This is a genomic window from Facklamia languida CCUG 37842 (assembly GCF_000245795.1).
GTDB lineage: Bacteria > Bacillota > Bacilli > Lactobacillales > Aerococcaceae > Facklamia > Facklamia languida.
The window spans coordinates 1,487,505-1,583,604 of sequence record NZ_JH601133.1 but is presented as its reverse complement, the minus strand read 5'-3'; the positions used below and the strand labels follow the sequence as shown (position 1 = coordinate 1,583,604).

Here is a 96,100-nt window from a genome sequence, read left to right as displayed (position 1 = left end):
CTTTAGATAGAACGTTAACCAGGTGGCTAACTTATACTTGAAATTTACGTGGTTTAGAAAAAAATAAAAAGCTTACAATAATGAATAAAATTGCTCTGATAAAATTTGTGAAAATATCTGCATATGCTTTATTTTTTGTTTTATCTACAAAATATCCAGTAAAAACAGATAAAAAATCGGGTAATACTTCAGAAATAGTTATTAAAGAAATAGCCAGAGTACTATTATCTAATAAATTTGCATAAGTTATCATCACTATGTAAAAGAATGAATCACCAATAACTGAAAGACAATCAGAAATAGTAATATAGCGGTATTCTTTGTTCTTAAAAAAAACATTCATATTTATTTCTCCTGATAATATTTTACTGCATAATCTACACAGTCTCTCATACTAAAACAATAAATCTTTGAACCATATACTGTTTCAGTTTTCGGGGGCATTGTATTAAAAAAACTTTCTTGAAGTTCTAAATAGTCATCGTAGATATCTAAATCCACATTTAAAAAAGTCTCCCACTTTTCTTTTCCATTTATAACTACTTTACTGGTTTCTTTAATTGACTCGCGTCCAATAATACTTTCTGCAAAATGTATAGATGTGTTAGATTCAAAATCAGTGCCGACCAATAATACTTTAGCATTTAGATTATATAGTTTGTCTAGTGGGGAACCTTTTCCAAATGGAAAATCTAATTTTTCTCCACTAGTTATAAATTTCGCTTCATTACCTATCGCTGAAAATGAGTACATCGGATGATTGCTTCTATTTGATTCTGGAAGCATTCTAATAAAATTACTGAACTCTCCCATAGTCGAAGAATAAGAGGTTTTCGGGTTATATGGTGGTAAATTTTCTTTAATTATTTCTATCCAATCTTTTGGTACCGGAGGGTATTCCCAGTCTTTAGGATCTGAAATCTCTACTGTCTGTGACGGAACAACAATTGTTCCTGTATCTCCAAGAACATTCATTAGTGCATTAAATACTGTCTCAGCTCCACCAACAATATAACCCATTGACCTTAAAGAAATATGGGCAATTACAATATCTCCTTTACTTAATCCAAGATTAGTAAAGATGTTTACTAATTCTTTTACTGTAATTGGTTTCCCGTTGTTAGATATTACTTCCTCCATGTATTCAAATGACATTTCTTTCTCCACCTTTTAAAAAAATTTGTTATTTCTTGATATAACGCCCCTTCAAATACACCAGGTGAAAATCTAAAATAACTTTTTTGCTGATCGTTAGTGATAATCTCAATCCTACAATACCTTAATCCAAAACTAGTCCCTTTAATTAACTACAATTTTTTTGATATATGTCTAATCCGATGACCCGATCATCCTCAATAATTTCCACTTGAAGCCATTTTCAATTTTATTGACCAAGGACGAAGGGTTAATATTTTAAGGACTTTGCCTTATTTTTTGAGTCCAAATGCTAAGAGCCCCTTGTCTTCTTCCTCTTCGGTGCTGTCTCTGTTGATCAATTCGTCTCTTTTTAATACAAAGTCCTGATAGATATGATCAAGCGGTTCGATAAAGGCAGGACTGGTCATCGCCCCTTTACATTCTTCATAACAATAGATGAAGAACTGCTCGATTTCTTCATGAACAGATTGATCGGATACATGATAGATCATAAAGATACTTGATAAAATCGCCTTTGCGACTTCAGGGTCGTCTTTTCCATAATGGAGAATTTGATTGTAGGACAAACTGAGTTCTTCTTTGGCCGAATAGTTATTATAGATGATTTTACTATTATCGTCTTCATTTAATATCTGATAAAAGTTTTTAGAGGAGAATAGTTTCCCTAATAGAATCCCGACTTTAATAATCGCTTCTGAGGCGGTGTTTGGATCATTGATGCCTGGACTGAGGGCTCTTAAAGCAATTTCTACAATGTTTGTAATTTCATGGTGGTAGTCTCTGGTGTCATTTTTTCGGACATTGATAATGATATTGTCGGATATTTTCTTTAATAATTTCTCTTCTCGTTCTCTATCTAATGTTTGTGAGACATTGAAATCACCAATATACATGTTATCTAAGACATAGTCCCCGATTCGCTTATTGACTATAATCTCATACTTTGAGTCTTTAATGAGGTTAATCATCTTATCGGCATTAATCGTGTAGAGGTAGCCCGACTTGTTGGCATAGATTTTATAAGACTGGGCCCACTCATCAACAGAGAATCGCTCAGATAACCTTCGCCTTTCAGACTCCTGGTCGATCAGTTTAGCCGCATGAACATATAAGTTCTCAATAATATTGCCTACTTTAATGTCTTTTAAGACCCTTTTGACGAAGAGGATAAAGGAGATCATCGTCGCAACGGCATAAAAGATCCCAATGGTCCCAGAAATCAAGGGTAAGTCACTATCGATATTTTGAATCATAAAAAGTGACAGCACCGTATAGAAAAAGCCTCCAATGAATACGCCAAAAAGGCTTAGGACATTTGGCTTATCGATAAAGTCTTGAACAATTCGAGGCGTAAAAGAATCAGAATACTTATTTAAGACCGTTAGAATAGTCGTAAAAGTAAAAGTGGAGACAGTTAGAAAGGTCCCACTTAAGTTAGATAAGAAAGAGGAGGTCACTTCTGGCGACAGTAACAAAATATGGGGGAAATTTAACTTTAAAGCGGGTTTTTGATAGTCAAAAAACCTGGTAATAATTAGAAGTATCAGCGATAAGAAGATATATCTTGTAATTCGAATGATATTGCGATTGTTATTATAAAAAAGTTTTAATTGTTCGATCATGGGTCACCTACTATAATTTTACTCTAATTTCCATTATACAATGAATCAGAAATAATAGCTGTAAAGAATTAATGGACGAACCGATTGGCATCCTCTTTATAAGCATTACGGCGGACCCGTCATCTTTGCATGCAAACAAAAAGACCTTAGGCATCTCGTCTAAGGTCTTTTTGATTGCGATTCTTCAGCTGGCTGGTAGTGCTTCTAGCCATCGGCTAAGCCTCGCTTGTTCTGGCAGGGCTTTTTATCAACCAGTCATTCACTCAGCGCTAGATTCTTTTGACCCTGCCTTCTCCTTATGGAAGGTTTCGACTACTTGCACAGTATTGGTATATCCCTTTAGGCGTTGGCTGACTTCCTGGTAGAGTTCATCACCATTCCATAAGCCATACTGAGCTTGGGCCTGAGCCAGAGGGACAACCAAATAGGTATTCCATTCTGGATAGCCAAAGTTGTAAGTTGGCATCACCCGCAGGCTTTCCAATTCGACCTTGCCCTTAGCCAGCTTCTTGAAGGTAAACTCCCCAATCCCTCCGACCTTCTCATAGGTCTTGACTTGACCAGAGAGGAAGTTACCGTGTGAATACCAAGCCACTTGGGAAGGCGAGAATTGCTTCATGGGCTGCATAATATGCGAATGACCCCCTAGGACCAGGTTGGCTCCTGAATCGATTAAGAGTTGTGTCCAATCTAACTGGTCTTGGACCGGATAGAAGGCATCTTGACCATAGTGGATCATGACCACTGAAAGGTCACAGTGCTGGTTGAGCCGCTCGATCTCTAAGGGAATCAAATCCTTATCAATCAGGGTCACTGAATATGGCGCTTGGGCTGGGATGGCCAAGCCATTGGTTCCATAGGTATAGGATAAGAAGCCTACCTTGATCCCATTCTTCTCAATAATTCGGATCCGGTTATAGTCATCCCAGGACTCATAAGAGCCCACATACTCCATACCCTTGGTTTTGAGATTATTAATTGAAGCCAGGACACCGTCTAAGCCGAAGTCGACGGTATGATTAGTCGCATTTGAGACAATATCCACTCCACAATTTAGGAGGGCATCGACAATTTCTTCCGGTGCGTTGAAGCGCGGATAGGTTGAGACCCCTAATTGAGAGCCCGCCACAATCGTCTCCATATTAGCGGTGGTGATGTCACTACCCGCTAGATCTTCCTTCACCGGTTCAAACATCTGGTCAAAAACATAACCACTCTCCCGCTGCCCATCATAATAGACGCCATCATGTAGGAGGATATCGCCAATCGACCGGATGGTCACCGTCTGATTGATTCCAGGTTCTGGCTGGACCTCCTGAGTCGTCTCAAGGCTTGTTGACGAATCCTCCTGGGGTTCCCGGTCCGGTCCACCGTTGGACTGACAGCCCATCCCCAAGGACAAGAGGACTGTTAGCAGGACTATTTTGAATTGATCTTTCATTGTCTACCTCCTTCACCACTCCACCCACTTCTATTATCCTTATATTACTCGAATATGAGACCGATTTCCATTGTGACCTGTTGGGAAGTTTCACCCTCGCTATTACTAATTTAGACAAGATTCTAATTAATAATGACTATACTTAATTAATGGTCAGCTTGTCTTTATTGAGATATAATGAACTTATCTTAGCGAAAGGAGCCTTCTATGTATAACCAAACCACTGCCAACGTGCAAAACCGCTATTTCACTTCCAATAAAGTCGATAGCCAACAAATTAAGCCCTTTAACCGGCTGGTCTCCATCAAGAAGGCTCAATCCGATGCCCTGCTCTGCTTTAATCAACCCGTTCGGATTACCGAACACAAGGGCTTGGCCCTCTTAGTGGTGACCCACGATCCCGTCCAAAAGGATAGCTACCATTCCTTTATCCTCCAGGATTCGATCACCCTCAAACCCCATACCTATTTCAATACCCTGGCCTTGAGTCCGGACTGCCAGGTCTATCTCGAACCTACAGACAATGAAGATCCACAAATCATCGCCATCAAGGACCGCATCAAGGTCGAAATGCCCCCAGCGACCATTGACGTTCAAACCATCTATGGCCTTCACCACCAGGTCTACTCCAATGGCGAGTCTTTACCCCGAAGCCCCCATGCCTATTATGAGCTCTTGATTGTCGACCATGGAGAGATTGAGATTGAAGTCAACCACCATACCCGTCACCGGTTGAGTCAGCACTATGCCTGGGTCAATTATCCTGGACAGAAGTACCGGATCAATTTCACCCAAGACGGGATGGCCACCCTGATTTCAATCCTCTTTAAGGCCAAGGGCCTCCCCGATACGATTGCTCAGCGGCCCATGATCCTTGGTCACCGGCAGTTACAGATTATCGAAAGGATCATTCGCCTTTCCAACCAGAATATCAAACAAATGCCCTTCTTCTATGACGAGATGCTGACGAGTCTACAATTGGTCATGGTCCAGATGGTCAACACTGATGCCAGCCACCAGGAAGGAATTACCTCTTCCATGCGGGAAAATTATGAGAGTGAGACCTTCCAGGAAATCATTAACTTCTTGGAAGCCAATGTCCAGGACCAGCACCAAGTCAACGATCTGGTCGACCATTTCAATATTTCCCGGTCGAGCCTGCAAGCCCTCTTTAACAAGTATACTGGTCAGACCCCCAAGGCTTATATCAATAGCTTACGCTTAAAGCGCAGCAAATTAATGATTCATGACTCCAAGTACACCCTCTCAGAAATTGCCAGCCAATTGGGCTATGGGTCGATCCAATACTTCTCCCGGGCCTTTAGTAAGGAATTTGGGATCAGCCCTTCAAATTACGCCAAATCGATCGTTAAATAAAGCAATCGTCTTAACCGAACAATAAGCCCCCTAAAAGTGAGTGGTTGATCCTCACCTTTAGGGGGCATTTATTTTCAAGAGCTAAGCTCTGAAGTGACTCTTTTTTACAATTATCTTTAATTTACTGCAGTCTCTTCCGTGGTTTCCTCTGCTGTAGCGGGCATGTCTGGGGTCGCTTGGTCTTCCCCTTCAAGAGAATCAGTGTCTTGGGCAGGGTCAGCTGCTTCTTCACTGGTCTCAAGCTCCTCTGCTGGCTCAGCATGGTCTGACTCAGGAGCGAGATCCTCTCCTGCTTGCTCATCAGGGGTCTCGGCAGAAGTTGGTTCAGATTCTGCTTCCTCATCAGGTGTCGCAGCAGAAGAAGGTTCAGATTCTGCTTGAGGACGGTCCGGTAGTTGGGTCTTACCTTGGTAGGCATCCAATACTTCTTGCTGGGTTAAGCGAATTTCTTGGCCGTCATTGAGGAGGATTTGGAAGGTTTGATCCAGGATCTGGAAGCGAATGGCACTTCTTTCCACTTGATAATGATCCATCAAGAAGTCGATTAATTGTTCCTGACTGACTCCTGGTTCTTGGTCTTTTTCCTTGTCTGCGGCTGCTTGGCGCTTAGCCAGAATCTCTTTGGCGGGTCCTTGGAGATGACTTGGCAATTGGTTGAGGCTCAAGGCAAGGTAAGAAGAGCCAGCTGGCTTAGGAATCGAGAAGGTCCCATCTGGATAGACCAGGGTTGCGGGATCTTCTAAGTCGGATAAGTCAAAGATATACCCTTCATCATTCGCATAGAGCCCTTTCGCCAGAGCGGCATTCACTTCTTCGGCCGAATGGATGATCTGCCAGTTCTTTAACTGTGCGCGATCTTCAAGCGGTGTGACATTTGGCACGTAACGAATCTCACCTGTCTCTTCTTCTTCATCATGCCCTTCACTGGTCCAAGGTTTTGGCCGGTATTGTGGATGCTGCATCAAGTATTTGATGGTAGCGATCTGTTCCTTGGAGATATCCTCATAACGCACGATGTGGATATGGTCAATATGGGGAATGACAAAGCTAGAACCTGTATCATAAGTAGCTGATCCAGCATGGAATTTCAGTTGACTGAGTGGAACATAAAGTCCTGGCTCTAACTCCCCAGGTCCGACTGGAGCAATCGGGTACTGGTATTGGTAGTTCTGATTGATATTTAATTGAAGTTCCGCAAAGGCAATCTTCTGTTGGTTCAAATCCTTCTGAGCAACAAATTGCTCCTGACCTTGACTGCGGTAGCGATAACCCACTTGACCATTCTGGGTGGTCCGCTCGATCACAGTGGTAGGATCAAAGTCCTTATTAACTTGATCCTTGTGGTCATTTTCAGATTCATCGATTGGTTGACCCTGTTTTGCTTGCCAGAAATCAAGCGCTGCTTTCAATTCTTGTGGATTCAAGTCTTCCTTGGCTACATAATGGATATGGTCCATGTGCGGAATCGTAAAGCCACTGCCATCATAATCGCTGATATCTGCTGCATCAAAGATATAGCCATCACTGGTGGTATACCGTCCTTGGCGCTTAGCTTCCGCAATTTCTTGAGGACTATAGACAATCTGACTGTTTGGCTTGCCTTGACGTTGGTCTAAAGGCGTAAAATCACCCGTTTCAGCCGGTTTTGTCTGGTCAGGATCCTTTGGATCCTCTTGGCTTGGTTGATCGTCCTTGGACGGTTTTTTGCCTGGTTCAGTTGGATTTGCACCTTGGCCTGGATCATCGGCTGGACTTGGGCTAGAGGATACTTGGCCATTCACCTTCATCTGAGCTAACTTGGCTTCTAAGGGTGATAAGTCAGATGCTAAGATGACGTGCTCGTGGTCCCCATGGGGCACCCGGTAGGCTAATTGACCACCGATCCGTGTGGCTTTAATGATTTGGTCTGGGTCAAAGACTAAACCGTCCCTTTCAACATGGCGCTGACTTAATGGCAGGGCATAGAGTTGGGCTAAGAGACTTTGGTAGTCGGATCCTGGACGAGAAGTGTCTGGCTGGGTCTCCTCTGTGCCAGTAGAGTTGCCTGGCTTGGGTTGTTTAGGTTTTGGTGAGGGCTCATGGGAGGAGTCACTCGCTTGTTGGCCAAGGTGTTGCCGGATATAGTCTTTGGCTGCCTTTAATTCTTGGGCATTCAAGTCTTTAAAGGGAACATAATGGAAGTGCTCATGGTGCTTAGCCACTAGGCCGAAGTCATCCGCTGAAACAATGGATTCAACGGTGAAGACATAACCATCATCCGTTGTATACCGTCCCCCCACCTGACTTCCTTCTTGCCGGTTCTTGTTCGAATGACCAGTTGACTGAGAGCCTGCTAGGGCTGAATGAGTCTTGCCAGATCGTAGGACGGAATCGGCAATCGCAATCTCACCGGCAGATAAATCACTCTTAGGAATAAAGTGATAGTGGTCGCCATGGGGTACAATATAGCCGTTCCCTAAGTCTTTCAAGACATCATAAGGGCTAAAAACATAGCCATCATCGGTCATATAACGACCTTTTTGGTCCCGGCTACCTGACTCATGGCGAACTGAAGTCGCGCTGGTCCCTTTCTTATCGGATTTTTCTTTGCCGTGGGCTAGAAAGGCCTGGTGGGATTTTTCCACCATTTTTTTGATGGTAGTGAGGTCTTGACTGTCGATACCCTCTTCATGGTAAAGATAGTGCTTGCCTTCAATATCAACGACCTTGTAGTTGCCCCAGTCCATGACCTGATCATCAGGGTTGAATTCATAGTCTTCAGGGGCTACGAATAGGTCACTAATGGCGATAGTGTCATCTGGAAGACCTGGTAGCACGTATAAGTCCATGCCGATGAGCGCCACATAATCTTGTTCCGTTAGATAGGTCAAGACCGGTTGTAGGTCTTCATCCGGCTGATCTTGTTGCAAGTCCTTTAGTAAGGTATCCAAGTCCCGCTCTAATTCATAATAAATCTCACTATCTTCTGGTAAGTCATATTCTTCTTTAAGCTTAATAATTTGATGGGCATCCTCAGGGTGAACCCCATTCGACTGGAGGAAGATCTCTTGAATGGTCCGGTAACCAGGATGGTCCTTACCTAATTCACTATAGATATAATATTGACCATCCACTTCCACCACATAGCCTTGGTCGATCTCATAGACAACATCCGCTTCGTCAAATTGGTAGCCTTCTGGTGCCACGATTTCTTCAGAATAGATGGAATTTTCTGGAACAGGGCCATTATAGTAGTGGTAATGGTCGCCATGCGAGGTGATATACCCTTCTTCCTTCACGACAACCACGATCTGTTCAGAGGACAAGCCCTCTGCTTGGTTGACGTCCTCTTGGCTCATCCCTTGAGTGTCTTCAATGACTTCCTTATCTTCTTGGTCAGCAGCATCTGCCTGGTCCTCATCCACTTGGCTATCTACATAGTCAATCTGAGCGGCAACTTGATGCGGTAAGACCACTGCTCCGCCTAAGACTAAGCTTGAAGATAGGATCAGGGTCAGCCATTTCTTATGATTTTCTTTCATTTAGTTTCCTCCTTATGATTGGAGCCCTTGATAGAGGGTCTCAATGGTTTCGCGTAAGTTCTCAATAAAGGTCTTGGTATTTTGCGGGTCTGACTCTAAAGGACTAAGTGTTTCAATCTTAGCCCCGGTCGTATTGGCCACTAATTCGGCTGCTTTAGGGCTGACATTCGGCTCGACAAAAATCGTCTGCACTCCATTGTCTTCCACGAATTGGTTCACTTTCAAGAGCTGCTTAGATCCAGGCTCAATATCTGACGACACCCCAGAAATACCTAACTGGTTCAAACCAAACCGCTTGGCTAAATAGGAGAAGGCCGTATGTTGGGTCACAAAGGTCTTATTGGATAAAGCCTCAAATTTGGGTTGGTATTCTTCAACCAAGGCTTGAGCTTCTTGGGTAAATGCTTGTGCATTGGCTTGATAGTCCGAAGCATGGTCCGGATCGATCTCACTCAACTGGTCAGCGATCAATTGGATCTCATTTGCCACTTCCAAGGGATCCAGCCAAGTATGTGGGTCATACATAGAAGACTCACTCATCCCACCAATCGCTTCTACCTCTTCCAGTCCAGCGACCTTATCCATATCCAGTCCTTCAGAAGCTTCAACCATCCGTACATCTTTGTCCTTAAGGGTCTGCTTTAACTTCTTGACCCATGATTCTAAGATCGAGGAGTGGTAGATGAAGATATCGGCCTCCGCGATGGCTGCAACATCCGCTACTGATGGTTCAAATCCATGAATGCCATTCCCAGAATTGATCATTTGTACCTGGTGAATATCCCCAACTACTTGCTTGGTTAAGGCATACATTGGATAAAAACTCGTAACAATCTTCAAGCGATTTTCTTGGGCTTTAAGGCTAGTCGGCACCAGTAAGCTGGTTACGAGCATGACCAAGGCGATCGCTTGTTTCATTCGTTTCATTATATTCATGTGATCCTCTCCTTGTAAAATTCTACTCACAAATAGTAATCATTACTTTTATATTTGTCAAGGGTTTTTCAAAAAAATTTGAGGAGGGTCTGTCAGGTGTCAGTCAATGCTTATAAAATATGATGATTTTAGTTACCACAACTCTTTAAAAGCAGGCCAGGTGTCGGCTATTAATTACAGGGAACCGCCTTCCAAAGCAATACATATCTAGGATTGGCCACTTGGATTAAATGAGGAAAAAACAAAAAATAAGGCAAGATAACCGTCAATCAGTCAGGTCCAATGCTTATCATAGGGACCGCCTTCCAAAGCAAGCCTTTTCCAGGCTCGATCCACTAGGCAATGCCTAAACGGTAAACCGTAAGGCATTGCATGCTACGTGGATCGTCCTTCTTCCTATGATTAAGCATTGGAACCTTCCTTTTATTGACGGATTCATGTCCTTATCTATTTAAAGTATTCTAAATTAATCCAACTGGCAAAATAGAAAATAATTGAATAAATCTTGTGAATAACAGTAACAAATCTTACTTTGATCACATTTTAAGAAATAGGTCATCACCCTGAATCTTAAAATCAAAGTTAAATAATGAAGGAACAAAGACTGATGTTTAATATCACCCTAGACAATCAAGAAATAGAATCTAGATTTTATCAATTCAGATCAAGACAAGAAAAGGTGATAATTAAATGAATATCTAAAAAACAAAGATTGTTCGATCACGAAGCAATCGATCTACCATGACATGATAGGTATATTGCCCTACCGGCTTATCGATCGTCGTTCGCCCTTTTATATTTATTTAAAAAATGTTAGGCTATCTCGATGAGTACTGTATTTATAAATTAAGTTCTAAGTTCAGCAATAAATTCATGGCACATTAATTCTGTTTATATGGCTAAGAGGAAGACAATAAAAAAGCAGGCGAAGCGAATGTAAAATCACAGGACAGTGGAAGGCCCACGCAGCTTGCAATGCCTTACGGTTTACCGTCTAGGCATTGCCTAGTGGGCCTAGCCCGGAAAAGCTTGGCTTTGGAGGGCGGTCCCCTGTGATTTTTCAATTCGATACAGACTGCTTTTTGAACCCTCGGTATATAATTTTGTCCATTCGGTCCACCCTTTTTTTTCAATTTAATATCCTTTGGTACCTAATGAAGTTTTATATGTGCTTGCTAGCATCTCTTTGTTATTTCAGTTAAAATAAAGGTTATAGATTTTAGGGGAGTGATTGAGTTGGCAATTGATGGATTCTTTACGCGAGCTTTGGTGCAAGAATTGCAGGAAAGCTTAAACCAAGGACGGATTCATAAGATCTACCAGCCCTTTCAACAAGAACTACAGATGGTGATTCGGTCAAATCGAACCAATTACCGACTGGCAGGATCCAGCCATCCCACTAACTTCGCCCTCTATTTGACGGAGGAACGACCCGCAAACCCTGAACAGGCCCCGATGTTCTGTATGCTGTTAAGGAAGCACCTTATCGGCACCCGGATCCTGGCGATTGAACAATATCAGAATGACCGGATCATCGACTTCTATCTTCAAGGACGGGACGAGATTGGGGTTGATCAAGAATATCTCTTAACCTTCGAATTAATGGGCCGGCACTCCAATATTATTCTGGTCAACCAGGCCAACCAAGAAATCATTGACTGCATCAAGCATGTCCCCGTCTACCAGAATAGCTATCGTATTCTAGCTCCTGGTGCCCCTTTTAAACGCCCTCCCCAGAATACAGACCAGGTCAACCTCTTCGCTCTTGATGACTCGGCTCTCTTTAACTTTGCCTCGGACCACCAAGACCTCCTGGCTGAGGGTCAAGGCTTTAAGGTGATTCAGGGAATGTCCAAGCTCTCTGCCTCTGCCCTAGCCTATTGGATGCAGGCAAGTGGGGGCTCCTTGTCTGCCCTGGCCGCCCTGGAACGGCTCAAGTCGATCATGGCCTACCCAGCCCCCGTCCTCTATAAGAGTCAAGACAAGGTCCAATTCTATGCCTTTAAATTACCCCAACTGGATAGTCCGAGCCAGGTCTACCCTTCCCTATCCCAACTATTAGAAGGCTTCTTAGCTGAGAAGATTCATCTGGACCGGGTCAAACAGGTCACAGGGACGCTCTTAGACCGGATCCAGCACACCATTAAAAAGAACCAGAAGAAACTGACTAAATTGGCCCAGGACCGGCAAGTGGCCAGTCAGGCAGATGACTACCGGATCCAAGGCGAACTCTTGAATGCCTATGCCTACCAAGTCAGTAAGGGGCAAGACCAGATTGAAGTCACCAATTACTATGATAATTCGCAAATGAAAATTGATTTAGACCCCCAGCTCTCAGCCGTTGAAAATGCCCAGGTTTATTTCAAAAAGTATCAGAAATACCGCGATGCCCTCAAATATATTGACCATGAGCGCCAAACGGCGCAAGAAGAGATTGATTATCTAGAAGGGATCCTCGTCCAACTGGACCAAGCCGACCTGGAAGATATCGAGACCATCAAGCAAGAACTGATCCACCAAGGCTATGTGACCCAGAAGAAAGGCTCTAGCAAGAAGCGGGCCAAAACCCAGTCCAAGCCGCGCCGGTTCAAGTCTTCGGATGGTGTCATGATCTATGTGGGACGCAACAACCAACAAAATGACGAGCTCTCCCTCAAGAAGGCCTCTAAGAACCACTGGTGGCTCCATGCCAAGGATATTCCAGGTGCCCATGTGATCATCGAATCCGATGCTCCCAGCGACTTAACCTTGACTCAGGCCGCTAACCTGGCTGCCTACTTCTCTAAGTCTGCCCATTCAGCCAATGTCCCCGTCGACACGGTCCAGACCAAGCACCTGCGAAAACCTAACGGTGCCCGCCCGGGTTATGTGATCTACGAAGGCCAGCGCACGCTCTACGTGACCCCTGATGAAGAATTGGTGAAAGAATTACAAGTGGATGAAAGATAATCTTCAAACAAATAAAGTCAAAAAAAACACCGACTTCCTAATCATCATGGAATGTCCCACTAGCCAAGACCTAAGCGGTAAAGCACAAGGTCTTGGAATTAAGGGAGACCTTCCAACTTCCTATGATTGAGGAGGCGGTGTTTGTTTATTTATGATTATTTCATTTTTTTAAATTTACTCTGATTCTGGTGACTGTCCTTTACCTTCTACCAGCTACTGCCCAGATCACACAGCCGATCAGGACCAATAATCCGCCAACCGTCTTTTGCGTCTTGTGCTTAGAATGGTCCTTTCCAGTCAAAATGGCATGTGCTAATAAAGATAAGCCGAGAAAAATGATTAAGAAATAATAGTTAGACTTCACCCAATCGATGATCAACACCTCCGATTCTCTGAAGATAGAACCATACTCCACCTCTCACCCGCTTCGGAATGGACCTCTTAACGAAACGATCCTAGCGGTTGTAAACCGCTGTTAATGGTGGCACGACTTGCTTCTTACGGGAAACAACTCCAGCCAATTCTAGGACTTGGTCTTCAATCTTGGTATCGAAGGCCTCTTCAACCAGGCTAAGGTCACGTCCAATAGCAAGACCTAGGGAAGTTGATTCCAGGACATCGGTAAGAACCATTAGGTAAAGGTCGAGGTCTAATTCTTGGCGTTTGGCCTCCATCACAGCCAACAAACCTTGCTTACGGCTTAGAATCTCATCAAAACCAATAATATTGACTTGACCGATGCGAACATGTTGATCTTTCAAGATAAAGGTCTTGGCATCCCCTTCCACAATGTCTTCATCAGTCTGCTTGCTTAAATCAGCCCCTGCCTTAAGGAATTCAAGACCGTAGGCTTCCAGGTCTACTTGAGCAATCTTAGCGAGTTCTTGACCGATCGCCTTGTCTTGGTCCGTTGTGGTTGGAGACTTGAAGAGTAAGGTGTCAGAGATAATCGCAGACAACATAATCCCAGCATAGTTCTGAGGAATCTCATGTCCATATTCTTTAAAGAGTTTATAGAGGATACTTGCTGTACAGCCGATCGGTTCTGCCCGGTAGAAGAGCGGTTGTGACGTATTGAAGCCTGAGATCCGATGGTGGTCAATCACATAGTCCACTTGGACTTGGTCTAAGTCATCAACCGATTGTTGCGGTTCATTATGGTCAACCAGGGCCACATGAACCACTTCATTAGCAGCTGTCTCAATCACCCTCGGATAGTCGAAACCAAACTTATCCAAGGCAAAAGCGGGTTCCCCCGTAATCTCTCCCAAGGCAACCGCCTCTGCTTCATGTCCTTCCTGGTTCAAGAAGTAAGCGAAAGTCAATGCTGATGCGATGGTATCAGTGTCGGGGTTCTTGTGGCCAAATACTAAATATTTTGTCATGTTAGGTCCTCCTCCTTAGTTTACCTTCTTATTCTATCATTGTTTCATGGCAAATTAAATCCAAATCCAGGGATAATTTATTGAAGACCCTCAGTCTAAAAAAACCACCCCCAAGCCGCTGCTTATAGAGGCGACTCAGGAGTGGTGGCGTTAGGATAAAGAGGTGATTCAAGCGAGTGCTGGCGCTTAATCGTCTAAATAACCGGTATATTCTGCTGTCCTCAAGATCCTTTTCGCATTTTCGACCCGTTCCTGACTGGGCGGTTCAATCCCCTCTAGCCGATATTTAAAGCCAAGAGCCGTATATTTATAGATCCCCATGGTATGGTAAGGCAGGACCTCAAACTTGCGGACGTTATCCAGTTGGGCCACATAATCGGACAGACGGTGTAAGAAGTCATCATAATCTGTTCGTTCAGGCACTAGGACATGCCGGATCCAGACGGGTTGGCCTTTTTGGGATAAGTATTCGGCCATGTCGAGGATATTCTGGTTGGTCCAGCCCGTTAACTTACGGTGGCCAATGGGATCGATATGCTTGATATCGAAGAGAATCAAGTCCGTCACTTCAAGTAACTGGTCAAATTTGGCTAGCCATTCAGGATCATGACTAAAAGGTTGGCCACAGGTATCGAGGGTTGTATGAACACCATGCTGTTTACAGATGCCGAAATACTCAATTAAGAAGTCCATCTGTAAGAGGGGTTCACCACCCGAAGCTGTAACGCCCCCCTTGTCTCCCCAGAAAGCCCGGTATTGGTAAGCTTCATCAAATAAGGCTTGCGGTGTGTAGGGCTTCCCTCCCGTAATCTGCCAGGTGTCCGGATTATGGCAGAATTCACACCGCATGCGGCAGCCTTGCATGAAGGAGATGAAGCGAATACCAGGACCATCAACTGAACCAAAAGATTCAGTCGAGTGCACGTATCCGGTTGTCGTTGTCGGTAGTTGAGGCATGTCATCACTCCTTATTCTACAAGCCTGTTGTTTCTAGGCAGGAGTGGTCGGTCGAATTCAGCATCACCCGCCTAGATTGAATCGTGGATAATCCGGTGTTTGATATCTTCAATTTGAGCTGGGGTCGCCTTAGCGATCTCGAGCGCATAACCGGATACCCGAATTGTATATTGTGGGTATTTCTCTGGGTGGTCAAGCACATCCAGTAACTCTTCCTTGGTGTGAACGTTCACGTTCAAGTGGTGGCCCCCATTGTTTGCGAAGTAGCCATCTAAAAGATGCGATAAATTGTCAATTTGGCTTGCTTGTTCCTTACCGAGAGTCTTAGGAGAGACCGCCCAAGTGTAAGAAGTTCCATCCTTAACGTCTTCGAAGTCGAACTTAGCCAAGGACATAAGAGAAGCCAATGCCCCTTTATTAGTTGCGGTATAACTTGGGTTTGCCCCAGGAGAAAGTGGTGTGTAAGCCTTGCGGTAACCAGCATATTGGCTATCTTGACCGGTGAAGAGCGCTCCTAATGCCTCGCCATAGACAATATTGGAAGTAATAGTCAAGAGAGAAGTGGTGATTTCTGAATCACGGTAAGTTGGTTGGGTCTTCAACTTATCAACAAATTGTTTCACCAAACCAGTCGCGATTTCATCGGCTTGTGGGTCATTATTACCAAAGGTTGGGAATTGGTCACCTTCCACCACATAGTCCACTGGGAAGCCATCTTCATCCCGAATAATCCGGACCTTGGCATATTTAACCGCAGAGATGGAGTCTGCAGAGAGTGAGATTCCCGCAATACCAGTTGCCATCATCCGGTGTAACTTAGTGCTCATTAAAGCAAATTGAATCGCTTCATAAGCATATTTATCATGCATATAGTGGATGATATTGAGTGAACGGACATAAGTCTTAGCCACCCAGTCCATGACGATGTCTAATTTAGCCATTAATTCATCATAATCGAGGTAGTCGCCTTCAATTGGTTCAAGTCCTGGAATGACTTTACGACGGGTCTTCTCATCCACACCACCAGAAACCGCATAAAGGAGCATCTTAGGCATTGAAGCACGCGCACCAAAGAACTGCATAGAGTCACCGGTATTCCCCGCTGTTGGGCTGACACAACACGCAATGGACACGTCACTTGAATCATAGTATTCACGCATCACATCATCGTTCTCATATTGGATCGCACTGGTATCAATCGAAACTTGAGTCGCAAATTGCTTGAATCCTTGTGGCAGTTGCTTAGACCAGAAGATGGTCATGTTAGGTTCAGGCGCATTTCCAATGGTGTAGAGGGTGTTGAGTACCCGGAAGTCGGTCTTGGTCACCAAGGATTGTTGGTCATCCTTCATTCCCGCAATGGTCATGGTCAACCAAACAGGGTCCCCTGAGAAGAGCGCATCGTATTCTTCGGTCCGCATTTGACGGATAAGACGCAATTTCATCACAAAGTGGTCGACTAATTCTTGCGCACCCGCTTCATCTAAGATACCCCGCTCCAAGTCGCGCTCAATATAGATATCGAAGAAGGCATCAAGCCGTCCTAGAGATTGAGCCGCCCCATTATCTTCCTTGTTGGTTGCTAGGATACCAAAGTAAACCCATTGAATAGCTTCTTGAGCAGTCGTTGCTGGTTTAGAAATGTCATAACCATACTTGGCCGCTAATTCCTTCAATTCACCGAGGGCACGGTATTGGTCATAGATTTCTTCACGAAGACGAATATCTTCTTCAGTGTAAGTATCCGCTTCTAGGTCTTGCCAGTCTTGAACCTTTTGTTCAATCAAGAAGTCAACCCCATAAAGCGCAATCCGACGGTAGTCTGCAATAATCCGACCACGACCATAAGCATCTGGTAAACCAGTCAATAACTTATTGTGACGCGCTGCCTTAATGTCCTTATCATAGACATCGAAGACTCCTTGGTTATGCGTCTTACGGTGAATCGAGAAGAACTTCTCAACTTCTGGGTCTAATTCGTAGCCATAAGATTGGAGGGCTGATTTAGCCATTCTTAAGCCGCCATAGACATTCAAGGTCCGCTTCAAAGGCTTGTCTGTTTGGAAGCCGACAATCTTTTCTAAATCTTTATCTAAATAAGCCGCATCATAGGCGTTGATCCGAGATACGATCTTGGTTTCAGCATCTAGAACCCCACCATTGGCTTGTTCTTGTTCCTTGAGTTCAACGACCTCTTGCCATAGCTCCTTAGTAGCTGGCGTTGCATCGGCTAAGAAAGAGGCGTCGCCAACATATTCTTTGTAATTTTGATGAATAAAGTCTTGGGTATCAATCCCTTCCATCCATACGCCAGGTTTGAAACCTTCCCATGCCTTCATAGCGGGTGTTTTTTCTGCTAGTTCCATATCTCGTCTCCTTTTTCTGATGATAATGACTAAACTTTTCTACGAACCAAATATAACACATTGTCATTATTTAGTAAACAGAAATTGTGAGTTATTTCATTTAATTTAAACTTGATCTAAAGGCTTTTATATTACAAAAGTTAATAAATAGCCCTTAAAAAGTGTGCTGTTTACTTTTATGTTATATAACAGTTATCTGCGATCTGTTTAGTAAAAATGAAACAGTTTGCGCCGCTGGTCTACTTGCTCATAAAAGAGCCGTTGATGACCACCGTCTTAGTGTTGGCCTTTCTAAGTGGATGATGGGACTGGCAATAAACAAAAAAAACACCAAATGCTGGATCTGAGGTTAGAGTTGGCACCTCACCATGGCGGTTGAGGCCCTCTCTATGATTCAACATTCGGTGTGATTTATTGCTTGATAAGAAGCTGACACCCATCAATAGTGCTTATTTATATGGACTAGTCTTCATCCAATAACTTGAGACGGGCGATATGCAGACCCACCACTTGGCCTAAATCGACCTCTGCTTGCAGGGCCGAACCATTATTCAACCGGTCACTTAAACCGATATCAAAGGCCATCAACTCCCAGGTCTGTCCGGTATCGCCTTGAATAATGACCGGTACATTCCCCTTGACCAGCGCCACTGCTTCTTGGATGCGGTGAGGGTTGGTCTTCAATTCCTTGAGGATTAAAGTTCCTAAGGCCCCGCGATTCGCCTGGGCAAGCTTTTCAAGGTCCATCCGCTTTAAATTCGCCCGTTGGGTCAGAATCAGCACTTGCGGTCTTTCAATGGCTTGATCAATCAGGAAGCCGGCTACTACCCGGTCCCCTTCTTTAAGCTTCATGGCGATCACCCCTTGGGCCTTGAGCCCCTGGACGGCTACTTGGTCGAGGTCAAAGCGTAAGCCATAGGACCGGTAGGTCATGAGGGCCACTTGATAAGTATGGCCTGAACGCACTTGGTAGGCCGCTACCAGCCGGTCCGCCTCATCCTGCATCTTGATGGCCGTCATGGTCCGGGTCTTATAAGAGCGATAAGTGGTAAATTCACTGAGGGCTGTTTGCTTAATCCGACCCGACTGGGTCATCATCACCAGCCGGTCTTCATTTTCCGAGTCAAGTCCTTCAAGCTTCTGACTGAAGACCGCGACCACTTGTTCACCCTTTTCCAATTGATAGCGTTGGGACCAGTGGAGGCCCAAGTCTTTCCAACGAATATCAGGCAACTCATAGACGGGCAGATGAAGGTAGTTGCCACGGGATGTTAAGATGACCACGGCATCGTGGGTGGATAATTCTCGAACAAAAAGCGGGTAATCCAGGTCTCTTGAGCCGAGGTCCGTTGAATCCGAGGCAGTAAAGGATCTCACAGAAGTCCGCTTTATATACCCTTCCTTGGTGATCGAGACATAGACCCGTTCTTCGGGAATGGTCATGGTCTTCTCAATGGTAATGGTTTCCACTTCTGCTTCAATCTCCGTCAAACGAGGGGTCGCATACTTCTTCTTAAGTTCCTTGAATTCCTTAATCAAGACCTGGTTGAGCGCCTTGGGCTGGTTCAAGATATTCTCATACATATGAATGGCTTCATTCAGGCTGAGCTTCTCATCCTGTAAGGAGACAATATCCGTATTGGTCAACCGGTATAATTGGAGGTTGACAATGGCTTCGGCTTGGTCGAGTGAAAAGTCATATTCCGCCACCAAATTCTTCTTAGCATCCGCCTTGCTATCGGATTGACGAATGGTTTGGATGACTTCATCTAAAATCGAAACCATCCGGATCAGGCCATCGACCAAGTGGAGCCGGTCTTGGTCCTTCATAAGTTGGAATTGAGTCCGCCGCCGCACAACTTCTTTCTGGTGGTCTAGATAAGCGGATAACATTTGTTGGAGGGAACATAGGACTGGTTGGTAGTTATGGATGGCCACCATGTTAAAGTGGTAGTTCACTTGTAAGTCCGTATGCTTATAAAGATAGGCTAAAATGGCTTCAGCCTCAACATCCCGCTTAAGTTCCACAATAATCGATACGCCAGACATATCCGAGTCGTCGCGGACTTCACTGATGCCTTCGATCTTCTTAGAGAGTCGAATCTCATCTAGGCGCTGGATTAACTTGGCCTTATTCACATCATAAGGGATCTCCTCGATCACCAATTGAGACCGGTTCCCCTTGAGAGGCTCAATTCGGACCTTAGACCGGACAAGGACCTTACCCTGCCCTGTCTGGTAGGCCTGTTTCAAGTCATCTTCCCCTTGGATGATTCCGCCGGTTGGAAAGTCGGGCCCCGGGATATAAGCCATCACTTGGTCCAGGGTCACTGCTTGCCCTTTCGCTTCTTGGTTGAGCATAAAAATTAAAGCATCCAGTACTTCTCCTAGATTATGGGGTGGAATATCGGTCGCATAACCTGCTGAGATCCCGGTCGCCCCATTCACCAAGAGGTTGGGAAAATGAGCGGGTAGGACCTTGGGTTCTTCCACTGTGTCATCAAAGTTGAGCATCCAATCGACGGTCTCTGCATGGATGTCCTTGAGTAACTCCATGGCCACCTTGGACAAGCGGGCTTCAGTATACCGCATGGCTGCTGCGGGGTCCCCATCCATCGACCCATTATTTCCATGCATGTCAATCAAGGGCACACGGTTCTTCCAGGTCTGGGACATCCGCACCATGGCTTCATAGACAGAAGAATCCCCATGGGGATGGTAATTGCCGATGACATTCCCGACCGTTTTAGCCGACTTGCGATAGGGTTTCTCCGCGGTATTTCCATCCGTCAGCATGGCATAGAGAATCCGCCTTTGAACTGGCTTGAGCCCATCACGAATATCCGGTAGGGCCCGATCTTGGATGATATATTTTGAATAGCGACCAAACCGGTCACCAATGATCGAAGCAAAGTTTAACTCCTGCACGCCTCGATTAATTGCCTCTGCCATTAGCTTTCACCTCCAAATAAATTCAACTGGCCATCTTGATCACTGAAGAGGTCCAAATCTTCCACTCGTGATTGATCATGGACGGGTGAGGTCGAATCCTCGCCTGGTTGGGTCAATAGGTCCTCTTTATCCGCTTGGCTGAGCGTTTGTTTTTGGTCATTGAGTAAGGAGTCTTCTTCCTCCATGGTGAATTGGACATGGGACTCAATCCACTTGCGACGGGGTGCTACCTTGTTGCCCATCAGCGTTGATAAGCGTTTCTCCGCCAGGGCTTCATCCTCCAAGGTGACCCGGATCAAAAGTCGTGTCTCAGGATTCATGGTCGTCTCCCACAGCTGGTCGGCATTCATTTCCCCTAACCCCTTGTAGCGTTGGAGCAGGTATCCCTTACCCACTTGCTTGATCTTGGCTTGTAATTCCTCATCGGTCCAAGCATATTCCGAAATGGCCTTCTTACCCTGGCCTTTCGATACTTTATAAAGGGGTGGCATGGCCAAATAGATCTTGCCTGCCTCGATCAAAGGCTTCATATAACGGAAGAAGAAGGTCAAGAGCAGGACTTGGATATGGGCTCCGTCCGTATCCGCATCGGTCATGATAATAATCTTGTCATAATTAATTGCCTTGATGTCAAAGTCAGGACCGACTCCTCCTCCGATCGCATAGATCATGGTATTAATCTCTTCATTCTTCATGATCTCAGTCAAAGAAGCCTTCTCCGTATTGATCACCTTCCCCCGCAAGGGAAGAATGGCTTGAAATTTACGGTCTCGGCCTAATTTAGCAGACCCACCTGCTGAATCGCCTTCGACCAGGTAGAGTTCATTCTTACTGGCATTCTTGGACTGGGCCTTGGTCAATTTACCAGAGATCAGCTTCTCCTGTTGCTTGCCTGAAGCAGCCGAACGTGAAGCATCCCGGGCCTTGCGCGCAGCCTCTCGGGTCTCGCGCGCCTTAAGCGCCTTACGCAGAATATTCTGTGCCCAATGGCCATTCTCCGCCAAATAATAACCCAATTGTTCCATCACCATCGATTCAACCAGCGTCCGCGCTTTGGGTGTCCCGAGCTTGTCTTTGGTCTGACCCTCGAATTGCAGGTACTGTTCCGGAATCCGAACCGACACAATCGCTGCCAATCCCTCGCGCACATCAGACCCTTCTAGGTTCTTATCCTTGTCCTTGATCAAGTTGATCTTGCGGCCATAATCATTAAAGGCCTTGGTAATTCCAGCCTTCATACCCGTCTCATGGGTCCCGCCGCCCGGTGTGCGGACATTATTGGCAAAGGAGAGGATGGTTTCAGAATAACCGTCGTTGTATTGCATAGCAAAGTCGACTTCAAAGTCCTCTTGCACTGATGAGAAAGAAAAAACCTGTCCCATGGTCTCCTTGTCTTCATTGAGGTATTGGATAAAATCATGGAGGCCCTTCTCATAATAGAAGGTATTTTCCAGCCCCTTGGCTTGGTCCTTGAGTTGAATGGTTAGCCTCTTCAAGAGAAAGGCAGATTCCCGCAAGCGTTCAGCAATCGTTTCATAGTGGATGGAGGCTTGGTGGAAGATGTCAGGATCCGGTAAGAAATGCACTTGGGTCCCCGACTTGATCTTAGAAGTGGACTTCTTCTTAATGAGGCCTGAAGCCGGTTGCCCGCCATCCTTAAATTGCATAGTGTATTCATAACCCTCACGGATCACACTGACTTCCAACCACTTGGATAAGGCATTCACAACTGAAGCCCCTACACCGTGCAGCCCACCAGCCGTCTTATACCCACCTTGGCCAAACTTGCCCCCGGCGTGGAGGATGGTGAAGATGACCTGGATTGTTGGCAGACCTGACGCATGGTTACCTACCGGCATCCCCCGCCCATTATCCGTAATCCGGACCGATCCATCCGCTTCGAGGACCACTTCAATCTGGTCAGCGAAGCCCGATAAGACTTCATCGACTGCATTATCGACAATCTCATAGATCAGATGGTGTAAGCCTCTCTGGTCGGTTGACCCGATATACATACCGGGTCGTTTACGGACGGCTTCCAATCCTTGAAGGATTTGGATGGCATCATCATTATAGTTGGTTAAATTGGCTGTTTCATTTGCTTTATCTTTGGCCATAGTGTCACCCTTTTATACTTTCTTTAACTATCCTATCATAGCAGAAGCTTGGCCCCTTTAGCAATTCTATCTGGTTCCCTTGCTAGCTGTTGATTATGTCTGGCGATGTGGTCAATCAAAAAAGAGAGATAGCTGACAATAAGGCAGGTCACAATCCTTTTCATGGGGACCGTCTTCCAAAGCCTCTGCTTTTCGGCTTATCTAACTGGATTAAGGAATTAAAAACTAAAAAACTAGAAGAGAGATAACCGTCAATAAGGCAGATCCAATCCTTATCATAGGGGACCGTCTTCCAAAGCTTTTGCTTTTCCAGACTCGATCCACTAGGCAATGCCTAGACGGTAAACCGTAAGACATTGCACGCTACGTGGATCGTCCTCCTTCCTATGATTAAGCATTGGACCTGCCTTTTATTGACGGATTTTTCTCTCGATTTATTTAAGACTTTTAAATCAATTCAGATAATATAAATAAGAAAGTGATTTAATAGGATGTTGCCAATAAAATGTTAAATCTTTAATCAAACAAATCAAAATATTTTCCTAGCAAACCTGGTCTAACTTTTAAAAGAAGGATTAGAGGTCAACTTTTAAAAGAATCCTAATAAGTATAAAAGAAAACCTCGTCTTTATGGGATGACATAATAGCTAAACAATCGAAGGATAGCTTACCTAGTTTCTCATAATAAGCAGCCGAAGATTTATTGAAAACCACAATCACTAGTGGTTGCCTTTGTTCATTGTCAGGCCAATTATAGATAAACTCTTGAAATGTTCACATTCCTTCGGTAATAATGGCTGTCATACTTAACTTTTGCGGAAAGCAAATATTAAATGGCGGCTTCATCTATTGATACAAGCTAATTAATGAAGCCAATAAATAAGAAGCTACTGTTATTTTAGTTATTCACTAAACCTCGCTTTTTTATAATCATACTTTTCAAAACATCTATTAGCCACCATAAAAAATATAACTTTACTCATTCTCTTTGAAGGTAAGGATTAAGTAGGAACCTAAAATGCTTTAATTTGATCAAATAAAGATCTAACAATTATATTGTCAGTCTTTATTTATTTTTTATTATTTTGGCAAATGGATGAATTTACAAGACTTAAATAAGAAAACATATAATCCGTCAATAAAAGGCAGGTCACACTGCTTAATCATAGGAAGGAGGACGATCCACGTAGCGTGCATTGCCTTACGGTTTACCGTTTAGGCAATGCCTAGTGGATCGAGCCCGGAAAAGCGACAGCTTTGGAAGGCGGTCCCCTATGATAAGCATTGGGGGCTGGCTGTTTGACGGTTTTCTCTCTTCTAATTTTTTAGTTTTTAATTCCTTAATCCAGTTAGATAAGCCGAAAAGCAGAGCTTTGAGAGACAGTTCCTATGATAAGCATTGGACCTGGCTGATTAACGGTCTTAATTTCCTTCCAAATCCGATTGCTTGCAGACAGCCTATCTATTCGATATGATAATCCTAATGTTTAAAATAATTATTAATAAATGGAGCGATTATATGTCTGAATTATTAACCAGCCTGGCTAAGCGCCGATCAGTCTACCAATTTGAGAACCGTCTCAACCATCAACCAGAAGAACTGGCTTCAACCATTGGTCAAGCCGTGATGGCAGCCCCATCTGCTTTTAACTCTCAGACCAGTCGAATTGTCCTTGTGACAGGGTCAAAAAATCACAAGGTTTGGGAATTGATCCGTCAAGCACAAGAACCCCTCTTAGATGAAGATAGCGGTGGCGACTTCTACCGGATGGTCTTCGATACTGGCCAGAATGCCGCAGCCAGCCTTATTTTCTTTGAAGACCAAGCAGCCGTCGAGGCCAATATTCCCGCTAACCCTGAACGCCAAACGCTATACAAGGAAAAGAATGCGGCCATCACGCAATACACTGCCTGGCTGGTTCTCGCCGATTTAGGCTATGGTGCTTGCCTGCAACACTTTAATATTGGTGCAAAAGAAGGCTATGACCAATCCATCAAGGACCTCCTCCAAGTGCCTGATTCATGGGAATTAAATGCCCAAATGCCTTTCGGTCTCTTAAAAGACCTCCCGGACGCTAAGGAAAAGCTTCCAATCGATCAAATCATTCAAATTCAAGACTAAGACTTCCCGATTGGGTGAACCTGGCTATCTATCCTAAGACTTGTTGTCGGACTGAATCCCGTGATAGAATAGGGTTAGCTTTTAAGGAGGTCGGATGATGCAAGAAATTCTATTAATTGTCGTGAGTTACCTGATCGGGTCGATTCCAAGTGGCGTCTGGTATTCCAAGATCTTTCATAAAGTTGATGTCCGGCAATTAGGATCAGGTAATTCGGGTGGCACCAATGTTGGCCGCAATTTCGGTAGTCTAGCTGCTATTTGTGTCATTACCGTCGATGTGCTTAAGGGCTGGCTGCCCATGGCTTACGCCTACTCCCATTATGCCGGTCAAGAGGATCTGGTTGTGATGTTAACAGGAATCGCTTGTGTCTTGGGTCACGCCTATCCGATCTGGGCCAACTTCAAGGGTGGCAAGATTGTAGCCACTTCAATTGGGGTCCTCTTGGGTTACCATTTCACCTTAGCCCTTGTTCAAGTAGCCCTCTTGCTAGCTTTAATTTTGACCACATCCATTGTCAGCCTCGCTTCAATGACTTCCTATTGTCTCGTGGTCTCCTGGATTATTCTAACAGACCCACCCCTTTATAAGATTGGTTTCACCCTGATCGCCCTCTTGATGATCTACCGACACCGGCAGAACATCCAACGCCTGGTCAAAGGTGAAGAACGTCATGTTTCCTTTGGCCTTAATAAGGCCAAAAAGAAAAAATCATAATCAAGTAAAAGACACGCCTGGTGGGCGTGCCTTTTTTTGATGGTTTCTTTTATGGTTTGCATCAAGCCGGCAAGGAAGGTTAATCAAAACTGACCTCCTGCAAGACGATCCAAATGCATTCGCTTGAATCGTCCCGACCCAACCGACTTGACAAGCGACGATCGGGCTCCTTGGAATGATTACTCGAAAGCTTGTCTGGCTTAAATTACTGTTTTTCGAATTTAATCGTAAAGTCATGCATATTCATGGTTTGAGGAGCTAGTAAGAGGATGGACTTCTTGTGGCTGAGGTCCTGGTCGGTATCGATGGTATCAGGCAGTCCTGCCCAAGGTTGAATGGACACAAAGGGCAAGCGGGTCGGATAAGGCGACCAGATGGCCGCATAGGGAAAACCGGATAACTTAACCGTCACCTGCGCACGATGATGGCCATCCTTAAGGAGCATGGCCGTTCGTTCATTAACCTGGATAATCATTGGCCCCCGCTTAAAAGTCCGATGGAGAAGCGGAATCTGGCTAAATTCGCGGTACTTGGCCCGCAGGGGATCGACTAAACCATCGGCTAAGACTGGCCATTCATAATAGGGCCCACTGGGATCAACCGCCAAACTCACCCGGTCAAATTCATAGGTCGGCTTGACGTTGGACTGAGAGATCCTGAAGCATGGCTGGGCACCGATTGAATAGTAGAGGGGCTGTTCACGAGAAGGATTCAGGACCTCATAAGAGACGGTCAATTGATTGCCAAACAAGACATAGGTAATCTGGAAGGAGAAGTCAAAAGGATAGATCGCCCTCGTTTCGGGTGAACTCTTGAGGTAGAAGGTGGCTGAGCTATCCGTCTGCTGTTGCAAGGTAAAGTCCATCTCCTGAGCGAAACCATTAAGCTTCATGGCATAAGGCTTGCCTTGGAAATGATAGCGATCCTCCTTCAGTTGACTGACAATCGGAAAGAGGACGGGTGCCTTGGACCCCCATTGCTTGCTCTCATTCTGCCAGATGAATTCATAATCGGTCTTACGATCACGGACCGATTGAATCTCAGCCCCCCTTTCAGAAATTTGAACGGTTAAGTGTTGATTCTCAATGGTGACCATTGCGAGCCTCCTTTCGCTTATAGGATATAGTGACTGAGGTCCTTGTTGTTAACCTTATCGGCTAAGCGGTCATCAACATACTTCTTCGTCACTTCGATATGCATGGGGGTGTCAGCTGATTCAAATAATAACTCTTCAAGCACGGTCTCAATGATGGTATGGAGGCGACGCGCTCCAATATTATCGGTTTCACGATTTAATTTGACCGCATAATCGGCCATCTGGTCAATCGCCTCCTCAGTAAAGACCACTTCGACTTCTTCCGTGGCAAGGAGGGCTTGATATTGTTTGATCAAGGCATTCTGTGGTTCTGTTAAGATCCGAACAAAATCTTCTTGACGTAAGTCATCCAAGTGGACCCGGATGGGGAATCGCCCTTGTAACTCAGGGATTAAGTCAGATGGCTTGGCCACATGAAAGGCTCCAGACCCGATAAAAAGGATGTGGTCGGTCTTAATGAGGCCATACTTCGTCTGGATCTGGCTACCTTCCACAATGGGGAGGATGTCCCGTTGGACCCCTTGGCGGGAGACTTCGCCCGAATTCTGCTTGCTGGAAGCAATCTTGTCCATCTCATCGATGAAGATGATGCCACTCTCTTCGGCTAATTTGAGGGCCTGTTGGTGGAGGTCCTCCTGGTTAACCAGCTTGTCGGATTCTTCATCCGTTAATAAGTCCAAGGCCTCTTTAACCGTAACCGTCCGCTCAATCTTCTTGTCAGGTCTTAAGGCATTCAAGGAATCCTGCATGTCCATCATTTGTTCCATCACTGGGTTAATGGAGGTTAATTGCACCTTCGGTTCTTGAATCTGAATGGTCACTTCTTGCTTGTCCAATTCGCCGCTGCGGATTTTACGTCGCATTTCCCGGCGTTTATAGGCAAGCTCTTCGGTTTCAACTTCTTTTTCGGGACCTTCCATTTGACCAGACAATTGCCGCATCAAATCTTCCATCCCCTTAAAGCCAAAGCCCTGGTCGCTGCTTTCTTCTTTTTTGGCCTTAGCTGGCTTGTCGGCTGGAACCATAAACTTGGCTAAGCGGGCAACCGCTTGGTCATGCGCTTGGTCATGCACCTCTTCATGCTTATTGGCACGCACAATCCGGATGGCTTGTTCCACCAAATCGCGGACCATGGACTCCACATCCCGGCCGACATAGCCCACCTCGGTATATTTGGTCGCTTCTACCTTGATGAAGGGAGCTTGGGTAATCTTAGCGAGTCGGCGCGCTATCTCTGTCTTGCCGACCCCAGTTGGACCGATCATTAAGAGGTTCTTTGGCTTGACTTCATCCTGCATCTCCTCTTCCAAGCGTAGACGGCGCTGACGATTTCGCACGGCGATCGCAATCGCCCGCTTGGCTTCTGCTTGACCGACAATATATTGGTCTAATTGACTGACAATTTCACGTGGACTGAGTTCTAACATGGACATTCTCCTTTTAGTCGAAAGATTCGACAATAATTTGATCATTGGTAAAGACATCAATCTCAGAAGCGATGGTTAGGGCCTCACGCGCAATTTCTTGGGCGGATAAATCAGGCTGGTGGCGCAACATAGCTCTGGCAGCAGCTAAGGCATAATTGCCACCTGATCCAATTGTCAAGACCCCGTCATCTGGCTCAATCACCTCTCCCGATCCTGACACCAAGAGTAAGTGTTCCGCATCCATCACAATCAAGAGGGCTTCTAATTTCTGTAGGGACCGGTCAGTCCGCCATTGCTTGGCAACTTCCACAGCCGCTCTTACTAATTGACCCTGGTGGGATTGAAGCTTCTCTTCGAACATTTCCGACAGGGTTATCGCATCCGCAACTCCCCCTGCAAAGCCGATCACCACTTGGTCATCAAAGATTCGTCTCAACTTGCGGGCACCGCCCTTCATAATCACCGTTTCACTCATGGTAACTTGGCCATCACCGGCCATGGCTAATTGTCTATCTTTCTTGACTGCACAGATTGTTGTCATACATCTTCCTCCTTATTCTGCCTACGCGCCCGCGGGTGGGCTTGTAGGTATTCTTGTCGCATATGGTCGTTAGTAATGTGGGTATAAATCTGAGTTGAAGAGAGGTGGTCATGACCCAACAGCTCTTGAACCGACCGCATATCTGCTCCATGATTCAAGAGGTGGGTGGCAAAAGAATGTCGCAATTGGTGGGGATGAATCTTGAAATTCAAACCGTGGTCTTGGACTAACTGATTCAAGACCTTGCGAATTTGGTCTGGACTAATCGGTTGATGCTTATCCGATAAGAAAAGCGGGAGGTCTCGAACCGCCTCTTGCCCCTGATAGCCTGCCAATAAAGCCGGATACTCCTCCTTTAAATAAACCTGGAGGGCATTTTTAGCGGGTTGGCCAAAGGGAACGATCCGCTCCTTATTGCCCTTGCCGACGACACGGATGATCAGGAGGTCTAAATCGACTTGGTGGCGCTTAAGATTGGCGCACTCCGACACCCGCATGCCTGTCGCATAAAGCAATTCGACGATGGCTCGGTTTCGCAAATGGTTGTCACGCTTGTCCTTTTTCGCTGCTTGTAATAAAGCTTGAACTTCCTGCTCATAGAGAAAGTCCGGTAACCGGTGTTTTTTGACCTTATATTGAATCAAGCTGGTAGGGTCTTGGTCAATCCAACCCTGTCTATGACAATATTTAAAGAAAGAACGCAAGCTGGACAACTTACGACTGATGGTCGTTGGCGATAATTGTCGCTCATTCAGATAGGCTAAATAGAGCCGCATATCCCGGTAGGCTAACTGAGGCAATGGGCTGGCTCCACTGGTTCGAATAAATGCTTGAAACTCAGCTAAGTCGCGCTGGTAAGCCTGAACGGTATGGTCGGAATAGCGCCGTTCATTTTGAATATAGGCGAGAAAGGCTTGAATCGCATTCTCCATCTTATCCCCCTCTCTCTATTAGAATCATTATACAGATTTATCTCGATAATCTCTAATAATCAACTCATAAAAGGCTTACCTTTTTACGCTATCCCGGATCCCTCTCAGCCATCGACTTGTCATTGATTTCAGGTAAAACAAACACCGAATCCTTCACCACAAGCAAGTAATAGGAACCTAATAAGCAGACGCTTTGAAGGACCTTCTCGGGTAATTCAAGATTCGGTGTATAAACTGTTGACTTCTTATAGTAGGAAGGCGCATCGCCTCCTATTCCTTATGCTTGTAAGGCTTCCTGGTAATCACAGTGGGAGCACTTGACCTGTCGGCCCTTGCGAGAGACCTTTTCGATCAGATAATGGTCGCACTTGGGACACTGACGTCCCACAGGTTTATCCCAGGAGACAAATTCGCAATCCGGATAACGTGAGCACCCATAGAAATTCCGATTCTTCTTGGACTTGCGTTCAACCACTTGGCCCTTCCCACATTCTGGACAGGGAACCCCAATTTCCTTGACGATGGCCTGGGTATGGCGGCAATCTGGGAAGTTGGAGCAGGCATAGAACTTGCCATAGCGCCCAATCTTAATCACCATGGGATGACCACATTCTGGACAATCGAATCCAGCCGGTTCATCCTTAATTTCAATGGCTTCGATTTGGCTTTCAGCTTGTTTCAGATCCTTGTCTAAGACTTGATAATAATCGCTTAAGACCTGCTTCCATTCTTCCTTTCCAGCTTCGACTTGGTCTAGATGGTCTTCCATACCGGCCGTGAATTCCGTATTCACAATGTCAGGGAAGTACCCCTCCATCACCCCATTGACAATTTCCCCCAGTTCAGTCGGTTCAAACCGCTTCGCTTCCATACGCACATAGTAGCGCTTGCGCAGGGTCTCAATCGTCGGTGCATAGGTTGAGGGACGGCCAATTCCTAACTCTTCCAGGGTCTTAACCAGACTGGCTTCCGTATAACGGGCTGGGGGTTGGGTGAAGTGCTGGTCCCCTTCAATGGGTTGAGCTGGCTTCACGGTATCCCCGATTGCCAAGTCGGGTAGGTAATTGTCTTTGTCTGTCTTAGAAGGATAGACCTTGAGGAATCCGTCAAACTTAATCCGTGACCCATTCGCCCGGAAGCCCACGGGTCCCTGGCTTAAATCAACTCGGATGGTATCAAAAACCGCCTCACTCATCTGAGAAGCCAAAAACCTTGCCCAAATCAGCGAATAAAGCCGGTACTGATCCCTAGTCAAAGCATCCTTAATCGATTCGGGTGCCAGGTTGACGTTCGATGGCCGGACGGCCTCGTGAGCATCCTGAGCCCCTGATGCCTTAGCTGCCTGACGGCCAGCTCCTAAATAGGCAGCCCCATAACGGTCTTTGATATAGCCTTCCGCCATCTGGCGAGCATTGGCAGAGATCCGGGTGGAGTCAGTACGCATATAGGTAATCAGACCCACTGTACTATTCTTAATCTTAATACCTTCGTACAATTGTTGGGCCACCATCATGGTCTTACCGGCCCTAAAGTTCAAGCGGTTAGCCGCATCCTGTTGCAGGGTCGAAGTCGTATAAGGTAAATAAGGCTTGCGCCGTCTTTCTTTCTCCTCGATTTGATCAACAGTGAAGTCTCCTTCTTGGTCGATCTGACTTAAGACCTGGTCGACGGCTGCTTGGTTGGGCAGGTCGGTCTTGTCACCATTCAAGCCATAGAATTCAGCCTCAAACTTGGACCGCCCCTTCTTGAAGATTGCAGGCAGGGTCCAATATTCCTCTGGCTTGAAGTCTCGAATTTCTTGTTCACGGTCAATAATAATCTTGAGCGCAGTCGACTGGACCCGTCCCGCTGACAAGCCACCCTTAATCTTCTTCCAAAGAATGGGTGAGATCGAATAGCCCACAATCCGGTCCAGGATCCGTCTTGCTTGTTGGGCATCGACCAAGTCCTGGTCGATCTGACGTGGCTGCTTAAAGGCCTCCTTGACCGATTCCTTGGTAATCTCATTGAAGGCGACCCGGTTCAGGTCCTGGTCATCTAAATTCAATAAATAAGCTAAGTGCCAGGCGATGGCTTCCCCTTCTCGGTCCGGGTCACTCGCCAGATAGACCTTCTCAGCCTTACCTGCTAACTTGCGTAGCTCCTTAATGGTGTCGCCCCGACCTCGGATGGAGATATAATGTGGTTCAAAATTGTTCTCGATGTCAACACCCATTTTAGATTTTGGCAAATCACGCAGGTGGCCCTTGGAAGCGACCACCTTATAATTTCTGCCTAGGTATTTATCGATTGTTTTGGCTTTAGTCGGTGATTCGACAATTACAAGGTATTTATAGGCCAATCAACAATCACTCCTTTTCTTTACGATCGAAATCAAAAATCGTAACAATCTTAAACCAACCATTAACTTCTGTCAAATTCTGCCGGTTAAGCCATAACCTTGGCGTTGGTAAAGAGCCAGCAAATCCCGTAAAAGGTCCTGGGAACTGACGACAGGTGTCGCACCTGCCGCAATTAATGCATTACAGCCATAGGATTGCGGGTCATGAATAGGACCTGGCAGGGCGTAGACTTGACGGTTAGCTTCCAGTGCATAGTTGGCCGTAATCAAAGAGCCTGAATGCTGCGCCGCTTGCAGGACCAGTGTAGCAGGTGAGAGACCGGCGACGAGCCGATTGCGGGCGATGAATTGATGTTTACGAATGCCCTGACTAGGCAAATACTCCGACAGGACTAACTGATCCTTCATCAGTTGGTCTTGGAGCTGGCGATGGTGGCTAGGATAATAAGCCTGGAAGCCGGACGCAATCACCGCGATGGTATGCCCTCTTTCTAAGCCCAGGGCCGCTCGATGAGCAAGGGCATCTGCCCCTTGGGCCAAGCCAGACACCAAGCAAAAGCCAGCCTGGGCCAATGTTCGGCTTAGATGGTGGCCGATGGTTTGACCGTAAACCGAGAGCTTACGGGAACCAACAATGGAGATGAGCGGGTCATTCAAAAGGTCTAATGACCCGCGGTAAAAAATAATCTGGGGAGGTTGGTAGATCTGGAGCCAGAGGGCTGGGTAAGCTGCTTCCCCAATCATCAAGGCCTGGGATTCTAAAGCTCGAATGGACTGGACGTGGTCAGCCCAGTCCTGGAATAAATCGCAATACTTATTAGACCAAATGCCCTGCGAGATAAGCGCTTGAACCGTTTGCCGGTTGGCCTCCGGATCTTCCAGGGGAAGTTGCTGGCGGTAGGCAATGAAATGCCATCGATCCCGGTACGAGACCTGTTTGATGATGAGATAAATTAAGGCTTGTTTGAGTGTCATAGTCTCCCTCCTTGCACTTTAATAAGTACAAAGACCACCAGATAAAAGCGCTAATCGTTAAGGTAACGAACCTTATGAGGGCTTGTAGTTTTTCTGGGTCCTTTGAACCGGGCCAAAGGACTGGCGGTGGATGGACGTTTGACCATACTTCGCCAGGGCTTGGAGATGGACGCTCGTTGGATAACCCATATGTTGGTCAAAGTGATACTCGGGATATTCCTGCACCATTTGAATCATATAGTCATCACGGTAGACCTTGGCCAGGATGGACGCTGCCGCAATTGACAGGGACTTGCTGTCGCCTTTGGTAATAGCCATTTGAGGGATGTCCAAGTCCACAGTCATGGCATCGATCAAGAGGTAATCCGGTTGAACGCTTAATTGGTCAACCGCCCCTTTCATGGCCAAGCGGCTGGCCTGATAAATATTGACTTGGTCAATGATTTGAGGCGAAATCTCACAAATGGCATAAGCTACCGCTTCTTGCCGGATCAAGTCCGCCATCTGCCGGCGGGTCTTATCCGAGATTTGCTTGGAATCTGTGACCGCAATCCACCTGTGTGTATCGCACGGTAGGATCACTGCTGCCGCCACCACTGGACCCGCAATGGGTCCCCGCCCCACTTCATCGACCCCCGCAATCAATAGTCCAGGATCCTGGTCCAAGACTTGACGCTCATAGGTTAAGCGGGCTTGGTAGGCTTTATAAGCCGCTGCTTGACGTTGAATACGCTTTTCAACTTGTTGGACCAGCTTCTTGGCTCCCTGCCGCGGATCTTTTCGCAAGGCCACTAACCGGTCATCATCCAAGTCCTTGACATCGGCCATAAGGGCCTTCAGTTGAGTCAATGATTTATTCTCCAACATGAAGGTCCTCCATCGGCCGGTCCAAAGTAATCGCTCCTAACTTCTTCTGCCTAAAGTCAAAGATCAACCGCTCTGCGGCTTTGGGATAGTCCTGGTTGAGCCCTAATCTTTGGGTCAGATCGGTCAATACCGTGGCAGGATCCATTTCATTACTTGACGTCAAGCCATACACTTCTTCTAAAACATGGGGATAGAATTGTTGCAGATGAGGAATAAAGGCCAGGGCCAATTCCTGCATCTCGATCAACTGGTCTTTAATGGCGCCTGTCAAGGCCAGATGAATGCCCGTCTGAGGGTCCTCAAACTTGGGCCACAAGATACCTGGCGTATCCAAAAGTTCAAATTCCTTACCCAGCTTCAACCACCGCTGGGCTTTAGTTACTCCTGGCTTGTTGCCAGTTTGCGCCTGGTTCTTACCGACAAAGCGGTTAATCAGGGTCGACTTGCCCACATTGGGAATCCCTAGGATCATCAGCCGGATCGCGCGCGGCTTGACTCCCCTCGCCTTCTGCTTGGCAAAATAATCCGCCATCAAGTCCTGACAGGCTTTTTGTAGGGGCTTGAGCCCTTTTTGGTGTTGGGCATCAATCGCCAGGGCCACTTGTCCTTGGTCTTGGTAGTAGGACAGCCAGGCTTGGGTCATCTGCTTATCAGCTAAATCCTGCTTATTCAAGACCAGAATCGAAGGCTTCTGGCTAATAATTTCCGCAATCATGGGGTTGCGACTGGATTCAGGAATTCGTGCATCGACCAACTCAATCACCAGGTCGACTAATTTTAACTTCTCTTCTGCCTCCCGGCGGGCCTTGGCCATGTGGCCGGGATACCATTGGATTTGATACATCAAACCGCCTCCATTTCATCTATCGTAATTTAAAAAGGGCCTATTATTGCCCAAACTTCCACTAATAAAGGAAGAATGCAGTTCCCAGTTGGAGGACTGCATTCCTAACTCGATCCCTCGATCATGTAAAAGCCTGGTCTATTGGTCTAACACGACATCTAAGGCCTTGGCATACTGCGGATCATTCTCTTGCAAATAGTCGCGCGATAAGGTCATCAATTCTTCAGCGGTGGTCGAGTGAATGTCACCCGTCACCTCCAAATCATGATCCTTCTGAAAGTCCTTAACCGCTTGGGTCATCTGGTCATTGAAATAGGTGGTCTCAGCCAGGTCATAACCTAAAGCATCCAGCATCAAGGAAGCCGACCGAACAAATTCGGAAGCATCGCCCGCCTTCAAGGTCTCTTCTGGATTCAAGCGAATAGCTGTCGCTAAAGCAGGCATTTCTACCTTGACATCCGGCTCCAGTCCCTGGTCATGAATCCAATTTCCCTTAGGAGTGAGCCACTTGGCAATGGTTAATTTCAACTCACCATATTCCGAAAAGGTCGTTAGATTTTGAACGGTTCCCTTACCAAAAGTTTTGCTGCCAACGATCAAAGCATCTGTATTCTCCTGGATGGCAGCCGCGAGAATCTCACTGGCTGACGCTGATCCCTCATCGACCAAGACCACATAGGGCTCATCGACTTGAAAGTCGCCCAAATTCGCATCGGTCGCTTGATATTCTTGCGGTTCTTTACCTTTCTCGACCGTCTGCATAATCACTTGACCATCGCTAAGGAACATATTGGAGATCGACAAGGCAGCCGTTAGTAAGCCACCCGGGTTATACCGCACATCAAAAATAAAGCGTTTGGCTCCTTTTGCCCTTAAATCCGTAATGGCTTCAACCAGTTCATCATAGGTCGTAGAGGCAAATTGGGTTAGCTTGAGATAGCCTACTTCTGGATGGTCGGGGTCTAGTTCACTGGTAACCGTGGTGATCGGAATCTCTGCCCGGGTCAACTCGACCTCAAAGCGCGAGTCCCCTCGTTGAACTTCGAGTGTCACCTTCGACCCTTCAGGACCCCGGATCAGTTGAACCACTTCGTTAGAGGTCATTCCGTCTAGAGGCTCACCGTCCACGCTGACAAAGATATCATTTGCCTGGATACCAGCCTTGGCAGCGGGAGTCCCATCAATCGGCGCAATCACTGTCGCCTGATTGTCTTTCATCATAAATTGGACACCAATCCCAGTAAAGGAACCCTCAACCGTATCATCAAAGGCCTGGCTCTCCTCCGGACTTAAATACTCAGAATAGGGTTCTTCTAGGGCCTGAACCATCCCCTTCAAGGCTCCTTGCATCAGGCTTTCCTTATCGACTTCCTCGATATAGTACTTTTGAATGGTCTGGTAGACTTCTTGCAAGGTCTGCAAGTCCTGTTTAGTGAGTTGGTCATCTTCTTTGACTCCCATGCTCTCCTTGAACCAGTCTAGGGCTTGAACACTGGAGGTCGGGTTCACAAAGATCCCGATGAGGGCCAAGACAGCCAAGACTCGAACCAACCAGGCCCAGTTCTTGGAACCAGCAGCGCCTGACTGGGTTGATTTTTTCGTTTGGTGTGGTTTGCGTGATTTATCGATTTGGATCATAATGATTACTTCTTCCCTTGACTCATGGCGACCACGGTCTCCAAGGCAACTTCCATCATGTCCGTGAAGGTCTGCTCTCTTTCTTGGGCACTTGTCTCCTCACCCGTCAGAATCTGGTCCGAGATGGTACAGATTGCTAAGGCTTGGCGTTGATATTTATTCGCTAAGGCATAAAGTCCAGCCGCTTCCATCTCAACTGCTAAGACCCCATAGTCTGCCAACTTCTGCTTATCTAGTTCTTCATTATAGAAGCGGTCACTGGATAGGATATTGCCAACGTGCAAACCGCCTTGGAGTGACTTTTCTTGGGCAATATGATAAGCCGTGTCTAAGAGGTCAAAGGAAGCTAAAGCCGCAAAAAAAACTTGCCCATCAAAAATATTATTGAGCACACTGGAGTCGGTTGTTGCCCCTTGGCCAATCACCAAGTCGCGCACCTTGACCTTCTCCTGTAAGCCCCCAGCGGAACCCACACGAATAATAGCTGCTACATCATAATCACGGTAGAGTTCTTCGGCATAGATCGTGGCAGAAGGGATCCCCATCCCCGATCCTTGTACAGAGACTTTTACCCCTTGGTAGTCTCCGGTATAGCCGAACATATTTCGAACGTCATTATATTGGGTGACATTTTCCAAATAGGTCTCAGCGATAAACTTAGCCCGTAAAGGATCACCAGGAAATAGGACATAAGGTGCAATCGCTCCGGCTTGTGCATTGATATGAGTACTCATCGTTATCCTCCTTAAGATATTTCTTGAAATGTCTGCCAAGCATCATCAAACAGGGTTAACATCCGGCTATAATCACTATTCTGTTCCATATAAGTCGACAATTGGTCAAAGTCTTGACTCTGCTTGGGAAAGGTCCGGTCTTGACTAATTTGATTAGCCAAACGACTCATGGGGTCATTGGCTTCTTCATCCTTATAGCGCAGGATAAATTCATAAAAGCTGGCTCCCACTTAATCCCTCCTCTTCTTCATTCTAATCTTACAAGTCTTAAATTATCCCTAGTATACCATTGAACCAGGGTCTATTGAAAGTCTAGGCTCTGATCCTTATTGGCTGGTCAAGGGCAAGGCATAAAGGCTCACTGTCATGCCTATCAAAATATCCCTGGATCAAGTATCATTTCATGATGATATATAAGAATAAAAACACATAAAAAAAGGCAGTTCCCAATGCTTAATTAAAGGGGACCGCCCTCCAAAGCCAAGCTTTTCCGGGCTCGATCCACTAGGCAAGGCCTAAACGGTAAACCGTAAGGCCTTGCAAGCTACGTGGATCGTCCACTGTCCTTTGATTAAGCATTGAGACTGCCTTCTTATATTTATTCTTGGTCTTGTTCAAATATTGGTAAACATCCTTACTGATCTAGCGATTAAAATTATTATTTACTATCCTTCATACCGTATTTATAGAGCAATAAATTAAAGGTAAGCTAAAATAAAGAACATTTTAAATATGAACTAGCAAATATTAGCTATGATGGTATCCAAGACATCTTGCCCTTCTTATTATGACAAAATCGGTAAGACTTCTTTCTAATCTTATTTTTAATCCCTATTCTTGAAGTGAAGCGATAAGAGCAAGGACTCTTATATATTTGTTTGTTCTTTAAAAAATGAATGCTAACCTTCTTATCATCAAAAGTAAGGGTCGATAAATTATAAGACCCAGTCATTATATTGGCAGTCTTTATTCATTTTTTCTTTTTTGGCAACTGGATGAATTTAAAAGACATGAACTTAAAACATAGAATCCGTCAATAAAAGGCAGGTCTCACTATTTAATCATGGGAGTAAGGACAATCCACGTAGCGTGCAATGCCTTACGGTTTACCGTTTAGGCATTGCCTAGTGGGCCTAGCCCGGAAAAACTCTGTTTTGGAGGGCGGTCCCCTATGATAAGCCTTGGAACCTGCCTAATTGATGGTACCCTGCCTTTTATTTTTTATTATATTGCATCACTTAATCCCAGTGGGCCTAGCCCGGAAAAGCTCTGCTTTGAAGGACGGCCCCCTATGATTAAGAAGAGGGACCTGTCTTATTGACGATTACCTTGCCTTATTTGTCTTTTGATTGATCCTCAAGTATTTTTATGATTATTTGATCGCCTAGTTAATATATCCTTTAAACCAAGTCGACTAATCGTTAAATCCAGCCTTCTTTTAAATGATAGTATCTAAATAAATTTACCAAAGGCAAAAATAAAGAGCAGGAAGTGTTGAAGGATCATCACAGGAAAGAGGAAGGGCCACGTAGCGTGCAATGCCTTACGGTTTACCGTCTAGGCATTGCCTAGTGGGCCTAGCCCGGAAAAGCTCTGCTTTGAAGGGCGGTCCCTTGTGATGATCCCTTCAACACTTCCTACTCTTATGTTTTTCTTTCTCAAAAGTATTAATTTATAATGTATTCCTCTATCATTTAAAAGTCCAAACCATTATCTTTTCATAACAAGAAAGCCTATCCTTGGTAAAATTTAGATCAAATTGCTACAATAATGTCACGAATAAACAGACAAAAAGGAGGCTAGCCCAATGGCTGACCCACAAAAAAAGTCAGGCAAACAGCCTGAAATACCTAGCAGAAAACTCATCACCATCGAAGTCTTCAATGCCGTCACCCACGGTATCGCCGCGATGTTGAGCATCATCGGCACAGTGTTCCTAGTTAAAAAAGGGATCCATATCCAATCATGGGTTTCAATTGTTGCCTATATCATTTATGGCCTCTCCCTCGTCTTACTCTTTACCAATTCGACCCTCTACCACTCTTTCTCCTTCTCCAAGTACCGCCCCTTCTTCCAAAAGATCGATCATTCATCGATCTATCTCCTGATTGCGGGGACCTATACGCCTTATCTGATGATCTCTCTAGCAAGTCGAACGGCCTATCTCTTCCTGGCCATAATCTGGACCCTAGCCCTAGCGGGTATCGTCTTTGAATTAATCGCCATTGACCGTTACCCTAAACTCTCAACCTACATGTACCTCACCCTGGGTTGGTTGGGAATTCTGATCGTCTATCCCCTCATTAAGACTATCGAATTCAACGGCGTCCTCCTCTTGGCACTGGGCGGGATTGTCTACTCCCTGGGAACCATCTTCTACCGGATGAAGGACAACAGATGGATGCATGTCATCTGGCACTTATTCGTCGTAGGTGGTGCAGCCATTATGTTCTTATCCATCTTACGTTATGTCTAAAGCTAAACCATAGAATACTAAAAAAGTCGCACTCACTCCTTCCATCGAGTCAGTGCGACTTTACTTTGCTTAATTACAGCTCTATGTCAAATAGGGTTGATGGTATAGAAAGTAGACTAAGCAACAAGCTGTTGCTTGGTCTCTTTTTCTTTTCTTCCGGACACATACAGCCGTGATATAAAAGAATAAGGAAGGGGCTCCTAATTTTTCAAAAAAAAAGTAATTTTGACAGATATAGATAAATTCAGGATTTTTATGACCGTTAAATAGAAAAATTAACAGGTTACTTTACTATTTGTACCTAAAGGTTGTCCAAAAATCATATTTCTGAAACTTATGTAATTTAAAGTCAGTACTTATTCCTGCGATATTTCTTAATGATATATGGGAAAAACTATATAAAATTACAAACTAGTGAATATTAGAAACTAAAATTTCAAAACTTATCTCTACTTATACTCCAACATATTATATCAACCTTTCAGAAACTATAATTATTTAACTAATTAAGATTCCCTTTCTATATACTTTGAACCCTTAAATGTATATAAAATTGCCACAAAAACTAATGACATATATATTACTGCAATATGACTATACGGTAAGTAAATCACTAAGGTAGAAAACAGTAACCTTGATACAATATCTCCTATTTGGAAATATGTCACCATCCCTCCAAATATTGTAGCTAACTTCGTCTCATCAATATTATTAAATATGATAGCCCCCAGTTTAGGATTTAATGCACTAACTAATACACTTGAAAGAAATGATGATAATATAATTAAATAAATATTTTGAAAGTAAAAAGCAACAAATGAAAGAAAAACAGTGGTCAAATTCATTTTTAACAAGGTGCCTATGGAAAGGTTTTTAAATTTTTTACTAATCAGAATTAAAGTGCCCCCTAGTATTCCTCCTGAAACAGTGCTAATGCCCAAAAGTGAGATCGTAGTCGCAGAATTAATAATTGTCAAATTAGAACCTTTAGAAAGATTAACAACAACTAATGGCGTGAGAATTGCCAAACTCCCATTAAGTATTGGTATAACAAGTAAAGCAGCCTTCATGTTGCCGATACTAAATAGATGATTAATTGAGAGCTTTAAATTTGAAACAACCTCAGAAAACGAAGATTTAAAATCAAATTTTGATATCTTGCTGGTCGAGTTCATCTCCTCATAATAATCATTAATCTGATTTTTGATAACTAACATAATTAACAGGCTAATAGCAAAAGTTAGAGAATTTATAAAAGCTAAGTGAGAAAAACTTAGAATAGTGATAAAAAACGCCCCAAATGATTGATTTACAATATTCATCGTAGAAACAACTGTCTGCCTAAACGCCATAGTTTCTTCTCTTTCTGACTTTTTCACTATTCGATTAGATATTGGATAGAAAAGGCCATTTTCAAATTGTCCCAATGTATCTGCAATAAGGTTAACTATACTAGCAAATATGACTACTATAATAGATGGCTTAAAATTCATAACCACAGCAACCAATAAATATAGAACCACCCGTAGCCATAACGTTTTAATAATCATCTCCACTTTATTAAGCGTTCTATCTGCAATGATACCAAAAAATATTGTAAATAAGATAGGTATAGTCTCTGATATATTTACGATTGAAATGGCTAAATTACTGTCCTTAATCTCCGTAACATAGGTCATGAGAGCTATAAAATATAATGTATCTCCAAAATTTGATATTAAATCTGAAATCAGAACTTTCAGATATAGTTTATTTTTTAGAATCTTTCTCATATGTCTCCATTAGTATATACTTTAAAACTTCACTGCATAAAAAACATTCTATCCAATGGGCAGGAAGCCCCAATCCTTTGTGCCATTAAAGCTAGAACTATCCCTGAAACACCATTTAGCAATCCAAAATCAATATAATCAATAACTTTATCAAAGTTTACACCTCTAAAATATACGTCACGCTCCACAAATATATACTCAGAATTAGAAGCTGCTCTTACAATTTCTCTAAATGAATTATCAGAAATAGTTTTAAACTATATCTTTCCTGTATCTAAATACATCAAATTGAACAAAAGCATTATTCCAGACCGTCCATAGCAAATTGCATTATTTAAAATCTCACTGCTATTAATGTAACCAATAGATGAAGTAAATACATCAGTCGCCATCTCTCGAAATTTTTGACTATCAATGATTTTAGCTATATTCTATAGCACCCTTGCCATCCCAAGACTGCCATAACACCAATTTGAATTAAATCGAAATCTCTCATTCTACACAGCATCACTGACTCAAATTATAGAACCTTAATTACTTGATTTCCGTTGCCACCATTCAAAGGTATGGGGGTATGGATTTTTGTCATCCGTCCGCCCTGGTTTGGACTTGATGCATTCAAATTCTTCTGGATCAATCGGAGGCATATAGACATCCGCTGGAAACTCCCCATCAATCACCGTGCGAACAATCAAGTCTACATGGTCCCAGAGGGATTTAAAGACCCCTGCGCCCCCAATGACCATCAATTCTTGGTCTTGGGCCAAGTCCAGGACTTCTTCAACGCTAGTAACCACTTCTAATTCAGGAATCTCTTGGCCATAATCAGGGTTCGAAGTCATCACTACAGTTTTGCGTCCTGGTAATAACCGTTTCTCCATCCCTTCAAAGGTATGACGTCCCATCAACATGGTATGGCCCATGGTCACTTCCTTGAAAAATTTCAAATCATTAGGCAAATGCCAGGGCAATTGATTGCGGTAACCAATCGCTCCCTTGCGGTCTTGTGCATAAACAAATGTAATCATCTTATCCTCCTTTTTCATTAAACAGCAATCGGGGCTTCAATCGGACCTTGAGGTCGATAATCAACCAATTGAATCTGAGAACTGTCCAACTGGTCCATCGGCTCATCCCCCTTAATCACTAATTGCGGCAGGGGGCCGGGCTGGCGACTCATTAACTGGTCGACCGCCTCCTGATGGTTGAGATAGAGGTGGGCATCGCCTAGGGTATGAATGAATTCCCCCACTTCCAAGCCAAGTTCACGTGCAATCAAGTGGGTTAAGAGCGCATAGGAACTGATATTGAAAGGAACTCCTAGAAAGACATCCGCTGACCGCTGGTAGAGTTGACAGGATAATTGCCCTTGCGCTACGTAGAATTGGAAGAGGCAGTGGCAGGGCGGCAAGGCAGCATGCGGCACATCTGCAGGATTCCAAGCCGTCACCAGATGGCGGCGAGAATCGGGATCATGCCGCAAGGAATCCAATAGTAGCTGGATCTGGTCGATCTTTCCTTGGTCCCGGTCCGGCCAAGACCGCCATTGTTTGCCATAGATTGGACCCAGGTCCCCATATTGGGCAGCAAAAGCCTCGTCTGTCAGAATCTTATCCTGGAAGAGATGCAACTGGTCTTGATAGACCTGGTTGAAGTCCGGATCTAAAAGGGCTCGACGACCAAAATCTTCCATATCCGGTCCCTGGTAGTCCTCACTCTTGACATAACGCTGGAAGGCCCATTCATCCCAAATATGGTTGTCATGTTCTAAGAGGTAGCGAATATTCGCATCCCCTCTAAGAAACCACAGCAGTTCACTCTTTACCAAGCCAAAAGCCACCCGCTTGGTCGTCAAGATAGGAAAGCCTTCTTGTAAATTAAATCGCATCTGGTAACCAAATAGCGACCGGGTTCCAACCCCCGTTCGGTCTGTCTTGACATGGCCACGGTCTAGAATGACCTGAATCAGGTCTTGATAAATTTTCATATGCTTTCTCCTTATAGGTCTTTGGCCCCTATTGGTCTAAATCACTCAAATAGTCATAACGTTCATATAAGGTCAACAATTCAAGCTCTAATTGGTCAAGTTCTTCCTGTAAGTCCATCAATCGACCCGCATCATGACTGGCAGCCTCCATTTCCGGTCCAATGGCCTCAATACGATCTTCCACCTTTTGCATCTGCGGTTGCAACTTGGCCCATTCCTGCTTTTCCTGATAGGTCATCCGCTTCTTGGGCTTAGATGGTGGTGTAGGTTTTTGTTCTAGCGCAGGTGCTGCTTCCACTCGGTCTGGCTCACTCATCTCCCCTAGGTCTTCCCTTGACCCTCCTTCTGCCAAATAATCAGAATAGGAACCCCAGTAGACATCAAAGTGACCCTGTCCTTGCATAATGAGGATCTGGTCGACCGTTTTGTCTAAGAAATACCGGTCGTGAGACACCACAATCACAATTCCCTCAAAATCCTCCAAATAGTCCTCTAAAGTCGTTAAGGTCTCAATATCCAGATCATTCGTTGGCTCATCTAAGAGCAGAAGATTAGGTTCTTGGACCAAGAGCGTCAAGAGGTAGAGCCGCCGCCTCTCCCCACCTGATAGTGAAGAAATGAACATCCCATGACTCTCCTTAGGGAAGTTAAACCGTTCTAAGAGCTGGGAGGCTGACAGCTGACTGCCATCGGGACGCTTAAATTCTTGGGCGACTTGGGTCAGGTAGGACAGAACGCGTTGGTCACCCGGAAGGTCTTGATCCAGTTGGCGGTAATAAGCCATCCGCACGGTCTCGCCAATGTGAATGATGCCACTGGTCGATTGGTGGTAGCCAGCTAAGGTGTTTAAGAAGGTTGATTTTCCGACACCATTCGGACCGACAATCCCCATCCGATCTCCCTTGACGAAGGTCTTAGTATAGTCCTTCAGGATCAATTGCCCCTGGTTATGGATGGTGACTTGGTCTAATTCCAGGCTCTTCTTACCTAGTCGTTGTTGGTTAAAATCAAAATCGAACGCCTGGTCTTCTTGGTCCCGGTCAGCAATGGCCTGCTTCAAGTCATTAAAGCGTTGAATCCGGGCTTGTTGCTTGGTCGAGCGGGCTTGAGCCCCTTGACGCATCCAGGCTAATTCCTGTTGGAAAAGCCGGTCCTGCTTATGTTGGGCTTGTTGGAGTTGACTCTGTCGGCTGGCGCGCTGGCTGAGATAGGCTTGGTAATTTCCTTCATATTCAATCAGACGGCCATGCCTTAATTCTACGATCTTATTGACCACCCTTTCAAGAAAATACCGGTCATGTGTCACCAACAAGAGGGCTCCTGGATAAGAGGCGAGATGGTGCTCCAGCCACTGAATGGTCGGCACATCCAGGTGGTTGGTCGGTTCGTCTAAGATCAAGAGATCGGCCGGTGAAATCAGGACTTGTGCTAAACCGATCCGCTTAAGCTGACCACCCGAGCAGTCCCCCACTCGCCGGTCTAAATCATGTAAGCCAAGCTGGGTCAAAATCGACTTAGCCTGAACCTCGACATCCCAGCCCCCATCCCGGGTCATCTGTTCGCTGATCTTGGTAAAGGCTGCTTGCAGCGCTGGATCATGAGGCGATTGCTCGAGGGCTTTACGGTCTTTTTCATAACGTAGGACCAGTTGCACGACAGGTGCTGGCGATTGGTAGACTGTCTCTAAGATCGTCTGGTCTGGATCCAGGACGGGGTGCTGGTCCAGATAGGCAATGCTATACTGGTTTGGGTGGCGGATGGTCCCCTGGTCATAATGGTCAACACCCGCAATCACCTTTAAGAAGGAGGACTTTCCCGTACCATTGGGACCGATTAAACCGATACGATCCCCCGTACGAATAGCAAAATCGACCTGGTTAATTAATTGCTTCACGCCATAGGACTTACTTAGTTGCTCAATACTTAATTCTTTCATTGCTTGCTCCTTCGCCATCATTCTCCAAATAGTATACCATAGGTCTCCTGGTCTTGGCTTGTGGAGACTGCCTGATCATGGTCAAAAGATGGCTGATCCTATCAGCCGTCAATCAAAAGATCATCTAAATCCATTATCATTTCAAGATGTCAATCAGAAAAAATGAAGGTCTACCGACTATTAATAAGTTGAAAGGTTGCTTTAATTAGAACTTTAGTAGAGCGTGAATTTGAATTAGAACAAAGGCTTTATCACATGATTTAATAAAATATTTTGGTGCTTGTAGTGGAAGTAACAAGCAAGCTCTTCCTTTAAGATAGCAAATGAATGACAGTACCAATCAAAATAGATAATCCAATGAAATAAGCATATAAAATTCAGGTTGGATCGAATGAAAAGCAGGTTGTACCGATTATTTTTCACAGGGATGCGGAAGGGCCACGCAGCTTGCATTGCCTTACGGTTCACCGTTTAGGCAATGCCTAGTGGGCCTAGCCCGGAAAAGCATGGCTTTGGAGGGCGGTCCCCAGTGATCAATAATTGGTACAACTGCTTTTCATTTTTATCGTCAACAAAATCACTGATAAAACCAAAAAATATTTTACATCTTTTTTTTAACCACTAGACTGCTACTTGCTTTTTAATTTATTAAATTTTATCATAAAGTTATTATGAATCAGGAGGAATTGTATGAAACGTAAAGGCATGATTATGATCTTGGCCTACCTATTGCTCTTCATCGGAGGTCAAGTAGCACTCGTAACATTCGGTTTGCCCCTCAATCAAACCATGCTATTCTCATTTGCGATCCAAGTTGTCTTAATCTTATTAGGTTGGTACCTATACCGGGACACACTGGCTCAAGACTGGCAAGAACTAAAGGCTCAAACCTCGATTAAGTCTTTAATCCTTTGGTTCATCGGTGCCTTCATCGCCATGGTTGCCCTGCGGGTTGTCACCATGAAGATTCTGGAGAATTTCATGGACCTCAGTAACCTAGCTGCCAACCAGCAGGCCCTCAATGAACTTTCTAAGTCCCAACCCCTCTTCTTAACCTTCTTTATGGTTGCCATCTTTGCTCCCTTTGTGGAAGAATTGGTCTTCCGTCAGGCCATCATTGGCTCCTTTGATAAGACCAATAAGACCTTAATGATCATCCTATCCTGCCTATCCGTGGTGCTCTTTACCGGGGCCCACATGGCAACTTTGGTGGATGCCACGATTTACCTACCACTTTCCTTAGTGATTATTTTCTTCTACTGGAAGTTTCAAGGCAATGTTCTCGCCACCATCCTCTTCCATTTCTTTAATAACTTTATCGCTATTATAATCATGTTCACCCTGTCAGACTACCTCTAAGAGAAAGATGGTTAACCCCAAGCCAGTGGCTCCTCGCCGCTGGCTTTTAATTGTTGGTTGATCTGGCTAAAGGGACGAGAGCCTAAGAAACCACGATAGGCAGATAAGGGACTGGGATGGGCTGACTGAATCACCTGGTGCTTGGTTTGATCAATCAAGGGTATTAGGGCCTGAGCTTTTTTGCCCCATAGGAGGAAAATCAAAGCTCGGTCGAAGTCATTGACCACCCGGACCAGGTCCTGGGTCCAAGCTTGCCATCCGATCGCTTGGTGGGAATTAGCCTGACCCTGAGCGACCGTTAGGACTTGGTTCAAGAGCAGGACACCTTGGCTGGCCCAATCGGATAAGTCACCGTCCTGGCGCAAGTCGCCACCCAGGTCTGATTGTAATTCCTTGAAGATATTTCGCAAAGAAGGCGGTAAGGTCTGGCCAGGATTGACTGAGAAGGCCAAGCCATTGGCCTGGTTGGGACCATGATAAGGATCTTGACCGATCAGGACGACCCGGACAGCCTCCGGTGGGGTTAGTTGTAAGGCCCGAAAGACCTGGTCCTGGGGTGGATAAATCGTCTGGTCCTGGCTTAAATCGGCCAAATGAGCTTGGATAGGGTCTAAGGGGGTTGAATGTTTTAACTTGAGGGCCCACTGGGGGGCCAGGTCGTGTAGGTCAGGTAGTTGGTACATGAAGCAGCTCCTCCTGGTTCAGTTTGAAGTTTAATCGGTTTACAGGTCCGTCACTCGACCGACTTCTTTAAGTTTAATCGAAGTCGAACCAATTGACAAACCGCTTTCATCCCCTAGTAAAAGTGCTATAATAAAGACAAGTTTCAGATAGAAAGGATGACAGCATGGATAAAAAAAGTCTCAGACAAGAAGTCTTTGAACAAAGGAAAAAACTCACACCCGAGTACCGCCAACAAGCAGAAGCAGCCGTCTACCAGTCGCTCTTTGACCTAGAAGCATTCAAAGCGGCCCAGACCCTCCTCTGCTACTATGCGACCGAGGGTGAATTTAATAGCCATCCCATTATTGAGAAGGCTTGGCAAATGGGTAAGACTGTCGGCATTCCTCGAGTTTATCCTAACCGTCAGATGGAAGCCCATGTTTACCGTCCAGACTCCCAGCTAGAAGAGTCTGCCTATCACATTCCAGAACCCCTGAAATCAGCGGAAGTGATTGATCCCAAGGACTTAGACTTAATTATTATGCCTTGTGTATCTTGTAATAATCAAGGACAGCGAATCGGTTATGGCGGAGGGTATTATGACCGCTATATTCTCAGAACCAAGCCAGCGCTTTTAGTCCTCCCCTTCTACCAAGCACTTCAACGGCAGGATATTCCCTTGGAAGACCATGACTTGACCATGGATATCGTCATCACGGAAGCAGGAACTTTCGACCTGCGTTAAATCAATCTCATTGCAAATTTAGCCCCAAGCGATTAAGATAGAATTAGTTGCTGCAGACCAATCGACACAAAGGAGACGAATTATGAATCAAGAACAATTTGACCAAATGAAGCATGGTAAAGGCTTTATTGCTGCCTTAGACCAATCTGGCGGTTCCACTCCCAAGGCCTTAGCGGCTTACGGTATTGCTGAAGACCGTTACGAGAATGATGACCAAATGTTTGACTTGGTCCACCAAATGCGCACCCGTATCATTACAGCTCCTGCTTTCAACAAGGAGAAAGTCATTGGTGCCATCCTCTTTGAACAGACGATCGACCGTGAGATCGAAGGCAAGAAGACAGCCGACTACCTCTGGGAAGATAAAGGTGTTGTTCCCTTTGTTAAAGTGGACCAAGGCCTCGCTCCTGTTGAAAATGGGGTTCAGCTCATGAAAGAATTAACCCAATTGGATGCCCTACTTGACCGGGCCAATGAACGCCATATCTTTGGAACCAAGATGCGGTCCAACATCTTGGAATACAATGAAGAAGGCATCCGGCAAGTGGTTGCCCAACAATTTGAAGTGGCTAAACAAATCATTGCCAAAGGCCTGGTTCCAATTATTGAACCTGAGGTATCGATTAAGGCGGAAGATAAGGCGAAGATCGAAGCAAAATTAGCAGAAGAGATCCTCAAGGAATTGAACCAACTGACTGCAGACCAATATGTCCTCTTAAAGATCACCATTCCTGAAGAACCAGAGACCTATACCGAAATTAGCCAACACCCACAAATGGTCAGAGTGGTTGCTTTATCCGGTGGTTATGCGACAGATGAAGCCAATGCGAAATTAAAAGCTACTCCTCATGTCATCGCTTCCTTCTCACGGGCCCTCGCACAAGACCTACGAGATGACCAAGAAGAAGAAGCATTCAACCAAACAATCACTCAAGCGATTGATGGCATCTACGATGCGTCTGCTAACAAATAGACTCAGTAAGCAAATAACCCTAGACCAAATGGTCTAGGGCTTTTTAATTTTTACCAGTCAAATCAGCTGATTCAATCGCTTATCTAGGAGAAGATAGAAGCCTTAATCATCCTTCAAGATGAGACACTTAATCTTCTTCATCCATCTGTAAGACTGCCATGAAGGCTTCTTGTGGTATTTCCACATTTCCGACCGCCTTCATCCGCTTCTTTCCTTCCTTTTGTTTCTCTAGGAGTTTCTTCCGTCGGGAGACGTCCCCACCATAGAGCTTAGCGGTTACGTCCTTACGGTAAGCCTTAATTGTGGACCGAGCGATAATCTTATGGCCAATCGCCGCTTGGACAGGCACTTCAAACATTTGCCGTGGAATAATTTCCTTTAATTTCTCAACCAGAACCCGGCCACGGGCTTGGGCAAAGTCTTTATGGACGATGGTTGAGAAGGCATCGATCACATCACCATTGAGCAGAATTTCTAACTTGACGAGATTCGATTGACGATAGCCGATCAACTCATAGTCCAAGGAAGCATAGCCCTTGGTTGAGGACTTCAACTTGTCGAAGAAGTCGTAGACAATCTCCGCCATGGGTAATTCATAGATCACATTGACCCGAAATTCATCCAGGTAATCCATGGTGATGAAGTTCCCCCGCTTGCGCTGGGCCAATTCCATGACGGCGCCGACATATTCATTAGGCACCATAATGGAAGCCTTGATATAAGGCTCTAAGACCTTATCAATCAGCGTCGGATCCGGCATTTCTGATGGATTATCCACCACTACTTCTTGACCGTCAGTCTTTATGACGCGGTAAACCACCGAAGGCGCTGTGGTAATCAAGTCGAGGTCGAACTCCCGCTCCAAACGCTCTTGAATCACATCCATATGTAAGAGGCCTAAGAAACCAGTCCGGAAACCAAAGCCAAGCGCTTGCGAAGTCTCCGCCTCAAATTGCAAGGAGGCATCATTAAGTTGTAACTTTTCTAAGGATTCTCGCAGATCATTATAATCCTTGGAATCAACGGGATAGAGACCAGCAAAGACCATGGGGTTCAATTTGCGGTAACCAGGTAAGGCCTGGTCAGCTGGCTTATCAGCGGAGGTAATGGTATCCCCGACCCGGGTATCTTGAATGGTCTTGATTCCAGCCGTAATGTAACCAACATCCCCCACCATTAATAGGTCTCGTTGCATGGGACTCGGGGAGAAGACTCCCACTTCAATGACCTCAAATTCCTTGCCATTTGACATCAAACGAATGGTATCACCTGGCTTAACGGTCCCATTAACAATCCGGACATTCAAGACCACCCCGCGATAGGCATCATAAGCGGAGTCAAAGATGAGGGCCTGCAAGGGTTCATCAATATTCCCTTGGGGAGCTGGTACTTTCTCAACAATCTGTTCCAAAATATCCGAAATACCGATACCCGCCTTAGCCGAAGCCAAGACCGCTTCTGAGGCATCTAGACCAATGACTTCTTCAATTTCATAGCGGACCTTTTCGGGGTCAGCAGAAGGCAGGTCAATCTTGTTGATCACTGGGAGGATTTCCAAGTCATTATCTAAAGCCAAATAGACATTCGCCAACGTCTGGGCTTCAATCCCTTGGGCGGCATCCACCACTAGAATCGCGCCTTCACACGCAGCTAAGGATCGAGAAACTTCATAGGCAAAATCGACATGCCCGGGTGTGTCGATCAGATGAAAAATATATTCCTGGCCATCCTGGGCCGTATAGGATAATTCGACTGCATTGAGCTTAATGGTAATTCCGCGCTCCCGCTCAAGATCCATCGAATCGAGCAATTGGTTCTTCATATCCCGTTCAGCTACCGACTCGGTCTGCTGCAGGATCCGGTCTGCGAGGGTTGACTTCCCATGGTCAATATGGGCAATAATAGAAAAATTTCGAATGCGTTTTTGTCTTTCTTTCATTTGTTGGCTATCCACTGGACTTCACTTCCTTCACAAGCATTTAATCGCTACACTCTATCTTATCAAAAATTACCCCCCTTGAATAGTTTTCTTTAAGCCCCTATCCTAGGATCAAAAAAAAAGCAGCAACCAAGACTCGAGTCCTGGTTGCCGTTTGACACGCTTATTAAGGTATCCTTAGGATGCGGCTTTTGAGCCTTATTTATCATTAAAGATGTCACGCATCTTATCAAAGAAGCCGGCTTCTTGTTCTTTAACCGTAGCTCCCGTTTCCTTGGCTAGTTGCTTAAAGAGGTCCTTTTGCTTGTCAGTCAACTTGCTTGGCGTCACAACGGTCACAACGACTTGTTGGTCCCCCATATGGCCTGTATGGACATCTGGCGCTCCCTTACCGCGTAAGCGGAAGGTGGTACCAGTTTGCGTGCCGGCAGGTACCTTTAACTTGACCTTGCCATGCACAGTTGGAACTTGCACTTCGTCGCCCAAGGCAGCTTGAGAGAAGGTAATGGGGAGTTGATAGTAGATCTCAGACCCATTGCGCTTAAACTCCTTGCTCGGGCTGACCTTGAAGACAACATAAAGATCCCCATAAGGGCCTCCATTGGATCCAGCTTCACCTTGACCGGCCAAGCGGATTTGGTTGCCATCCTCCACACCTGCTGGGACCGTTACCTTAACAGTGTGACTGGTTGATTCAATCCCAGAACCAGCACAGGTTTCACATTTTTCCTTGATTTCTTTACCTGTCCCGCCACAGACATCACAAGTCGTTTGCGTCATCACACGGCCAAAGGGTGAATTACGCTCCACATTAATGGTCCCACTACCGTGACACTTATGACAAGTCACCGGATCCGTTCCCGCCTTAGCGCCTGTCCCGTGACAGGTATGGCATTCTTCATTACGCTGGTAACGGATGGTGGTTTCCTTACCAAAAATTGCCTCTTCAAAGGTCAATTTCACCCGGTATTGTAGGTCATTCCCCTTGCGCGGTGCATTAGCCCTACGACCTGCTGTCGATCCGCCAAAGAAGGAATCAAAAATATCCTCAAAGCCAAATCCAGCGCCACCGCCAAAGCCACCGAAGCCGCCGCCAAAGCCTTGGCCAAAATTCGGATCAGTCGCCGCATGGCCGTATTGGTCATAGGCTGCCCGCTTTTGCGCATCACTTAGAATTTCATAAGCTTCGGATACTTCTTTAAACTTGTCTTCAGCCCCCGCTTCTTGGTTAATATCGGGGTGATACTTCTTGGATAACTTACGGTAGGCTTTCTTGATCTCTGCATCCGTGGCGTCGCGTGAAACACCAAGGACCTCATAATAATCTCGTTTGTCTGCCATTTCCAACCTCCTTTAATGCATCGAAATGAACGTGTATCACTTGAAAGATAGAGGCTGGGAGATCCTCCCAGCCCCATCAATCCTCAAGTTTATCCCACGAATCGGTCTACTCATCTACCTCTTCAAAGTCTGCATCGACGACATTGTCGTCACCTGCATCTTCAGCTGCTTGTCCTTCAGCTGCTTGTTCACCTTGTTGAGCTTGAGCTTGTTGCGCCGCTTGCTCATACAACTTAATGGATAGATTCTGCACCACTTCATTCAAGGCATCACGCTTGGTCTTCATGGCTTCAAGATCATTCGCTTCAACAGCCTCTTTCAATTCATCACGAGCCGCTTCAGCCTTTTGGATTTCCTCTTGTGAGATATTATTATTGTCTTTTAATTCTTCCAAAGTCTTATTAGTTGTAAAGATCATTTGGTCAACTTCATTACGAAGGTCTGCTTCTTCACGGCGCTTCTTGTCAGACTCTGCATTCGCTTCAGCATCTTTGACCATGCGGTCGATTTCCTCATCAGATAAGCCAGATGAAGACTTAATCGTAATGGTTTGTTCTTTTTGCGTACCTAAGTCCTTAGCTGATACGTTCACAATACCGTTCTTGTCAATATCAAAGGTCACTTCGATTTGTGGCACCCCTCTTGGAGCAGCTGGGATATCGGTTAATTGGAAGCGTCCCAGAGTCTTGTTATCGGCTGCCATTTCACGTTCCCCTTGAAGAACATGGACATCAACGGCTGGTTGGTTGTCTGCAGCAGTTGAGAAGACTTGTGACTTAGAAGTTGGGATGGTCGTATTCCGGTCGATCAACTTGGTGAAGACTCCACCCATGGTTTCGATACCGAGTGATAATGGTGTAACGTCTAGGAGGACGATATCCTTAACATCACCTGAAATAACGCCACCTTGGATGGAAGCACCCATTGCTACCACTTCGTCAGGGTTCACTGATTTATTTGGTTCTTTGCCGGTTTCTTTCTTAACGGCTTCTTGGACCGCTGGAATCCGAGTAGATCCCCCTACAAGAATCACTTCATCAATGTCAGATTTATCCAAGCCAGCATCCTTCAAGGCTTGACGAACAGGACCTTTAGTCCGTTCTACTAGGTCATGGGTTAACTCGTCGAATTTAGCACGGGTTAAGCTGGTTTCCATATGAAGAGGTCCATCTTGTGAAGCCGTGATAAATGGTAAGGAAATCTGAGTCGAAGAAACACCAGATAGATCCTTCTTAGCCTTCTCACTCGCATCCTTCAAACGTTGAAGGGCCATCTTGTCCTTAGATAAGTCGATTGAATGTTCTTTCTTAAATTCTTCCACTAGGTAGTCGATAATCTTGTTATCAAAGTCATCCCCACCCAGCTTGTTATCGCCAGAAGTTGCGAGTACGTCGAAGACCCCGTCTCCTAATTCAAGGATGGAAACGTCAAAGGTTCCGCCCCCAAGGTCAAAGACTAAGACTTTCTCTTCCGCATCTGTCTTGTCCAAACCATAAGCTAAAGCTGCAGCCGTTGGTTCGTTGACAATCCGTTCAACTTCCAAACCAGCAATCTTTCCAGCGTCCTTGGTTGCTTGACGTTGGGCATCATTAAAGTAAGCAGGAACGGTAATAACTGCCTTTTCAACCTTATCACCTAGGTAATCTTCCGCATAAGATTTAAGGTGTTGTAAAATCATCGCTGAGATTTCTTGAGCGGTATAGGACTTGCCAGCTAAATCAACCTTATAGCCTGTTTCACCGATATGACGTTTAATCGATGAGACCGTATCAGGGTTGGTTACCGCTTGACGCTTAGCAACTTCCCCGACTTGAATTTCACCATTCTTGAATGAAACAACAGAGGGTGTCGTACGGTTCCCTTCTGCATTTGGAATAATCTTAGCTTCGCCCCCTTCAAGGACGGCTACTGCTGAGTTCGTTGTTCCTAAGTCAATTCCGATAATTTTTGCCATATGACATGTCTCCTTTATTTTTTATTTGTCGTTTAAACTTTCAATTACTTCATTTAATACTTCCGCTTTAAGCTGAAACGATGACCATTGCCGGACGGATAACCCGGTCGTTGAGGACGTAACCTTTTTGTAGGACCGCGACCACTTGGTCAACGTCTTGGCCTTCTTCAGCCGGTTGAGTCGTCACTGCCTGGTGGAAATTGGGATCGAAGGCTTGATCGATCGGATCAATCTGTTCGATCTGTTCTTCTTTAAAGGCTTTTAAGATCTGGTCATAGACCATTTCAACCCCCTTATGGATGGCTTGGCCTTCTTCAGTCTTGGCTTCAATGGCCAAGGCTCGCTCCATATTATCCAAGGCTTCCACTAATCCCTTGGCTAAAGGCTGTGAACGGTATTTCGCTGCTTCTTGTCGGTCACGGCTGTTGGACCGCTGAATATTAGCCATTTCCGCTTGTAAACGTAAGGTCTGGTCTTCAAGCTGGTCAATTTGTGCTTTTAATTGGTCAATTTCTTCTGCTTGATCATGACCGGTGCCCTCTTCTTCTTGAAGAACTTCCTGGTCGATCTCTTCTGGTGTTGAATCTTGTATATTCTCTTTTTGGATAACTTCTTCGTCAGTGACTGCTTTTACTTCTTCTGCTTGATCGGTTAGCTCTTGATCAAGTGACTGGTTTTCTTCTGCCACTTAATGACCTCCTTTATCCTAATTTTTATTCATTAAATTTGCCGATGATTAACTCCATCATAGGAATAATGCGGGAGAACCGCATCGTCGACGGCCCTAAGAGACACAAGGTCATCCTCTGGGCATCGAGGGTAAAGCTGGCGGTGATTAGGGCTAGGTTTTGCATACTTTTCGGTGCAAAATCCTGGCCAAAGAGCACCTCAATCCCATCCTGTCTTGCTTCTAGAATATCGAACAATTCTTTGGATCCCTCGATCAGATTAAAGAATTCCTTAAATTCAGGAACTGTATTTTGCGAATCGAAGAAATCAAACAAATTATTCTTACCCCGAATTAAGTATTGGTGGCCCTTGACCTGTTGAATGGTCTTTTCCACCAAGGCGGAGAAATCTAAGAGTCGGCCAATTTGTCTTTGGATCAGTAGTGGAATGGTTAATTTCAAACGTTGGTAAGCATCTTCTAAAGGCAAATCTAGCAATTCGTCATTTAAGAGCTCGACCAGGTCCTCCACTTGTTGGGCCGATAGGCCATAATGGAATTGAAAGATCTGGCTCTCGACATGGCCTTGGTCTGTCATTAGGATCGCCATCAACTGATAATCGCTCAGTTGGACTAGTTTGAAATTTGCCACATAATGGTCTTCCATACTTTGACCAAAAACTAAACTCGTAAAACCTGTTAAGGATACCATTAAGTCAGCGACCATCTTAGCCGTCTTAAAAGTATGATCTGGGCGATTCCGAAATAGTTCTTGCACCGCTTCAAGATCCGCTTCATAGCGGTCAGATAGGTCTCTTTCATCATGATCAATCAACCGGTTCACATAATAGCGATACCCTTCATAAGAAGGAATCCTTCCAGAGGAAGAATGGGCCTTAATTAAGAAGCCGTTCTTCTCTAAAACCACCATTTCATTACGGATGGTTGCTGGACTGACATCCAATAGCGACTCCTTGAGTAAGGTCTTGGACCCAATCGGAGATTCGAGATTGGAATAGAGTTGGACAATCAAATCGAGAATCTGATGTTGTCGTGGTGTTAACACGTATTTCGTTCACCTCCCACAATTAGCACTTAAACTATCTGAGTGCTAACTGTCTCTATCATAAGCGGTTTGTCAGACAATGTCAAGCAAAAAACCAAAAAAACAGTAAAAAATTAGCACTCTAATTATAAGAGTGCTAATTATCGAAATAAGCGCGCGTATCCACTAAGTCTTGGTCTAATTGACTGACTAAATCGGCCACCTGGTCAAACTTGATTTCACCCCGTAAGTAATGGTGCCACTTGACCTCCACCCGTTCACCGTAGATCATCTGGTTAAAGTCCAAGATATAGACCTCACAAGTCAATTCATTGGGCTCTTGAAAGGTGACATTATAACCAACCGAGGCCATGCCCTGGTACCAGACACCTTGAACAAGAATCTCCACCACATAGACACCAACCCCCGGTAATATCTGGTGGGGATCTGTGGCAATATTTGCGGTAGGATAACCGATGGTCCGCCCCCGCTTATAGCCATTCATGACAATCCCTGAAGTCTGGTAGGGGTAACCTAAAGCCTGGTTGACGCGGTCGATTTGACCAGCTTTAAGGTCTTCTTTTATCGTTCGTGCACCAATCTTCTCTTGGTTGAGTAGCTGAGGGGGAACTTCCGTTACTTCAAACCGGCCCTGACTGTGAATTTTTAAGGTGGTCATGTTGGCTTGGTCAACCGGTCCATAGGTATAGTCAAAGCCAGCCACTACATGTTGGGCATGCAGGCCTACCAGATAACGGTCGACAAATTCTTGTGGCGATTGGGCCCCCATTTGCCAGGTAAATTCACTCAAGTAGACCAGGTCTACCCCCAAGCCTTCAAAGAGGTTCAACTTATGGCGGTTATCAGTCAAATAGCCATAATGATAGGGGTGAATAGTTTGATAAACCACTTTCGGCGTGTGGGTGAAGGTCAAAACGGCCAGAGGCAGCCCTTCTTGGTCGGCAATCTGCCGGGCCTGGCCAATCACCTCCTGGTGTCCGCGATGGACACCATCAAAGAAACCCAAGGCCAAGACAATGGGCTCTTGGATAATTTGCTTGGGATCATAAGGATAATTAAGCTGAATCACTTGCATGGTTAGGCCTCTTCTCTAGGAAACATTTTGAGGGGTTTTAACTTACCCTCTTTTGACGGATGGGGACCATAGATCGCTAACAAGCGACCTTGGTCAAAGAGACAGGTGGCGGAATGAATGGGGGCTTGGAAAAAATCCTGGTCGACAACAGCACCGTGTACCACAGACTTCACCTGGTCCCCTATAAGATCAATCCGGTGGAAATCCTGGACTGCCCTTTCGATGGGATAGATTGCTTGGTCCAAAGCCTGGTCCGCCGCTAATTGCCGTAATTGGTCCAGGGTCACAGCTTGGTCCTGGTTGAAACCTCCTGTAGCGAGGCGGGTCAATTGGGACATATGGGCCGGATAACCTAAGGCTTGACCGCAATCGACTGCCAGGGTCCGGACATAGGTCCCCTTACCGCAGACCACATAAAAGTCCCAGTATTGTAGGCCCTTATCCGCTACAAAGACCGGGTCACTGGTCCGTTCAAACTGGTCAATCCGGACCTGACGTTGGGGTCTTTCCACTTCAATTCCAGCTCTGGCATATTCATAGAGGCGCTTGCCCTTGACCTTGACGGCAGAATAATAGGGGGGGATTTGAATCTGTTCCCCTTCAAGACGTGCCATGGCTTGGTCAATCTGGTCCATGGGAACCGGTTGGTCCAATCGAACCTCTTCAATCACTTGGCCAAACCGGTCTTCCGTATCCCTTGCCTGACCCAGACAGATTTGACCCTGGTAGATTTTATCCCCGTCCATCAAGAACTCGACCAACCGGGTGGCTTGACCCAAGCAAACAAGCAGCACCCCTGCCACCCCTGGATCCAAAGTCCCTGTGTGGCCAATTTTTTTCATTTTTAAAATTTTTCGCATTTGGAAAACCACATCGTGGCTGGTCATTCCCTCTTCCTTCCAAATTGGCACGATTCCATGATACATCTTATCCCTCCATCAATACTCAATGCTCATTATAGCTAAAATCCTTGATAGCGCCAACTATCAAGATTGCTCTTTGTTTTTGGTAGTTACAGGATGGAAAGATAGGATAACTGTCAATAAGGCAGGTCCCACTCCTTAATCATAGGGGACCGCCTTCCAAAGCTGTCGCTTTTCCAGGCTCGATCCACTAGGCAATGCCTAGACGGTAAACCGTAAGGCATTGCAAGCTGCGTGGATCGTCCTCCTTCCTATGATTAAGCAATGGAACCTGCCTTTTATTGACGGATTATAAGTCTTTATTTATTTGACAATTTTAAGGTTAATCCAGTTAGAAAAAACAGATTCTAGTAAAAAGACTGGATTTTATCCAATCGATATAAAACAATTTTGATAACTATCTTAACCTTAAAATCAAAGAATGCTCATTAAAATCAATCATCCTCCACCACTTTTAGATAGGAATGAAATAAAAAATCAGACGGAGTCAATGGAAAAATCACACGACCTCCCTTTTATTCTATCCCTAATAGCATCTTCTAAAAGATTGAGTCTGGGATTATTTCTTCATAAATTTAGCTTTGATTGTCAATAATAAAAACGCAAACTTATATAAGATTATAGGCTATATCAAAAATTGAACTTCAACATATACCCTCGAAAACCGATAAAATGAATGCTGACTTTATTTTTAATTCTATATTTTTGGTATGGTTAACTACATACTTTCTTCAAATTTTAGTATTCGAGGCAAGTTGAATGATTTCTGCAGGCTTAACTTTCTTTTAAAATATACATCTTGTTTATTGGCAATAGCCTATTAAATCAGTTTTTATTTTGGAAACTGAATTAAATTTGAAAGCCTTTAAAAAATAAAATCCGTCAATAAAAGACAGGGCTCAATGCTTAATCATAGGAGGGAGGACGATCCACGTAGCGTGCAATGCCTTGCGGTTTACCGCTTAGGCATTGCCTAGTGGATCGAGCCCGGAAAAGTGAAAGCTTTGGAGGGCGGTCCCCTATGATAAGCATCGAGACCTGTCATATTGACGGATTGCTTACCTTTTAATTTATTTTAGTTTTTGTATCATGTTTTCCTAGGGGCCTAGCCTGGAAAAGCGAAAGCTTTGAAGGTTGGTCCCCTATCATAAGCATCGAGACCTGTCATATTGACGGATAGCTTGCCTTTTAATCCTTTTGGTCTTTTTCTTCTGATTTAATTTGGTCTAAGAGGTCATCAATATGCTGACCATAATCAATCGATTGGTCACGTTCAAAGACCACCTCAGGCACCTTGTAAAGACTAATCCTTTTGGCGAGTTCGGAACGAATCTTACCGGAAGCTGCCTTCAAGCCAGCTTCTGTCTTTTGCCTTTGGCCTGCCAGGTTGGTCAGGGTCGAATAGAAGATGGTGGCATGCTGTAAATCACCAGTTAGCTCCACATCAGTAATCGTCACGCCTTCAACCCGAGGGTCTTTGATCTGGTGATAAAGGATATCGTTGACTTCTTTAAGGATCTCTTGACGCACTCGGCCTAAACGGTAGTTTGCCATGATCTGCCTCCTTTATTAGCGTTTTACTTCAACCATGCGATAAGGTTCGATGATGTCATCGACCTTGATATCATTATAGCCTTCAATCATCAAGCCACATTCTAAGCCCTTGGAAACTTCCTTGGCATCATCCTTGAACCGCTTGAGCGAAGCTAATTCCCCTTCAAAGATCACAATATTGTCCCGGATTAAACGAACCTTACTTGAACGCTCAATGAATCCTTCTAGGACATAAGAACCTGCGATGGTCCCTAATTTAGAGACATTATAGGTCTCACGCACCACCACTTGACCTGTAATTTCTTCCACATATTCAGGATCAAGCATACCCTTCATAGCGGTTTCGATTTCATCAATCACGTTATAGATAATGTTGTGAAGGCGAATATCCACTTCTTCCGCTTCCGCTTGGGCCCGTGCTTGTGGGGTTGGCCGAACATTAAAGCCGACAACAATCGCTGAAGAGGCATTCGCCAGGGTAATATCGGATTCATTAATAGCCCCGACCGCCTGGTGGACAATATTGACCTTGACCCCTTCGACATCAATCTTATAAAGGGAAGCAGCAAGTGCTTCGACCGATCCTTGGACGTCTGCTTTTAAGATCACATTAACAGAACGTAATTCCCCTTCTTGCAAGGTTTCGAAGAGATTATCTAAGGTTACCTTCTTCTTAAGATCTCTTTGATGTTCTTGGGCTTTTCGGGCTCTTTCTTCCCCGGCATGACGAGCAGACTTCTCATCTTCGAAGACCACAAACTGGTCACCTGCTTGAGGTGCCCCATTCAAGCCTGTAATCTCAACCGGTGTCGAAGGTCCAGCTGACCGGACACGACGGCCCTTGTCATTGACCATAGTCCGTACCCGACCGTAAGTATTCCCCACTACAATCGGATCTCCCACACGTAGGGTACCTTGTTGAACTAAGAGAGTCGCTGTTGCCCCGGTTGCCTTATCTAAACGGGCTTCGATCACCGATCCTAAGGCTAGTCGGTCTGGGTTGGCTTTTAATTCTTGTACTTCAGCAACCAAGAGGATCATCTCTAAGAGTTCATCAAGATTGGTTCCGAATTTAGCCGAGATATTCACAAAGATATGCTCGCCACCCCAGGCTTCTGAGATGATGCCATGTTCTGATAATTCGTTCATGACCCGGTCTGGGTTGGCTTCTGGCTTGTCAATCTTATTAATCGCCACAATAATCGGTACATCGGCTGCCTTGGCATGATTGATAGCCTCAACCGTTTGTGGCATCACCCCATCATCGGCCGCCACAACAATAATGGTAATATCCGTTACATCAGCACCACGTGCCCGCATGGTTGTGAAGGCAGCGTGCCCTGGAGTATCAAGGAAGGTAATTGTTTTACCGTTGAGTTCAACCTGATAAGCTCCGATATGTTGGGTAATACCGCCGGCTTCTCCTTCGGTGATTCTTGACTCTCTAAAGGAGTCCAAAAGACTGGTCTTACCGTGGTCAACGTGGCCCATAATGGTCACGACAGGCGGACGGATCACTTGGTGGTCTTCTTGGTCTGCTTCTTGGAAGTAATGGTCGAGGTCAGATGCTTCGACAACCACCTTCTCAACAGGCTCCACCCCATATTCCAAGCAAATCAATTCAATTGTATCTTTAGATAGGGCCTGGTTTTGGTTAACCATCATCCCCTGCATAAATAACTTCTTGATAATCTCGCTGGCATCACGGTGAAAGGCTTTGGCAATATCTTGAATGTTCATGCCCTCACTGTAATGGAAGGATTCGGGTAAATCCTTATGCTTCCGCGCGGTGATCCCTTTAGATGGAGCTGGCTTATTCTTAGCCTGATGGCGGTTCCGCCGGTTGCGACGGTTACCCCGAGTCCGCTTGGATCCTTGGTCTTCTGACTCATCCTCTTGGTTGTTTTTAAACTTCGCTTGCCCTTCCTTACGTGGATGCTTCTTCGCTTGCCCCTTCTTATTAACAGAGGCTTCTTCCTGATCATCCGCTTGCGTCTTCTTATGCTTAGGATGACCTGGTTTGTTGGCCTTTTTCTTGTCAGTGGTCTGATCCTTAGCTGAAGCCTGCTTTTTAGAATGATCCTGATTTTTTTTAGGGCTAGCTGGTTTGCTCTCTGCCTTTTTGGCAGGTTTAGCCTGGTCTTTTTTAGCGGGTTTTTGAATGGCTTGGATCAATACCTTTTGTTGGTCCTCATTTACTGAAGACATATGGCTATTAAAGTCCATCCCATGATCGGCGGCAACCTTCAATAGTTCCTTGGATGTCAACTGGTTCTGCTTGGCTAATTCATAGATACGAATTGCTGCCATATAATCACCTTCCTTAATTCTCTTCTCTTACTCTTTCATTGTCTTAACTCCTGTCCCATAGGATAAGAATGTCTTAGCCATGCCGGAATCCGTGATCCCACAGATCCTTCGCGATTTTCCCAGGGCTTGGCTGATTTCATGACTGGTTAACTGGTTACAAACAGGGATGCCCGCCTTTTGAGCAAGGACTTGATAGCGGTCCTGGGTCTTGGAACTCGTATCACTGGCCACTACCACTAGGTGGACTTGACGGTGCTTGACCGCCTTCTCCACTCGTTCATCTCCTGAAAGCAATTTAGAAGCCCTTTGGGCTAAGCCTAGTAAATTTAACTGCTTCTGCTTGGTCATCATAGTAATTCTTGCCGGGCCTTCTGGTGGTCCACATAGGCATATAAGGTCTCATAGAATTCATCCGGAATCTCCATTTCAAAGACTCGGTTGAAGGTCTTGGCTTTTTTTGCCTTGAGAGCCAGGTCTGGATCAAGAGCAATATAAGCTCCCCGTCCATTTTTACGTCCTGAGGGGTCCAATTCAATCTGACCTTCAGGGGTCTTAACAATCCGGACCAAGTCTTTCTTAGGATAGGATTCTCCCGACACCACACACTTACGCATGGGTATCTTGCGTGTCTTCTTAGTCTTCATCTTCCATCCCCCTTTATTCGCTATCAAGGTGGTCTTCTGATTCCTCTGAAGCTTGAACCTGGTCAACTAGGGTCTCATAGTCTGTCTCTGTCGATTCCTCTACTTCACTGATCTGGTCTTCCACTTCTTCTGGGTCAAGGACCTGTTCATTCTGGTCTTGCTGAAGGCGTAAGTCCGCTAGAGCTTCGGCCTCGTCAACTGATTCATTCACCAAGTCGTCTGCTGCGATTAGGGATTCATCAGCGGAATCGGGCAGGTCTTCAACCGCATCCCCCATTTGAACCGGTTCTTCTGGGTCCATTGAATCAAGTGCCGCTTCACCATCAAGGTCCGCTTGAGTCGCTTGCAGGTCCGCTTGCTCTGCCAGATAGTCCGCGTAATTTGTTTCAGACTTAATGTCGATCTTATAGCCCGTTAACCGTGCCGCTAGTCGCGCATTTTGCCCACGCTTACCGATTGCTAGCGAAAGTTGCGAATCTGGCACCACGACAATACAGGTATGGTCATCTTCATTGAAAGCGACCTCGATGACCTCTGCAGGATTCATGGCATTGCGGATAAAGACAGCAGGATCTTCATTCCATTCCACAATATCCATGTTTTCTCCATTTAATTCACTGACAATTGATTGAACTCTTGATCCTCTAGGGCCGACACAGGTTCCAACGGGGTCAATGTTCGCTTCGTGGGAATAAACAGCCACCTTAGAACGGTCCCCTGCTTCCCGAGCAATCGATTTAATCTCAACAATGCCATCATAGATCTCGGGTACTTCTTGTTCGAAGAGACGGCGTAAGAAATCAGGATGGGCCCGACTGATCACAATCTGAGGCCCCTTGCTGGTCCGTTCAACCTTGGCAACATAGACCTTAATCCGCTCTTCTATCTCAAACTCTTCAGTCGGAATCTGCTCACTCGCTGGTAGGATGGCTTCTACACGCCCAATATTGACATAGACATTGCGTTGGTCCGTTCGTTCAACGGTCCCAGTTAGAATCTCATCTTCATAATCGATGTACTCTTCATAAATGATATCGCGCTCAGCCTCACGTATGCGTTGCATCACCACATGCTTAGCAGTTTGCGTCGCAATCCGACCAAAGTCCTTAGGGGTCACTTCAAACTTGATGGTATCCCCAATTTCGTAGGCACGGTTAATCTTTAAAGCTTCCTCTAGCGAGATTTCCAAGGTGGAATCATAGTTGACCTCTACGACCTCTTTAACAGAGTAGACCTTGATCTCACCTGTCTTCTCATCGAATACCACTTCCACATTTTGGGCTTGGTCATAATTCTTCTTATACGCCAGGGTTAGCGCTGATTCCAAGGCTTCCTTAATTACTTCAGGCTTAATTCCTTTTTCTTCTTCAAGTAACTGCATGGCAGCCATTAATTCTTTACTCACTCTATCTTCCTCCCTACTAAAACTTGACCGCTAAACGCGCATGACTCACAGCAGACTTGTCAATGGCGAGTTCCTGCTTGCGGGTCTTGACTTGTACTTCGATGCGATATACTTCATCTTCAACATCTAGTAAGACACCCTCATGGTGTTTTTGACCATGCTGCGGCGCATAATAGTCAAAGTGAACATATTGGCCGATGGCCGCCTCAATCTGTGCGGCTGTCTTCAAGGGCCGCTCTGCGCCTGGTGATGAGACTTCTAAGTAATAAGCTTGCGGAAAGGGATCAGGCTGAATCCCATCTAAGACTTGTGAGATCTGTTCTGAAGCCAGGACACATTGGTCAAGGTCAATGCCACCTTCTTGATCAATATAGACGCGCAAAAACCAATTCTTACCTTCTTTAACATATTCCAAATCGACCAACTCACATTGAAGGTCTTGCACGACCTCTTCAATATAAGGTTGAACCGTATCGATAATGACACTCATTGAATCACCCCTTTAAGACTTTTCTGCTGAATGAATACGAAAGGAGCGAGCGTTCCCGCTCACTCCTTCATGGACGTTTGATAGATTCATCATAGCATAAATTCTTAGCTAGGACAAGTTTTACCAGCGTGACAATTGATCATCGTATAACTCAGATGCTAATGATTCTAGATGAGATTATAAAAGAAGACAGTTCCAATGCTTAATTAAAGGAGACCGCCCTCCAAATCGATGCTTTTCCAGGCTCGATCCGCTAGGCAATGCCTAGACGGTAAACCGATCATAAATAAAAGCAGGCAGTTCCAATGCTTAATTAAAGGGGATCGCCCTCCAAAGCTAAGCTTTTCCGGGATCGATCCGCTAGGCAATGCCTAGACGGTAAACCGTAAGGCATTGCACGCTACGCGGATCGTCCTCTTTCCTTTGATTAAGCATTGTCTCCTGCCTTCCTTTTATTATTGATCATTGTGTAAACCATAAAAATAAAGGTAACTTTATATATTAGTTAACCTATTAGAATCAATCTTAATTAAGTATTGCCCAAAATGAAGAAATCTATTTATTTCAGGTAAAGGAATGAGATCGACTAAATAGGCCACTGAATAAGTAAGTTATATGAATCATAGTCAAGCATTTTTTTAATGAAGTTGAGTGAATAAACTTCATGAAGTCTATCTTTCACCCCTCCTCATCAAGACCGCTTTTTAAGTCAATAAAAATACAGAGCATTATAACGATTTAAATGATAAGAAGCAGATCGTCACCTTTTAATCTTTATTGCAGCTTTAATTTAGAATAATAGCTTAGAGTTTATACCATTTTTAAAAAATTGGGGACTTTGATTAATAACAAGACTCAATTTTTTTAAGGTGAAGGATTAATGAGGGACAGCATAAGTTTAAGTAGTCATCTTGTGAAGAATGGAAAAAAAGCAGGCAGTAGCGAATGATAAATCACTGGCAAGAAGAAGGCCCACGTAGCGTGCATTGCCTTACGGTTTACCGTTTAGGCAATGCCTAGTGGGCCTAGCCCGGAAAAGCTTGGCTTTGGAGGGCGGTCTCCAGTGATTTTATCCATTCGCTACGACCGGCTTTTGAAACGTTATTACTACTTTGTCGCAGACAAATATACGATCTTAGGACATTTTGCTTGTCGCTTAGCCCTTTTAGAAGAGGGACAATTGGTCTTCATCAGGCAGACCATTCAAGACGCCCTGCTCATCCAGATAATCGATCACGGTTCGGGAGACCTTGCCGCGTTTTTGTAGGTCTTCCTTGGATAAGAAGGGAGCTTGGGACCTAGCCTTAATGATCTGTTTGGCCGCTCCTGCCCCGAGTCCTGGAATGGTTCTAAATGGTGGAATCAGACTATCCCCTTCAACAATAAAGTCAGTGGCATCAGACTTTTCTAAGTCGATCATCTGGAAGGTATAGCCGCGTTCTAACATTTCATTGGCTAATTCCAATACGGTTCGCAAGCTGTTCTCCTTGACGGATGCTTCCATTCCCTTGGCCATAATCTCCCGCAAGCGGGCCTTAACCATTTCCTTACCCTGATGCATCGCGACAATATCAAAGTCTTCTGCTCGGACAGAGAAATAGGCTGCATAATAGAATTTCGGATAGTGCACCTTGAAATAAGCGACACGCAGGGCCATCATGATATAAGCCGCCGCATGGGCCTTGGGGAACATGTATTTAATCTTCAAGCAAGAATCAATATACCATTCTGGCACCTGGTGGGCGCGCATCTCAGCCTGCCAATCATCGGGAATACCTCGTCCCTTGCGGACAAATTCCATAATCTTGAAGGCCAAGGAGCTCTCTAAGCCATATTGCATCAAGGTAACCATAATATCATCCCGACAGCCAATCACCTTGGCCAAAGGCACAATGTTCTTAGCAATTAGGGTTTCCGCATTGCCCAACCAGACATCTGTCCCATGGGAAAGTCCAGAGATCTGCAGCAATTCAGCAAAGGTCGAAGGATGGGTATCCTGTAACATCCCCCTAACAAAATTCGTCCCAAATTCGGGAACCCCTAGGGTGCCAGTCTCTGAAAAGATCTGACTGCTGGTGACATTCAAGGAATCTGTTCCTGAGAAGAGGGCCATCACTTCTGGATCATTCATTGGAATCTCCTTGGGGTCAATCCCTGAAATATCCTGTAAGAACCGGATCATGGTCGGGTCATCGTGGCCAAGAATGTCCAGCTTGAGAATGTTATCGTGAATGGCGTGGAAGTCAAAGTGGGTGGTTTGCCACTCGGCTTCCAAGGAATCCGCAGGGTACTGAATAGGTGAGAAGTCAAAGACATCCATGTAGTCTGGGATAACAATGATTCCGCCAGGATGCTGGCCAGTGGTCCGCTTGACCCCTTCAATGCCCTTGGCCAACCGTTCTTTCTCCACCTTCGGTAACTGCTTCTGAACATTCTCCAGATAACCTTTGACATAACCGAAAGCGGTCTTCTCCGCAACAGTTGAGATCGTTCCGGCCCGGTAGACATGGTCTTCCCCGAAGAGCACCTTGGTATAAGCATGAGCCCGGGGCTGGTACTCACCTGAGAAGTTCAAGTCAATATCCGGTACCTTATCCCCCTTGAAGCCCAAAAAGGTCTCAAAAGGAATATCGTGCCCATCCTGTTTCAATGGGTGGTGACAATTCGGGCAGTCCTTGGCGGGTAAGTCGAAGCCTGACCCGACCGATCCATCTGTGATGAACTCGTTATAATGACACGCTTCACAATAATAATGGGGGGCCAAGGGGTTGACTTCAGTAATTCCCGTCATGGTCGCAACAAAGGAAGAACCGACGGACCCCCGAGACCCAACCAGGTAGCCATCCTCATTTGACTTCAAGACCAATTTCTGGGCAATCAGATAGATGACCGCAAAACCATTATTAATAATCGAGGTTAATTCCTTCTCCAACCGCTTCTCAATCAATTCCGGTAAAGGATTACCATATAACTCATAAGCCCGGTTATAGGCTAAATCACGAATCTGTTGGTCAGACCCCTCAATGTTGGGCGTATAGAGCTTGGACTTGATCACTTCAATATCGTCTTGGACGGCATCCGCAATCTTATTGGAATTCTCAACAACCAACTGATAGGCCAAATCTTCTCCCAGGAAGGCAAACTCCTCCAACATCTCTTGGGTGGTTCTAAAGTGCAGTGGCGGTAAGAAGAGCTGACGGTTAGCGTTCTTCTTCAGGGACTTCAAGAGAATCTCCCGGTAGATGGCATCCTTAGGATCCAAATAATGCACATTCCCCGTCGCCACCACTAATTTGTCATGGGCTTGACCCAGGCGGATCATTTCTTTGAGGATATGATGTAAGTCCTCGCGCGACCGGATCAGATCTTGTTCAATCAAGCTATCATAAATAGACGGAGCCTGTAATTCAATGAAGTCATATTGGTCAATGAGCTTTTCCGCTTCTTCATACCCCTTCTGCATCATGGCCGTGAAGACTTCACCTTCTGAACAAGCTGTCCCAATCAAGAGGTTGTCCCGGTGTTGGTTTAAGAGTGAGCGTGGGATCCGGGGCTCACGGTAGAAATAGGAAACATTGGAAGCAGAAACCAACTTGAAAAGGTCCTTGAGTCCCGCTTGGTTCTTGGCAATCAAGGTGGCATGGAAGGGCCGGGTTTGCTTGTAGGCATCATTTTGGCCCATCTGTGAGTTGAGGTCTAATAAATTAACCATACCAAATTGTTCACTTGCCTGGTCCAATAGCTTGGTCAAGACATGACCGGTTGCTTCCGCATCATAGATGGCCCGGTGGTGCTGGTCCAGTTGAACCCCGTAGTGGCGGGTTAGTTGATTTAACCGGTGCCCCTTCATCTGAGGATTAACGGTTCGCGACAAGGCTAGGGTATCAATGACTGGTCGGTCATTGGTTGATAAACCATGGCGCTGATAGGTCTGGTCAATAAAGCCCACATCAAAGGTCGCATTATGGGCCACTAGAATAGCGCCTTGGCAGAACTGCTTGAAGTCCTTGATGACAGTTTCTTCCGCTGGTGCGTCCTGCAGCATGGCATCCGTAATACCGGTCAATTGGGTGGTAAAGGCCGACAAGGGGTGACCTGGATTGATAAAGGCCTCAAAGCGGTCGATGACATTTCCCTTATGCATCTTAACCGCTGCCAATTCAATAATTTTATCGTAGACAGAAGACAGCCCTGTCGTCTCCACGTCAAACACGACATAGGTGGCCTCACTCAAGTCCAGATCCTGAACCTGATAGGCAACGGGCTCGCCATCATTGACAACATAGGCTTCCACGCCATAGATCATCTTAATTCCTTGGTCCTTGGCCGCATGGAAGGCTTCAGGAAAGGCTTGAACCCCGGCATGGTCGGTAATGGCAATCGCCTTGTGCCCCCATTTTGCGGCTTGCTTGATGTAATCACTGATCGAATTGGTGGCATCCATTTGCGACATATTGGAATGAAGGTGTAATTCCACCCGCTTATCCCCTGGGTAGTCATCCTGCCTTTGGGCCTTAGTGATCTTACGGATAGACTGGGGTCTAAAGACAAATTCCCCTGAATAATCGTCTTGTATCAAATCCCCTTCAAGCTTGAGCCAGTCTCCTGGCTTAAATTGGGTCAATTGGTCTGGCTTGTATCGACGACCGGACATCAACTTGACAACAACTGAGGAAGTGTAATCTGTCAACTTAATCAGATAGAGCAATTCCTTATTGCGTAATTCACGTTGGTCAATATCGAAGACATAGCCTTCAATCACCTGCTTAAAGGGATGGTCTGGTAAGTCAATTAGGGGGCAAATATCCTGACTTGAAATTTCCTTACCAATCAGTAAATCCTCCTCGTTCAACTTCTCCACTTCGACCTTCTTATCGGCTTGTTTACGAGCATCTTCAATGGATAATTGGTCTAAGGCCTCCAAGCGCTGGCGGGTTTCGAGATGTTCTTGTTGGGCAAGTGCCTGGTCGACTTGATAGTGAAGTTGGATACCATCCAAGTCCAATTGTCGCAACATCATCATGAATTGGTCATGGTATTGACCTTCAAATGAAGCAACCTGTTGGGGACTGGCCAGGCCAATCTGTAAGATCTGCTGGTCCTGGTCATAGGCCAACTGGCAGTTGGAAAGGCAGGCCTTGAGGAAAGGCCGATCAGCACTCACAAGGTCTTGAATGAGGGTCCAGAAGTCACGAACGACCCGGTCTTCCAGTGGGAGGACCTGGTCATGGTGCCACCAGATCTCCACTTGGCAAATCGCTTGAAAGGCTGTATTGGCTGTCCGGATTAGCAGTTCATAGACATCCGGATGGACACGCTGGGGCAACCGAATATGAAAGTGCCACTGACGCCGCCCGGGAAAGACCTCCACCTTGTCAATCGCTGCCTCACCTAGAACCTCCAAAATCGCTGGATCCTCAATGGCCAATTGATTTAAGAGGATTTCAAATAATTCTCTTTCTCGACTCATGGGTTCTCCTTTCATTTTGTCAAAAGCTAAAGAAAAGCCTCCGCTTAAATCGGAGGTCGCTTCTTTCTAAGTAAAGGCACGCATAATGTCATTCCAGGTGACGGCGACCATTAAGATCAAGAGGAGGACGACCCCTACGAGGGTAATGATCCCTTCCTTCTCCTGACTCAAGGGCTTGCCCCGAACAAGTTCAATCAGGTTCAAGACAATCTTTCCCCCATCCAGGGCTGGAATTGGAATCAGGTTGACAATCCCTAAGTTGGCAGACAAGGAAGCCATGAACCAAATAATATTCATTAACCCTTGATTTGCCACGGTCGATGTTGCTTGAGCCATGGCAACCGGCCCCCCAAAGAGATTCAAATCAAAGCCTCGGGTAAAGATCGAAGCCAAAACAGACAAGACCATGGTGATGACATTCCAAGTGGCGATAAATCCAAAGAGCAAGCGATCCATGATAGCCGTTGACCGTTGCATGGTAATACCGATTTGACGCTGACCTTCTTCGATTTCCTTGAAGGCAACTTGCTTGGTTAAGGTTTGACCCTGCCTGTCAATGGTCAAATCCGTCTGGTCTTGGTCGACCGCTTCTAAGGCGGCAATCAATTGGTTCCAATCCTTGACCTCCTGGCCATTCACCGCCAGGATTCGGTCGCCCTGCTCAAGGCCGGCTTGGGCAGCGGGTGTGTCTTCTAGGACGTCAATTTGATTCGAATAGGTTGGCACACCAGGTAACATGAAGCCAACGATCGCAAAGGCCACAATTGAAAGGATAAAGTTATTCAAGGGGCCACCAAAGTTGGTCAGCATCTTGCGCCAAACAGAGACCGACTCATATCGGGTCTCAATGGGGGCAACCTTCAAGATCGTCCCATCTTCCTCGATAATTTCTGCCTGACGGGAAACCTTAAAAGTCTTCGGATCTTCTTGATTGGCCTCATAAGCGGTCAGGGTCATCTCATCCACCAGGTCGACCTGGTCCACTCGGACGGGTAATTCCGCCAGGTCGTAGGACTTATTGCTCAAATTAATCCGGACAACCTGGTCCTGGTCATCCAATAAAAGCCCCAGCGATTGACCAGGTTGAATCTGCTCTTCTTCACCTAAACCGGCCAGGCGGACATAGCCCCCCATCGGCAACATTCGGATGGTATAAGTCGTGCCATCTTGAGCCTGCTTAGCAAACAACTTTGGTCCCATCCCAAGGGAAAATTCGCGCACCAAAATCCCAGCCTTCTTGGCCCAATAAAGATGGCCTAATTCATGAAATACCACAATGATCGAAAAGATAATTAAAAAGATTACGATTGTCTTTAACATCCACTTGCTCCATTCCTCTAATTAAAATTCGTAATACCCTGCCATACCATAAATAAAATACTCGCAAAAATCGATGAATCAAAGCGGTCGAGAACGCCACCATGTCCCGGCAGGAGATTCCCGGAATCTTTGACTTGGAAGTACCGCTTAAAGGCCGATTCCACCAGGTCCCCCAGTTGACCCGCTAAGGATATTAAGACGGTCAAAACAGCCAGCGAATGTCCATAGCGAATATCGAGGTTAACAAAGGTCGCATAGAGACTCGTCGTAATTAAGGCCGTCACAATCCCGCCCAGGGCTCCTTCAATCGTCTTCTTAGGACTGATATGACCGGCCAGTTGATAATGACCATATCGTTTGCCAACCAGATAGGCCCCTGAGTCGGTCGACCAAATCACGATAAACAGGTAAAAAATATTCTCAAGCCCCAGGTCACGAATCTCAATTAAGAACCGCATACCGACTCCGATATACAAGACCCCAAAGATCAAGGTGGCTGCATCGACGAAGTTAAACCGGTCATAGCGATAAACAGTCAACACCAGCAAGACCATGCCACAAATAAAGAACAAGCCCACAGGGTTCATCATCGGTAAAATCTGGTCAAAATAGCGCTCAGGCAAGATGATCGACATAATGGCAATGGTCGATACAATGCCTACCTCGCTCAGATAAGGCACTTGCTTCATTCTTGCCAACTCATACAAGCCAATGGCTCCTAAAATAAAAATCAGCCAAGCAAACCAAGCGCCTCCCTTAATCATGAAAGGGACAAAGACAGCTAAAGCCAAAGCGGCAGTCAAAATCCGTTGTCTCATGACGATCCTCCCTTCTTTATTAGACTTTTCCATAGCGTCGCTGACGCTTCTGATAGGCCTCAATTGCCTGGTCAAATTCTGCCGGTGTGAAGTCCGGCCAAAGAACATCGGTAAAATAAAACTCACTGTAAGCCAACTGCCACAACAAGAAATTACTTAGTCGTAACTCCCCACTCGTGCGAATCATCAAGTCGGGGTCTTGGTAATCCCCTAAAGGATGGGTCATCAAATACTGGGACAAGAGGTCCTCATCAATGGCTGATGGGTCTAGTTGACCTTCAAGGACTTGTTGAGCAATTGCTTGGCTGGCATGAACCAATTCTTGCCGGCCCCCATAATTCAGGGCAATATTTAAGATCATGCCTGTATTAGCTGCCGTTCGGTCTAAGCCCTCTTGCATCAAGGCCTGAGTCTCTTGAGGTAGACGGCTGGGGTTGCCAATAGTTATCACGCGTACATTATGCTTTATTAATTCGGGTAAGAAGGAATCAAAGAATTCCTTAGGTAACTTCATGAGAAAGTTGACTTCCTCTTCAGGTCGCGACCAGTTCTCAGTCGAAAAGGCATAGACCGTTAAGACTTTAATGCCTAACTCATGGGCGCGGATGGTGATTTTCTTGAGGGTTTCGACCCCTTTCTTATGGCCAAAGACCCGGGGCATGTGCCGTTTCTTAGCCCAGCGGCCATTTCCGTCCATAATAATGGCGACATGGTGAGGTCGATCGGTCCTTGTGTCTTGCATAGTCTACTCCTTTAATTCTCGATATCCCTTTAATTATAGCAGAAATGAGGGACAAGCAAAAATCTTTTAAAGCAAAAAACTCCTGCCCCAATCAGTTTCAAGGGCAGGAAACGTAAAATACGCTTAGTTCGTGCGAATTTCTTCTTCTTTCAGACTGGTGAGACGGTCAATTTCCTTGGTTGAATCATCGGTTAATTGTTGAATATCCTTCTCATAGCGCTTAACGTCATCTTCTGTAATTTCTTTAGCTTTTTCTAACTTCTTAACAGAATCAATCGCATCGCGACGGATATTACGGATCGCAATCTTAGCATTCTCTTGCTCCTTGCCCACAACCTTAACCAGATCTTCCCGTCGCTCTTTGGTGAGGGCTGGAATGACCAAGCGAATGACTTCCCCATCATTGGTGGGGGTGATGCCCACATCACTCATCAAGATACCTTTTTCAATATTTTGTAAGGAGCTCTTATCATAAGGTGAGATCATCAGCATTCTTGGTTCAGGAATCGTAATTGAAGCCAGTTGGTTGAGGGGCGTTTCCGCTCCATAGTATTCAACCGACACCCGGTCAAGGATACTCGCATTAGCGACCCCTGCTCGGATTGTTCCCAATTCTCTTTGAAAGGCCTCGATTGATTTCTGCATCCGGCCCTTCGTATCTTTTAACACATTGTCTGCCGCCATATTCTTCCTCCTGGTAACATTTTCTTTATTATAGCATAAAGCTTGCTAGCGTGTAATTGGTGATTAAGAGGGTTGATTATCGACTGTTGTTCCAATATTTTCACCCAGAACGACCCGTTTAATATTCCCAGGTTCGCTCAGGTTAAAGACCACTAAAGGAATGTTATTATCCATGCTGAGTGATGAAGCGGTTGAATCCATCACCTTGAGTCCTTTGGCAATCACATCTAAGTGGGTCAGGTTGTCATACTTGACGGCTGATTCATCTAACTTCGGATCAGCACTATAGACCCCATCGACATTATTCTTGGCCATAAGGATCACATCCGCCTCGATCTCTGCTGCCCTTAAGGCTGCCGTCGTGTCCGTAGTGAAATAAGGGTTTCCCGTTCCACCTGCGAAGATCACAACTCGTTGCTTTTGAAGGTGACGGATGGCCTTGCGGCGAATATAGGGTTCAGCCACTGCCCGCATTTCAATCGAGGTTTGAACCCGTGAAGGGACATCTAAATTCTCGAGGGCATCTTGTAGAGCTAAGGCATTCATAACCGTCGCCAACATGCCCATATAGTCGGCTTGGGCCCTTTCCATTCCCATCTCAGCTCCAATTGAGCCGCGCCAGATATTGCCACCACCGACAACAATGGCAATCTCAGTACCTAATTCATAGACTTCCTTGACTTCCTGTGTGATCAACTTAACCGTCTGGGGATCAATCCCAAAGCCCTTACTTCCAGCCAAGGCTTCCCCACTTAATTTCAGGACAATGCGATTATACTTTGCTTGAGCCATCTCATACCCTTCCTTCCATTTCGCTTTTAAAAAAAGCCCCAGCCAAAACTGGGGCAGCTAGTTGTTCAATGCGATTATTTCATTTGAGCTGCAACTTCATCTGCAAAGTTATCGGAACGTTTCTCTAAACCTTCTCCTACTTCGAAGCGAACATAATCGGTAATGTGTCCACCGGCTGATTTTACATAGTCCGCTACCTTTTGGTCACCATCTTTAACGAATGCTTGTTCATTCAAGCAGATTTCACCATAGAACTTATCCATCCGGCCTGACACAATCTTGTCAACGATGTGTTCAGGTTTGCCTTCGTTAAGGGTTAATTCTCTTTGAACGGCTTCTTCACGTTCAACTTCTTCAGCTGCAACATCTTCACGCTTCAAATATTTAGGATTGATCGCTGCAACGTGCATTGCCACATCGCGCGCCACTTCTTGGTTATCTGAATCCGCAATAATCGTCACGACACCAATCCGTCCGCCTTGGTGAGCATATTCACCAAAGACATCGGCATCTGTCTTGTTCAATAAAGCGAAGCGACGGAATGAAATCTTCTCACCGATTACTTGGGTAGCTTCGATCACAGCATTGTCGATTGTTTTGCCATCAAACTCAACAGCCAAGGCTTCTTCCATCGTCTTAGGTTGTGCTTTAGCGACTGCTTCAGCAATTCCATTGACTAAGTTAACAAATTTATCATTCTTAGCCACAAAGTCTGTCTCAGAGTTAATTTCAACCAATGCGGCTACATTGCCATCGATATAGCTTGCTGTTAATCCTTCAGCTGCAATCCGGTCAGCCTTCTTAGCAGCCTTAGCGAGACCTTTTTCACGTAGGATGTCAACCGCTTTTTCGATATCGCCATCCACTTCAACTAAGGCTTTCTTAGCATCCATCATCCCAACACCGGTCATATCTCTTAATTCTTTAACTTGCTTTGCACTAATATTTGCCATTGTATAAATCCTCCTTGGAATGTCTTGCTTTGGTTGATTACCTTCCCTAGTATATCAAAATTGTCCAACTAGCAAAAGTAAAAAAAGAACCACTTTTCTAAAAAAGCTGTCTTAAACATGCCAGAGCAACTTAAGACAGCTTGCGTATCATTATAAATAGAATTATTCTTCGTCTGCTGAATCTGCTTCAGCTTCTTCTTTTTCTTCCTTGTTATCGAAAAGGTTATCGAAGAATTCTTTGTCGTCTTTTTCAGAAACTTCCGCATCAACGTCGATTTGTCCCTGATTGCTTTCGATCACTGCTTCTGCCATTGCTTGAGTAATCAACTTGATGGCACGAATCGCATCATCATTCGCTGGAATGACATAATCAATCTCATCTGGGTCACAGTTTGTATCAACCATTGCGACGATTGGGATATTTAATTTACGTGCTTCTTGGACCGCAATCCGTTCTTTACGTGGGTCTACGATGAAGATCACATCTGGAATTCTTGGCATATCTTTGATACCACCTAAGAATTTCTCAAGACGGTCCCACTCTTTACGTAATTCAACGACTTCTTTCTTAGGAAGAACATCAAATGTTCCGTCCACTTCCATTTGTTCTAGGGATTTCAAACGACGGATACGTCCTTGGATTGTTTCCCAGTTCGTTAAAAGGCCACCTAACCAACGATGGTTGATATAGTATTGACCGCAACGCTCTGCCTGCTCTTCAATCGCTTGTTGCGCTTGCTTCTTAGTTCCGACAAAGAGGACCACGCCACCGTCTGCAACCGTATCACGGATCACATTGTAGGCTTCATCGACTAATTTCACTGTCTTTTGCAAGTCAATGATGTAGATACCATTCCGTTCAGTGAAAATGTAGCGTTTCATCTTAGGGTTCCAACGACGTGTTTGGTGACCAAAGTGGACACCAGCTTCTAACAATTGTTTCATTGAAATAACTGCCATATATATTCTCCTTTTGGTTTTTATTTCCTCCAATAATATCCTCTATCCCCCAGACTCCCGTGAGAAAGCACCCTGACGGATATCTATTATTGTGTGAATTGATGCTTTTAGCACCGCTCATAAGTATACAAGATACATTCACAAATAACAAGGTCTATTTGTCTATTTCCATGAATTATGAATGCCTCATGATTAGATCAAGCAAAAATCAGCGACAAACCAATAGCATTTCAGCATGAATACCATGGTAAGCCATTAAGAAGGTGACTCTAAAACATGATTAAAGGGAACCACCCTCCAACACAAGCTTGCCCAAACTTCTGCCACTCGGCCCCTTTGAAGGATGGTCCCCAGCCATTGATCGATTTGCCACAAGCCACTTATGCCCTGCAGAATCACCAAGGCCCCAGGCCTAGTGATGAAAAGTGGGCAGGCTCCTTTGAAGCACGTTTGAAAGACTCAAAGTTAAGTAAATATCGATCAGTGACCGCTTAATATTTATGTTCATAATAACGATTCACAAAATAGCTAATCGCCGGATAAGCCGCCAGACCAACCGCTAACAATATGGCTGGAAGATAAGCCTTGGTCGCGATACACACGATCGCGACAGCCCCCATTAGGAGAATTAAAATAGCGGACATACTGGCATTGACCTTGTCGCGAATCTTTTCATTTCGCTCATCATTGTGACTAATTCGATAGTTTTGATCCTTGGCCAACATCTTATGATGGAGAATCTTCACATTCGTAACCGATAGACTAACCGCAAAAACAGCCGTCAGAATAATCATCATAACCTCATTTTTCTTTACAAAAAACAAGGCAATCAAACTCGCGAGTGCAACCACATAACCTAAATACCAAATTTTATTGTCTTTCATGTTACTCCTCCTCATCGATAAAAATATCCTCAATCCTTAAATTAAAATACCTGGCAATTTTGAAGGCTAAAAGGATCGAAGGATTGTACCTCCCATTTTCTAGCGACCCGATTGTCTGCCGTGACACTTCAAGAATGGAAGCTAATTCCTCTTGCGTAATATTCTGCTGCTTTCTGATTTCCTCCAGTCTATTCTTCACATCAAACCATCTCCTTATAATGTTAAGCTAGCTTTACATTTAGTATAAGTCTTGCCACCTATAATGTCAAGTTAACTTTCCATAAATAATTAAAAACCTTCCCCTTAATGATCACTCATAGAAAAAACCACCCTCTTGGCTCTTTTAGCTAGAGGGTGGTCTGTAACTGAATCGATTTTCCTAATATTAATTTACTTAAGTAAGCGAATCTCTCGGACGCCTTGAACTAGCCGATCAAAGAATTCTCTTTGTTTAAACCGCCGGTGCTGGACCGCCTGGCTGCGATAGTGGGTCATAAAGAATTCAATATTGGTCGCTAAGACCTGACGCTGGTCACTGGGAAGCTGGTGAAGCCGATCCAGAAAGGCTGTGATAAAAGAACCATAATGGCCACTGAGATCATTGAGTGAGCGCAGGCCGCATTGGTCCAAGAGTTTAAAGAATAAAGAAAAGAAGGCATGTCGGTTCTGTGGACTCGTCTCTTCTATCCAAGCCGCCATACTGGCTCGGGCAAAGTCACTTTCAGGACTCGTGGCCTGGAGCTTGGACAAGCGGTCTTGGTCCACCAACCAGGTCAGGGTATCATGCTGGAGCAGACGAAAAGCCGTGCTTTCTACAACTTGTGGTTGGGTAAGGGGATATAGGATCTGCCCCACTACCGCATTTTGCGGCATATACTGGTGGATCCGACCAGCTGGTGGAACACTCCTCGCCCAACGATCGAGGATGTCTTTTTGAAAGCCTGGCGCATCGAAGGAATAAATGGCCTTAAACCGAGCCCATTGCTTAAATTCGGCTTCCATGCCCGCATAGATGGCTAAGTTGCCCCCTTTGGAATGGCCAGATAAGAGATAGTCAACCTCCCCCTCCTGGTCATAGCGATCAATAAAATAAGCCAGAGCCTCCAGTTGAGCGGGTATCACGGCTTGATAGGACAGGTTAAAATCTTCCTTCCAACCCACCAGGGTATCATCTGTTCCCTTATAGACAATTAAACGACAGTTAGCATCCAACCGGTAAGTCACCGCTGAGAATTGCAGCTGGGCGCGACTATCGATCACCTCTTCTAAGTGCTCCAGCTCCAGCTGGCCATAGCGTAGGCTTTGGGCTAATAAGTTCAAGGTCTTCAGTCGATTCTCGGTAATGAGGAAGGGATTCTGCTTGGAAAAATAAGGGTAGTGGACCTGTAAGTGGTCATAAAAAGCGCGTAAAGTATACGGCTCAGGCAGATCACGGGTCGTTTGCTGGCTCATCATATAGGTCGCTTCCGTTAAAAGCAGGATATCCACTTCATTTAGACTCAAGCGAGTCAGGGGTTCTTGCCCCTGTTTATTTAAGTAATCAAATACGGATGCCATTTGGATCCTCCTTCTTTGACATTAAGGCTTAAATGAAGCAGACCCCACTCAGATGCCTTGTGGTTACCGGAGCGACTTGGGAGGCTGGAGAATTTCGGACCAGACCACGGCTTGTTTGAGTGAAGACCGGGACACTTTCCGCTTAGAGGATTGCGGTCTCACTTTCTCTTGATTCATATGGCGTCTACCCTGGAGGCCAGATCGTCTTCGCTTCTGATTCGCTTCCTGAGGCGGTTGAGGAAACCGGTCTGAGCGAATAACCGACCGACTGCTAGTGGACGAATTCGACTGAGAATGAGCCCAGGTCTCTTCTAAGAGGTCTTGGTCGAGCGAACGGGTCTGACGTGAATGGTCTTCCTTTCTCTCATTCCGCCTCGATAGATTAGAAAGGAGAATGGTCAGGTTGGTCAGTAACTTGGCCCTTAATTCTTCTTCCAGTGCTTGAGTGTCTTGCTTCTTTCTGGCAGCTTGGCGGTTACGATTTCGTTGACCTTGATAGGGGTCTAGTTCAGAAGTCTTGGAGTCGTCCGATGCATGTCGATTCTTATCCACTAATACTTTGGACCAGCGATTAATGAACCGATAGATGATGAAGACAATGACTAAATATTGAATGAATTCCATTGTCATCACTCACTATCTAGTACACTGGTCTCGTCTTCCGCAATCGCTTGTCGCATCTTTGAATCGGCTTGGACATTCTCTAATTTGTAGTAGTCCATAATTCCCAGGTTGCCCTGACGGAAGGCTTCTGCCACCGCTAGAGGCACTTGAGATTCGGCTTCAACTACCTTGGCCCGCATCCGTTGAACTTCAGCCACATTCTCTTGCTCAACCGCAATCGCAACGGCTCGACGTTCCTCAGCCTTGGCTTGGGCAATCTTCTTGTCGGCTTCGGCCTGGTCCGCTTGAAGCTTGGCTCCGATATTCCGGCCGACATCGACATCGGCGATATCAATCGATAAGATCTCAAAAGCAGTTCCGGAATCCAGCCCCTTGCGCAATATCGTTTGGGAGATCGAATCAGGATTTTCAAGGACAATCGAGTGCTTGGTAGCAGAACCGACAGTCGTTACAATCCCTTCACCGACCCGGGCGATGATCGTTTCTTCACCTGCCCCACCGACTAAGCGTTCTATATTCGCACGAACAGTTACCTTGGCCTTGGCCTTAACTTCAATCCCGTCCATTGCGACCCCTGCAATGATAGGAGTCTCAATGACTTTCGGGTTTACCGATACTTGAACCGCTTCGAAGACATTCCGTCCCGCTAGGTCGATGGCTGCTGCTTGTTCAAATTCCAGGTCAATATTGGCACGTTGGGCCGCAATCAAGGCATCCACCACCAGGTTAACATTGCCACCTGCTAGGTAGTGGGCCTCTAATTGGTCGGTCTTAACAGGGACCCCCGCCTTCGTGGCCTTAATCAAAGGATTAACAATCTTAACCGGTTCCACCCGTCTTAGACGCATTCCCGCTAGGTCACCAATCGAAACCTTGGCCCCAGAGAAATAGGCGGTAATCCATAAGCCGATTGGCACAAACCTTAGAAAGAGCGCAATCACAATGATTGCCAAAAAGATAATGATACCTGTTATGAGATAGGTTGAATCGTTTCCGTAACTTGAAAATAGATGATTATTCATCCTCAACACTCCTTACATAAATCTTATTGCGCACAACTTCCGTCACCAGGATTTCACTCCCGGTTACTAACATTTGGTCTTGACTATAAGCATCATAAGTCCGGTCATTTACGCGGATCTTGCCAACGGGACGTAAATCGGCAAGCACTTGCCCTCTATGTCCCACTAGGTCTTGTAAATCCTCACGGCCATCCGAACTGGCCTTCTCATCGATCGCTTTGTTCAGGACGAAGTTGGGACTGATGGCCAAGGAAAAGCCAAGTTTAAGTAGAAGTCCCGCTAAAACAACGATCAGAACTAAGCTGGCAAGCACTAAAAGCATTACCGGTCGAACCTCACCAATCTTAAACCATAAGGCCAAGAGGCTGGCCCCTGCCCCCAATAATCCAGCCAAACCAAAGTCCGGCACATAAAATTCAACCAAGATCAAGCCCATTCCGATTAAAAAAAGTAACAGGGTCATGAGGTTGTCCTGGTCAATCCCGAAATAAAAGGCAAAGGCTAGACTAGCTAGCAGCAAAAAGACCCAAGAATATCTAGAAAATAAGGCGATGACCACCAAGGCCACACCCGCTAACAATACAAAATTCAATTCGACACCCTCCTTTCTTTCCTTTGAATCTGCGACTGCGTCCTACCAGAAATTCAATCAAGGGACGATTGCCCTTCAAGGTGGGCCTGGTCTAAATCGTCTGAGATCTGTTTAAAGGAATCTTTGCGTGCATTCAAGATCAAGGCGCGGCGGTTCTTAAAATCATGACGCTCACGGTCCAAGATATCTCGACGAACAATCTTGTAGACGGCTGAAGCCAAGGGCACCCCAATCAGCATACCAGGGATACCGAATAGCCCACCTCCAACGGTGACCGCAAACAGAACCCACATGCCGGGTAAACCGAGTGAATTGCCAACAATCCGTGGATAGATAACGTTACCCTCAAATTGTTGGACACAGATCATAAAAACTAAGAACCAAAGGGCTTGCGGAATGGAATGGGCTGAAATTAAGATCATCCCGATTGCCCCCGAGAGATAGGCTCCCAACATGGGAATTAAAGCCAAAACCCCGGTCAAAGCGCCAATCATACCCGGATAAGGGAAGCGGAAGAGCCACATCCCCAGTGTTACCAAGGTCCCCAGAATAGTTGCATCGATGACTTCCGCAGTTAGAAAATGCTTGAAAGCATCATCAAGGGTGGTTAAGACGTATAAGATACGGCGGGTCGTCGCCTTAGAAGTGTAGGTGGTCAGAACCCGCAAGAATTGATCCAGCAAGTGCTCCTTAGACATTAAGAGGTAGAAGGAGAAGATTAAGGATAAGACCCCATTAACCACAAAACTCGCCAGTGACCCAACTGTTGAAAGCGTGGTATTCAAGATGCCCCCCACCAAGGTATTGGCCCAGTTGCGGATATTCGATATCGCCTCATTCCAATTAATCTGAAAGAGCCGACTATATTCACTTGATTCTTCTGGCAGGACATTCTGCAAGTGGTTGATCCCTTCTTGAAAACGTTCGCCTAATAAGGGCACTGCTGCCAAAGCCTCTGTGATGACATTATAAATCTGAGGAAGGACCAATCCTGTCACAAGTAAGATGACAATCGTAATCGTCAATAAGGACAAGAAAATCGCGACAGGTCGTCGTAGGGCCTTCACATACTTGGAATTGGATTGGGGAAAGAATAATTTCTCATAATGATACATGGGGATGTTCAAGATAAAGGCGATCACACCACCAACAAGGATCGGCATCAGAACGCGCCAGATCTTCCCAACCCATTGAATAATCAATTCATAATTAAAGACTGCCAAGGCCAGAACGGCAATTAATAAGATGTAACGAACGACAATTTTGTCGAGCCTTTCCATTCGTCTCATAAAGTCACTCCAATCGTTGATTATCATCAGTTTACCACAAACCAATTCGAATGACTCTTAATAAGTCTTTAAGATCCAAGGAACCCTATCTTTACGTGAAGCGGACCGATAAATCCTTTGTCAGAACAAGACAAAAAAGAACCCTAGACCAATCAGATAATGCATCATATCTGGGTCTAGGATTCGGTTCAATGATTTTAAGGTATGAGTGGGACCATTTGATCTGGTTCCTTTATTCAACTTCAAAGACTAACTGGTCGTCCTTTAGATCAACCTTCAAGGTTGAGTCAGGTAGAAGGTGACCGGCAATTATCTCCTTGGCAATTGGTGTCTCCAACTCTTTGGTGATAAAGCGTAAAAGTGGTCTTGCCCCATAAACGGGGTCATACCCATTCTCAGCCAACCAAGCGATGGCTTGATCAGTGAGGACGAGGTCGATGGCCTGATCATGTAGGCGGCGCCGTAAGGAAACTAAGAACTTATCGACAATTCCCTTGAGATTGTCGCGAGTCAATGGCTTGAAGAGCACAATATCATCAATCCGATTGAGGAACTCTGGCTTGAAGTGGGTGTTCAAGGCCCGCATGACTGCATGGCTAGTCTCCTCCGCAATCTGACCATCCGGTTGGACTCCTTCTAATAAGAGGTGTGACCCAATATTGGACGTCATGATCAAGACTGTATTCTTGAAGTCGACCACCCGACCCTTAGAATCGGTCAAGCGCCCATCATCTAAGACTTGTAAGAGAATATTGAAGACATCTGGGTGAGCCTTTTCAATCTCATCTAGTAAGACGATTGAATAAGGGCTGCGTCTTACAGCTTCAGTCAATTGACCGCCTTCTTCATAGCCAATGTAACCTGGAGGCGCTCCGACTAACCTTGAGACCGTATGTTTCTCCATATATTCTGACATGTCAATTCGAACCATGTGGTTCTCATCATCAAAGAGGACTTCTGCCAATGACTTGGCTAATTCTGTCTTACCAACCCCAGTGGGTCCTAAGAAGAGGAAGGAACCAATGGGTTTGGATGGATCCTGCAGTCCTGCTCTGGAACGTAGGACGGCTTCACTGACCTTGTCGACCGCCTCATCTTGACCAATGACGCGTTTATGAAGGGTCGCGCCTAAATTCATCAACTTAGCCCTTTCCCCTTCAACCAAGCGGTTGACTGGAATTCCGGTTAAACGTTCGACTACTTTGGCAATCTCCACTTCCGTTACACTCTCTTGAGTCAAGCGATCGGCTTGATGGTCCAAGGTCTCCTGGGCTTGGTTCTCGAGCTGCTTCAATTCTTGTTCTAACTGCGGAATTTCTCCATGGCGTAAGCGGGCGGCTGTTTCCAGGTCATAATTGCTCTCCGCTTCTTCCAATTGGTGACGGGCTTGGTCAAGTTCTTCCCGTTTGTGGCGCAAAGCCCCTGCCGCTTCCTTCTCGATCTCCCACCGCATCTTCAATTCATTGGCTTCTTGGCGGATCTCTTTTAATTCTTCCTGCAAATTCTCCAACCGCTTCTTGGAAGCCTCGTCACTTTCCTTCTTCAAGGCCGCTTCTTCAATCTCTAATTGCATCAAGCGACGGTTGACCGCATCCATTTCAGTTGGCATGGAATTCATCTCAACCTTAATTGTCGCTGAAGCCTCATCAATTAAGTCAATCGCCTTGTCGGGCAAGAAACGATCGGTAATGTAACGATTGGACAAAGTGGCTGCAGCCACCAAGGCATTATCATGGATATTGACACCATGGTGGATCTCATAGCGTTCCTTCAAGCCCCGTAGAATCGAGATGGTATCTTCGACTGTCGGTTCTTGCACCAGCACTTTCTGGAAGCGACGCTCTAAGGCCTTGTCTTTCTCAATATTCTCCCGATATTCATCCAAGGTAGTAGCCCCAATACAATGCAATTCCCCTCGGGCCAACATGGGCTTGAGTAAGTTGCCGGCATCCATGGACCCTTCGGTCTTACCTGCACCAACGATGGTATGAATTTCATCAATAAAGAGTAAGATTTGTCCATCCGCTTGTTTGACTTCCTTGAGGACTGCCTTAAACCGCTCCTCAAATTCCCCCCGGTACTTGGCTCCAGCAATTAAGGCCCCCATGTCCAGTGAGTAAATTTGTTTATTCTTTAAATTCTCGGGAACATCCTTGCGAACAATCCGATGGGCCAAGCCCTCCACAATCGCTGTTTTACCGACCCCAGGTTCCCCAATAAGAATAGGGTTATTCTTAGTCTTACGCGAAAGAATCCGGATGACGTCCCGAATTTCTTCATCCCGTCCAATCACGGGATCGAGCTGGTTATTCTTAACCGCTTCATTTAAATTAGTAGCGTACTTCTGTAAAGATTCATAAGTTTCTTCTTGATTTTGTGAAGTCACACGCTCTCCTCCTCTCATTTGGTCAATTTTTGCTTGTAATTGGGCTTGTGTCAAACCATGGTCATTCAGCCACTTTGTGAGTGGATTGCCCTTTTGTTGATAGAGGGCAAGGAGAAAAACTTCTGTTGACAGGTAGTCATCTCCAAAGTCTTGTGCAATTTGGCTGGCATCAGCGATCAGTTGGTTTAATCGCTGACTGAATTGTTGACCGTACTGGACATTCGAACCTGTCACCTGGCTGATCTTGTCAATTTCAGCTTCAATCACTGCCTGAAAGGCTGCCCGGTCAAGGCCTAAGGCCTCATATAACTTTCCTGCGAAATGGTCGCTTTGGATAAAGACCAACCAAAGGTGAGGAATGTCAATGGCTTGATGGTGACGGGTCATCGCAATCTGCTGGGCTTGACCCAATGCTTCTTGCATCGTAGTTGTCATTTTTTCAATCATTTTATCACTCCTTATGGGTATATAGTCAAACTTGGTCAAGAAAATTTTTTCGATAAGAAAAGCTCGCTTTCGAGCTTAGGTTCATTATAGTCCATTAGTCAGAAAAGGTCAATCTTTTTTTCTAAATCATCCAGGAAATATCAAACTCAATTGAATCTAATTGAATCAATGGTTGACCAGCCAGATAGCCTGCCAAGGTCTCCTTAACCTGCTTGGGAAATTCCCGAACTCCCTGGTCCAGGTCTACCTGGTTGGATCGGTCTGCCAAATAAGTCTTAAAGCTTTGATGAATGATCGCTTCTAGCTCCCTACGCTTCATGGCTAAGAGGTAGGGAAAACCCGTGGCGATATCCGTTGCTATCAGACTAGCATCCACTTGCAGCAGGAGGTTGAGAGAGAACCGAGTTACCTCTTGACTCCAATAGCGATTAGCCATCGCTGTTAGGGATATCTGGTGGTCAATCCACTGGAAAGCTGTTTGCTGGTTAATACGATACTCTTTGATAGTGATCGACTCCGTCTCTTATTAATCGGTCTTGGGTAGAGGATCAGGCTGTTCAGCGCCCCATTCGAACTCCTTAAAAGACCCCTAGGGCAATCTTGGCATACCGGGATAATTTATCTAAGGTCCAGGGCGGATCGAAGGTTAAGGTCACCTCAACCTCCTTGACCTCCTCTAAGTCTTCAAAAGCCAAGTTTAAATCTTCAATCAATACATCCGCCAAGGGACACATGGGGGTGGTTAAAGTCATGAGCACCTTCAAGACCCCCTCTTGAGTCAGATCGGCTCGATAGATTAGACCTAAATTAACCAAATCGATTCCTAATTCGGGATCAATGACAGTCGTCAAACGCTCAACTAGGGCTTCTTCTAATGGACTGAGGTCCTTAGCCTCTCGCATTCTGGTTAAATCCATGTCATCGCCTCTCTTTCATCCTTTATTTTACATGATTTCATGAAAATCACCAAATGGCTTGATTCTTGTTTATCGGACTTTTTTTGATATAATTTACTTAATTGTCGAGGAGGTACACGATGAACCAGCATTTGATCGCCATCGATCTTGATGGCACGACCCTTAATAACCAATCTCAACTTTCATCTCTAACGATACGCACCTTGCGCAAGCTGTCCGAATTGGGTCATATGGTCTGTATTGTCACCGGTCGACCCTACCGAACCAGTATCGATATTTATCACCAATTAGGAATCCAAAGCCCCATGGTCAACTTTAATGGTGCTTACTGCCACTTCCCCAATCGTCCCGACTGGATCCCGAGCTACCATAAGGAATTAGACCGGGAAATTGCCTTAGAGCTCTTTGCAGACCACCAGGAACTAGATGTGGACTTAATCTGTGCGGAAGGGATCAATCAGCTCTACACATCCTCAATGAAACTACCAGAATCGCCCTATTACCCAATGGACGATGCCAAGTATGTGAAATTATCCCGTCAGAGCCTCATCCACAACCCAATCGCGCTCACCCTCTTCACCTCCGAAGAATGCCAAGCTCCTATTCAAGCCAGGATCCTGGCCAAGTATGGAGACGATGTATCGGTTCGGACCTGGGGTGGCGAATATCCTGTCTTAGAGGTGGTCCACGCGGGCATCCATAAGGCGATCGGGGTCAAAACAATCGCGGACTTCTATCATATTCCCCGTGCCAATATTTATAGCTTTGGTGATGAGGATAATGACTTGGAGATGATCGATTATGCAGGCCATGGAGTGGCGATGAAGAATGCGATCGACTCTGTCAAGGCGATTGCCGACCATGAGACACAGTTTACGAATGATGAAGATGGCCTGGCCCGCTTTCTAATTGAAACTTTCGCTTTAGAAATCTGACCCTTTTGCTTTGCATTAGCTGAGCTGATTGGCTATACTGAAAGAGAAGTGTGGAAGGAATCAAGCTGGAAGGAGTGATCGAATGGTGATGTTCATTCAAGACCTATTTCCAGCTCTTTATCCCCTTGACTGTGAGGGCTTCTTAACGATCCTTACGCCTTCATCACCACGGATTTCTTGTAAATCTGGTTCAATTCTTAATCAAATAATCAACTCACATACCTAAGGGAGCCCCTTAGGTATTTTATTTGTGTTAAGAAAGGATTTGGTGAATTATTCAGCGAAAGGAGTGTTAGGATTGTCATTAACTCACAATATTTATAATATTAAGAAAGGTTAAGGTGATCCAAATGCTTAAAATGCACGTATCTCGCTAATAGCGTAACTATTATCCCAATTATTATTCTTTAACTCAGCCGCTTCAATAAATCCATCAAACAAGAACACCGACGTTTCAACCACTGGCAAGGACTTCCGCTCCTTTGTGGGTTGAATCATCGGTGTTATTTGTTACTTTTGATCTTTCATGAAATTTGGCCAATCAGACACAGGTTGAACCTGGCTAGCGCCACTGATAGGATCTTACATTTCTTCAGGAGCTTCAATCCCTAAGAGGGCTAAGGCATTCTTAAGGACGATTGCGGTTGCTTGGACCAAGGCAATGCGAGCATTAATCTGGTCATCTTGGTCTAAGACGCGGGTATTGGCGTAGTACTTGTTGAAGGTCTGGGCGAGACTGATCGCATACTTAGCAATCACAGAAGGTTCATAACGATCTGCCGCAAGATGGATGGTCCGGGAGAAGTCTGCCAATTTCTTGATAATCTCCCACCCATAATCATCTTCAATGACGAGCGGCTGGCTGAGGTCCAATTCTGCCGGATACTTGCGGATGATCGAATGGGCCCGTGCATGGGCATATTGAACATAGGGTCCAGTCTCTCCTTCAAATTGAACCACTTCTTCCAAGTTGAAGTCGAAGTTGTTGAGACGGTCGGTCTTCAAGTCATGGAACATGACCGCGCCCACCCCGACTTGACGGGCTACTTCTTGGGCATTGGCCAGATCAGGATTCTTAGCCTCAATTTGCTTTTGAGCCAAGTCGATGGCTTCGTTCAAGACATCTGCGAGTAAGACGATCTTGCCCTTACGGGTTGATAATTTCTTACCATTCAAGGTGATTAAGCCAAAGGCAATATGGTCGATCGCTTCTGCCCATTCATTCCCCATCTTCGCCAGCACCGCCTTCAATTGCTTGAAGTGCACACTCTGTTCATTCCCCACCACATAGAGAGATTTGACAAAGTCATACTCCCGCTTACGGAAATAAGCAGTCGCTAAGTCACGCGTCATATAGAGAGTGGCACCATCCGATTTCTTAATCAGGGCCGGTGGTAGGTCTAACTCATCTAACTTGACTAAAGTAGCGCCATTATCCACTTCTGTGATCCCTTTTTGGTCGAGGAGGTCGACAATCTCTTCCATCTTATCATTATAGAAAGCTTCCCCCCGGACAGAATCAAATTCAATGCCTAAGAGGTCATAGATCGCATTGAATTCCTTGATCGATTCATCCTTGAACCAGGTCCAAAGGGCGTGCATCTCTGGGTCACCGTCTTCTAGTCGTTTGAAAGCTAAACGGCCTTGGTCATTCAATTCAGGGTTCTTGTCCGCTTCCTCGTGGAATCGCACATAGAGCTTGACTAATTCATTGACGGGGTCTGCCTTCACAACTGCTTCATCGCCCCAGAGTTGGTAAGCAACAATCAGTTTACCAAATTGTGTCCCCCAGTCCCCTAGGTGGTTGATCTTAATTGGCTGGTAGCCGACCTTGTCTAAGATCAAGGCAATCGCATTCCCAATCACAGTTGACCGTAAATGCCCCATGGACATGGGCTTGGCAATATTAGGCGAGGACATGTCAATCGGCACCTTGCCCCCTTGCCCCGAGTCATCACGACCATAGTCCGCCCCTTCTTTAAGGACTGCCTGCAAGATAGACTGACTCTGAGCAGATCGGTTCAACTTGAAATTAATATAGGGCCCTACTGCTTGAACCGCCGCAAAAGCTCCTGGATCCACTTGGTCCACAATCTCTTGGGCGATCAGATTAGGCGCCTTGCGAAAGACTTTGGCTAGTTGGAAAACTGGAAAAGCGAGGTCCCCATGACTCGACTCCTTAGGCACTTCAATTAGCGAAAGAATCGCTTCATCAGATAAATGTGATTGTAGGACTGGCTTCAAACAATCAACGATGGCTTGTTTTTGATTCATAGTATCCTCCTAATAAAATAAAAGAAGCTGAGAAAACAACCCTCAGCTCCTGATGACCATTCCTCGATAATGAGCCTGAAAATTGAGCTCGATCAAGCAATATGATAGCAGAAAATCCTGGGATCGTCTAGATCCCCTAATCCTCATCTGTTAATTGTTCGTATAATTGGTCAAAGTCCATCGGGCCTGACCAGAGTGCTTGGTCTTTGTCTGGCTGGTCTTGGATCGGTTCTTGGTCGGTGACCACCTTGATCTGCTTCTTCATGGCCTTTTGTTGGTCACGGCTAAAGAAATGACCGACCACGCGGGTGGATGGCATAAAGTTAATAAAGGCCAATTCATCCACACTCTTAACAGCCTGTTGTAAAGCATACATCTCATACCGGTTAATGACCACCATCAAGACGTCCCGCTTGTCACGACGATAACCGCCTTGCCCTTCCAGAATCGTCACACCCCGCACAATTGCCTTGAAGATCGCATTGATCACCTCATCCGTCTGGCTGGTGACAATAAAGGCTGTGTGCCGCTGTTCACTGGTGTGAATCCCATCAATCGCCTTGGCCAAGACATAGATGGATATCAAGGTATAGAGGGCATATTCCCAATCGAAGAGCACGCCAGAGGCCAAGATAATCAATAAGTTTAAGGCAAAGCCCAGGGCACCTACATTGGACCCGTTAATACGCGCCAAGACCAGCGAAACAACATCCAGCCCCCCGCAAGACATCCCAAATTTAATGGTGATACCGGAGCCAATCCCACAAATCACGCCTCCCATAATGGCATTCATTAAGGGATTATCCGTAATCTCTAGGACAGGAATCAGATTAGTTGCGAAGGTCGATAAGACAACCACGACAATGGTTAATAAGGTAAACTGCCTTCCCAACTTCATCCAGGACAAGATAATAATCGGAACATTTAGAATGAAGAAGAGGTTTCCCACTGTCAGGAAGCTGCCAATATAAGGGATTTGATCAGCGAAGAAATTAATAATTTGTGCAACCCCTGACGTTCCTGAAGAGAAGATATCGCCAGGAATTAAGAAGAAGTTTAAGCCGACCCCAATACAAATAGCAGCAACTAAGGCGACAACCAGTTGAAAGATAAAATGTACTAGCGGTCGTTCTTGTATATATTCTTCAAACACAGCCCGTCCTCCTTTAGCTGACCTATTTAATAGGAGCCGATACCCCTAACTCTTCAATAAAGGTCGATTGCAAACCACGGGCAATGCTTGACCCCACTACCAGTGTTTCATAAAGGGGAAGCGGATCTTGGGTTGAACGCATCAGGTTACGTAGGTAGATCTCCCCATCGCCAGCCAAGTACAGGCTGTAATAACCGGTCCGGGCTCCGTTAAGTTCATTGATCAATTCTAAGGCACGTTGTTGACGGCTATAATCGCTCAACATGTGGACATGACGGTAAATAATTTGCGCATCAAAGTTCGCTTCATCGGTTTCTTGAATGATCAATTCTACAATTAAGACCCTCTCTTTACTGACACGAAATTGGAAACGATAGAGATGGTTCCCCTTTTGAATTTCTTGATATTTAGCGGGTAATTTCTTCTCATTAAGTAATTGTTCGAATTTTTCTTTAAATTGTGACATGAGCGTCCTCCATTTCATTTTTTGAACTGTCAGTTGTAAGTATAACAAAAGTTTTTATTTTGACAAAGGATATTGACAAGGAGATTTAAGTTCACTAGTTTATAGGTAATGATACATTAAATTGAATAGAAAGTGATGGGATAATGAATGGACTACCAATCTCAAGAGCAAATTGTTGAAGATTTGATTGAAATTATCAACTTGGAAGCCATCAAGCAATTGCCAAAGGCGACTGAGCATTTCATTAGCGATTTACATGGTGAATTTGAAGCCTTTGACCACCTCTTGCGAAATTGTTCTGGGGTAATTCGAATCAAGGTGGATGACCTCTTCGATGGTATTCTATCTGAAGAAGAAAAGTTGGACCTCTGCTTTAATATCTATTATCCTGAAGACCTTTTACTCCATGCGGAGAAGACCAAGGATGAGTGGATGACCCTCTTAGACCAACTCGTCCAAGTCACCCGCCATGTCTCCAGTAAGTATACCCGGTCCAAGGTGCGCAAGGCCCTTCCCAAGTCCTATGCCTATATTCTAGAAGAACTGATTTACCAATACGACGAAGAAACCAATAAATTCCGTTATTATCACACCATCTTCAATACCGTGATTGACTTGCACTTAGCCAATCATTTTGCGGTGGCCTTAGCTAACTTAATCCGACGGTTTGTGGTTGACCACCTCCATGTCTTGGGAGATATTTATGACCGGGGACCCAATCCCGATAAGATTATGGACCGGTTGATGACCATTCCTTCCATTGATATTCAATTAGGAAATCATGACATCATCTGGATGGGCGCCTATGCCGGTTCCCTTGCCTGTTTGGCGAATGTAATTCGCATCCAACTGCGGTATGGCAATATCCAATTACTCAAAGATTATGGCATTGACCTTTCCCGCTTGGCCAAGTATGGTTATCGCTATTACCAAGACAATCCTGCCTTCCATCCTAGAGGGGACCTGTCTGACTTGACTGCACAAGAAGTTGAGGAAGTGACCCTCATGCACCAAGCGATTACGATCATGCAATTTAAGGTCGAAAGTCAGATTATCCAGCGCCGACCAGAATTTGGCATGTCTCAGCGCCTCTTATTAGATAAGTTGTCGGCGGACCAGTCAACGATCGAAATTGACGGCCAAACCTACCCCATTCATAATGGCTGCTTCCAGCGAGTCGACCCCGACCATCCCTTCGAATTAACCTTAGGGGAAGAATTAGTCTTATTAGACCTCTTGAACCAATTCCAACGCTCAGATGCCCTAGCGAAGCATATGGAATTCTTGGCGGACCAAGGAACCTTATATAAGGTCTATAATGAGAATTTACTCTTCCATGGTTGCTTGCCCACCACTCCAGGAGGGGATTTTGCCCCTGTGACCCTGCAAGGGGTGACCTACCGAGGCAAAGCCCTCATGGAACGGTTTGAACAGGCGATTAAGGCCTCCTTTGTCAACCGTCGCATCAGTGAAGACTACGAAACAGACCTAATCTGGTATCTCTGGTGTGGTCCTTGGTCACCGCTCTTTGGTAAGCACGCCATGAAGACCTTTGAACGGTATTTCTTAGCGGACAAGAAGACCCACAAGGAGATCCAAAGCCCCTATTATACCCTGCGTGAGGAGGAAGACTTCTGTTACCAGATTCTGGAAGAATTCGGCGTGGATCCGAGTGGCTATATTATTAACGGCCACACCCCCGTTAAAGCCACCGATGGTGAGAAACCTATCAAGGCCAACGGTAAGATGCTGGTGATTGATGGCGGGCTGGCTAAACCCTACCAGAAGGTCACTGGGATTGCGGGATATACCCTGGTTGATAACTCCCACGAGATCTATATCTGTGCCCATGAACCCTTCACCACTCGCCAAGATGCGATCAAGGCTAAGCGGGATATTAAGCCTAAGCAGTACATTGTCACCGAACGCAGTCGCCGCTATTATGTATTGGATACAGATATCGGACGCCAGCTCACTCACCAGGCCGACAGCATAAGAAGGAGTCTTCCCCCCTATCCTGATAATATCCTTGGCGAATAGAAAGCTCATAAAAATAATAGGGTTGATGGAAGAAATAGACTTCCGTCAACCCTATCATTGATGTAAACACCAAAAATTGGAGTTTTATTTTTGAAGTGGCTCAATTAATTATAAAACCTGCTTGGAATACAATTACTTATTCATCTTCAAAGATTCCATAGTTAGTAATAATTTTCATCTTATGTCTACGTTTATTTTTTTGCCTTTTCCGCTTTTTACTTTCTTGAAATCGTTCAAAACGCATTCTCTCGTCTTTTCTTATTAAATAACGTTCATACATTGGTCTGGAGAGTTCACCTATTTCAATCGCACGTTGGATCGCACAACCAGGCTCTTCATTATGCGTACAATCACTAAACTTACAAAGCTTGGCATATTCCGTTATTTTATCAAACAATATTTGCTCATCTATATCTCGGTGTGTTGAGATAGTCTTAAAGCCAGGAGTATCAATAACATAAGATTGAGTTCGATTTAAAAAGACAAGTCTACTAGCCGTCGTAGTGTGCTTTCCTTTTCCATCTTCTCTTACAGCTTGTGTTTCCATGATGCTATCATCCAAAAGATAATTAATCAGTGTCGATTTACCAGCGCCAGAAGAACCTAACAAAACAGATGTTTGATTAGGTGTGAATAAATTTTGTATCGCTAATATTCCCTCCTTATCAAAGATCGAAGAACGGTATATTTTAATGTGTGGATAAATTTCAGCGATTGTTCTTTCAATCGTATCAGCATTTTCTGCATAATCCGACTTAGAAATTATAACCTTAAGATCTTTGACCATATTACTAAAAGTTAGTAAATATCTTTCGAACTTCGATAAAGTAAATCGTTGATCTGCTGCGATTAAAATAAATATTTGATCGACATTAGCCGCTATGATCTGCTCTTCATCATTAAACGATAAACTTTTTTGTGCTGTACTAGCAGCTTTACTAATGACAGACTCTCTTTTCAATACTTGAACGATTTGGTAACGATGATCAATTTGATCAACCTCGACAAAATCTCCAACGTAACAATCAGCATCGTCAAAATTCAACAAAATTTCAATTGATTCATCGAAGCGATTATGAAGTGTGATGGACTGATAATTTTTATTGGTGATACGATATACCTTATCAATATGACTTATATTATGTCTAGTAACATATTGTAAAATGCCGTAGTCTTTACACATTGCTTTACCTACCTATTCCAATTCTATTATTTCATCTGCCAATTGGCTAATAGATTCTCTAAGTTGATGCGTCACCATAATAACAGTTAAACTAGAATTCTTAAATATTAGTTCTTCAATATCACTAGCTGACTTATCGTCTAATGAAGATGTAGGTTCATCTAACAATAAAATGGATTTATTCTTTAATAGACCTCTAGCTAATGCAATCCGCTGTTTTTCTCCTCCAGAAATATTTTTTGCATTGAGATTAATTACGGTTTCAATATCATCTTCAAGATTTGAAACCCACGAATCTAATCCAACAGCAGAAATTACTTCTTGTATCTCTCTTTCACTATATGAATCCAGTAACGTTATATTTTCTCGTATAGAAGCATTAAATATGTACGGGTCCTGATCAATAAATATAATTTGATCTTGTATAGTTCTTTTCATAATTTTATAATAGTCTACATTATCCCATTATATTTTTCCTGAATAGTCAGAAATTTTTCCGGCAATAATATTTAGTAAAGTTGATTTACCACTTCCTGAGCTTCCAATGATCACATACTTTTTATTTTTTTCAAATGAACAATTTGATCTATGAAATAATGGTTTTGATTTTTTATAAAAAAATCCTAAGAAATTTTGTTTTTATTGAGTCGTAAATTATCTTTTAAAAACTCTTTTAAAAAGTATCAAAGTTTCCTCGCGCCCTCTCAATATTAAGAAAATATTCAAACGTTAGCACACCTATTATTAACCAAACCCCACAAACAATAAGGTTAACGATAAATAAATTAGTGTCAAAAAAGGATTGAGAATAGAGTTTTCTTATCAAATCTATACCAGAAGTAAATGGAATAATATAAATGATTTTTGATAAATTCACATTTAATGTGTTAGATAAAAACAATAGAATAGCGGAAATAATAGAAACAAATTGACCAATATTTTTTTCTTTCAATGATAATCCACCTAATATCAATCCTATTCCAAACATACCTATAATCGAAGGAATTGATAATACAATCGAAACGATGACAAAATATAAGCTTGAGAGACTAATAAAATTAATCAATACAGAAAAAATGGAGATTATCACTAATATAATGATCGTTTCAATTGTGGAAACCATTACCGAAAGAAAAATCTGTAGATAATAAGGAAGAATTCCTTGTAACTTAACTTCTAACATACCTGTTCGTGCATCGCTACTTATTACACCCGAAGAAAACCCAAGAGCTACGCTAGAGAATGACCAAAATATATACCCAATTAATAATAAAATTGGTCCTCCATCCGAGCTAAGGTTATAATAATCAGCAAACGATGAAGTTTCAGAAAACACTAAAATACAAATATATACGCTTACAAATATAATAATATCAGATATCAATGATTTCTTATATCTGAAAAAGATCTTAAAGTCATTTATCATTGAATTAACTACTAGATTAATTATTTTCATAATGAATCTCCCTTCTAATAGTGTTATTACTAATAATAAAAACTTCCGAATTAAATCTGTCTCTGAAGTATCGATCGTGGGATACCATAATAAATTTCTTCTTTTTATCTTTTTTTTTCATTTTTAATTAATTCAATTAGAATATTAATATTTCTTTCATCTAAAGCTATGGTAGGTTCATCTAATAAAATAACTGAACATGGGCTACTTAATGCAGATAGAATATGAACTAGTCTTTTTTGACCTGTGGACATTTCTTCTACTTTTCTATTAAGGAACTCATTCGCTCCAAAAAAATCAGCATAATAGGTTAAATCATTTAAAGTATCTTTAAAACTCCTTCCTTTCAGAGAGCACAAGTATCTGATATTCTCAATGCCAGTTAATTTATAGGTTAGGCCTTTCTCAGAAGCAGGCATATAGTAACAATTATTTTTACTCCATTTATCATAGGAAATATTTTGGTCTACTTCTATTTTTCCAGAATTAATGTGCAATATTCCTGCGATGATTTTGAATAAAGTTGATTTTCCTGATCCATTTTCTCCTGTAATAAATGCTACTTCTCCATTATTTAGATCAATTTCTAAATTTTGATTTTTAAATAAACAAGTTGTCCTAAATTCTTTTGTAAAATTTTCTAATTTGATTTTCATGACTCACACTCCTGGAAAAAATTAAGCATACTTCTGCTAGTTCTTTTATATTCCTACCATTTGGGGTCACTCTATTAAATATTTTATCTATTTTAATTTTAACTTTAATCAATTGTAAATTTCAAGTATAAGTTAGCCACCTGGTTAACGTTCTATCTAAGGCTATTCTACTTTTTTAGTGACGGCTT

The 96,100-nt window shown here is 44.9% G+C and carries 74 protein-coding genes and 2 pseudogenes; 10 read left to right on the top strand and 66 right to left on the bottom strand.

Annotation, left to right across the window (positions count from 1 at the left end):
- Nucleotides 1-31: 31 nt before the first annotated feature.
- From HMPREF9708_RS07260 to HMPREF9708_RS07245, 4 genes are all read right to left on the bottom strand, one after another.
- Nucleotides 32-343: an MFS transporter gene (locus tag HMPREF9708_RS07260; RefSeq protein ID WP_006309631.1), complete on the bottom strand. Its 312-nt coding sequence runs from the start codon at nucleotides 341-343 to the stop codon at nucleotides 32-34.
- Nucleotides 344-345: 2 nt separating this feature from the next.
- Nucleotides 346-1,155, bottom strand: a complete 810-nt coding sequence (locus HMPREF9708_RS07255; protein ID WP_006309630.1) for an aminoglycoside N(3)-acetyltransferase — start codon at nucleotides 1,153-1,155, stop codon at nucleotides 346-348.
- 272 nt (nucleotides 1,156-1,427) lie between these two features.
- The gene (locus HMPREF9708_RS07250; RefSeq protein ID WP_006309629.1) at nucleotides 1,428-2,780 is read right to left on the bottom strand and encodes a DUF2254 domain-containing protein; all 1,353 of its coding nucleotides are present in this window, start codon (nucleotides 2,778-2,780) and stop codon (nucleotides 1,428-1,430) included.
- Between the two features lie 259 nt (nucleotides 2,781-3,039).
- A complete protein-coding gene (locus HMPREF9708_RS07245) occupies nucleotides 3,040-4,221 on the bottom strand; it encodes a CapA family protein (RefSeq protein ID WP_006309628.1) in 1,182 nt (393 codons plus the stop codon).
- Between the two features lie 207 nt (nucleotides 4,222-4,428).
- Here HMPREF9708_RS07245 and HMPREF9708_RS07240 point away from each other — a divergent pair, with 207 nt between their 5' ends.
- Nucleotides 4,429-5,598 carry a helix-turn-helix domain-containing protein gene (locus HMPREF9708_RS07240; protein ID WP_006309627.1) on the top strand — a complete coding sequence of 390 codons (1,170 nt, stop codon included), beginning with the start codon at nucleotides 4,429-4,431 and terminating at the stop codon, nucleotides 5,596-5,598.
- Nucleotides 5,599-6,578: 980 nt separating this feature from the next.
- On the opposite strand, the pseudogene HMPREF9708_RS07235 reads toward HMPREF9708_RS07240, so the two are convergent.
- A pseudogene (locus HMPREF9708_RS07235) lies at nucleotides 6,579-9,119 on the bottom strand (pneumococcal-type histidine triad protein); the annotation flags it as partial.
- A 12-nt stretch (nucleotides 9,120-9,131) separates the two neighbouring features.
- The gene (locus tag HMPREF9708_RS07230; protein ID WP_040448197.1) at nucleotides 9,132-10,046 is read right to left on the bottom strand and encodes a metal ABC transporter solute-binding protein, Zn/Mn family; all 915 of its coding nucleotides are present in this window, start codon (nucleotides 10,044-10,046) and stop codon (nucleotides 9,132-9,134) included.
- Between the two features lie 1,245 nt (nucleotides 10,047-11,291).
- On the opposite strand from HMPREF9708_RS07230, the gene HMPREF9708_RS07225 reads away from it, so the two are divergent.
- Entirely contained in the window at nucleotides 11,292-13,004 is a 1,713-nt protein-coding gene (locus HMPREF9708_RS07225; RefSeq protein WP_006309624.1) for an Rqc2 family fibronectin-binding protein, read from the top strand.
- A gap of 199 nt (nucleotides 13,005-13,203) precedes the next feature.
- Here HMPREF9708_RS07225 and HMPREF9708_RS07220 read toward each other — a convergent pair whose 3' ends face one another.
- The 6 genes from HMPREF9708_RS07220 to parE form a co-directional block, all read right to left on the bottom strand.
- Nucleotides 13,204-13,386 (bottom strand): hypothetical protein, encoded by a 183-nt coding sequence (locus HMPREF9708_RS07220; RefSeq protein WP_198004243.1) that lies wholly within the window; start codon nucleotides 13,384-13,386, stop codon nucleotides 13,204-13,206.
- A gap of 73 nt (nucleotides 13,387-13,459) precedes the next feature.
- On the bottom strand, nucleotides 13,460-14,389 hold the full coding sequence (locus HMPREF9708_RS07215) for a manganese-dependent inorganic pyrophosphatase (protein WP_006309623.1): 930 nt from the start codon (nucleotides 14,387-14,389) through the stop codon (nucleotides 13,460-13,462).
- A 186-nt stretch (nucleotides 14,390-14,575) separates the two neighbouring features.
- Nucleotides 14,576-15,346, bottom strand: coding sequence for a pyruvate formate-lyase-activating protein (gene pflA, locus HMPREF9708_RS07210; RefSeq protein ID WP_006309622.1), 771 nt, complete (start codon nucleotides 15,344-15,346; stop codon nucleotides 14,576-14,578).
- A 71-nt stretch (nucleotides 15,347-15,417) separates the two neighbouring features.
- Nucleotides 15,418-17,712 (bottom strand): formate C-acetyltransferase, encoded by a 2,295-nt coding sequence (gene pflB / locus HMPREF9708_RS07205; RefSeq protein WP_006309621.1) that lies wholly within the window; start codon nucleotides 17,710-17,712, stop codon nucleotides 15,418-15,420.
- A 462-nt stretch (nucleotides 17,713-18,174) separates the two neighbouring features.
- The gene (parC, locus tag HMPREF9708_RS07200; RefSeq protein WP_006309620.1) at nucleotides 18,175-20,664 is read right to left on the bottom strand and encodes a DNA topoisomerase IV subunit A; all 2,490 of its coding nucleotides are present in this window, start codon (nucleotides 20,662-20,664) and stop codon (nucleotides 18,175-18,177) included.
- Nucleotides 20,664-22,781, bottom strand: coding sequence for a DNA topoisomerase IV subunit B (gene parE / locus HMPREF9708_RS07195; protein WP_006309619.1), 2,118 nt, complete (start codon nucleotides 22,779-22,781; stop codon nucleotides 20,664-20,666). The genes parC and parE overlap by 1 nt, the downstream gene beginning before the upstream one ends.
- 1,519 nt (nucleotides 22,782-24,300) lie before the next feature.
- On the opposite strand from parE, the gene HMPREF9708_RS07190 reads away from it, so the two are divergent.
- Nucleotides 24,301-24,903, top strand: a complete 603-nt coding sequence (locus tag HMPREF9708_RS07190) for a nitroreductase family protein (RefSeq protein WP_006309618.1) — start codon at nucleotides 24,301-24,303, stop codon at nucleotides 24,901-24,903.
- Between the two features lie 97 nt (nucleotides 24,904-25,000).
- Entirely contained in the window at nucleotides 25,001-25,618 is a 618-nt protein-coding gene (gene plsY / locus HMPREF9708_RS07185) for a glycerol-3-phosphate 1-O-acyltransferase PlsY (RefSeq protein ID WP_006309617.1), read from the top strand.
- Nucleotides 25,619-25,823: 205 nt separating this feature from the next.
- Here plsY and HMPREF9708_RS07180 read toward each other — a convergent pair whose 3' ends face one another.
- The 11 genes from HMPREF9708_RS07180 to HMPREF9708_RS07130 form a co-directional block, all read right to left on the bottom strand.
- Nucleotides 25,824-26,714, bottom strand: a complete 891-nt coding sequence (locus tag HMPREF9708_RS07180) for an aldose 1-epimerase family protein (RefSeq protein WP_006309616.1) — start codon at nucleotides 26,712-26,714, stop codon at nucleotides 25,824-25,826.
- 17 nt (nucleotides 26,715-26,731) lie between these two features.
- Complete coding sequence (hslU, locus tag HMPREF9708_RS07175) at nucleotides 26,732-28,141, bottom strand: ATP-dependent protease ATPase subunit HslU (protein WP_006309615.1); 1,410 nt, start codon at nucleotides 28,139-28,141, stop codon at nucleotides 26,732-26,734.
- Nucleotides 28,142-28,154: 13 nt separating this feature from the next.
- Complete coding sequence (gene hslV, locus HMPREF9708_RS07170; protein ID WP_006309614.1) at nucleotides 28,155-28,682, bottom strand: ATP-dependent protease subunit HslV; 528 nt, start codon at nucleotides 28,680-28,682, stop codon at nucleotides 28,155-28,157.
- Nucleotides 28,679-29,614 (bottom strand): tyrosine recombinase XerC, encoded by a 936-nt coding sequence (xerC, locus tag HMPREF9708_RS07165; protein ID WP_006309613.1) that lies wholly within the window; start codon nucleotides 29,612-29,614, stop codon nucleotides 28,679-28,681. Before xerC ends, hslV begins: the two co-directional genes overlap by 4 nt.
- 277 nt (nucleotides 29,615-29,891) lie before the next feature.
- Nucleotides 29,892-31,955: a type I DNA topoisomerase gene (gene topA / locus HMPREF9708_RS07160; protein WP_006309612.1), complete on the bottom strand. Its 2,064-nt coding sequence runs from the start codon at nucleotides 31,953-31,955 to the stop codon at nucleotides 29,892-29,894.
- A 72-nt stretch (nucleotides 31,956-32,027) separates the two neighbouring features.
- Nucleotides 32,028-32,930, bottom strand: a complete 903-nt coding sequence (gene dprA / locus HMPREF9708_RS07155) for a DNA-processing protein DprA (protein ID WP_006309611.1) — start codon at nucleotides 32,928-32,930, stop codon at nucleotides 32,028-32,030.
- A 72-nt stretch (nucleotides 32,931-33,002) separates the two neighbouring features.
- Nucleotides 33,003-33,797 carry a ribonuclease HII gene (locus tag HMPREF9708_RS07150; RefSeq protein ID WP_006309610.1) on the bottom strand — a complete coding sequence of 265 codons (795 nt, stop codon included), beginning with the start codon at nucleotides 33,795-33,797 and terminating at the stop codon, nucleotides 33,003-33,005.
- Complete coding sequence (gene ylqF, locus HMPREF9708_RS07145) at nucleotides 33,784-34,641, bottom strand: ribosome biogenesis GTPase YlqF (RefSeq protein WP_006309609.1); 858 nt, start codon at nucleotides 34,639-34,641, stop codon at nucleotides 33,784-33,786. Before ylqF ends, HMPREF9708_RS07150 begins: the two co-directional genes overlap by 14 nt.
- A gap of 138 nt (nucleotides 34,642-34,779) precedes the next feature.
- Nucleotides 34,780-36,279, bottom strand: a complete 1,500-nt coding sequence (locus HMPREF9708_RS07140) for a S41 family peptidase (protein WP_006309608.1) — start codon at nucleotides 36,277-36,279, stop codon at nucleotides 34,780-34,782.
- A gap of 5 nt (nucleotides 36,280-36,284) precedes the next feature.
- Complete coding sequence (gene deoD, locus HMPREF9708_RS07135) at nucleotides 36,285-37,013, bottom strand: purine-nucleoside phosphorylase (protein ID WP_006309607.1); 729 nt, start codon at nucleotides 37,011-37,013, stop codon at nucleotides 36,285-36,287.
- An 11-nt stretch (nucleotides 37,014-37,024) separates the two neighbouring features.
- Nucleotides 37,025-37,243 carry a YozE family protein gene (locus tag HMPREF9708_RS07130; protein ID WP_006309606.1) on the bottom strand — a complete coding sequence of 73 codons (219 nt, stop codon included), beginning with the start codon at nucleotides 37,241-37,243 and terminating at the stop codon, nucleotides 37,025-37,027.
- A 1,577-nt stretch (nucleotides 37,244-38,820) separates the two neighbouring features.
- On the opposite strand from HMPREF9708_RS07130, the gene trhA reads away from it, so the two are divergent.
- Nucleotides 38,821-39,489 (top strand): PAQR family membrane homeostasis protein TrhA, encoded by a 669-nt coding sequence (gene trhA, locus HMPREF9708_RS07125; RefSeq protein WP_006309605.1) that lies wholly within the window; start codon nucleotides 38,821-38,823, stop codon nucleotides 39,487-39,489.
- 506 nt (nucleotides 39,490-39,995) lie between these two features.
- Here the strand turns inward: trhA and HMPREF9708_RS07120 are convergent.
- The 4 genes from HMPREF9708_RS07120 to HMPREF9708_RS07105 form a co-directional block, all read right to left on the bottom strand.
- Nucleotides 39,996-41,261: an MFS transporter gene (locus tag HMPREF9708_RS07120; RefSeq protein WP_006309604.1), complete on the bottom strand. Its 1,266-nt coding sequence runs from the start codon at nucleotides 41,259-41,261 to the stop codon at nucleotides 39,996-39,998.
- Between the two features lie 530 nt (nucleotides 41,262-41,791).
- Nucleotides 41,792-42,289: a dihydrofolate reductase gene (locus HMPREF9708_RS07115; RefSeq protein WP_006309603.1), complete on the bottom strand. Its 498-nt coding sequence runs from the start codon at nucleotides 42,287-42,289 to the stop codon at nucleotides 41,792-41,794.
- Between the two features lie 17 nt (nucleotides 42,290-42,306).
- On the bottom strand, nucleotides 42,307-43,248 hold the full coding sequence (locus tag HMPREF9708_RS07110; RefSeq protein WP_006309602.1) for a thymidylate synthase: 942 nt from the start codon (nucleotides 43,246-43,248) through the stop codon (nucleotides 42,307-42,309).
- Nucleotides 43,249-43,276: 28 nt separating this feature from the next.
- The gene (locus HMPREF9708_RS07105; protein WP_006309601.1) at nucleotides 43,277-45,184 is read right to left on the bottom strand and encodes an ABC-F family ATP-binding cassette domain-containing protein; all 1,908 of its coding nucleotides are present in this window, start codon (nucleotides 45,182-45,184) and stop codon (nucleotides 43,277-43,279) included.
- Nucleotides 45,185-45,874: 690 nt separating this feature from the next.
- On the opposite strand from HMPREF9708_RS07105, the gene HMPREF9708_RS07100 reads away from it, so the two are divergent.
- Complete coding sequence (locus HMPREF9708_RS07100) at nucleotides 45,875-46,543, top strand: CPBP family intramembrane glutamic endopeptidase (protein WP_006309600.1); 669 nt, start codon at nucleotides 45,875-45,877, stop codon at nucleotides 46,541-46,543.
- Between the two features lie 11 nt (nucleotides 46,544-46,554).
- Here HMPREF9708_RS07100 and ung read toward each other — a convergent pair whose 3' ends face one another.
- The gene (gene ung, locus HMPREF9708_RS07095) at nucleotides 46,555-47,226 is read right to left on the bottom strand and encodes a uracil-DNA glycosylase (RefSeq protein ID WP_006309599.1); all 672 of its coding nucleotides are present in this window, start codon (nucleotides 47,224-47,226) and stop codon (nucleotides 46,555-46,557) included.
- Between the two features lie 164 nt (nucleotides 47,227-47,390).
- On the opposite strand from ung, the gene HMPREF9708_RS07090 reads away from it, so the two are divergent.
- Nucleotides 47,391-47,951 (top strand): 5-formyltetrahydrofolate cyclo-ligase, encoded by a 561-nt coding sequence (locus tag HMPREF9708_RS07090; protein WP_006309598.1) that lies wholly within the window; start codon nucleotides 47,391-47,393, stop codon nucleotides 47,949-47,951.
- Nucleotides 47,952-48,033: 82 nt separating this feature from the next.
- Nucleotides 48,034-48,924 (top strand): fructose bisphosphate aldolase, encoded by an 891-nt coding sequence (locus tag HMPREF9708_RS07085; RefSeq protein WP_006309597.1) that lies wholly within the window; start codon nucleotides 48,034-48,036, stop codon nucleotides 48,922-48,924.
- A 127-nt stretch (nucleotides 48,925-49,051) separates the two neighbouring features.
- On the opposite strand, the gene lepA is transcribed toward HMPREF9708_RS07085, so the two are convergent.
- From lepA to HMPREF9708_RS06925, 31 genes are all read right to left on the bottom strand, one after another.
- Nucleotides 49,052-50,863, bottom strand: coding sequence for a translation elongation factor 4 (gene lepA / locus HMPREF9708_RS07080; protein ID WP_006309596.1), 1,812 nt, complete (start codon nucleotides 50,861-50,863; stop codon nucleotides 49,052-49,054).
- A gap of 198 nt (nucleotides 50,864-51,061) precedes the next feature.
- Nucleotides 51,062-52,204 carry a molecular chaperone DnaJ gene (gene dnaJ / locus HMPREF9708_RS07075; protein WP_006309595.1) on the bottom strand — a complete coding sequence of 381 codons (1,143 nt, stop codon included), beginning with the start codon at nucleotides 52,202-52,204 and terminating at the stop codon, nucleotides 51,062-51,064.
- 106 nt (nucleotides 52,205-52,310) lie between these two features.
- Nucleotides 52,311-54,158, bottom strand: a complete 1,848-nt coding sequence (dnaK, locus tag HMPREF9708_RS07070) for a molecular chaperone DnaK (RefSeq protein WP_006309594.1) — start codon at nucleotides 54,156-54,158, stop codon at nucleotides 52,311-52,313.
- A gap of 67 nt (nucleotides 54,159-54,225) precedes the next feature.
- Complete coding sequence (gene grpE / locus HMPREF9708_RS07065; protein WP_006309593.1) at nucleotides 54,226-54,846, bottom strand: nucleotide exchange factor GrpE; 621 nt, start codon at nucleotides 54,844-54,846, stop codon at nucleotides 54,226-54,228.
- A 25-nt stretch (nucleotides 54,847-54,871) separates the two neighbouring features.
- Complete coding sequence (gene hrcA / locus HMPREF9708_RS07060) at nucleotides 54,872-55,891, bottom strand: heat-inducible transcriptional repressor HrcA (protein ID WP_006309592.1); 1,020 nt, start codon at nucleotides 55,889-55,891, stop codon at nucleotides 54,872-54,874.
- Nucleotides 55,892-56,027: 136 nt separating this feature from the next.
- Nucleotides 56,028-56,966 carry a riboflavin biosynthesis protein RibF gene (ribF, locus tag HMPREF9708_RS07055; RefSeq protein ID WP_006309591.1) on the bottom strand — a complete coding sequence of 313 codons (939 nt, stop codon included), beginning with the start codon at nucleotides 56,964-56,966 and terminating at the stop codon, nucleotides 56,028-56,030.
- Nucleotides 56,967-56,968: 2 nt separating this feature from the next.
- Nucleotides 56,969-57,892, bottom strand: a complete 924-nt coding sequence (gene truB / locus HMPREF9708_RS07050; protein ID WP_006309590.1) for a tRNA pseudouridine(55) synthase TruB — start codon at nucleotides 57,890-57,892, stop codon at nucleotides 56,969-56,971.
- A 1,185-nt stretch (nucleotides 57,893-59,077) separates the two neighbouring features.
- Nucleotides 59,078-59,443 carry a 30S ribosome-binding factor RbfA gene (gene rbfA, locus HMPREF9708_RS07045; protein WP_006309589.1) on the bottom strand — a complete coding sequence of 122 codons (366 nt, stop codon included), beginning with the start codon at nucleotides 59,441-59,443 and terminating at the stop codon, nucleotides 59,078-59,080.
- A 15-nt stretch (nucleotides 59,444-59,458) separates the two neighbouring features.
- Nucleotides 59,459-61,753 (bottom strand): translation initiation factor IF-2, encoded by a 2,295-nt coding sequence (infB, locus tag HMPREF9708_RS07040; protein ID WP_006309588.1) that lies wholly within the window; start codon nucleotides 61,751-61,753, stop codon nucleotides 59,459-59,461.
- A 27-nt stretch (nucleotides 61,754-61,780) separates the two neighbouring features.
- Complete coding sequence (locus HMPREF9708_RS07035) at nucleotides 61,781-62,101, bottom strand: L7Ae/L30e/S12e/Gadd45 family ribosomal protein (RefSeq protein WP_232215554.1); 321 nt, start codon at nucleotides 62,099-62,101, stop codon at nucleotides 61,781-61,783.
- Complete coding sequence (gene rnpM / locus HMPREF9708_RS07030) at nucleotides 62,101-62,397, bottom strand: RNase P modulator RnpM (RefSeq protein ID WP_006309586.1); 297 nt, start codon at nucleotides 62,395-62,397, stop codon at nucleotides 62,101-62,103. Before rnpM ends, HMPREF9708_RS07035 begins: the two co-directional genes overlap by 1 nt.
- A 13-nt stretch (nucleotides 62,398-62,410) precedes the next feature.
- Nucleotides 62,411-63,802, bottom strand: a complete 1,392-nt coding sequence (gene nusA, locus HMPREF9708_RS07025) for a transcription termination factor NusA (protein ID WP_006309585.1) — start codon at nucleotides 63,800-63,802, stop codon at nucleotides 62,411-62,413.
- A gap of 16 nt (nucleotides 63,803-63,818) precedes the next feature.
- Entirely contained in the window at nucleotides 63,819-64,292 is a 474-nt protein-coding gene (rimP, locus tag HMPREF9708_RS07020) for a ribosome maturation factor RimP (protein ID WP_006309584.1), read from the bottom strand.
- A gap of 1,165 nt (nucleotides 64,293-65,457) precedes the next feature.
- Nucleotides 65,458-69,762: a PolC-type DNA polymerase III gene (locus tag HMPREF9708_RS07015; protein ID WP_006309582.1), complete on the bottom strand. Its 4,305-nt coding sequence runs from the start codon at nucleotides 69,760-69,762 to the stop codon at nucleotides 65,458-65,460.
- 66 nt (nucleotides 69,763-69,828) lie between these two features.
- The gene (rseP, locus tag HMPREF9708_RS07010; protein ID WP_006309581.1) at nucleotides 69,829-71,082 is read right to left on the bottom strand and encodes an RIP metalloprotease RseP; all 1,254 of its coding nucleotides are present in this window, start codon (nucleotides 71,080-71,082) and stop codon (nucleotides 69,829-69,831) included.
- 17 nt (nucleotides 71,083-71,099) lie between these two features.
- Entirely contained in the window at nucleotides 71,100-71,900 is an 801-nt protein-coding gene (locus tag HMPREF9708_RS07005) for a phosphatidate cytidylyltransferase (RefSeq protein ID WP_006309580.1), read from the bottom strand.
- A 19-nt stretch (nucleotides 71,901-71,919) separates the two neighbouring features.
- Nucleotides 71,920-72,642 (bottom strand): isoprenyl transferase, encoded by a 723-nt coding sequence (locus tag HMPREF9708_RS07000; RefSeq protein WP_006309579.1) that lies wholly within the window; start codon nucleotides 72,640-72,642, stop codon nucleotides 71,920-71,922.
- A gap of 123 nt (nucleotides 72,643-72,765) precedes the next feature.
- The gene (gene frr / locus HMPREF9708_RS06995) at nucleotides 72,766-73,326 is read right to left on the bottom strand and encodes a ribosome recycling factor (protein ID WP_006309578.1); all 561 of its coding nucleotides are present in this window, start codon (nucleotides 73,324-73,326) and stop codon (nucleotides 72,766-72,768) included.
- Between the two features lie 63 nt (nucleotides 73,327-73,389).
- On the bottom strand, nucleotides 73,390-74,118 hold the full coding sequence (pyrH, locus tag HMPREF9708_RS06990) for a UMP kinase (RefSeq protein WP_006309577.1): 729 nt from the start codon (nucleotides 74,116-74,118) through the stop codon (nucleotides 73,390-73,392).
- 74 nt (nucleotides 74,119-74,192) lie between these two features.
- On the bottom strand, nucleotides 74,193-75,071 hold the full coding sequence (tsf, locus tag HMPREF9708_RS06985) for a translation elongation factor Ts (protein WP_006309576.1): 879 nt from the start codon (nucleotides 75,069-75,071) through the stop codon (nucleotides 74,193-74,195).
- Between the two features lie 162 nt (nucleotides 75,072-75,233).
- Entirely contained in the window at nucleotides 75,234-76,031 is a 798-nt protein-coding gene (gene rpsB / locus HMPREF9708_RS06980; RefSeq protein ID WP_006309575.1) for a 30S ribosomal protein S2, read from the bottom strand.
- Between the two features lie 491 nt (nucleotides 76,032-76,522).
- Nucleotides 76,523-76,915: a hypothetical protein gene (locus tag HMPREF9708_RS06970; RefSeq protein ID WP_006309573.1), complete on the bottom strand. Its 393-nt coding sequence runs from the start codon at nucleotides 76,913-76,915 to the stop codon at nucleotides 76,523-76,525.
- Between the two features lies 1 nt (nucleotide 76,916).
- Entirely contained in the window at nucleotides 76,917-77,114 is a 198-nt protein-coding gene (locus HMPREF9708_RS06965; RefSeq protein ID WP_006309572.1) for a helix-turn-helix transcriptional regulator, read from the bottom strand.
- A gap of 191 nt (nucleotides 77,115-77,305) precedes the next feature.
- Complete coding sequence (locus HMPREF9708_RS06960; RefSeq protein ID WP_006309571.1) at nucleotides 77,306-78,472, bottom strand: Mbeg1-like protein; 1,167 nt, start codon at nucleotides 78,470-78,472, stop codon at nucleotides 77,306-77,308.
- 63 nt (nucleotides 78,473-78,535) lie between these two features.
- Nucleotides 78,536-79,102 (bottom strand): hypothetical protein, encoded by a 567-nt coding sequence (locus HMPREF9708_RS06955; protein WP_006309570.1) that lies wholly within the window; start codon nucleotides 79,100-79,102, stop codon nucleotides 78,536-78,538.
- Entirely contained in the window at nucleotides 79,102-80,118 is a 1,017-nt protein-coding gene (gene floA / locus HMPREF9708_RS06950) for a flotillin-like protein FloA (RefSeq protein ID WP_006309569.1), read from the bottom strand. The genes HMPREF9708_RS06955 and floA overlap by 1 nt, the downstream gene beginning before the upstream one ends.
- Nucleotides 80,111-80,710: an NfeD family protein gene (locus HMPREF9708_RS06945; RefSeq protein ID WP_006309568.1), complete on the bottom strand. Its 600-nt coding sequence runs from the start codon at nucleotides 80,708-80,710 to the stop codon at nucleotides 80,111-80,113. The genes floA and HMPREF9708_RS06945 overlap by 8 nt, the downstream gene beginning before the upstream one ends.
- Nucleotides 80,711-80,763: 53 nt before the next feature.
- Complete coding sequence (locus tag HMPREF9708_RS06940) at nucleotides 80,764-81,999, bottom strand: AI-2E family transporter (RefSeq protein ID WP_006309567.1); 1,236 nt, start codon at nucleotides 81,997-81,999, stop codon at nucleotides 80,764-80,766.
- Nucleotides 82,000-82,231: 232 nt separating this feature from the next.
- On the bottom strand, nucleotides 82,232-84,832 hold the full coding sequence (clpB, locus tag HMPREF9708_RS06935; RefSeq protein ID WP_006309566.1) for an ATP-dependent chaperone ClpB: 2,601 nt from the start codon (nucleotides 84,830-84,832) through the stop codon (nucleotides 82,232-82,234).
- A gap of 121 nt (nucleotides 84,833-84,953) precedes the next feature.
- Entirely contained in the window at nucleotides 84,954-85,268 is a 315-nt protein-coding gene (locus HMPREF9708_RS06930; RefSeq protein ID WP_006309565.1) for a hypothetical protein, read from the bottom strand.
- Nucleotides 85,269-85,410: 142 nt separating this feature from the next.
- Nucleotides 85,411-85,749, bottom strand: coding sequence for a metal-sulfur cluster assembly factor (locus HMPREF9708_RS06925; RefSeq protein ID WP_006309564.1), 339 nt, complete (start codon nucleotides 85,747-85,749; stop codon nucleotides 85,411-85,413).
- Nucleotides 85,750-85,868: 119 nt separating this feature from the next.
- On the opposite strand from HMPREF9708_RS06925, the gene HMPREF9708_RS06920 reads away from it, so the two are divergent.
- Entirely contained in the window at nucleotides 85,869-86,684 is an 816-nt protein-coding gene (locus tag HMPREF9708_RS06920) for a Cof-type HAD-IIB family hydrolase (RefSeq protein WP_006309563.1), read from the top strand.
- A 582-nt stretch (nucleotides 86,685-87,266) separates the two neighbouring features.
- Here HMPREF9708_RS06920 and argS read toward each other — a convergent pair.
- The 3 genes from argS to HMPREF9708_RS06905 all read right to left on the bottom strand — a co-directional run bounded on the left by argS (nucleotide 87,267) and on the right by HMPREF9708_RS06905 (nucleotide 90,577).
- On the bottom strand, nucleotides 87,267-88,958 hold the full coding sequence (argS, locus tag HMPREF9708_RS06915; protein ID WP_006309562.1) for an arginine--tRNA ligase: 1,692 nt from the start codon (nucleotides 88,956-88,958) through the stop codon (nucleotides 87,267-87,269).
- 136 nt (nucleotides 88,959-89,094) lie between these two features.
- A complete protein-coding gene (locus HMPREF9708_RS06910) occupies nucleotides 89,095-90,111 on the bottom strand; it encodes a YitT family protein (protein WP_006309554.1) in 1,017 nt (338 codons plus the stop codon).
- Between the two features lie 22 nt (nucleotides 90,112-90,133).
- Nucleotides 90,134-90,577 carry a hypothetical protein gene (locus HMPREF9708_RS06905; RefSeq protein ID WP_006309553.1) on the bottom strand — a complete coding sequence of 148 codons (444 nt, stop codon included), beginning with the start codon at nucleotides 90,575-90,577 and terminating at the stop codon, nucleotides 90,134-90,136.
- A 147-nt stretch (nucleotides 90,578-90,724) separates the two neighbouring features.
- Between HMPREF9708_RS06905 and HMPREF9708_RS06900 the strand changes: the two genes are divergently transcribed.
- Nucleotides 90,725-92,617 carry a fructose-bisphosphatase class III gene (locus tag HMPREF9708_RS06900; protein WP_006309552.1) on the top strand — a complete coding sequence of 631 codons (1,893 nt, stop codon included), beginning with the start codon at nucleotides 90,725-90,727 and terminating at the stop codon, nucleotides 92,615-92,617.
- A gap of 136 nt (nucleotides 92,618-92,753) precedes the next feature.
- On the opposite strand, the gene rsgA is transcribed toward HMPREF9708_RS06900, so the two are convergent.
- From rsgA to HMPREF9708_RS06880, 4 genes and pseudogenes are all read right to left on the bottom strand, one after another.
- On the bottom strand, nucleotides 92,754-93,800 hold the full coding sequence (gene rsgA / locus HMPREF9708_RS06895; RefSeq protein WP_006309551.1) for a ribosome small subunit-dependent GTPase A: 1,047 nt from the start codon (nucleotides 93,798-93,800) through the stop codon (nucleotides 92,754-92,756).
- Nucleotides 93,801-93,812: 12 nt separating this feature from the next.
- Nucleotides 93,813-94,379 (bottom strand): annotated as a pseudogene (locus tag HMPREF9708_RS06890) (ATP-binding cassette domain-containing protein); the annotation flags it as partial.
- A 94-nt stretch (nucleotides 94,380-94,473) separates the two neighbouring features.
- Entirely contained in the window at nucleotides 94,474-95,256 is a 783-nt protein-coding gene (locus tag HMPREF9708_RS06885) for a hypothetical protein (protein ID WP_006309549.1), read from the bottom strand.
- 104 nt (nucleotides 95,257-95,360) lie between these two features.
- The gene (locus tag HMPREF9708_RS06880; RefSeq protein ID WP_006309548.1) at nucleotides 95,361-95,912 is read right to left on the bottom strand and encodes an ATP-binding cassette domain-containing protein; all 552 of its coding nucleotides are present in this window, start codon (nucleotides 95,910-95,912) and stop codon (nucleotides 95,361-95,363) included.
- Between the last annotated feature and the right edge of the window lie 188 nt (nucleotides 95,913-96,100).

Coding starts and splice junctions, on each gene's coding strand:
- HMPREF9708_RS07260 (WP_006309631.1), bottom strand. CDS start 343: ATGAATGTTTTTTTTAAGAACAAAGAATACCGCTATATTACTATTTCT.
- HMPREF9708_RS07255 (WP_006309630.1), bottom strand. CDS start 1,155: ATGTCATTTGAATACATGGAGGAAGTAATATCTAACAACGGGAAACCA.
- HMPREF9708_RS07250 (WP_006309629.1), bottom strand. CDS start 2,780: ATGATCGAACAATTAAAACTTTTTTATAATAACAATCGCAATATCATT.
- HMPREF9708_RS07245 (WP_006309628.1), bottom strand. CDS start 4,221: ATGAAAGATCAATTCAAAATAGTCCTGCTAACAGTCCTCTTGTCCTTG.
- HMPREF9708_RS07240 (WP_006309627.1), top strand. CDS start 4,429: ATGTATAACCAAACCACTGCCAACGTGCAAAACCGCTATTTCACTTCC.
- HMPREF9708_RS07230 (WP_040448197.1), bottom strand. CDS start 10,046: ATGAAACGAATGAAACAAGCGATCGCCTTGGTCATGCTCGTAACCAGC.
- HMPREF9708_RS07215 (WP_006309623.1), bottom strand. CDS start 14,389: ATGACAAAATATTTAGTATTTGGCCACAAGAACCCCGACACTGATACC.
- pflA (WP_006309622.1), bottom strand. CDS start 15,346: ATGCCTCAACTACCGACAACGACAACCGGATACGTGCACTCGACTGAA.
- pflB (WP_006309621.1), bottom strand. CDS start 17,712: ATGGAACTAGCAGAAAAAACACCCGCTATGAAGGCATGGGAAGGTTTC.
- parC (WP_006309620.1), bottom strand. CDS start 20,664: ATGGCAGAGGCAATTAATCGAGGCGTGCAGGAGTTAAACTTTGCTTCG.
- parE (WP_006309619.1), bottom strand. CDS start 22,781: ATGGCCAAAGATAAAGCAAATGAAACAGCCAATTTAACCAACTATAAT.
- HMPREF9708_RS07190 (WP_006309618.1), top strand. CDS start 24,301: ATGTCTGAATTATTAACCAGCCTGGCTAAGCGCCGATCAGTCTACCAA.
- plsY (WP_006309617.1), top strand. CDS start 25,001: ATGCAAGAAATTCTATTAATTGTCGTGAGTTACCTGATCGGGTCGATT.
- HMPREF9708_RS07180 (WP_006309616.1), bottom strand. CDS start 26,714: ATGGTCACCATTGAGAATCAACACTTAACCGTTCAAATTTCTGAAAGG.
- hslU (WP_006309615.1), bottom strand. CDS start 28,141: ATGTTAGAACTCAGTCCACGTGAAATTGTCAGTCAATTAGACCAATAT.
- hslV (WP_006309614.1), bottom strand. CDS start 28,682: ATGACAACAATCTGTGCAGTCAAGAAAGATAGACAATTAGCCATGGCC.
- xerC (WP_006309613.1), bottom strand. CDS start 29,614: ATGGAGAATGCGATTCAAGCCTTTCTCGCCTATATTCAAAATGAACGG.
- dprA (WP_006309611.1), bottom strand. CDS start 32,930: ATGACACTCAAACAAGCCTTAATTTATCTCATCATCAAACAGGTCTCG.
- HMPREF9708_RS07150 (WP_006309610.1), bottom strand. CDS start 33,797: ATGTTGGAGAATAAATCATTGACTCAACTGAAGGCCCTTATGGCCGAT.
- ylqF (WP_006309609.1), bottom strand. CDS start 34,641: ATGTATCAAATCCAATGGTATCCCGGCCACATGGCCAAGGCCCGCCGG.
- HMPREF9708_RS07140 (WP_006309608.1), bottom strand. CDS start 36,279: ATGATCCAAATCGATAAATCACGCAAACCACACCAAACGAAAAAATCA.
- deoD (WP_006309607.1), bottom strand. CDS start 37,013: ATGAGTACTCATATCAATGCACAAGCCGGAGCGATTGCACCTTATGTC.
- trhA (WP_006309605.1), top strand. CDS start 38,821: ATGGCTGACCCACAAAAAAAGTCAGGCAAACAGCCTGAAATACCTAGC.
- HMPREF9708_RS07120 (WP_006309604.1), bottom strand. CDS start 41,261: ATGAGAAAGATTCTAAAAAATAAACTATATCTGAAAGTTCTGATTTCA.
- HMPREF9708_RS07115 (WP_006309603.1), bottom strand. CDS start 42,289: ATGATTACATTTGTTTATGCACAAGACCGCAAGGGAGCGATTGGTTAC.
- HMPREF9708_RS07110 (WP_006309602.1), bottom strand. CDS start 43,248: ATGAAAATTTATCAAGACCTGATTCAGGTCATTCTAGACCGTGGCCAT.
- HMPREF9708_RS07105 (WP_006309601.1), bottom strand. CDS start 45,184: ATGAAAGAATTAAGTATTGAGCAACTAAGTAAGTCCTATGGCGTGAAG.
- HMPREF9708_RS07100 (WP_006309600.1), top strand. CDS start 45,875: ATGAAACGTAAAGGCATGATTATGATCTTGGCCTACCTATTGCTCTTC.
- ung (WP_006309599.1), bottom strand. CDS start 47,226: ATGTACCAACTACCTGACCTACACGACCTGGCCCCCCAGTGGGCCCTC.
- HMPREF9708_RS07090 (WP_006309598.1), top strand. CDS start 47,391: ATGGATAAAAAAAGTCTCAGACAAGAAGTCTTTGAACAAAGGAAAAAA.
- HMPREF9708_RS07085 (WP_006309597.1), top strand. CDS start 48,034: ATGAATCAAGAACAATTTGACCAAATGAAGCATGGTAAAGGCTTTATT.
- lepA (WP_006309596.1), bottom strand. CDS start 50,863: ATGAAAGAAAGACAAAAACGCATTCGAAATTTTTCTATTATTGCCCAT.
- dnaJ (WP_006309595.1), bottom strand. CDS start 52,204: ATGGCAGACAAACGAGATTATTATGAGGTCCTTGGTGTTTCACGCGAC.
- dnaK (WP_006309594.1), bottom strand. CDS start 54,158: ATGGCAAAAATTATCGGAATTGACTTAGGAACAACGAACTCAGCAGTA.
- ribF (WP_006309591.1), bottom strand. CDS start 56,966: ATGCAAGTGATTCAGCTTAATTATCCTTATGATCCCAAGCAAATTATC.
- truB (WP_006309590.1), bottom strand. CDS start 57,892: ATGTATCATGGAATCGTGCCAATTTGGAAGGAAGAGGGAATGACCAGC.
- rbfA (WP_006309589.1), bottom strand. CDS start 59,443: ATGGCAAACTACCGTTTAGGCCGAGTGCGTCAAGAGATCCTTAAAGAA.
- infB (WP_006309588.1), bottom strand. CDS start 61,753: ATGGCAGCAATTCGTATCTATGAATTAGCCAAGCAGAACCAGTTGACA.
- HMPREF9708_RS07035 (WP_232215554.1), bottom strand. CDS start 62,101: ATGACCAAGCAGAAGCAGTTAAATTTACTAGGCTTAGCCCAAAGGGCT.
- rnpM (WP_006309586.1), bottom strand. CDS start 62,397: ATGAAGACTAAGAAGACACGCAAGATACCCATGCGTAAGTGTGTGGTG.
- rimP (WP_006309584.1), bottom strand. CDS start 64,292: ATGAGTGTCATTATCGATACGGTTCAACCTTATATTGAAGAGGTCGTG.
- HMPREF9708_RS07015 (WP_006309582.1), bottom strand. CDS start 69,762: ATGAGTCGAGAAAGAGAATTATTTGAAATCCTCTTAAATCAATTGGCC.
- rseP (WP_006309581.1), bottom strand. CDS start 71,082: ATGTTAAAGACAATCGTAATCTTTTTAATTATCTTTTCGATCATTGTG.
- HMPREF9708_RS07005 (WP_006309580.1), bottom strand. CDS start 71,900: ATGAGACAACGGATTTTGACTGCCGCTTTGGCTTTAGCTGTCTTTGTC.
- HMPREF9708_RS07000 (WP_006309579.1), bottom strand. CDS start 72,642: ATGCAAGACACAAGGACCGATCGACCTCACCATGTCGCCATTATTATG.
- frr (WP_006309578.1), bottom strand. CDS start 73,326: ATGGCGGCAGACAATGTGTTAAAAGATACGAAGGGCCGGATGCAGAAA.
- pyrH (WP_006309577.1), bottom strand. CDS start 74,118: ATGGCTCAAGCAAAGTATAATCGCATTGTCCTGAAATTAAGTGGGGAA.
- tsf (WP_006309576.1), bottom strand. CDS start 75,071: ATGGCAAATATTAGTGCAAAGCAAGTTAAAGAATTAAGAGATATGACC.
- rpsB (WP_006309575.1), bottom strand. CDS start 76,031: ATGGCAGTTATTTCAATGAAACAATTGTTAGAAGCTGGTGTCCACTTT.
- HMPREF9708_RS06970 (WP_006309573.1), bottom strand. CDS start 76,915: ATGAAAGACAATAAAATTTGGTATTTAGGTTATGTGGTTGCACTCGCG.
- HMPREF9708_RS06960 (WP_006309571.1), bottom strand. CDS start 78,472: ATGGCATCCGTATTTGATTACTTAAATAAACAGGGGCAAGAACCCCTG.
- HMPREF9708_RS06955 (WP_006309570.1), bottom strand. CDS start 79,102: ATGACAATGGAATTCATTCAATATTTAGTCATTGTCTTCATCATCTAT.
- floA (WP_006309569.1), bottom strand. CDS start 80,118: ATGAATAATCATCTATTTTCAAGTTACGGAAACGATTCAACCTATCTC.
- HMPREF9708_RS06940 (WP_006309567.1), bottom strand. CDS start 81,999: ATGAGACGAATGGAAAGGCTCGACAAAATTGTCGTTCGTTACATCTTA.
- clpB (WP_006309566.1), bottom strand. CDS start 84,832: ATGATTGAAAAAATGACAACTACGATGCAAGAAGCATTGGGTCAAGCC.
- HMPREF9708_RS06930 (WP_006309565.1), bottom strand. CDS start 85,268: ATGGCTAATCGCTATTGGAGTCAAGAGGTAACTCGGTTCTCTCTCAAC.
- HMPREF9708_RS06925 (WP_006309564.1), bottom strand. CDS start 85,749: ATGGATTTAACCAGAATGCGAGAGGCTAAGGACCTCAGTCCATTAGAA.
- HMPREF9708_RS06920 (WP_006309563.1), top strand. CDS start 85,869: ATGAACCAGCATTTGATCGCCATCGATCTTGATGGCACGACCCTTAAT.
- argS (WP_006309562.1), bottom strand. CDS start 88,958: ATGAATCAAAAACAAGCCATCGTTGATTGTTTGAAGCCAGTCCTACAA.
- HMPREF9708_RS06905 (WP_006309553.1), bottom strand. CDS start 90,577: ATGTCACAATTTAAAGAAAAATTCGAACAATTACTTAATGAGAAGAAA.
- HMPREF9708_RS06900 (WP_006309552.1), top strand. CDS start 90,725: ATGGACTACCAATCTCAAGAGCAAATTGTTGAAGATTTGATTGAAATT.
- rsgA (WP_006309551.1), bottom strand. CDS start 93,800: ATGTGTAAAGACTACGGCATTTTACAATATGTTACTAGACATAATATA.
- HMPREF9708_RS06885 (WP_006309549.1), bottom strand. CDS start 95,256: ATGAAAATAATTAATCTAGTAGTTAATTCAATGATAAATGACTTTAAG.
- HMPREF9708_RS06880 (WP_006309548.1), bottom strand. CDS start 95,912: ATGAAAATCAAATTAGAAAATTTTACAAAAGAATTTAGGACAACTTGT.